The organism is Subsaxibacter sp. CAU 1640 (assembly GCF_023156585.1).
Classification (GTDB): Bacteria; Bacteroidota; Bacteroidia; order Flavobacteriales; family Flavobacteriaceae; genus JBPOFM01.
Window position 1 is genome coordinate 57,672 of the sequence record NZ_JALNMI010000005.1, and the last position, 113,592, is coordinate 171,263.

At 37.8% G+C, this 113,592-nt stretch carries 127 protein-coding genes and 1 other RNA gene (2 of these 128 running past the window's edge); 52 read left to right on the forward strand and 76 right to left on the reverse strand.

The window, feature by feature from the left end; translation table 11 throughout:
* On the forward strand, window positions 1–1,138 hold the end of the coding sequence (locus M0G43_RS12545; RefSeq protein ID WP_248026925.1) for a hypothetical protein. The gene continues 2,636 nt to the left of window position 1, outside the view; 1,138 of the gene's 3,774 nt are visible here — the last part of the coding sequence; its start codon lies off the left edge, out of view; the stop codon is at window positions 1,136–1,138.
* Between the two features lie 115 nt (window positions 1,139–1,253).
* On the opposite strand, the gene M0G43_RS12550 is transcribed toward M0G43_RS12545, so the two are convergent.
* The 4 genes from M0G43_RS12550 to M0G43_RS12565 form a co-directional block, all read right to left on the reverse strand.
* Window positions 1,254–1,979: a hypothetical protein gene (locus M0G43_RS12550; protein WP_248026926.1), complete on the reverse strand. Its 726-nt coding sequence runs from the start codon at window positions 1,977–1,979 to the stop codon at window positions 1,254–1,256.
* 774 nt (window positions 1,980–2,753) lie between these two features.
* A complete protein-coding gene (locus M0G43_RS12555; RefSeq protein ID WP_248026927.1) occupies window positions 2,754–4,172 on the reverse strand; it encodes a serine hydrolase domain-containing protein in 1,419 nt (472 codons plus the stop codon).
* A gap of 162 nt (window positions 4,173–4,334) precedes the next feature.
* On the reverse strand, window positions 4,335–5,621 hold the full coding sequence (locus M0G43_RS12560) for a TolB family protein (protein ID WP_248026928.1): 1,287 nt from the start codon (window positions 5,619–5,621) through the stop codon (window positions 4,335–4,337).
* 124 nt (window positions 5,622–5,745) lie between these two features.
* Entirely contained in the window at window positions 5,746–7,071 is a 1,326-nt protein-coding gene (locus M0G43_RS12565) for a choice-of-anchor L domain-containing protein (protein ID WP_248026929.1), read from the reverse strand.
* A 363-nt stretch (window positions 7,072–7,434) separates the two neighbouring features.
* On the opposite strand from M0G43_RS12565, the gene M0G43_RS12570 reads away from it, so the two are divergent.
* Window positions 7,435–7,833: a VOC family protein gene (locus M0G43_RS12570; RefSeq protein WP_248026931.1), complete on the forward strand. Its 399-nt coding sequence runs from the start codon at window positions 7,435–7,437 to the stop codon at window positions 7,831–7,833.
* Between the two features lie 3 nt (window positions 7,834–7,836).
* Entirely contained in the window at window positions 7,837–7,995 is a 159-nt protein-coding gene (locus M0G43_RS12575; protein WP_248026933.1) for a hypothetical protein, read from the forward strand.
* 63 nt (window positions 7,996–8,058) lie between these two features.
* On the opposite strand, the gene M0G43_RS12580 is transcribed toward M0G43_RS12575, so the two are convergent.
* Together M0G43_RS12580 and M0G43_RS12585 are read right to left on the reverse strand one after the other, a co-directional pair.
* Window positions 8,059–8,304: a hypothetical protein gene (locus M0G43_RS12580; RefSeq protein ID WP_248026934.1), complete on the reverse strand. Its 246-nt coding sequence runs from the start codon at window positions 8,302–8,304 to the stop codon at window positions 8,059–8,061.
* A gap of 2 nt (window positions 8,305–8,306) precedes the next feature.
* Entirely contained in the window at window positions 8,307–8,444 is a 138-nt protein-coding gene (locus M0G43_RS12585; RefSeq protein ID WP_248026935.1) for a hypothetical protein, read from the reverse strand.
* A gap of 358 nt (window positions 8,445–8,802) precedes the next feature.
* Between M0G43_RS12585 and M0G43_RS15795 the strand changes: the two genes are divergently transcribed.
* Window positions 8,803–8,934: a hypothetical protein gene (locus M0G43_RS15795; protein WP_262917179.1), complete on the forward strand. Its 132-nt coding sequence runs from the start codon at window positions 8,803–8,805 to the stop codon at window positions 8,932–8,934.
* A gap of 28 nt (window positions 8,935–8,962) precedes the next feature.
* Here M0G43_RS15795 and M0G43_RS12590 read toward each other — a convergent pair whose 3' ends face one another.
* Window positions 8,963–9,355, reverse strand: a complete 393-nt coding sequence (locus M0G43_RS12590; protein WP_248027695.1) for a hypothetical protein — start codon at window positions 9,353–9,355, stop codon at window positions 8,963–8,965.
* A 124-nt stretch (window positions 9,356–9,479) separates the two neighbouring features.
* On the opposite strand from M0G43_RS12590, the gene M0G43_RS12595 reads away from it, so the two are divergent.
* The gene (locus M0G43_RS12595) at window positions 9,480–9,917 is read left to right on the forward strand and encodes an Lrp/AsnC family transcriptional regulator (RefSeq protein ID WP_248026936.1); all 438 of its coding nucleotides are present in this window, start codon (window positions 9,480–9,482) and stop codon (window positions 9,915–9,917) included.
* Window positions 9,918–9,959: 42 nt separating this feature from the next.
* Here M0G43_RS12595 and M0G43_RS12600 read toward each other — a convergent pair whose 3' ends face one another.
* Genes M0G43_RS12600 through M0G43_RS12610 form a run of 3 tightly spaced genes read right to left on the reverse strand, consistent with a single transcriptional unit; the run spans window position 9,960 to window position 12,751 of the window.
* Window positions 9,960–10,529 carry a hypothetical protein gene (locus tag M0G43_RS12600; protein WP_248026937.1) on the reverse strand — a complete coding sequence of 190 codons (570 nt, stop codon included), beginning with the start codon at window positions 10,527–10,529 and terminating at the stop codon, window positions 9,960–9,962.
* A gap of 10 nt (window positions 10,530–10,539) precedes the next feature.
* Complete coding sequence (locus M0G43_RS12605; protein ID WP_248026938.1) at window positions 10,540–11,517, reverse strand: YpdA family putative bacillithiol disulfide reductase; 978 nt, start codon at window positions 11,515–11,517, stop codon at window positions 10,540–10,542.
* Between the two features lies 1 nt (window position 11,518).
* Window positions 11,519–12,751, reverse strand: a complete 1,233-nt coding sequence (locus tag M0G43_RS12610) for an MDR family MFS transporter (RefSeq protein ID WP_248026939.1) — start codon at window positions 12,749–12,751, stop codon at window positions 11,519–11,521.
* 232 nt (window positions 12,752–12,983) lie between these two features.
* Between M0G43_RS12610 and M0G43_RS12615 the strand changes: the two genes are divergently transcribed.
* Window positions 12,984–13,589 (forward strand): DUF1684 domain-containing protein, encoded by a 606-nt coding sequence (locus tag M0G43_RS12615; protein WP_248026941.1) that lies wholly within the window; start codon window positions 12,984–12,986, stop codon window positions 13,587–13,589.
* Here the strand turns inward: M0G43_RS12615 and M0G43_RS12620 are convergent.
* The 4 genes from M0G43_RS12620 to M0G43_RS12635 all read right to left on the reverse strand — a co-directional run bounded on the left by M0G43_RS12620 (window position 13,586) and on the right by M0G43_RS12635 (window position 16,705).
* Window positions 13,586–14,818 carry an ammonium transporter gene (locus M0G43_RS12620; RefSeq protein WP_248026943.1) on the reverse strand — a complete coding sequence of 411 codons (1,233 nt, stop codon included), beginning with the start codon at window positions 14,816–14,818 and terminating at the stop codon, window positions 13,586–13,588. The two genes, M0G43_RS12615 and M0G43_RS12620, sit on opposite strands and share 4 nt — an antisense overlap.
* Before the next feature lie 9 nt (window positions 14,819–14,827).
* Window positions 14,828–15,166 carry a P-II family nitrogen regulator gene (locus M0G43_RS12625; RefSeq protein ID WP_248026944.1) on the reverse strand — a complete coding sequence of 113 codons (339 nt, stop codon included), beginning with the start codon at window positions 15,164–15,166 and terminating at the stop codon, window positions 14,828–14,830.
* Between the two features lie 133 nt (window positions 15,167–15,299).
* Window positions 15,300–15,665: a fluoride efflux transporter CrcB gene (gene crcB, locus M0G43_RS12630; RefSeq protein WP_248026945.1), complete on the reverse strand. Its 366-nt coding sequence runs from the start codon at window positions 15,663–15,665 to the stop codon at window positions 15,300–15,302.
* Window positions 15,662–16,705, reverse strand: coding sequence for an SRPBCC family protein (locus tag M0G43_RS12635; protein WP_248026946.1), 1,044 nt, complete (start codon window positions 16,703–16,705; stop codon window positions 15,662–15,664). Before M0G43_RS12635 ends, crcB begins: the two co-directional genes overlap by 4 nt.
* A 606-nt stretch (window positions 16,706–17,311) precedes the next feature.
* On the opposite strand from M0G43_RS12635, the gene M0G43_RS12645 reads away from it, so the two are divergent.
* Window positions 17,312–17,698 carry a nucleoside triphosphate pyrophosphohydrolase family protein gene (locus M0G43_RS12645; protein WP_248026948.1) on the forward strand — a complete coding sequence of 129 codons (387 nt, stop codon included), beginning with the start codon at window positions 17,312–17,314 and terminating at the stop codon, window positions 17,696–17,698.
* An 84-nt stretch (window positions 17,699–17,782) separates the two neighbouring features.
* Here M0G43_RS12645 and M0G43_RS12650 read toward each other — a convergent pair whose 3' ends face one another.
* Window positions 17,783–18,850: a branched-chain amino acid aminotransferase gene (locus tag M0G43_RS12650; protein WP_248026949.1), complete on the reverse strand. Its 1,068-nt coding sequence runs from the start codon at window positions 18,848–18,850 to the stop codon at window positions 17,783–17,785.
* A 115-nt stretch (window positions 18,851–18,965) separates the two neighbouring features.
* On the opposite strand from M0G43_RS12650, the gene M0G43_RS12655 reads away from it, so the two are divergent.
* The 5 genes from M0G43_RS12655 (at window position 18,966) to M0G43_RS12675 (ending at window position 22,576) form a co-directional block, all read left to right on the forward strand.
* Complete coding sequence (locus M0G43_RS12655) at window positions 18,966–19,472, forward strand: DUF4920 domain-containing protein (protein ID WP_248026950.1); 507 nt, start codon at window positions 18,966–18,968, stop codon at window positions 19,470–19,472.
* 12 nt (window positions 19,473–19,484) lie between these two features.
* Window positions 19,485–19,925 carry a hypothetical protein gene (locus M0G43_RS12660; RefSeq protein ID WP_248026951.1) on the forward strand — a complete coding sequence of 147 codons (441 nt, stop codon included), beginning with the start codon at window positions 19,485–19,487 and terminating at the stop codon, window positions 19,923–19,925.
* Window position 19,926: 1 nt separating this feature from the next.
* On the forward strand, window positions 19,927–20,634 hold the full coding sequence (gene mnmD / locus M0G43_RS12665; protein ID WP_248026952.1) for a tRNA (5-methylaminomethyl-2-thiouridine)(34)-methyltransferase MnmD: 708 nt from the start codon (window positions 19,927–19,929) through the stop codon (window positions 20,632–20,634).
* 104 nt (window positions 20,635–20,738) lie between these two features.
* Complete coding sequence (locus tag M0G43_RS12670; protein WP_248026953.1) at window positions 20,739–21,644, forward strand: TIGR01777 family oxidoreductase; 906 nt, start codon at window positions 20,739–20,741, stop codon at window positions 21,642–21,644.
* Window positions 21,645–21,775: 131 nt separating this feature from the next.
* The gene (locus tag M0G43_RS12675) at window positions 21,776–22,576 is read left to right on the forward strand and encodes a tryptophan-rich sensory protein (protein WP_248026954.1); all 801 of its coding nucleotides are present in this window, start codon (window positions 21,776–21,778) and stop codon (window positions 22,574–22,576) included.
* 33 nt (window positions 22,577–22,609) lie between these two features.
* Here M0G43_RS12675 and M0G43_RS12680 read toward each other — a convergent pair whose 3' ends face one another.
* The gene (locus tag M0G43_RS12680) at window positions 22,610–23,062 is read right to left on the reverse strand and encodes an SRPBCC family protein (RefSeq protein WP_248026955.1); all 453 of its coding nucleotides are present in this window, start codon (window positions 23,060–23,062) and stop codon (window positions 22,610–22,612) included.
* A 183-nt stretch (window positions 23,063–23,245) separates the two neighbouring features.
* On the opposite strand from M0G43_RS12680, the gene M0G43_RS12685 reads away from it, so the two are divergent.
* From M0G43_RS12685 to M0G43_RS12695, 3 genes are all read left to right on the forward strand, one after another.
* Entirely contained in the window at window positions 23,246–23,491 is a 246-nt protein-coding gene (locus M0G43_RS12685; protein ID WP_248026957.1) for a hypothetical protein, read from the forward strand.
* 69 nt (window positions 23,492–23,560) lie between these two features.
* The gene (locus tag M0G43_RS12690) at window positions 23,561–23,803 is read left to right on the forward strand and encodes a hypothetical protein (RefSeq protein WP_248026958.1); all 243 of its coding nucleotides are present in this window, start codon (window positions 23,561–23,563) and stop codon (window positions 23,801–23,803) included.
* Window positions 23,804–23,908: 105 nt separating this feature from the next.
* Window positions 23,909–24,739, forward strand: a complete 831-nt coding sequence (locus M0G43_RS12695) for an alpha/beta fold hydrolase (RefSeq protein WP_248026959.1) — start codon at window positions 23,909–23,911, stop codon at window positions 24,737–24,739.
* Window positions 24,740–24,946: 207 nt separating this feature from the next.
* On the opposite strand, the gene M0G43_RS15855 is transcribed toward M0G43_RS12695, so the two are convergent.
* From M0G43_RS15855 to M0G43_RS12730, 7 genes are all read right to left on the reverse strand, one after another.
* The gene (locus M0G43_RS15855; RefSeq protein ID WP_411039891.1) at window positions 24,947–25,468 is read right to left on the reverse strand and encodes a hypothetical protein; all 522 of its coding nucleotides are present in this window, start codon (window positions 25,466–25,468) and stop codon (window positions 24,947–24,949) included.
* A gap of 80 nt (window positions 25,469–25,548) precedes the next feature.
* On the reverse strand, window positions 25,549–26,274 hold the full coding sequence (locus M0G43_RS12705; RefSeq protein ID WP_248026961.1) for a hypothetical protein: 726 nt from the start codon (window positions 26,272–26,274) through the stop codon (window positions 25,549–25,551).
* 90 nt (window positions 26,275–26,364) lie between these two features.
* Window positions 26,365–27,009: a hypothetical protein gene (locus M0G43_RS12710; protein WP_248026962.1), complete on the reverse strand. Its 645-nt coding sequence runs from the start codon at window positions 27,007–27,009 to the stop codon at window positions 26,365–26,367.
* Window positions 27,010–27,014: 5 nt separating this feature from the next.
* Window positions 27,015–27,632, reverse strand: coding sequence for a hypothetical protein (locus M0G43_RS12715; protein ID WP_248026963.1), 618 nt, complete (start codon window positions 27,630–27,632; stop codon window positions 27,015–27,017).
* Entirely contained in the window at window positions 27,629–28,273 is a 645-nt protein-coding gene (locus M0G43_RS12720; protein WP_248026964.1) for a hypothetical protein, read from the reverse strand. Before M0G43_RS12720 ends, M0G43_RS12715 begins: the two co-directional genes overlap by 4 nt.
* Before the next feature lie 59 nt (window positions 28,274–28,332).
* Complete coding sequence (locus M0G43_RS15860; protein ID WP_411039872.1) at window positions 28,333–28,704, reverse strand: 4-fold beta flower protein; 372 nt, start codon at window positions 28,702–28,704, stop codon at window positions 28,333–28,335.
* 242 nt (window positions 28,705–28,946) lie between these two features.
* Window positions 28,947–29,594, reverse strand: a complete 648-nt coding sequence (locus M0G43_RS12730; protein ID WP_248026966.1) for a porin family protein — start codon at window positions 29,592–29,594, stop codon at window positions 28,947–28,949.
* A gap of 403 nt (window positions 29,595–29,997) precedes the next feature.
* On the opposite strand from M0G43_RS12730, the gene M0G43_RS12735 reads away from it, so the two are divergent.
* Window positions 29,998–30,780, forward strand: coding sequence for a hypothetical protein (locus tag M0G43_RS12735; RefSeq protein WP_248026967.1), 783 nt, complete (start codon window positions 29,998–30,000; stop codon window positions 30,778–30,780).
* Between the two features lie 2 nt (window positions 30,781–30,782).
* Here M0G43_RS12735 and M0G43_RS12740 read toward each other — a convergent pair whose 3' ends face one another.
* Window positions 30,783–31,100, reverse strand: a complete 318-nt coding sequence (locus tag M0G43_RS12740) for a hypothetical protein (RefSeq protein ID WP_248026968.1) — start codon at window positions 31,098–31,100, stop codon at window positions 30,783–30,785.
* A 12-nt stretch (window positions 31,101–31,112) separates the two neighbouring features.
* Entirely contained in the window at window positions 31,113–31,799 is a 687-nt protein-coding gene (locus M0G43_RS12745) for a hypothetical protein (RefSeq protein ID WP_248026969.1), read from the reverse strand.
* Window positions 31,800–32,023: 224 nt separating this feature from the next.
* Here M0G43_RS12745 and M0G43_RS12750 point away from each other — a divergent pair, with 224 nt between their 5' ends.
* The gene (locus M0G43_RS12750) at window positions 32,024–32,785 is read left to right on the forward strand and encodes an NYN domain-containing protein (RefSeq protein ID WP_248026971.1); all 762 of its coding nucleotides are present in this window, start codon (window positions 32,024–32,026) and stop codon (window positions 32,783–32,785) included.
* Window positions 32,786–32,912: 127 nt separating this feature from the next.
* On the opposite strand, the gene M0G43_RS12755 is transcribed toward M0G43_RS12750, so the two are convergent.
* The 4 genes from M0G43_RS12755 to M0G43_RS12770 all read right to left on the reverse strand — a co-directional run bounded on the left by M0G43_RS12755 (window position 32,913) and on the right by M0G43_RS12770 (window position 37,086).
* Window positions 32,913–33,611 (reverse strand): nuclease-related domain-containing protein, encoded by a 699-nt coding sequence (locus M0G43_RS12755; protein ID WP_248026972.1) that lies wholly within the window; start codon window positions 33,609–33,611, stop codon window positions 32,913–32,915.
* Window positions 33,612–33,671: 60 nt separating this feature from the next.
* Window positions 33,672–34,472 (reverse strand): FRG domain-containing protein, encoded by an 801-nt coding sequence (locus M0G43_RS12760; RefSeq protein ID WP_248026973.1) that lies wholly within the window; start codon window positions 34,470–34,472, stop codon window positions 33,672–33,674.
* Between the two features lie 65 nt (window positions 34,473–34,537).
* Entirely contained in the window at window positions 34,538–35,245 is a 708-nt protein-coding gene (locus M0G43_RS12765) for a hypothetical protein (protein WP_248026974.1), read from the reverse strand.
* Window positions 35,242–37,086 (reverse strand): hypothetical protein, encoded by a 1,845-nt coding sequence (locus tag M0G43_RS12770; RefSeq protein ID WP_248026975.1) that lies wholly within the window; start codon window positions 37,084–37,086, stop codon window positions 35,242–35,244. The genes M0G43_RS12765 and M0G43_RS12770 overlap by 4 nt, the downstream gene beginning before the upstream one ends.
* Before the next feature lie 299 nt (window positions 37,087–37,385).
* On the opposite strand from M0G43_RS12770, the gene M0G43_RS12775 reads away from it, so the two are divergent.
* The gene (locus M0G43_RS12775) at window positions 37,386–37,955 is read left to right on the forward strand and encodes a hypothetical protein (RefSeq protein ID WP_248026976.1); all 570 of its coding nucleotides are present in this window, start codon (window positions 37,386–37,388) and stop codon (window positions 37,953–37,955) included.
* 83 nt (window positions 37,956–38,038) lie between these two features.
* On the opposite strand, the gene M0G43_RS12780 is transcribed toward M0G43_RS12775, so the two are convergent.
* Entirely contained in the window at window positions 38,039–38,989 is a 951-nt protein-coding gene (locus M0G43_RS12780; protein ID WP_248026977.1) for a hypothetical protein, read from the reverse strand.
* A 1,120-nt stretch (window positions 38,990–40,109) separates the two neighbouring features.
* Here M0G43_RS12780 and M0G43_RS12785 point away from each other — a divergent pair.
* Window positions 40,110–40,493 carry a hypothetical protein gene (locus M0G43_RS12785; RefSeq protein WP_248026978.1) on the forward strand — a complete coding sequence of 128 codons (384 nt, stop codon included), beginning with the start codon at window positions 40,110–40,112 and terminating at the stop codon, window positions 40,491–40,493.
* Window positions 40,494–40,579: 86 nt separating this feature from the next.
* Here M0G43_RS12785 and M0G43_RS12790 read toward each other — a convergent pair whose 3' ends face one another.
* The 17 genes from M0G43_RS12790 to M0G43_RS12870 form a co-directional block, all read right to left on the reverse strand.
* The gene (locus M0G43_RS12790; RefSeq protein ID WP_248026979.1) at window positions 40,580–41,272 is read right to left on the reverse strand and encodes an META domain-containing protein; all 693 of its coding nucleotides are present in this window, start codon (window positions 41,270–41,272) and stop codon (window positions 40,580–40,582) included.
* Between the two features lie 119 nt (window positions 41,273–41,391).
* The gene (locus M0G43_RS12795; protein ID WP_248026980.1) at window positions 41,392–41,817 is read right to left on the reverse strand and encodes an META domain-containing protein; all 426 of its coding nucleotides are present in this window, start codon (window positions 41,815–41,817) and stop codon (window positions 41,392–41,394) included.
* A gap of 341 nt (window positions 41,818–42,158) precedes the next feature.
* The gene (locus M0G43_RS12800) at window positions 42,159–42,992 is read right to left on the reverse strand and encodes an alpha/beta hydrolase (RefSeq protein WP_248026981.1); all 834 of its coding nucleotides are present in this window, start codon (window positions 42,990–42,992) and stop codon (window positions 42,159–42,161) included.
* A gap of 216 nt (window positions 42,993–43,208) precedes the next feature.
* Entirely contained in the window at window positions 43,209–44,729 is a 1,521-nt protein-coding gene (locus M0G43_RS12805; protein ID WP_248026982.1) for a carbon-nitrogen hydrolase family protein, read from the reverse strand.
* Between the two features lie 85 nt (window positions 44,730–44,814).
* On the reverse strand, window positions 44,815–45,300 hold the full coding sequence (locus tag M0G43_RS12810) for a hypothetical protein (protein WP_248026984.1): 486 nt from the start codon (window positions 45,298–45,300) through the stop codon (window positions 44,815–44,817).
* A 63-nt stretch (window positions 45,301–45,363) separates the two neighbouring features.
* A complete protein-coding gene (locus M0G43_RS12815; RefSeq protein ID WP_248026985.1) occupies window positions 45,364–45,510 on the reverse strand; it encodes a hypothetical protein in 147 nt (48 codons plus the stop codon).
* A 170-nt stretch (window positions 45,511–45,680) separates the two neighbouring features.
* Window positions 45,681–46,067 (reverse strand): DUF805 domain-containing protein, encoded by a 387-nt coding sequence (locus tag M0G43_RS12820; protein WP_248026986.1) that lies wholly within the window; start codon window positions 46,065–46,067, stop codon window positions 45,681–45,683.
* 48 nt (window positions 46,068–46,115) lie between these two features.
* A complete protein-coding gene (gene trpA, locus M0G43_RS12825; protein WP_248026987.1) occupies window positions 46,116–46,880 on the reverse strand; it encodes a tryptophan synthase subunit alpha in 765 nt (254 codons plus the stop codon).
* 51 nt (window positions 46,881–46,931) lie between these two features.
* Window positions 46,932–48,113 (reverse strand): tryptophan synthase subunit beta, encoded by a 1,182-nt coding sequence (trpB, locus tag M0G43_RS12830; RefSeq protein ID WP_248026988.1) that lies wholly within the window; start codon window positions 48,111–48,113, stop codon window positions 46,932–46,934.
* A gap of 34 nt (window positions 48,114–48,147) precedes the next feature.
* Window positions 48,148–48,837 (reverse strand): phosphoribosylanthranilate isomerase, encoded by a 690-nt coding sequence (locus tag M0G43_RS12835; protein ID WP_248026989.1) that lies wholly within the window; start codon window positions 48,835–48,837, stop codon window positions 48,148–48,150.
* Entirely contained in the window at window positions 48,834–49,619 is a 786-nt protein-coding gene (gene trpC / locus M0G43_RS12840; RefSeq protein WP_248026990.1) for an indole-3-glycerol phosphate synthase TrpC, read from the reverse strand. Before trpC ends, M0G43_RS12835 begins: the two co-directional genes overlap by 4 nt.
* A complete protein-coding gene (gene trpD / locus M0G43_RS12845) occupies window positions 49,616–50,614 on the reverse strand; it encodes an anthranilate phosphoribosyltransferase (RefSeq protein WP_248026991.1) in 999 nt (332 codons plus the stop codon). The genes trpC and trpD overlap by 4 nt, the downstream gene beginning before the upstream one ends.
* A 53-nt stretch (window positions 50,615–50,667) precedes the next feature.
* Window positions 50,668–51,024, reverse strand: coding sequence for a four helix bundle protein (locus tag M0G43_RS12850; RefSeq protein WP_248026992.1), 357 nt, complete (start codon window positions 51,022–51,024; stop codon window positions 50,668–50,670).
* A gap of 36 nt (window positions 51,025–51,060) precedes the next feature.
* Window positions 51,061–51,639: an anthranilate synthase component II gene (locus tag M0G43_RS12855; RefSeq protein WP_248026993.1), complete on the reverse strand. Its 579-nt coding sequence runs from the start codon at window positions 51,637–51,639 to the stop codon at window positions 51,061–51,063.
* A gap of 78 nt (window positions 51,640–51,717) precedes the next feature.
* On the reverse strand, window positions 51,718–53,121 hold the full coding sequence (locus M0G43_RS12860) for an anthranilate synthase component I family protein (RefSeq protein ID WP_248026994.1): 1,404 nt from the start codon (window positions 53,119–53,121) through the stop codon (window positions 51,718–51,720).
* 330 nt (window positions 53,122–53,451) lie between these two features.
* On the reverse strand, window positions 53,452–54,003 hold the full coding sequence (locus M0G43_RS12865) for a YceI family protein (protein WP_248026995.1): 552 nt from the start codon (window positions 54,001–54,003) through the stop codon (window positions 53,452–53,454).
* A gap of 12 nt (window positions 54,004–54,015) precedes the next feature.
* Entirely contained in the window at window positions 54,016–54,477 is a 462-nt protein-coding gene (locus M0G43_RS12870) for a MarR family winged helix-turn-helix transcriptional regulator (RefSeq protein ID WP_248026996.1), read from the reverse strand.
* A gap of 113 nt (window positions 54,478–54,590) precedes the next feature.
* Here M0G43_RS12870 and M0G43_RS12875 point away from each other — a divergent pair, with 113 nt between their 5' ends.
* From M0G43_RS12875 to M0G43_RS12890, 4 genes are all read left to right on the forward strand, one after another.
* Window positions 54,591–55,136, forward strand: coding sequence for a TlpA family protein disulfide reductase (locus M0G43_RS12875; RefSeq protein ID WP_248026997.1), 546 nt, complete (start codon window positions 54,591–54,593; stop codon window positions 55,134–55,136).
* 7 nt (window positions 55,137–55,143) lie between these two features.
* Complete coding sequence (locus M0G43_RS12880) at window positions 55,144–55,746, forward strand: thioredoxin family protein (protein WP_248026998.1); 603 nt, start codon at window positions 55,144–55,146, stop codon at window positions 55,744–55,746.
* Window positions 55,747–55,922: 176 nt separating this feature from the next.
* Window positions 55,923–56,231, forward strand: coding sequence for a rhodanese-like domain-containing protein (locus M0G43_RS12885; RefSeq protein ID WP_248026999.1), 309 nt, complete (start codon window positions 55,923–55,925; stop codon window positions 56,229–56,231).
* Window positions 56,232–56,249: 18 nt separating this feature from the next.
* On the forward strand, window positions 56,250–56,648 hold the full coding sequence (locus M0G43_RS12890) for a rhodanese-like domain-containing protein (protein ID WP_248027000.1): 399 nt from the start codon (window positions 56,250–56,252) through the stop codon (window positions 56,646–56,648).
* Window positions 56,649–56,703: 55 nt separating this feature from the next.
* On the opposite strand, the gene M0G43_RS12895 is transcribed toward M0G43_RS12890, so the two are convergent.
* The gene (locus M0G43_RS12895; protein WP_248027001.1) at window positions 56,704–57,240 is read right to left on the reverse strand and encodes a YSC84-related protein; all 537 of its coding nucleotides are present in this window, start codon (window positions 57,238–57,240) and stop codon (window positions 56,704–56,706) included.
* A gap of 229 nt (window positions 57,241–57,469) precedes the next feature.
* Here M0G43_RS12895 and M0G43_RS12900 point away from each other — a divergent pair, with 229 nt between their 5' ends.
* The 4 genes from M0G43_RS12900 (at window position 57,470) to M0G43_RS12915 (ending at window position 61,254) form a co-directional block, all read left to right on the forward strand.
* Complete coding sequence (locus tag M0G43_RS12900) at window positions 57,470–57,922, forward strand: pyridoxamine 5'-phosphate oxidase family protein (protein WP_248027002.1); 453 nt, start codon at window positions 57,470–57,472, stop codon at window positions 57,920–57,922.
* A 498-nt stretch (window positions 57,923–58,420) separates the two neighbouring features.
* Window positions 58,421–59,320 (forward strand): hypothetical protein, encoded by a 900-nt coding sequence (locus tag M0G43_RS12905; RefSeq protein WP_248027003.1) that lies wholly within the window; start codon window positions 58,421–58,423, stop codon window positions 59,318–59,320.
* 344 nt (window positions 59,321–59,664) lie between these two features.
* Window positions 59,665–60,459 (forward strand): hypothetical protein, encoded by a 795-nt coding sequence (locus M0G43_RS12910; RefSeq protein WP_248027004.1) that lies wholly within the window; start codon window positions 59,665–59,667, stop codon window positions 60,457–60,459.
* Window positions 60,460–60,600: 141 nt separating this feature from the next.
* Complete coding sequence (locus tag M0G43_RS12915; RefSeq protein WP_248027005.1) at window positions 60,601–61,254, forward strand: hypothetical protein; 654 nt, start codon at window positions 60,601–60,603, stop codon at window positions 61,252–61,254.
* Window positions 61,255–61,879: 625 nt separating this feature from the next.
* Here the strand turns inward: M0G43_RS12915 and ssrA are convergent.
* Window positions 61,880–62,276: a transfer-messenger RNA gene (gene ssrA / locus M0G43_RS12920) on the reverse strand.
* A gap of 296 nt (window positions 62,277–62,572) precedes the next feature.
* Here ssrA and M0G43_RS12925 point away from each other — a divergent pair.
* Together M0G43_RS12925 and M0G43_RS12930 are read left to right on the forward strand one after the other, a co-directional pair.
* Window positions 62,573–63,775, forward strand: a complete 1,203-nt coding sequence (locus tag M0G43_RS12925) for an NAD(P)-dependent oxidoreductase (RefSeq protein WP_248027006.1) — start codon at window positions 62,573–62,575, stop codon at window positions 63,773–63,775.
* Between the two features lie 137 nt (window positions 63,776–63,912).
* On the forward strand, window positions 63,913–64,467 hold the full coding sequence (locus tag M0G43_RS12930; RefSeq protein WP_248027007.1) for a hypothetical protein: 555 nt from the start codon (window positions 63,913–63,915) through the stop codon (window positions 64,465–64,467).
* A gap of 66 nt (window positions 64,468–64,533) precedes the next feature.
* Here M0G43_RS12930 and M0G43_RS12935 read toward each other — a convergent pair whose 3' ends face one another.
* From M0G43_RS12935 to M0G43_RS12980, 10 genes are all read right to left on the reverse strand, one after another.
* Window positions 64,534–65,265 carry a hypothetical protein gene (locus tag M0G43_RS12935; protein WP_248027008.1) on the reverse strand — a complete coding sequence of 244 codons (732 nt, stop codon included), beginning with the start codon at window positions 65,263–65,265 and terminating at the stop codon, window positions 64,534–64,536.
* A 10-nt stretch (window positions 65,266–65,275) separates the two neighbouring features.
* On the reverse strand, window positions 65,276–65,935 hold the full coding sequence (locus M0G43_RS12940; protein ID WP_248027009.1) for a DUF1361 domain-containing protein: 660 nt from the start codon (window positions 65,933–65,935) through the stop codon (window positions 65,276–65,278).
* Window positions 65,922–66,299: a DUF2809 domain-containing protein gene (locus M0G43_RS12945; protein ID WP_248027010.1), complete on the reverse strand. Its 378-nt coding sequence runs from the start codon at window positions 66,297–66,299 to the stop codon at window positions 65,922–65,924. Before M0G43_RS12945 ends, M0G43_RS12940 begins: the two co-directional genes overlap by 14 nt.
* A complete protein-coding gene (locus M0G43_RS12950; protein WP_248027011.1) occupies window positions 66,299–66,928 on the reverse strand; it encodes a vancomycin high temperature exclusion protein in 630 nt (209 codons plus the stop codon). Before M0G43_RS12950 ends, M0G43_RS12945 begins: the two co-directional genes overlap by 1 nt.
* An 82-nt stretch (window positions 66,929–67,010) precedes the next feature.
* A complete protein-coding gene (locus tag M0G43_RS12955; protein WP_248027012.1) occupies window positions 67,011–67,508 on the reverse strand; it encodes a ubiquinone biosynthesis protein COQ4 in 498 nt (165 codons plus the stop codon).
* Entirely contained in the window at window positions 67,495–67,878 is a 384-nt protein-coding gene (locus M0G43_RS12960; RefSeq protein ID WP_248027013.1) for a hypothetical protein, read from the reverse strand. The genes M0G43_RS12955 and M0G43_RS12960 overlap by 14 nt, the downstream gene beginning before the upstream one ends.
* A complete protein-coding gene (locus M0G43_RS12965; RefSeq protein WP_248027014.1) occupies window positions 67,862–69,268 on the reverse strand; it encodes a DUF4173 domain-containing protein in 1,407 nt (468 codons plus the stop codon). Before M0G43_RS12965 ends, M0G43_RS12960 begins: the two co-directional genes overlap by 17 nt.
* Window positions 69,269–69,342: 74 nt before the next feature.
* Window positions 69,343–70,101 (reverse strand): oxygenase MpaB family protein, encoded by a 759-nt coding sequence (locus tag M0G43_RS12970; RefSeq protein ID WP_248027015.1) that lies wholly within the window; start codon window positions 70,099–70,101, stop codon window positions 69,343–69,345.
* Window positions 70,102–70,104: 3 nt separating this feature from the next.
* Window positions 70,105–70,401 carry a winged helix-turn-helix domain-containing protein gene (locus M0G43_RS12975; protein ID WP_248027017.1) on the reverse strand — a complete coding sequence of 99 codons (297 nt, stop codon included), beginning with the start codon at window positions 70,399–70,401 and terminating at the stop codon, window positions 70,105–70,107.
* An 88-nt stretch (window positions 70,402–70,489) separates the two neighbouring features.
* On the reverse strand, window positions 70,490–71,104 hold the full coding sequence (locus M0G43_RS12980) for a hypothetical protein (RefSeq protein ID WP_248027019.1): 615 nt from the start codon (window positions 71,102–71,104) through the stop codon (window positions 70,490–70,492).
* Window positions 71,105–71,304: 200 nt separating this feature from the next.
* Between M0G43_RS12980 and M0G43_RS12985 the strand changes: the two genes are divergently transcribed.
* Window positions 71,305–71,664 carry a DUF1801 domain-containing protein gene (locus M0G43_RS12985; RefSeq protein WP_248027021.1) on the forward strand — a complete coding sequence of 120 codons (360 nt, stop codon included), beginning with the start codon at window positions 71,305–71,307 and terminating at the stop codon, window positions 71,662–71,664.
* Here M0G43_RS12985 and M0G43_RS12990 read toward each other — a convergent pair whose 3' ends face one another.
* From M0G43_RS12990 to M0G43_RS13000, 3 genes are read right to left on the reverse strand one after another with little or no spacing between them, the layout of a single operon-like run.
* Window positions 71,665–72,132, reverse strand: a complete 468-nt coding sequence (locus M0G43_RS12990) for a GNAT family N-acetyltransferase (RefSeq protein ID WP_248027023.1) — start codon at window positions 72,130–72,132, stop codon at window positions 71,665–71,667.
* Window positions 72,133–72,184: 52 nt separating this feature from the next.
* Window positions 72,185–73,006: a 3-deoxy-8-phosphooctulonate synthase gene (gene kdsA / locus M0G43_RS12995; protein WP_248027025.1), complete on the reverse strand. Its 822-nt coding sequence runs from the start codon at window positions 73,004–73,006 to the stop codon at window positions 72,185–72,187.
* Window positions 73,007–73,038: 32 nt separating this feature from the next.
* Window positions 73,039–73,398 (reverse strand): hypothetical protein, encoded by a 360-nt coding sequence (locus M0G43_RS13000; protein ID WP_248027027.1) that lies wholly within the window; start codon window positions 73,396–73,398, stop codon window positions 73,039–73,041.
* 301 nt (window positions 73,399–73,699) lie between these two features.
* Here M0G43_RS13000 and typA point away from each other — a divergent pair, with 301 nt between their 5' ends.
* Together typA and M0G43_RS13010 are read left to right on the forward strand one after the other, a co-directional pair.
* Window positions 73,700–75,499, forward strand: a complete 1,800-nt coding sequence (gene typA / locus M0G43_RS13005) for a translational GTPase TypA (protein WP_248027029.1) — start codon at window positions 73,700–73,702, stop codon at window positions 75,497–75,499.
* A gap of 115 nt (window positions 75,500–75,614) precedes the next feature.
* Complete coding sequence (locus tag M0G43_RS13010) at window positions 75,615–76,541, forward strand: hypothetical protein (protein ID WP_248027032.1); 927 nt, start codon at window positions 75,615–75,617, stop codon at window positions 76,539–76,541.
* Between the two features lie 17 nt (window positions 76,542–76,558).
* Here M0G43_RS13010 and M0G43_RS13015 read toward each other — a convergent pair whose 3' ends face one another.
* Both M0G43_RS13015 and M0G43_RS13020 read right to left on the reverse strand, forming a co-directional pair.
* Window positions 76,559–77,713, reverse strand: coding sequence for a glycosyltransferase family 2 protein (locus M0G43_RS13015; protein WP_248027034.1), 1,155 nt, complete (start codon window positions 77,711–77,713; stop codon window positions 76,559–76,561).
* The gene (locus tag M0G43_RS13020) at window positions 77,697–79,004 is read right to left on the reverse strand and encodes a hypothetical protein (protein ID WP_248027035.1); all 1,308 of its coding nucleotides are present in this window, start codon (window positions 79,002–79,004) and stop codon (window positions 77,697–77,699) included. Before M0G43_RS13020 ends, M0G43_RS13015 begins: the two co-directional genes overlap by 17 nt.
* Window positions 79,005–79,123: 119 nt before the next feature.
* Here M0G43_RS13020 and M0G43_RS13025 point away from each other — a divergent pair, with 119 nt between their 5' ends.
* Genes M0G43_RS13025 through M0G43_RS13040 form a run of 4 tightly spaced genes read left to right on the forward strand, consistent with a single transcriptional unit; the run spans window position 79,124 to window position 83,843 of the window.
* Window positions 79,124–80,104 carry a GNAT family N-acetyltransferase gene (locus M0G43_RS13025; RefSeq protein WP_248027037.1) on the forward strand — a complete coding sequence of 327 codons (981 nt, stop codon included), beginning with the start codon at window positions 79,124–79,126 and terminating at the stop codon, window positions 80,102–80,104.
* The gene (locus tag M0G43_RS13030; protein ID WP_248027038.1) at window positions 80,101–81,201 is read left to right on the forward strand and encodes a DegT/DnrJ/EryC1/StrS family aminotransferase; all 1,101 of its coding nucleotides are present in this window, start codon (window positions 80,101–80,103) and stop codon (window positions 81,199–81,201) included. The genes M0G43_RS13025 and M0G43_RS13030 overlap by 4 nt, the downstream gene beginning before the upstream one ends.
* A complete protein-coding gene (locus tag M0G43_RS13035; RefSeq protein WP_248027040.1) occupies window positions 81,202–82,509 on the forward strand; it encodes an O-antigen translocase in 1,308 nt (435 codons plus the stop codon).
* 38 nt (window positions 82,510–82,547) lie between these two features.
* On the forward strand, window positions 82,548–83,843 hold the full coding sequence (locus tag M0G43_RS13040) for an O-antigen translocase (protein WP_248027043.1): 1,296 nt from the start codon (window positions 82,548–82,550) through the stop codon (window positions 83,841–83,843).
* Window positions 83,844–83,845: 2 nt separating this feature from the next.
* Here M0G43_RS13040 and M0G43_RS13045 read toward each other — a convergent pair whose 3' ends face one another.
* The gene (locus M0G43_RS13045) at window positions 83,846–84,991 is read right to left on the reverse strand and encodes a glycosyltransferase (protein WP_248027044.1); all 1,146 of its coding nucleotides are present in this window, start codon (window positions 84,989–84,991) and stop codon (window positions 83,846–83,848) included.
* A 50-nt stretch (window positions 84,992–85,041) separates the two neighbouring features.
* On the opposite strand from M0G43_RS13045, the gene M0G43_RS13050 reads away from it, so the two are divergent.
* On the forward strand, window positions 85,042–85,860 hold the full coding sequence (locus tag M0G43_RS13050) for a glycosyltransferase family A protein (RefSeq protein ID WP_248027046.1): 819 nt from the start codon (window positions 85,042–85,044) through the stop codon (window positions 85,858–85,860).
* Between the two features lie 4 nt (window positions 85,861–85,864).
* A complete protein-coding gene (locus M0G43_RS13055; protein WP_248027048.1) occupies window positions 85,865–86,275 on the forward strand; it encodes a sugar 3,4-ketoisomerase in 411 nt (136 codons plus the stop codon).
* Here M0G43_RS13055 and M0G43_RS13060 read toward each other — a convergent pair.
* On the reverse strand, window positions 86,258–87,196 hold the full coding sequence (locus tag M0G43_RS13060; RefSeq protein ID WP_248027051.1) for a glycosyltransferase family 2 protein: 939 nt from the start codon (window positions 87,194–87,196) through the stop codon (window positions 86,258–86,260). The two genes, M0G43_RS13055 and M0G43_RS13060, sit on opposite strands and share 18 nt — an antisense overlap.
* A gap of 54 nt (window positions 87,197–87,250) precedes the next feature.
* Between M0G43_RS13060 and M0G43_RS13065 the strand changes: the two genes are divergently transcribed.
* Window positions 87,251–88,375, forward strand: coding sequence for a hypothetical protein (locus M0G43_RS13065; protein WP_248027053.1), 1,125 nt, complete (start codon window positions 87,251–87,253; stop codon window positions 88,373–88,375).
* Between the two features lie 4 nt (window positions 88,376–88,379).
* A complete protein-coding gene (locus tag M0G43_RS13070) occupies window positions 88,380–89,207 on the forward strand; it encodes a 2OG-Fe(II) oxygenase (protein ID WP_248027055.1) in 828 nt (275 codons plus the stop codon).
* Here M0G43_RS13070 and M0G43_RS13075 read toward each other — a convergent pair.
* On the reverse strand, window positions 89,204–90,097 hold the full coding sequence (locus M0G43_RS13075; RefSeq protein WP_248027057.1) for a hypothetical protein: 894 nt from the start codon (window positions 90,095–90,097) through the stop codon (window positions 89,204–89,206). The two genes, M0G43_RS13070 and M0G43_RS13075, sit on opposite strands and share 4 nt — an antisense overlap.
* Before the next feature lie 104 nt (window positions 90,098–90,201).
* On the opposite strand from M0G43_RS13075, the gene M0G43_RS13080 reads away from it, so the two are divergent.
* Entirely contained in the window at window positions 90,202–91,800 is a 1,599-nt protein-coding gene (locus M0G43_RS13080) for a right-handed parallel beta-helix repeat-containing protein (protein ID WP_248027058.1), read from the forward strand.
* Window positions 91,801–91,809: 9 nt separating this feature from the next.
* Here the strand turns inward: M0G43_RS13080 and M0G43_RS13085 are convergent, their stop codons facing one another.
* Together M0G43_RS13085 and M0G43_RS13090 are read right to left on the reverse strand one after the other, a co-directional pair.
* Entirely contained in the window at window positions 91,810–92,505 is a 696-nt protein-coding gene (locus M0G43_RS13085; protein ID WP_248027060.1) for a cell division ATP-binding protein FtsE, read from the reverse strand.
* Window positions 92,506–92,641: 136 nt separating this feature from the next.
* Window positions 92,642–93,244, reverse strand: coding sequence for a TetR/AcrR family transcriptional regulator (locus tag M0G43_RS13090; protein WP_248027062.1), 603 nt, complete (start codon window positions 93,242–93,244; stop codon window positions 92,642–92,644).
* A gap of 71 nt (window positions 93,245–93,315) precedes the next feature.
* Between M0G43_RS13090 and M0G43_RS13095 the strand changes: the two genes are divergently transcribed.
* The 4 genes from M0G43_RS13095 to M0G43_RS13110 all read left to right on the forward strand — a co-directional run bounded on the left by M0G43_RS13095 (window position 93,316) and on the right by M0G43_RS13110 (window position 96,434).
* Complete coding sequence (locus M0G43_RS13095; RefSeq protein WP_248027064.1) at window positions 93,316–93,750, forward strand: cupin domain-containing protein; 435 nt, start codon at window positions 93,316–93,318, stop codon at window positions 93,748–93,750.
* Window positions 93,751–94,230: 480 nt separating this feature from the next.
* On the forward strand, window positions 94,231–94,995 hold the full coding sequence (locus tag M0G43_RS13100) for a T9SS type A sorting domain-containing protein (protein WP_248027066.1): 765 nt from the start codon (window positions 94,231–94,233) through the stop codon (window positions 94,993–94,995).
* A 394-nt stretch (window positions 94,996–95,389) separates the two neighbouring features.
* Window positions 95,390–95,791, forward strand: coding sequence for a hypothetical protein (locus tag M0G43_RS13105; RefSeq protein WP_248027068.1), 402 nt, complete (start codon window positions 95,390–95,392; stop codon window positions 95,789–95,791).
* A 55-nt stretch (window positions 95,792–95,846) separates the two neighbouring features.
* Window positions 95,847–96,434, forward strand: coding sequence for a hypothetical protein (locus M0G43_RS13110; protein WP_248027070.1), 588 nt, complete (start codon window positions 95,847–95,849; stop codon window positions 96,432–96,434).
* Between the two features lie 467 nt (window positions 96,435–96,901).
* On the opposite strand, the gene M0G43_RS13115 is transcribed toward M0G43_RS13110, so the two are convergent.
* Window positions 96,902–97,222, reverse strand: a complete 321-nt coding sequence (locus M0G43_RS13115; protein ID WP_248027072.1) for a hypothetical protein — start codon at window positions 97,220–97,222, stop codon at window positions 96,902–96,904.
* An 805-nt stretch (window positions 97,223–98,027) separates the two neighbouring features.
* On the opposite strand from M0G43_RS13115, the gene M0G43_RS13120 reads away from it, so the two are divergent.
* Entirely contained in the window at window positions 98,028–99,980 is a 1,953-nt protein-coding gene (locus tag M0G43_RS13120; RefSeq protein WP_248027074.1) for a heavy metal translocating P-type ATPase, read from the forward strand.
* Here M0G43_RS13120 and M0G43_RS13125 read toward each other — a convergent pair.
* The 6 genes from M0G43_RS13125 to M0G43_RS13150 all read right to left on the reverse strand — a co-directional run bounded on the left by M0G43_RS13125 (window position 99,942) and on the right by M0G43_RS13150 (window position 104,123).
* A complete protein-coding gene (locus M0G43_RS13125; RefSeq protein ID WP_248027076.1) occupies window positions 99,942–100,775 on the reverse strand; it encodes a hypothetical protein in 834 nt (277 codons plus the stop codon). The genes M0G43_RS13120 and M0G43_RS13125 overlap by 39 nt on opposite strands.
* A gap of 36 nt (window positions 100,776–100,811) precedes the next feature.
* Window positions 100,812–101,609, reverse strand: coding sequence for a TPM domain-containing protein (locus M0G43_RS13130; RefSeq protein WP_248027697.1), 798 nt, complete (start codon window positions 101,607–101,609; stop codon window positions 100,812–100,814).
* An 84-nt stretch (window positions 101,610–101,693) separates the two neighbouring features.
* Window positions 101,694–102,131, reverse strand: a complete 438-nt coding sequence (locus M0G43_RS13135; protein ID WP_248027079.1) for a TPM domain-containing protein — start codon at window positions 102,129–102,131, stop codon at window positions 101,694–101,696.
* Between the two features lie 6 nt (window positions 102,132–102,137).
* Window positions 102,138–102,737, reverse strand: coding sequence for a LemA family protein (locus M0G43_RS13140; protein ID WP_248027081.1), 600 nt, complete (start codon window positions 102,735–102,737; stop codon window positions 102,138–102,140).
* A gap of 81 nt (window positions 102,738–102,818) precedes the next feature.
* Window positions 102,819–103,148: a MerR family transcriptional regulator gene (locus tag M0G43_RS13145; RefSeq protein ID WP_248027082.1), complete on the reverse strand. Its 330-nt coding sequence runs from the start codon at window positions 103,146–103,148 to the stop codon at window positions 102,819–102,821.
* Between the two features lie 3 nt (window positions 103,149–103,151).
* Window positions 103,152–104,123, reverse strand: coding sequence for a M23 family metallopeptidase (locus tag M0G43_RS13150; RefSeq protein WP_248027084.1), 972 nt, complete (start codon window positions 104,121–104,123; stop codon window positions 103,152–103,154).
* Window positions 104,124–104,351: 228 nt separating this feature from the next.
* On the opposite strand from M0G43_RS13150, the gene alaS reads away from it, so the two are divergent.
* The 6 genes from alaS to M0G43_RS13180 form a co-directional block, all read left to right on the forward strand.
* Window positions 104,352–106,967 (forward strand): alanine--tRNA ligase, encoded by a 2,616-nt coding sequence (alaS, locus tag M0G43_RS13155; RefSeq protein WP_248027087.1) that lies wholly within the window; start codon window positions 104,352–104,354, stop codon window positions 106,965–106,967.
* Between the two features lie 30 nt (window positions 106,968–106,997).
* Window positions 106,998–107,963: a GSCFA domain-containing protein gene (locus tag M0G43_RS13160; RefSeq protein WP_248027089.1), complete on the forward strand. Its 966-nt coding sequence runs from the start codon at window positions 106,998–107,000 to the stop codon at window positions 107,961–107,963.
* Between the two features lie 139 nt (window positions 107,964–108,102).
* Window positions 108,103–108,633 (forward strand): DUF6252 family protein, encoded by a 531-nt coding sequence (locus M0G43_RS13165; protein ID WP_248027091.1) that lies wholly within the window; start codon window positions 108,103–108,105, stop codon window positions 108,631–108,633.
* The gene (locus tag M0G43_RS13170) at window positions 108,633–110,549 is read left to right on the forward strand and encodes a PQQ-binding-like beta-propeller repeat protein (RefSeq protein WP_248027094.1); all 1,917 of its coding nucleotides are present in this window, start codon (window positions 108,633–108,635) and stop codon (window positions 110,547–110,549) included. Before M0G43_RS13165 ends, M0G43_RS13170 begins: the two co-directional genes overlap by 1 nt.
* 206 nt (window positions 110,550–110,755) lie before the next feature.
* On the forward strand, window positions 110,756–112,696 hold the full coding sequence (locus M0G43_RS13175) for a tetratricopeptide repeat protein (protein ID WP_248027096.1): 1,941 nt from the start codon (window positions 110,756–110,758) through the stop codon (window positions 112,694–112,696).
* Window positions 112,697–112,753: 57 nt separating this feature from the next.
* On the forward strand, window positions 112,754–113,592 hold the start of the coding sequence (locus M0G43_RS13180) for a tetratricopeptide repeat protein (protein WP_248027098.1). The gene runs 1,039 nt beyond the window's last position; only the first 839 of its 1,878 coding nucleotides appear in the window; its start codon is at window positions 112,754–112,756; the stop codon falls past the right edge of the window.

The window sequence follows — 113,592 nt, forward strand, 5'->3', positions numbered from 1 at the left end:
ATCATATATATATAACACTGGATTGAACGACTTAATCTTATATATAGAAGAGGATAGTTATAATACATACATTTTAAACATATATTCAAAATTGACGAACATTCAATATGAAGATGAAAATCGAATTCTAGATGTTTTGAATAAAGATGGTTTGCTGGAAAGTAACGCATTACTTTTTTTAGAAAAACAAGGGAGCAAGATAAAGGATTTATATAAGTTAAATGATGAACGTTATGATATCGCATTTGAGAAAAATGTGATGGAATCGAACTGGTATAATGTCTTTTGGTACTTTAGAGAAAGAGATAATTCATTCAATGAAATTTTGAATCAATTTCTTAATACAGAAGATAATTATTTATCATTGGAGATGGATAAAAAGTATGATTTCATAATTAAAAGTGAAGAAAAAAATAAATTCATATTTAATTTGATATCTAATAATAGCCTTAAATTAGAAGTATACGAAGAACTGATTAAAGTTTTTAAATCTGCTTACAAAATACCAGAAAAATTTGATTTTAAATCGCTTGACGATGATAAGGTAAAAACACTTATAGATTTAAACTATGTTGAGGTAAGCAAGACTAATTTTGATTCTATCAAGGAATCTTACTCTCCACTAAACGTGGACTTGTTGATAAAAAACGTGGACAGTTATACAGACTTTATTGAAGAATATGGTTTAGACTTGGAGGATACAATTTATATCCTACAACATCAAGATTTGTCCGATAAACAAAAAATAAAACTTTTGAATTTAATTACGGTTGAAGAAATAAATGACAGCCTTGAATTGGCGGAAGAAATGTGTCAATTGATGATCAGAACACAAAATAGTTCGCTTGTAAAAGAGAAGTTGGAAATATTATTAAAACAAGATTTGGAAATTGAACAAAAAGCTAACCTTATTTTATTGTATGAAGAAAAATTGGAAAAATTAAAAATTGTAGAGATTTTCAAACAAAGTTTTCCTAAATCATATCGAATTGCTCCTCATTCTCAAATTTCACTCATTGATAATGAATACAATATGAAATTAGTAGAATTATTGCAACGAAAACGTATAGCTGGCAAGTATGACAAAAGTAGGAGAAGTAAAATTAAAAAAATAAGGGTTTATACTTTAAAATTTTAATACTTAATTTTCCTTTTTAATAAAAAACCACAACTCTATTTTCAAAAGTTGTGGTTCTTCAATTTAAACTATTTCTAACGGTGTGTTGCAACACCTGTTTAGAACACGGGGGTGATTAGCGTTCTTTGATGCGGTGGAACTCTAGGCTACTGATCATGTAATACTGCGGGCTGGTGCCACCGAAAGTTGCTTTGACCTCGTTTTTGGCGAGGAAGCAGGTGTCTACCAAACCAGTAGTTTTAGTGTTAAACAGTGCATTTCGTTCTAACCTTGCCATCTTTGCAGCTGCGTCTGACTTGTTGAATGCCGAATTTGTGGCAACCATAGAATCTAAACGTATACGCATACCGGCAGTTTTCAAATCATCTGAAGAAGGATTGTACAATGGTTCATTTTCTCCAATAATGACGAGGATTTGGTAATGCTCGATCAGTTTTGGGTAGGAACGCTGGCTATCGCTGACAAACTTGTTATCAGCACCTTTGTTCTCATTGTCTCTTTCCTTCTTTTTCTTCCCTTTGCTAGCCTTGCCTTGTATCTTGTTTACAAAAGTACGAGCATGGTTGACCGTATCTTCGGAAGCTCCGCAAGCTTCAAGCGCATTGATAAAACGCGTCGCAAACACAGGGAGGTCATCGAAAGCGAGGTGTCGATTATAAATATCTATACTGTTTTCGTTTTCTTTTTCCTCCACATTGGTGTTGGCTGCAACGGCTTGTGCATGAAGCGCTTCAATGGCTTCAGGCGTTAAGCGAGCGTTGGACGGCGCATAGGTAGGCACAAAGAGTGCTAGCCTTTCTCCAAGAACCTGAACATTATTTGTGGTATTAGCAATGCTCACCTCTGATGTGCTCCTTGTTACAGGGGCAGGAGGAGGGTCTTGGGTTTGCGACGTTTCCGTGGCAGGGTTAGACGAATCAGTGAATTGTTGTGTCTCGGCAGACGATTCTAGCGCGACACCGTTTAATAAAGGTTTGTCCATTTCTTGCATAAGCAGGTTTTTTAGTTCAGACAAATGTATCTGTGGGGCTACGAATGGCACTGTACAGATACGTCAAACAGTAGGGCCATAAGGTTCAGCGCACAAAAGAGATGCACATCTGAACGGTATTTCAGTAATCAGGGGTAATACGGTACTAAAATAAAAATTCTTCGAAGAGAATTATGAGGCGCTATACTTCTTAAGATTAGCTGGTTAGAGCATCATAATTTGAAGCAATATTAGATGAAAGAAAATTAATCTCCAAATTTATTTTCAGATGAATGGTAAAAAAACCCGATAAAGTGTCAATTTTTGAAAGAGAAAAAGAAGCGCAACACCGCGCTGTTGTTCAGGAATTTAAGGAAAACACTTACCTAAAAAAATTTTGAAATATTTTTTCAAAATGGGTAATATATGACGAGATATGGTTCAATATTAACATAAAAAGTGGGTGTATTTTTGGTTTGTTAAGACTTTAGGTGATAGATTTTAGATGTTCGACGTTAGAGGTTAGATTTTAGACGGTAGAGGGTAGAGGGTAGAGGGTAGTCGGAAGACGGAAGACTTTAGCCTTTGGCTTTTAGCATTTTCTAAAGTGTCTAATGATTTGAAAGTCTATTGGGTCTAAAAAAGCTATTTCCTCATCCTCACCATCCCAAACATTCCATCATAATATTCTGAACAGGCCACCACACTGTCATTGACAAAATGAAATCGATAGCTATCGTAAGGGAAGGGCTTCCAGTTGAAAATACTGTCATTCTTTTGATACAAGCGTGCACCAGGCGTCTCGGTCTTTGGGTTGTCCCAAAAGAGTTGACCATCTGACGTAGTGACAATCCTGACAGACCCTTCACCGGCACCCCATCTATTGATGTCGCTATAAGTACCTACATATCGATTGGCATTTGCTACTTGGTTGGTTTCGTTAAAATCTGGAGGTTCGATACCCAAAACAATTGGCATGATGTAATGACGTAGCAGCCAGACTTCATCAGGTGAATAATTGGTGTTCATGGCGGCGGCAAAGGTGTAGCCAGAATCAGGATAGTGTGCTACAATAGCCCAACCAATTCCTTTATAACCACCTGAATGTCCATAAGTCCGTTCATCTTGGTACATCCCGAACTTCACACCCAGTCCATAATCAATGGAGGTCTTTCCAATAGGCGTAGGCGACAGCATTTGATCTAAAGAAGCTTTACTGATGATGTCACCGGCACTCAATTGGTCCATAAGTTTCAATAAATCGGTGATGGTGCTGGAGAGTCCTCCATCACCTTTCATACCCTCTGTCATCATATGAAAACTGGTATCAATATTCTTTTCCACCACTTCATAACTCATCGACGCATTGTCTCGATGCCAATTGTTTGGCCACATCGCAATAGAGTGAAGTTGATGAGGGTTACTGATATTGGTTTTAATCAGGGCATCAAACGATTGCTGTTCGATGTTTTCAAGAATGGAAGAGAGCAAGGCATAACCAGAATTGGAATAGGAGTAATGGGTGCCAGGCGTAAAGAACAATGGCTGATCAATAAAATTGAGAAATTCTTTTTGTGTGGGAATTCGCTTTTCATTGATGTAGATGCTATCCATATAATCTTCATGGTCCACCAATCCCGATTGATGCCGAAGCAAATGCTCAATGGTAATATCTTCCATATGGTCTTGTTTCGGCAGGGGTACGTACTTCGAGACTTTGTCGGATAAGTTGAGTTTGCCCGCTTCGGCAAGCTTTAAAGTGGTGATGGCGGTGATGAATTTTGAAATGGAGGCGATGGCATAAATGGTACTATCGGTAGCAGGTGTTTTTGAGGCAATGTTCGCGAGACCAAAACCTTTTGAATAAATAATGTTACCATTGTGAGATAGACCAAGGGAGAGGCCAACCGTATGTCCACGTTTGATAAACGCATCACAAACCGAATCAATTTTCTTTAGTTGTAAATCAGATAATGGCTGTTGCAGTTCAGGATAATTAGTTTCAGCTTGTTTACACGAATAAAGAAAGGCAAGCCCGCAGACAAACAGAATTAGTATTCTCATTGCGTTGGTGTTAAGTTATTAATCTGTTTTTGTGGGGATTACTCTTCTAATGTAATGAAAATTAATCATTTAAAAAAATCTAAAGCAACCCCACAACCTTATGGACTAAAGTTGTGGGTGAATATTTGCATAATGCACTTTGAATAATATCAATAGGATATATCATTCCAGTACATCCATCATAGAGTCATTGCCAGTAGTATCAGTAATTTGTTGCAAATCATTGCCATTGGCATCAATACTCCATATGTTGACGTTGCCTTGGCCATTTTCCTGGCCGCTCCATGCTATGCGCGACCCATTGGCATAATAATGTGGCTGTAATGGTGGTAGCGATTGTGGCGAAATATCAAGGAATAACAGTAACGGTTGAGAACCATCGGTCAAGTTGATACGGTAAATGCCACGTTCTTCTTCGCTCGAAGCTGAAAAAATAATATCTTCTCCGTCTGGAGACCAATCTAAACCTTCATTGTAACTTGCAATTGGTAGCGTTGTAAAATCTGAAATAAATCCATTTGCAGGGTTAAGAATGGAAAGTTTGGTGGTTACAGTATAAGAACCGCCAGGTAAGTATTCGTAATGCTGCCTAAAGAATGCAATGTCGCCTGTAACGGGCGAAACGGTAAAATCTCTAACCGTATCTTCGAGTTGATAGAGATTTGTTAAAAAATTGAATTCGCCAGTTTCAAGGTTATAGGCTCCTATATCTTTGCGCAAACTGCCATTTGGGTTTTCAGGTTGTATGGGATTGGCACGTTGTAGATAAAGCGTCTGACTATCTGTTGAAAATCGAGGCAGGAAATCGCCATCGGCATCACTTTGAACCACAGTAGTTTCACCCGTCTCACATCGTTTAACATACATAGTATAACCGCTTCCACTAATTAGTTTGTTATAGGCTATCCACTGTCCGTTAGGTGATATCGCTACACTCAAACCGTCTGCGTCTAAAGATTGGGGGGAAGAGCCGTCAAAATTGCAAACATAAAATGATGAACCGTATTTATAGACTAATTTTGGTTGGTCAAAGCAACCCAAATCATCACCTGGGTCAACAAAACCCACAACGGTAAAACTCATGGACTTGGTAGCAATAATATTGTTGTCAACATCAAGAACCTGTACGGTTATTTGTTCATCACCGGCGGTACGTCCATAGCAGCGTATGGTGGTATCGGCCACAGTAGGGCTGGGTAATAGGTTTGTGCCATCAGAAAGTTCACCTCGTTCTGTGTTCAAAAGCCACACATAAGAGAGGTTTGCCATATCACCTTCATAACCCTCAACGGTTGCAGTAAAGGTGGCATAATTATTAATGGCGAGGTTATCATCGCTTAAGCCATTGGCTTCAAGGGTTACGGAAACCTGACTGTCGCTGCTGTCTTCATTTGAACAAGAAACACTGATGAGAAGTGTAAATACGAGAAGTAATCTAAATAATTTCATGGATATATAATTTGATTTATACATCCATCGATGATGTAGGAAAATGTCATCAAAAAATTCAAAAAAAAATCTACAACCTCCTAGTTAAAGCTGTAGATTTTTTTTATGTGGGTTTGTAGAACTCTTACTTCACAACCCTTCTAAAGGTGCTACCATTATCGGTCACCACATTTACAAGATACAATCCCGAACCATGGTTCGAAAAATCAACAGTAGTGCTCATAGAATTTTGAACGTTTTGAGAGCTCAACAACTGACCGTTCATAGCATAGATATTCACTTTTTGAATGTTGGACAATCCATCAATATGAAGCACATCAGTCACAGGATTAGGATATAGTTTGGCAATGCCATTATCAACTTCCTCAACACCTAATAGATCACTATCAATTGTAATCATGAATTCTGTAGTGATACTGTGGCCCGTGTAAGGATTGCGCATACTTACATAAATGCTTTCTAGATCGGTTGTGTTTTGATACGCCTGCGGATTGGCAATCGGGTTTACTTGCGCTTCAGCATCAGCTTGGGTAAGATAATAGTTAAAATCAAATGTGTACACCGCTGTATTGATAGCACCAAGCATCAACGCTTCATTGACGGTCAAATCAAAGATTTCATAACCGTTCATATCAGTATCTTCAATGACTAAATCCATTGGTTCTTGGTCCACAACAGGATAAGCACCAAAAGAACTATTGCGTACAAAAAGGGCGCTGTCCCACACCGCATCGTTCTGATCTGCCACTACAATTTTTACTGTATAACTATCACCAATGGTCAAATTCCCTGTCAACTCAAACACCACTGTTTGACCACCAAAACCGACACTGTTATAACCAGCAAAATAGGCAGTGTTGGCAGGGCAGTTGGTGTTATCGTTCACACTTGTAACCGAAATAGGAGTGGTAGTACCTGGCACCATGGCAAGGTTTTTAGAAACGCCTGTAGTGTTATTGCGTATGATGAATGCAAAGGTATCAGACCATTGACATTCACTGTTGCCGTCATATTCTTCAGATGCCATCATAAAGTCAAAACTAATGGCAGGAACTTCTGCCACAAAGTCAAATTGCAAAGAAGAGGCGTTGAATAAATTAGTCAAACCGGTTAAGTTGCTCAATTCCGTATCTCCAGGCCAACTCTGTCCACCCGTACTGATTAGGGTGGTTGGTAAACCTACAATACCGTTTGCTGCGCCATTAGATAAGATAACACCATCGGTGAATGGAACGATGTTCGCATCAGTACAATTAAAGGTCGAAATACTATTGGGACCCGAAAACTGATTGCCATTCATCATACCAAAATTGGTGGCAGGGAAGTTAGGGTTTCCAATAAGATTATTTTGAATCAACACTTGAGCTGGAATCGGACCTTCAACCGTGATTTGCGCAAAAGAGGTATAGAATCCAAAAGAAAATATAAATAGGAGTAGAGATCTTTTCATAGAATTATTTGCTTAAATTAATGTGGTTAAATTAAGCATTTTAAAATAATTAATAAAAGTTATATGTAAATAATGATTTGTAAAAGAAGAACTTATATAATGATGACAATTAGCATTTGTTCCGATTAATATACAATAGCATTTAAAAGTGACCAATAATGGTCATGCAATGGCTGCAGCACAAAATTCACACGTCTATAAGTGCTGCAGCTTTTTTTAATTACTTCTAAAATATCTAATGGTCTAAAGTGTCTAACAAGTCTAACCATCTGACAAGTCTAAATACAAAAGCATCAATATTTAAAGTAAACGCGTCAACAGAAAAAGTAAGTGTATTGTATCTTGTATCAAAACATTATAATTATGGAAGTACAAGCATATTTAGCCTTTAGAGGCAACTGTCAAGAAGCATTGAACTATTACGGCGAACTCTTCAACGCCGAAGTGAGAAACAAACAGACGTATGAAGGTAAAAACATCGATGTGCCTGAAAACTATCGCAATAAATTACAGCACGCCGAACTACGTGGAAAAGGCGTGAGTTTTATGGCTTACGATGCAGCACCAGATACACCGCTCAACAATGGCAATCAAATACATATGAGTATTGATGTCAAAGAAAAAAATGAGGCGGAAAATCTGTTTAACAAATTATCAAATGGCGGACAAGTTCAGCAAAAATTTGCCGAGCAAGAATGGGGTCATTTTGGAAGATGTTCAGATAAGTTTGGCATCAACTGGATGGTGAACTGTAATTCATAAAAGATGTTACCAAACCTTATTTTTGGTGTTACAAAAACACTCGTGACAAATAGAAAATTACAATTGGCACTCATTGGTTTGCAATTTGGGTATGTCACCTATAAAATGATTGAAGAAAAACGCGCAAAGTCTAAAAAAGACAAGCAGCAATCAGTTTCATAAAAAAAGCCACATTATTTAATATTAATAATGTGGCTTTTTTCTTTTAAAGAGTTTTTCGATTTTTTAAGACGTCCAACTCTTAATGTCATCTTTAACATCCTGATGGCTACGGTCGGTACGTCGTGCAATACGATTGACCATCGCATCAAAATCGTTGTTGACAAGGTTTACATCGTCATCCTCTAGTTCAGGATATTTTTTACGGTAGTCTGCTTGTATGTTACTCCATCGTCCTTCTAGGCTGTCGTCGGTTGGGTTTAACTTACTGTCTTCAGTATAACCTCTGTGTTTTTTGCTGTCTTCACTCATCATTATTGTTTTTTGGTTTTGTTTGGCTTATAGCCGTCTTTTGTTGAATTGTCTTTTTCACTATGTACCTGCTTGCTGCCTCTAGCATGTTTGGTGCTGGATTCTTTGCGGTCTGTGGCTTTTGTGTTATCAGTTGTCATAATATCTTATTTCTATGAATTGTAAGATAGGGCTTATATCAGAGGGATATTTGCTTATATGATTTGAATTGTGACACTATAACAAAATAGATGTACTATGATGACAAATTATTGAATGCCCCGATGTATGTTTTTAACCTAGTTAAAGGGTAGAATTGTTGTTAGTTAGTAGAAAGGAGGGGTTCACCAGTGAATTCCTCTTTTTTTATGGTCACTTTGGTCGGTATTTTTTGTTTTGAGATGTTGTTTATAGTTGATTATGCGCTTCTTATCTAAAAATTAGACACGGTAACATCACTTGGTGCTAATTTTGGAGTCCCTCATTTACTAAATAATGTTTAACCTAATATCTATGATTATGGAAACTACATTACCTTACCGTTTTGAGAGACGTTCAGATAACTTCTTTGATTGGATGCTAAATCATGTCAAATCTGAAAAGTACCACGAAGCTGAAAGCATCATTGTTCCTTATAAAAAAGCGAGTTAAAATAGATTTCGAGTACTGACTAAAGAGATTACAATGTCAGGGTCCAGGTGTGTTGCAGCTTCTTGAATTTAAGCAATTCACTGCGAAGCATTGGCAAGTAGTCTTTTCCATTACTATTGCAACGTTCCAAACGTTTGCAGCTATGGTATAATCTATTGGTCAAGCGCTCCAAAGATGCAATATGTTTGTGCTTTTTATCTGAATAGCGCTCCAATTCGGCATTTACAATTTCTGGCGCCAAAGAAGAAGATTGTTGTACAATGTCTCCCGAAAAATAGATATCAGTGTCCTCGGTCCCGTCAGGTCTCAAATAAGACAAATCTTGATTGAGGTAGGTAGAAATACTCCTCGATAGAATAATGATTTCGATAGCCTTTTTATAAATAGGCAATTCTGATAGGTGAGATGGGATGTGATACATGTTCTTTAATAGCAAATGAACTCAAAATTAGTGAGTAGTATCGACATAATACTTTCGATTTTAAAGTTAATCATTATATTTGTTTTAATATTTAAGTTTTAAAGGCTTTAAATTTTAAAGAGTTATGGATAATCTTAATTGGAAGATTTTGAAGTGTTTACAAGAAAATGCCAGATATTCAAATGCCGAGATTGGTAGACGAGTGGGCATCACGTCTCCAGCGGTATCAGAACGCATCAAGAAGATGGAAGATGCAGGCATCATAAGGGGGTATCATGCACACATAGCGCCTATCGAAGTGGGTTATCAATTGAAGGCGATTATTACTTTGAGAGCTTTTATGGGCATGCTGAAACCATTCCTTGAAAAGGTAAAAAATTATGATGAGGTACTGAATTGTTATCGCATCACAGGTAATGAAAACATTGTGATGGAAGTGGTACTAAAGAATCAAAAGCATCTGGAGTCATTTATTGACCAACTCATTATTTATGGCGAAACTAAAACACAGATTGTTTTGTCCCACGTAGTGAGTTTTAATGATCTAAAACCGCTTCGATAGTGTTCAGTGAGCAGTGTTCAGTGGAAAATTTGACAATAGTATTTAGAAATCATCGTCGTCGTCGTCGTCGTCATCGTCGTCATCCTCATCCTCTTCATAGTATTCGTCATCTTCGTCATCTTCGTCATCATCATCATCATCATCATCATCATCCGAAAATTCAGAGCCTCTCAACTCAATACCTTCTGGGCTGAAAAGTCCCCAATCATCTTCTTTGTATTTCCAAAGATCAAAGGTTTTAAGCCAATCTTTGAACAACAGTCGCAGCTCTTCAATCTCTTCGTGTAGGATGTCAAGATAGTCAATGTCCTTTAATCCCATATCTTCCATATTATAGGCATAATCACGGAGGTCTCTGGCCGCTCTCCAAACACTCACTGCAGCTTCCATGCGTAAATCATAAGGAAATGCTGAAGTACTTCCATTCTGAACTCCAGCCAAAATGGTCGCGGTACATGCTTTCATGTTGAACAAGTCATCTTCCAATAACTCAAGTTCAATTTCTCTGGCTTGAGGCAAATCGGATTCTTTTATCAACTCAACAAGACTAAAAACAATCTGCTGAATTTCTTGTGCTTTATGATAAATGGGTGTTTGCTCTTCGGGACGCATAAAATCTATTTTACGCAGTGAAATTAACGCTTTCCAAATGATTTGCAATCAATTTTGCATGGATGCGCGAATTTTCAATAAACCATTTATGGGTTTCCATACCGCCACAAATCACGCCAGCGAGATAAAGTCCGTCGACGTTGGTTTCCATCGTTTCTGGGTTGTAAGTTGGCAAGCTCAACCCATCATTAGAAAGTTGTATACCTGCTTTGTCAAGAAATTCAAAATTGGGTTGATAGCCTGTCAATGCCACTACAAAATCATTAGGCACGATTATTTGTCCTTCGGGTGTTTGAATGGTGACATCTTCGGGTTTGATATCTACAATATTCGAATTAAAATAAGCATTGATGCTGCCTTCCTCAATCCGATTCAAAATATCAGGGCGTACCCAGTATTTAACTCGTTCACCTATTTGTTCGCCTCTCACCACCATCGTGACATTACCTCCCTTACGCCAAATTTCCAAAGCAGCATCTACGGAAGAATTACTGGCACCTACCACAAGAACGTTTTGCATTGCATAGCCGTGTGCTTCTTTATAATAATGCACCACTTTTGGAAGCTCTTCTCCAGGAACATTGAGCAAATTAGGAATGTCATAAAATCCAGATGCAATGATAATCTTATTGGCTGTATATTGTTGTTTATTAGTTTTGACAGTAAATAGATCATCTTGTTTCTTAATATTCAACACTTCCTCATACAGATGGATGTTCAATTGGTTGGAAGTGGCAACACGTCTATAATATTCCAAAGCTTCATCTCTATTGGGTTTTGGATTGTTGCTAATAAAAGGGATATTATCAATTTCCAAACGTTCAGATGTTGAGAAAAAGGTCATATTCTTCGGATAATTATAAAGCGAATTGGTCAAAGGACCTTTTTCAATAATAAGATAGTCCCAATGTCTTTTTTTGCATTCCAAGGCGCAGGCAATCCCGATGGGTCCTGCGCCTATAATGATAATTTGTTTTTTCTCGGTCATATTAAACTAACTCTTCTGGTCTATTTGTCATTTTCTTTAGACGAATTAATAACCCAACTCCTACAGCACCTAAAATAGCCATAATAATCCAAGTGGTATCAAATCCGAGGGAATGAATCATATGGAATCCCATGTTATGGGAAAATACATGTGAAATTGAAAATGCGATGCTGTACAATGCCATGTATTCTCCCTTCAAACCTCTTTTGGCTCTATCCAATGAGAACGAGTTCGAAAATGGAAATACAATCATTTCGCCAAAAGTCAGAGCAATCAAACTGATAATTATCAATCCAACCCAAGGATTAATGACCATAAGAACAAAGCCTAAACAGACGAGTATCAGGCCGAAAATCATCAGGCCAATTTTAGTATACTTTGTAGTTTCAAGCCATTTGATGAGAGGCATTTCAAATATAAAAATCAAAATACCATTGAGGGCCATCAATAATCCAATTTCAAACTCGCTCAACCCAACACCTTCTTTATAGAAGTAGGGTATGGTAGATAGAAACTGTAAAAATACCGCACCAAAAATAACCATCGCTATTAAAAAGATGATGTAAGCTCTGTCTGAATAAGCTGATTTTGGATTTTCTGCCACTTCTTCATCAAGAGTCTTTGATTTCTTCGGATGCAATACGTTCAGTAAAACAAAGCTGGCAATGATGCAAGTAATGCCGTCTATCCAGAACAGTCCACCGTAACTCAATGTGGTGATGATCAATCCTCCTATGGCAGGACCAACTGAAAAACCAAGATTAATTGCCAAACGTATCAACGTTACGCTTCTAGTTTTGTTTTCCGGTTTGCTGTAGGCATTCAGTGCTACAAACATGGCAGGACGGAACATATCAGCAACTGTCATCAGCAAGAAAATCCCAATACTGATGCCCCAAAAAGTATCTAAAAGTTGCATACCAACAAACATAAATCCGCTCACCAGTAAACTGATGACCATGACCTTATAAAATCCTATTTGATCCGTTAACTTTCCGCCAAGCCACGAACCAGCAACACTGCCCAATCCAAACGCACTCATGATCCAGCCTACATCTGCTTCAGAAAAGTTAAGGCTGCTCGTAAGGTAGAGCGACAAAAATGGAATAACCATTGTTCCGGCTCGATTGATAAGAGTGATCAGTGCTAGCCACCAAACTTCCTTTGACAGCCCTCGGAATGTATTCACGTATCCGTGTCCGATATTGTAGAATAAAAAGTTGAAAAGTTTCATTTTGATTGATTGGTATAAAATTAAAAAGTCCGATGTTACCATCGGACTTTTATATATTGATTAAACGTATTTTCATATCATCATAACATATAACAAGTCCGACTTCTTCTGCCAGAAGTGGTTCTCTTTTGAGTATATGTGACGATGCAATTACGCATGGTTTGTTTTTTATTGTTCCTCAAAGCTATGGAAAAATATTGAAAGTTGTATTTTTGAGTTCTAATTTTTTGATATGAAGACTGTTTTATCTTTTGTTTTTAGTTTGATTTTTTTATTTAGCTGCGCCCAAAAAAAGCAAAAACCGATGGGTGAAACGGAGTTTCAACGCGAAATTAATGCGGAGTATAAAGATGCTTCCAAGTCGCCTTTAAAGGAAAAAGATTTGAAGAATTTCAAAGGTTTGGAATTTTTCAAGTTTGACTCGGCTTATGTTGTTGCTGCAAAATTCACAAGGACATTAGACGAACAGCCCTTTAAAATGAAAACAACTACTGACAGGCTTCCTGAATACGTGAAGTACGGAGAATTGTCTTTTGAATTAAAAGGAAAAGTTTACAAGCTGAATGTATATCAAAATCAAGATTTAATTAAGAAAGAAGGGTATGAAGATTATCTGTTCTTGCCTTTTTTGGACGATACCAATGGCGATGAAAGCTATGGTGGCGGACGCTATATTGATATGAGAATTCCAGATGGAGACAGTGTCACCATCGATTTCAATTCGGCTTATAACCCGTACTGCGCTTATAATGAAAAATACTCCTGCCCAATTGTGCCAAGGGAAAATTATCTACAAACAGAGGTAAGGGCAGGAGTCAAAAACTATAGAAAACATTAGTGTTCATTCATCCTAAAATCAGGATAGGCATTCATACCGTGTTCGTGAATGTCCAATCCTTCCACTTCTTCTTGGGCTGATACTCTCAAGCCAACGAGTTTTTTCAATGCAAACAGGATGATAAACGATGTAAGGCAACAAAAAGCACCTATGGCCATAATGCCGATCAATTGATTGGTGAGCTGTGACCAACTGGCAAGATTGCCAAAAATTCCAACGGCGAGAGTTCCCCAGATACCGCACACTAAATGCACCGAAACGGCCCCTACAGGGTCATCAAGTCTTAATCTGTCAATAATTGCTACTGCAAACACGATAATGACACCCGAAACAAGACCGATTAAAATAGCATCAACCACACCCATTTGATCAGCTCCTGCGGTGATGCCTACAAGTCCTCCCAAGATACCGTTCAATACCATCGAGAGATCATTTTCTTTATATCTTAAAAAGGAGGTCAATGCTGCGCTGAATCCACCAGCAGCTGCCGCAAGGCAAGTTGTTACCAAAACCAAAGAGGTTGCTCCTGGATCGGCAGATAAGACGGATCCTCCGTTGAAACCAAACCATCCAAACCATAACAGAAATACACCAGCAGTTGCTAGAGGAATATTGTGTCCTGGGATAATACTTATTTTACCTTCCTTGAATTTCCCGATACGAGAACCTAATAGCCAAATGGCAATTAAGGCCCCCCAACCACCTACAGAGTGTACCAAGGTAGAACCAGCAAAATCATAAAAGCCTAAAGTGTTCAAAAAGCCGCCTCCCCATTTCCACATACCAACGATGGGATACACAAGTCCAACATAAATGGTTGAAAATATAAGAAAGGTTGATAGTTTAATACGTTCTGCAACTGCTCCAGAAACTATGGTGGCTGCAGTAGCGGCAAACATGGCTTGGAACAAAAATTCTGTCCAGTAAGTGTATTGCCCATTATAATAGTCGGCTGTCAGTCCATTAGCGGGTAGATTCAAACCAAAAGAGTTGAACCCAATAACGCCACCTGCAAAATCTTCACCTGGATACATTAAACTAAAACCGATAAGTGTATATGTGAGTAGTCCGATAATTACTACCATGACATTTTTAAATAAGATGTTGATGGTGTTTTTGGCACGTGTCAAGCCAATTTCAAGAAGTGAAAACCCAAGATGCATGATGAATACCAAGGCAATACAAATCATCATCCATAAGTTATTGGTCGTAAATAGTGCGTTCTCCATAGTCCTTGATTATTGAAGGGAGTCAAATCCCTTTTCGCGCGTTCTGATACGGTAGGACTCTTCTACTGGTGAAACAATAATTTTTCCGTCTCCTACTTGTCCTGTATAAGCTGAATCTAAAATTGCTTCTACAGTTCTGTCTAAAAACTCATCAGATACGACAATGGAAAGGTATCGTCTTTGTATATCAGATGTACTAAAAGGAACACCTCTATACACATGTCCTGTCTTTTCATTACCAATTCCGGTAACATCCCAATAGCTAAAAAAATTTACTTCGATTGCATGGAGTGCCTTTCTAACATCGTCAAATTTTGACTTTCGAATAATAGCCTCTATTTTTTTCATTGAAAAAAGAATTAGTATCGCTAAAATATAAAAATAGAAGTATAGGCCCGTATAAAATTGGGGGTAAATTTTGAAAATTATATTTTTATCAATTATAGCCCCTTATTTTTGACGGGTATGTATTAAATAAAAACTATTTCACTAAAAAAATACCGGCAAATACAGCAAGAAAGCCTACAATAAAGCTTGCAACCGTATAGATAGCAAAGCTGGTAAAGTCACCAGCCTTTAAAAAGACATGATTTTCATAAGCAAAGGTGGAGAATGTGGTAAAGCCACCACAAAAGCCAGTTGCCAAAAAGAGAATTTGATTTTGGGATAAGGTATTTTGTTTGACTGCCAAACCTAAAATGATACCGATCAATAAACTTCCGATGATATTTGCGGCAAAAGTGCCATAAGGAATTCCTGTTTCAGCATTGTTGAGATATTTGCCAACCAAGAAGCGCAAAACACTCCCGATGCCACCACCAACAAAAACTAAAAGAAGTTGTTTCACAATTGTTCAGTTTCGATGGTATTCTCTTTAATGGGAATGTATATTTCTGTCAAATAATTCGCAGGATTCGGAACACTTCCAGGATCGTTGACGTAGATTTCAAACGGATGTTGTTCAGATTGTTCAAGGTTATTAGCCTTTAAATAGGCCATCGCTTCTTTCCAAGCGGCACCAAGGTTTGAATAATCACCTTTCAAAGTTGCTTTCACCGCTCTCGTTTTTTCAATATAACCGCACAAAATGTTGCTATCATCTGCAACAATTACTTTGTCCCTCACAGGAATGGCATTACTCATAATGACACTGCCATTATCATTCATTTCATTGTAAATTGTGAAAGGCATACCAGTCATAGGAATTTCGTTGGCCTGCATAAAATTCATAATCTCGGCATATTGTCTTGCCATAGTATTGCTTATGTTGGCAGCGGAAGACGACGTGGTTTTATACATATAAAAGCCACCACCATATTCTGTTAAGCCATTGACGTCTACTTTAAATTGTTTCATGCTACTGACAACAATGCTGTCTATCTTCTCAAAGTCACGTTCAAAATGAGGCGCGATCTGTTTTTCCATTCCGCCAGTAAAAGCGGCATATGCCTTAAAGAAAAATGGAAGGTTGTCGCCAGCAATGGTTCTGGTAACATCAGTAGTACCATCGCCATTAGGTTTGAAGGTCCAAATAACATCCGATGGTGGATAGTCACCTATCTGCATTTTTTGTTCGATACGTGTTGGTTCATTGACATTCACAATTTTCATGGTCCCAATTTCTCCATCATCATTCCAGGAATAAGAGCCACCCACACCTTTTGTTTGCTCCGAATAAGTCAAGGTTATTTCAGGATTTTCTTCTAACCAAGAATTCCAAGCTTCCCAATTTTTAAAGTCTACAATATTGTCATAGATCACTGCTGAAGGCGCCTTGATGGTCTTGCTTCGTGTAACTTCAAATGAATTTGGTTGAACAGCAATGTAAATTGAAAGCCCTATAATGGCAATCAATAGTAAGAAAAGGATATATTTTAAAGATTTCATGAATGTCGGGAGTTGTTGATTTTTGTGCCGAAGTATCGGTTGAATCAAAGATACTCAATTTTATGTGATATAGAAACATAAAGCCGACAGTTGAAATAAAATTACTTCAACTATGTTTTAAGAAACAATTGAAATGGTTAAATAAATCAATGTTTATTGATGCTATACTTTAAGAGAAGAAAATTAATAACTAATAAGCCTATAACCAATAACACGATGTCCATCTTTTGAAGGTTTTTAAATACAACTCCAAAAGAAAAAAATGTCATCACATAAAAGCAAACTTTATGACAGCAATAAACAATATGAACGAGATAAAGGCAATAAGCACCCAGACACTGCCTTTGTAATATTTTTTGTGCAATTTTAAATCTTTACGGTAAGTATAGGCCAATGCACTTGCGAAAGCAATTACAAATAAAATCGCAAAAATCAATTGACCGTTTGTAAACATAGTTTATTTTTATGCAAAAATAAGCAATCATAGGTTAAAATAGAGCACAAATGAGTCAATATAGAACTCATTCGCTCTAACCATATGAGTATCTACGTGTAAACGATTACTCACGGTTTCCTAAATTTATAATAATCCTGAAAAATGTAATAATGAAAGACAAAATTGACGCTGTAAAGGCATTTCACACAGCATTTAAAATAGGCCATCGAGAAACGCCTAAAGCCAATTTGGGCATGGAAAAAAATATGCTGCGTTATAAGTTAATGCGTGAAGAAAATGAAGAATACCTGGAAGCAGCCAATAATGATGATTTGGTGGAAGTGGCAGATGCCTTGGGAGATTTGCTGTATATTCTGTGTGGCACTATCATTGAACATGGCTTGCAACACAAAATAGAAGAGGTATTCAATGAGATTCAACGAAGCAATATGAGCAAATTGGGCGAGGATGGTGAGCCTATCTATCGAGAGGATGGGAAAGTGCTTAAAGGTCCCAACTATTTTAAACCGGACATTATCAAAATCCTGAATTCATAAAACAAAAATTCCAACTTGCTACAAGTTGGAATTTTATTAATTATAGCTAATGTTGACTGTTCACTGCCAACTGTAGACTGAACACTATATCTTATATCTCCAGCCATGAGGATCTTCGGCAAGATTATGCTGAATGTTTAGCATTTTTTCTTTGAAGAACGCTGCATAAGAATCCGATTTCAATTCTAATTCAAATATGTCACCTCCGTGTTCAAAGGCCGAGATTGGACTGATGACTGCGGCAGTTCCAGCACCAAAAATTTCTTTCAACGAATCATTTCTAGCAGCTTCTTTGATCTCTTTCACGCTCACTGGTCGCACTTCCACTTTCACATCGCTATCTTTCGCCAATTGAATCACACTTTTCCTAGTGACACCATCTAAGATTCTGTCACTTGTAGGTGCAGTAATTAAAGTGTCATTCACTCTAAAGAAAATATTCATTGTTCCAGCTTCCTCCAAGTTTTCATGAGTGTTGGCATCGGTCCAGATAATTTGCTGAAAGCCTTTTGCTTGTGCCAGTGAAGTTGGGTAAAACTGGGCTGCATAGTTCCCAGCTGCTTTCGCAAATCCCACACCACCATTGGCAGAGCGACTGTATTTTTCAGCGAATAACACTCTCACACCACCTGTGTAATAAGCCTTGGCAGGTGAGCAGATAATCATAAATCGATAGGTAAGTGCTGGTGAAGCCGATATAGCTGGCTCTGTAGCTATCACAAATGGTCTTATGTATAACGAGTTTCCTTTCCCGCTTTTAATCCAGTCTTTGTCCATGTTCAATATGGTGGTCAATCCTTCAAAGAAATACTCTTTTGGAAATTCAGGAATAGCCAATCTGGCAGCAGATTTATTAATACGTTCGTAGTTTTCTTCCGGTCTGAATAAAAAGGCATTACCGTCTTCATCTTTATATGCCTTCATTCCTTCAAACACTGCTTGTCCATAATGGAAGACACGTGCAGAAGGCTCAAAAGTCATAGGTCCATAAGGCACAATCTTTGGTTGTTGCCATTGGCCATCTTTATAATCACAATAAAACATGTGGTCTGTGAAAGTTCTACCGAATACTAGGTTTTCAAAATCAACCGTTTCCAACTTTGATGTATTGGATTTTACGATATCGATTTCGTAAGTTGCAAGTTTTGTCATTTCATTTTTGTTTCTGCTGCAAAAGTACTCAAATAAACCAGTTAAAAAAACCCAAATGCATTTTTAAAAAAATGGTATCTTTGTGGCTTATAAATTTTTAAAATTCGAACCTATTATGAAATATATAGTATCCATTTTAGCCCTTGCCATCATGGTGGTTTCTTGTAAAGACAAAGAGCAAAAAGTTGAAGAACAAGAAGTTGTTAAAGAAGAAATCGCATACGCTTCTTTTGGCGATAAGATTGATGATTCTAATGTGTTGAGCACAAAAGAAATGACAGAGAAATTCAACAGTATGAAAGTTGGCGATACGGTGAATACCAAAATGGCTGCTACGGTTAATGAAGTGTGCCAAATGAAAGGTTGCTGGATGACACTGGAGCTTGAAAATGGTGAAGAAGCGATGGTTAAATTCAAAGACTATGCCTTCTTTATGCCAAAAAATATTTCAGGAAAAGAAGTGATTGTGAACGGTAAGGCATATGTGAATGAAGTACCGGTAGAAGAGCAACGTCACTACGCTGAAGATGCAGGAAAATCTGCCGAAGAAGTAGCTGCCATTACTGAAGCAAAAAAGACCTTCTCTTTTGAGGCAGATGGTGTTCTAATCCGAGAGAACTAACATAATCTCTTGATGAAACATAGCCTTTGGTTGATGGTTTTTACCTTGATGTTGCTCTCTTGCAAAGAATCAACATCCGAGGAAGCGGTTGCCCAAAACGAACCTTTTGAATATGATATGTACGTGCCTTCAGAGATGGCAAATCTAATGAATGATATGTACGACCATAATCTTCAAATCAAACAGGATATTCTTGATGGTAAACAACCTAAAGAGTTTCCAGAAGAGTTTCTAAAAATTCATTCTGCGGAATTTACCAAAGGAAAAGGTCGTAACGAAACCTTCGACAACTTTTCAAAGCTCTATATTTCTACTCAAAAGGAAATTTACAACCCAGATTCTGAAGTGGATTTAAAATCGCGTTTCAACAGCTCCATCAATCTGTGCATTTCTTGTCACCAAACTGAATGTACAGGGCCCATTTCAAGAATCAAAAAACTAATCATCCAATAGTTTGGAACGTCGCATCGTCATTACGGCCGATGGTTCAAAGACCATTCACTTGGTCGATTTGAATGAACATTACCACTCCATTCACGGTGCCATACAGGAAGCAAAACATGTATTTATCAAGCATGGTTTACTTTTTTTTAAGGATACTTTTGTCACTTCGAGCGCAGTCGAGAAGTTTTCACATTACATTCATATTCTAGAAATCGGTTTGGGCACAGGGTTAAATGCCTATTTGACATTTTTGGAATCTGAAAAGCTGAATGTGTCCATCGATTATACAGGTGTGGAAGCATACCCAATTACTTCGGAAGAACTTCAGGCGCTTAATTATTCGGAAGCTTTGAATATGGATAGTGATAAGGTGTTTCAGCAAATTCATCAAGTAACTTGCGAAGAGAAACATACTTTAGTGCCTCAATTTTCTTTGACAAAACAAACCAAGTTCTTCTCGGACATCAATGACCAAGAACTGTATGATATTATTTACTTTGATGCCTTTGGTGCGAGGGTACAACCAGAACTATGGACGGAAGATATCTTCCAAAAGATGTACAACGCACTAAAACCAAACGGCATCCTGGTCACCTATTCCGCAAAAGGCAGCGTGCGACGCGCGATGCTGGCCGTAGGCTTCCAAGTTGAAAAACTCCCTGGCCCTCCAGGTAAGAGAGAAATGCTTCGTGCCAGAAAAGGCTCATCAAATCTGTAGACTATATAAATCTCCTATTTCCAAAATTTAGTTAATTCTGTTAAAGCTACATTAAAGTCAATCTAATTGGTGATACGAATGATTAACTTTATAAAAAAAGCACGATGACGATATTAATTACAGGGGCAACAGGTTTGGTAGGAAGTGAGATTGTGAGGCAATGCCACCAGCAGAACATCGTGGTGCATTATCTGACGACTTCCAAAGACAAAATCTCCACAAAATCCAACTACAAAGGCTTTTTTTGGAATCCGAAGGAAACTGTGATAGACCATAAATGCTTTGAAGGCGTCGATGCCATCATCAATTTAGCTGGTGCGCCCATTTCCAAACGCTGGACGGACTCTTACAAAAAGACCATCTTAAACAGTCGCTTGGAATCACTCGACTTATTAAAAACATCGCTCGCTTCCATCGAGCATCAAGTGAAACACGTAGTATCGGCAAGTGCCATCGGTATTTATCCCGATTCCTTAACCAACTATTATGATGAAGATTTCCCCGAGCATTCCACAACCTTTTTAGGTGAAGTGGCACAGCGTTGGGAACGCAAGGCAGACGAACTGAATTCGCCCGAAGTGATGGTGTCAAAAGTGCGTATTGGTTTAGTGATGGATGACAAAGAAGGGGCGCTCCCTCAAATGGTAAGACCGATTGAATATGGTATGGGTACAGCTTTCGGCAAGGGCACACAATGGCAGTCTTGGGTACACATCTCCGACTTGGCTGGCATCTTTCTATATGTTGTGCAACAGAAAATTGAGGGCGTATTCAATAGTGTGGCGCCAAATCCTGTAACGAATAACGATTTAACCAAGGCCATCGCAAAAACTCTCAACAAACCCCTCATTCTTCCCAACATCCCCAAGTTCTTGATGAAGCTGGTACTGGGCGAAATGCACATACTTCTTTTCGAAAGTCAGCGGGTCAGTTCAAACAAGATTGAGAACTACGGTTACCACTTCAAGTTTTCAAACGTGGTGCCTGCGCTCGAAGATCTATTCAAATAAATTTTCCTTTAGAACATTCAAATCGCTGGGTCTTAAGAGGCGGAAGGCTAGTTTTTGTATTTCATTGAATCATCAGCGTTCTTCAAAAATTAATTTGTACCTTAATAGTTGCTAACACTGGCACAATTCCTATGAAGAAAACACTACAAATAGCCAACGGCATTGCCCTGGTTTCCACTATCATCATCAACTATTTGTCAAACACAGGTGCCATCAACAATACCACTATAGGTGAGGTGTCAAACAATATCGATTCACGGTTTACGCCTGCTGGTTATGCCTTTTCCATTTGGGGAATCATTTATTTGCTGCTGTTAGGCTTCATCATCTATCAAGGGCGAAGTTTATTTGTAAGAGTACGCAACGATGATTTTGTGCTTAAAACCGGTTGGTGGTTCGTCATTTCATGTATGGCCAACAGTGCCTGGGTCTTGGTATGGCTGTGCGGCTATATAGGTCTGTCGTGCGTGTTTATCTTCTTATTGCTATTTGCCCTGCTGCGCATTGTGGTCAATAATGATATGGAATTGTATGATGAACCCATTTCTGTGATTTCCTTTGTGTGGTGGCCCTTTGTTATCTACAGTGGATGGGTCACTGTGGCGAGCATCACTAACGTTGCAGCCTATCTGAAGTCTGAAGGGTGGGATGGTTTTGGAGTATCACAAGTGAGTTGGACCATTATCATGATCATCATTGCCACTGTGATCAATTTAATGGTAATTTGGAAACGCAACATGCGCGAATTCGCTCTAGTAGGCGCTTGGGCACTTGTCGCCATAGCTATTGCCAATAACGATACGCAGCCCGTCATTATGTATGTGGCGGTGGCCGCTGCGGTGATATTGGTGATCAGCAGTGCTGTTCACGGGTATAAAAACCGTGCTACAAATCCCATCGAGAAATGCAGGCAATACCTCCGTAAGTCCTAGAGTATTTATTTTGAGAATTGTACGTTTTCTTCCTTAAGATTTCAAAACAATATTGATTAACTCTCTTTCCAAACGATCAAAGTTCTCTTCGTTCTTCGGCAAGACAAATTTCTTAAGCTTCTCACATTCTTTTTCAGTGGCAAAAGTCATTCGGAAGGAAATGCGTGTACGCTCCTCACTGATGCTTTCAAAACACACTTCCATATCAAATAAGGGTTGCGAGAGACGTTTCCACGCCACACGCTTCTGCGGTTCGATGGATTGGAATACGGAATCATTCTCATAGTGTCCCACTTCAGGGCCATGCATCGTCAGTTTCCAATGGCCGCCAGGCTTTAAATCGAATGTATGGAAGGTATTGGTAAATCCTTCAGGGCCCCACCATTGCTGCAAATGCACCGGATTGGCAAAGGCTTCGTAGACTTTTGCAACAGGAGCTTCAATGATACGGCTGCTATAGATTTCGGTGGGTGAGGTTGGCGTCATAAGAATATTGGATGAATGCTTATAAATATAGTAAATATTCCCATTGCTACAGATGCTTTTGAATTTTAGAAAAACTCCCACGATTTTAACATATGGTTAATGCGTCAACAACTAAACTGTTTGCATCAACATAAGACTGAATTGTGATGTAATTTTAATGATAATCCTATAAATATTAATAATATGTCTGATAATAAGAAGCAAACTTCATACAATCCTAAAATCACCAAAGAAGATAAAGAACTCCTTGGCGATAAACGTGGTAATGTAGAAACCGATGATGGTGACGACCAGCAATTGAGAAACCGAACCAAAAAGGTGGACTTTGAGGGCAAGGACCTTGATGTTCCCGGCCGAACCCTGCCAGAAGACGGCAATAAGAAGCAACTAAAGGACGAGGAAAACCAGCTCTACAGTGAAAACGATTAACACATCGTTCTGAAAGACTGCGATGCGTATGAGGCAAACATAAATATATAACCTTTAAAAATTAAGAAGATGTCTAGTAAAGAGAAGAGCAATATTGTCAATCCATATATCAAAAGAGAAGATAAAACGCCGACAGACAGAAAGTTGAGCGATAGCCCTAAAGATGCCGGGAAGAACAAAACAATGCAACAATTCGATAAAAAGAAAGATGCAAAAGACGATGAGAAGGACGGCACAGGTAGAACCCTGCCCGAAGAACCCGGCTTCACGCAGTTGAAGAACGAGAAGAAAGAGCGTAAGAACGGTAAGTAGTATTCAGTTGTCAGTGGTCATTAAGCAGTTTGCAGTCTCTGGTCATCGCTCATCGGTCACCCGTCATTATTCATCATTAATTAGTAATTATTTATACAACATACAATGCCATTTATTACAAACAACACCGCAAAACAACCCGTAGATATTTTTTACCAAGATTATGGGTCGGGGCAACCCGTCATTCTCATCCATGGTTGGCCGTTGAGCCATCAGGCTTGGGAAGGGCAGGTGAGTGCACTCGTTGAGGCGGGCTACCGCGTCATTGCCTATGACCGTCGAGGTTTTGGCAAATCGTCTGCGCCTTGGGAGGCCTATGATTACTCTGCCTTGGCGTCCGATCTAAACGAACTCATTACCCAATTGAGCCTTAATGATGCCGTTATTGTCGGTTTCTCGATGGGTGGCGGTGAGGTGGTGCGCTACTTTACCGATTATAAGGGTGCCAATGTCAAAAAGGCGGCACTCATCAGTTCGATCATTCCATTGGTGAAACAAAAGGACGACAACCCAAACGGCGTGCCAGAAAAGGATTTGAAAGGGATCATGGAGGCTTTGCAAACGGATCGTGTAGGCTTTTTAAAGGATTTCCATAAGAATTTTTACAACTATGACGACAATAAAGACACGGTAAGCGAGGCCCAATTGCATTACGACTGGACCATCGCCTCCCACGCATCGCCACGTGCCACCTTGCAAGCTGCAAAAGCATGGGCTGATACCGATTTTAGACCCGAATTGATGACTGTCAATGTGCCCACACTGATTGTACATGGCGATGCCGATAACATTGTGCCCATCAAAACCTCTGGTGAGCAGGCGGCAAAGGGCATTGCGAACAACACTTATAAAGTCATCAAAAACGGACCTCATGGTCTGAACCTCACTCACCGCGAGGAGCTAAACAACATACTGCTTGAGTTTCTAAAAGCGTAAGATCTTTTAGAGGCTGATGTTATTTGGTTTTCAGCCTTTAATTGTTAGGTGAATGGAACCCTTCCTTTTGGAAGGGTTTTTTTGTTGGTAGGAATTATTTAGAATTTTTCTGTTGATTATTAACTTTTTTGCTCGCCCAAAAAAGTTACAAAAAAGGCGTTCCCTGTCGAGAGGTATTTTTGCTTACGCAAAACCAGAAAGACAGAGCTAAATTTTCTCCAAGGCTTCAAAAATTTTTAACGCTCTGTCTTTCCTATACTGCCGACAGGGGATGCCGCTGAAGGCGGCAATTGATTTTTTGACTTCGGGGTGGGGAGTTATGACTTCGGGGTAACGAATTATGACTTCGGGGTGAGGAATTTTGACTCCGGGGTGGGGAGATATGACTTCGGGGTGAGCAGTTCTGACTTCGGGGTAGGGAGTTCTGACTTCGGGGCGGGGAGTTCTGACTCCGGGGTGAGGAATTTTGACTCCGGGGTGGGGAGATATGACTTCGGGGTGAGGAGATATGACTTCGGGGTGAGGAGATATGACTTCGGGGTGAGGAGATATGACTTCGGGGTGGGGAGATATGACTTCGGGGTGAGGAGATATGACTTCGGGGTGAGGAGATATGACTTCGGGGTGAGGAGATATGACTTCGGGGTGGGGAGTTATGACTTCGGGGTGGGGAATTATGACTTCGGGGTTGGCAAAAAGAAGTAGGCAGTTTGCAGTGGCAGTTTGCAGATGTTTTGGGTTGTTATCCTACATCGTATTATGTCAGTGAAAAAAACTAACAATGGCGACTTGCATACTTAACACCTCTTTCAGATTTTTCCAGTGAGTTTAAAGTACATATTTCCAATGACTGCAAATAAAATGAGGATGATCCACCACATGCCATTTTTGGTTTTTTTGTCGATATTCTTGCTTCTACAAACCTCGTAAAAGGAATACCCAAGAATTAAAATCAATAGTGTGCCGGTTACGCCTACCACTAATTTGTGTGTTGAGATATAGACTGTAGCAAAAAGACCCATGACCAAAAGACTTAATAACCAAATGTACTTTTCAATCAAAGGTTTCTTGTGAACAGTTGTTATTGGTATGATTTGAGAGAGCAATTGTTGAAGTTTTTCTCGATGGTCTATTTGACAAGGAATTCCAATAATTTCTGCGGTTGAATTGCCAAGTATAGTTATTGTGCCATTCGGGTTTCTGATTATGGATTTTATTTGATCTTTTGGGATTACAATCGTTTGCGTATTTAATTGTTCTCTGATTATTTCTTTGTCATTAATGGTAAGCAGATAACTTTCAAACAAGCTTTTTTGTCTATTGATACCTTTATATAATCCTAGAGCCACGGCGCCAATAATGACAGGGATGGCGAACGGAAGCGCACTTATACTATTTGTTTGCCCATTTATTGAGAAATAACTGATTGCAAATCCAGCTCCTACTGCTATCATTACAAGTGGAATGATTTTGATAAGTGCCGCTTTTTTTATGTCATCAAAGCCATTTTCTCTGATTTGAAAGGTCTCTTTCATGTTCTTTTTGCGATTGGTAATTTCAGGGTTTTAAGGTAGGGATTTTCTGTTTAGTGCTGGAACTGCAATCATACTTAACAGGTATTGGCATTAATTTTTTAATTCAGTTACCGTTTTTATGTTTTCTTCAGACATTGTGTGGGTGCCTCCAGGCTTCTCATACATTTGATGTTCTCCATTTTTTATATTTCCTAACTTTATGAATTTTGTGACCAAGCCTTTATCTGTAACTCTGACATAGGAACAACTATCAAGCCATCTAATCCGATTGAGTTGGTCGTCATATCCAATAGTTTTAATAAGTTCATAATCCACCTTATTTTCCGAATACCTAATAATAGTGTCAATTCCATAGAGGAATTTTCCATATTTTATTTTGTTGCAATCTATTGGATTAGAAACTAACTCCATATTGTTCTTTTGTAACAATGATTTAGGTGCGTTTTTAGTACGGTCAGTAAAAAGTACTTGATTGATGATCAAGAATATTGGCATTCCAATACTAAATAGAATATGTGCAATATAAAATCCGAGTGCGCCAATCTCAAAGCTCTCTTTTCTATGAATTACGGCATACACAATCAAATAGATGAATAAAGTCCCTGCTATTATGGCGGTCCAAGTGCGGATTGAGTCTTTAGAGATAAAGTGGGCATTATAACCCAAAAGGATGAAGAGGTAAAAAAGAAACCCAAAGAACATAGGGCGAATTATTGATTTAAGGACATCTTTCATCCTATTTAAATTCTATTATCATCGGTGTTTAGTGTCGCTACCAGTTTATTAATTCTTGGTTGTAATATCCAGATGCCGACAAAATAAAACCAGAGCATGAAAAATTCGGGTGCAAAATCTGCAAATTTAACGGGTCTCTGCAATTCTGCCGTTTTTAGCGTCTTTGCCGCAAAATACATAGAATAAACAATTCCAAACATTGATGCCAAATGCAGGGGTAGAATAATTGCCGTACTCATCGCCACCATTGCGCCATTGGGTTCCGTAGCGTTTTGCATAGCTGTACTAAACATTCCGCCCACGAAAATGGATATACCAACTATGTAAATGAATGGGATCAATAACCATATTTTAAAGTTTCTGGTTTTCATTGTTAGGTGGTCTGGTAATTTTTTTTGCAATCCTAGGGCGATTGACCAAAACCAACCAAATAAAAGACTAGCATACAGTATCATGAAAACAGGAAAGAACGTGAACATATTAAGCATTTGAACTTCAGGATTTGCTTCGGTATGGATAGCCGAAATTATGGTGATCATCACGACTATTTGGAATACCACCGGAATGCCGACCATAAGGGTGAAAAGTTGCCAATGTTTGGCTTTTAAAAATCTATCTATCATTTTACTTTTTTAATAATTCCGTAATAGATTTTATCTTCAAAATCAGCTGATGACCTGTAAACATAACGTCCATCGTCAAAAACGTCAATGATCTGTACGTCTATTTCTTTTCCGATCAAGTGTTGTAAGCGAGGCTCACTCATTTTTTTATAGATCAAGACATACTGACAATTTGAGAGCCATTTTATTTCATAAATCTGTCTTTCATCTCGGAACAGTTCTTTTTGAATTTTTCTTGTACGTTTGATTTGACCTTCTTGGTAACGCACGTGTTCATAGCTGTAGGTGCCTGTTTTGAATGTTTCACAGGCATTACATTCGGTTTGATTGAGATTTTTGGTTTTGTATTTCAAGTTTATAAACTCAAAGGTGAAATCGTAACAGTTGTTTTTAAGTTGGCTATCTGGAGCATACTGTAGGTTTAAAAGGTACTCGCGCAGCTGCTCAATAAAATGGGTATTTTCATAAGTGGTTTTTTCTTTGATGATAGTCACCTCACTGATGTTGGCATCGTTATCAACGCAATAATTGACTGTCGCATATTTGATATCATCCACATCTTCCACAAAGAACTGCCTTTGTATTTGTGCGACTAGCGACGATGTAGTGATTAGGAATAAAAGGGCTAGGATTGTTTTCAATTTATAGGTTCTGTTCAGCTTTTGGTATAAGTGCTAAATATACTGATATCTCTGATATATCAGTATTTAAAAAACTTCTGCCACGAACGTTTTGCCCATATTAGTTCTGGCTTGTGGTGGCATATGGGTTTTGTGCGTCGCATGGGTTGCAACGGTGGTTCGGGTCTGGTGTGCTGCAAGGGCATGGTTGGGATGGGTGGCTTGGGACGGTTTTCTATGGGTGTCTCTGGGTTGTAAAAGATGATGTGTCCGCTGGTGTCGTGGATGTTTGTTCCGTTAAGATTGCCTATCCAGTCTTTGGTATGAACGCTCCAGATGCTTTGGTCTGCTGCGACAAGGCCTACCCAGTCGAGATTGCTGTCGAAGATGTTCAGTTTGTCGTCTGACAGCCAGCCTACGAGCTTTGTTTGCTTGTTATAGAGGGGTTTCATGGGATAGTATGTTTTAATTAATTTGTGTTCTAAAGATAAGAGTTTTTGATAATGATTTTTATGTGGGTAAGATAACAGCCAAAAGATAATTTCCCTATTTTAGAACTCAAATGGACGTAGATCAAATTATACTTATTTTAGGTCGTGTCGCCCTTGTGCTTGAAGCAAGGGTGGGGAAGTATGAATATATTCTATATAAAAAAAGGGATCCTCTCGAGAGAATCCCTTTGCAAGGCATTTGTTTAGAATCTGTAGCCTATAGATACTTGAAAGCTTCTGTTTTTAACGCTTCCCCTGTCTACATCATCCTCTTCCAGGTTAGAGTCGGTATCGTCAAGGTCCGATAGGCCCAAGTGATAACGTCCTTGGATGAACATGTTGTTGGTAAATTGGTAGCCCAGACCAAAGTTCACACCAAAGGCAATCGACTTCACTTGGTCTTTTATTTTTTCAGAACCAGAATCTGAAAAAGTGTCGCCTCCCACACGCAAAGTGCTGTCATACTCACTTTTGGCATTCAGTAAATAGCCTACTTGTGGGCCTGCTTCAAAACTGAACTTATCTGTCATGCGGTATTTAAACATCACAGGAAGTTGCAGGTAGGACAGTTTCACTTCTTCCTTGAAATCCAGCCCGTAGGTGATGCCTTCATCTTCAAAGCTAAACTCGTCTTCCAGTTTGGCGCCTTCCAACGAATACAATAATTCTGGTTGAATGGAAAATTTCGCCCCCAATGGTATTTCCGCAAGGCCACCCACATGGAATCCCAGCAGGTATTTCTCACTATCCAAATCGGTGTTTAAATTAGACAAGTTGGCACCCGCCTTTACACCCCATGTCACGTTTTGGGCCGAACCCAATTGACTGGCCATCACTGTGACGGCCGTCACTACTAAAATTTTAAAATTCATACTGTTTGTTTTTTGATTAATGATGATTTTACCATTCCTACATAGGAATGTTTATTTCAGCTATAGACGACAGGTATTTGAAAATGTTTCAGTAGTTTGAAAAAAAATTTTCAGCCCTTTAAAATGAAGATATTTAAGGGTATTTAACCTGTTAGGATGCACTACCAGTTACTTATCGCGTTGCGGCTTTCACGCCTCGCTTTTGGGTTTTGACTGACGAATTCATTGTCTACTATTATGGATACTCGTTGCAGACGAGGGTTAATTGGGGTAGCACGCAAAGATGTCACCCAAGGTTGAAAGCTGAATTGAGCGACGTTAAATCCGCACCATCAGGATTTAAAAATGTTTCAAAAGTATTTTTCCCTATTTTAGAACTCAAATGGATGTAGATCAAATTATACTTATATTATGTTGCGTGGCCCTTGTGCTGGTTCTGTATTTGGTTTTGACCTATAAGTCAAAGGCCGATATGGAGTATGAGCAAAAACTAAAGGAAAGCCTAGCCGATGAATTTATCATAGACCCTGACACTGGTGCCAAGATTACGCTGGAGCAAGCTGAATCTGGACATTGGGTGGCACATGATAATGAATTTCGCGGTATGCCCGAGGCAGATATCGACAAGCTTTATACAGAGGAGGAACGAGAGGCGCACCGCGCTATCAATTACCTCAAGGAATCGCGCGAGTATCTCAAATATGAAGTGACAGACGATGATATTTCATTGTTGGACAGTACGAATTTGCTGTCGCAGTACGATGATTGGGGCTATACCTGCCCATATCGATTGCAATTTTGTGATGGGGTAATGTTATTGCCAACGGTAGAGAAGGAGCAACTTGGCTATAGAGAGTCTCAAATACTATTTTGGGTACGTTGGCAGCATGCTGCTGGCCATTATTATTTTAGGGAAAAATCGTCTGTAGAAACGTTTTTTGACCGCATCCGCAACGACGATGATATTAAACTTACCCATCACGAATGTTTTTCAATTGAAAAGACGGTCAATAAACTGCCATTGATACAGCTGATGAAACGACTCGACACCCAAAAGGGTCTGGAATTTGAGTTTAAGGATGGTTATGTCTTTATCAAAAGCACACGTTTAGTGAACCGTAAAGATTTGATGCAGATAGAAGGGATTGTTAGGCAGCATTTTTAAATCTATTCCAGATTTGATACCAATTGGTAGCCTTGTATATAGGTGTAGACTGTCATGGCGAGAATGTAAAGCCAAGGTAAGGCGCTCAATAGTACCCATAGCATTTTTTTTGCGGGCGGTGCCTTATATTTTGTGCTTATGATAAATGTATTGATAAAGGATAGCAACACTCCAAAATAAAACAGAATGGCCATTGCAATGGCAATGTAATTCGACAATGGGGTTGGGTACAGGCTATTTAAATAACCAGCAACGTTAGCTGCAACTGTAACAGCAAGGATGATGATGGTCGCTTTTTTATATGGGTTGAGTTTTGGCACGCGCCGTGTATTTTAGTCTGACTCCATTTTAACGAACTCAAACTTGTATTCGTTGCCTCCCACTTTGGTGACGATGATGAACGAATTGGGTGTGCTTCGTCTCACTTCATAAGTGTAGATCTCTCCAGGCTCACTCAAGTTCTTTTTGAAGGGGTCGTTGCTATGTTTAAAGATGAGGTCAAAGTTGCAGTTGTCTTTCCACTCGACGTCTAGCATGGAATAGGTTTTTCCGCTGTTCATACGCTCTAGGTACATTTTGTCTTTGATAGTGACATATGTAGTATCGATCTTTGCGGTATTGGGATTTGTTTGCATATAATAGAAATCACCATTTTTAAGTTCGCTACAGTCAAGGTTGGGGTCTTGTACCTTGTCCTCCTCTTCCATTTCACTCAAAGGGTCGGCAAGGTATAGCAGCGCCTTTTGGCAATTATTGGCCAATTCCTTACTGATGTCTACACCTATTTCATCAAAGGGTAGGTCTGTAAAGGACTCCACGTTATACTGCTTCATTAAATCCTCTGCATTTAAGATGAGTGCTTTTTCAAAACAGGGCTCTGCATCATCGATGTTGGGAAAGTTGTCTTTTTCTAGACATTTACAGATTTGTTTTGAAACTTTTTTTATCAACTTGTCTTGAGCAGATGCCATCAAAGGCATCACAAGGATAAGGACTAGGGTTAGGGTTTTTTTGGTCATAGGGTAAAGATAATTTTTTTGATGGATTATTGTGTGAAGTGATTTGAAATAACGTGTTTAAGTTGTGAGAGGGTTGAGTCGGAAGCCAATTTTCACTAGCGCAAGCCGCCGAATGACCGTCCTTCTGCCTAAACAGTGTCGCAACACCGCTGCTTCGCTTAAAATCACTACCTTTAACAACATAACCTCACGGTCTTCACCGTTGTAAAAATCAAGAACATCAAATGACTCAAAATATCAATCTGGCCGTTTTAATAGATGGCGATAATATCCCCTCTGCCAATGTTAAGGAAATGATGGAAGAAATTGCCAAATACGGCAACCCCACCATCAAGCGTATCTATGGCGATTGGACCAGGCCCGGACTCTCCAAATGGAAAAATCTGTTGCTCGAAAACGCCATTACACCCGTTCAGCAATACGGCTACACCACAGGCAAAAACGCCACCGACTCCGCCATGATCATCGATGCCATGGACATTCTCTACAGCGGAAAGGTCGAAGGCTTTTGTCTCGTATCCAGTGATAGCGACTTTACACGGCTCGCCACCAGATTAAGGGAAGCAGGCAAGACCGTTATCGGTATTGGGGAAAAAAAGACCCCAAACCCCTTCATCGTCGCCTGCGATAAATTCATTTACATCGAAATTTTAAAGAAACAATCGGTAGAAAAAGTTGAAACCACCGAAACCCAAGAGCCAGTGTTGGATAAAATCACCAAAAGGGACATCAACCTGATTTCCTCGACCATCAGGGATTTGTCAGATGAAGATGGTTGGGCATTCCTGGGCGATGTGGGCGGTTTGATCCAAAAGAAGCAACCTAATTTTGATTCCAGAAATTACGGTTTTGAAAAGCTCACGCCCCTTATCAAGTCCATTGACCAGTTTGAGATCGAACAGCGCGAAAATCATAAGAGCAGGCATAAATTGATATACGTTAGGATCAAGGAAAAGCACAGCCCAAAGCACAAACATCAAAAGTAGACTTCTTAATGCGGAACTCTGCTTAACCGCCTAACTAAAAAAGGATCGTCATTGCAAGGACGAAGGACGAAGCAATCTTTTTATTAAACCATCAACCAAACACCAAACACCAAACACCAAAGAAACCTCAATCAAAAACCCGATCCCTTCCCAGCGCATCACGCACATTCTGCACATGCAGCGCCCTGATGTCAGGGTTTTGCCCATTCGCCACAGCCTCATTAAGTACCCTCATAATATGATGCTTATCACTATAAACAGCTGGTGGATGCTCATTTAGGATTCGCTCAAAAGCCATATAAGCCGTATGCGGTTTTGCCAAATACACATCCTTGGGGATATGGGTTACCTCGCGCAACTCACAGTCACCATAAAACACAATCACCGAAAAATAAGGCATATCCTCTTGCGGTAGTTTCCGCTTCAGCATATCAATATGCGTTTTGTTTTGAAGGATAGGATTATAAAACCGATACTTTTGCTGCCCATAGTTCAGCACCTGCGTCCAGTTGCGCTGATACCCTCTGCCAAAAAGCCAACCACTATAATCCTTCACCTCAAACACCACAATCCCCACCTTCGTAGGCACCACCACATCTATCTGCGAATACTTATCTCGATAGGTGTTGAGGTACAAATCGTGGAAAATAGTTTCTTGTGGTACATTACGGTTTTGAAGAAGATGTACCAGATTCAATTCTGCCCGTGTACCACTTTTGGAAGGTTTGGTATTGTAACGTCTAGTAGAAGTGCTGTTCTCAAAGAATTCACAATAAACGTAAATACAACCGCCTACAACCAATGCTGTAATAATCCAAAATCCCATAGCTTTGATGTTTTGAAGTGGTTAGGTTGTTGGTGGATCAGGGTTTGTATAGATTAAAATTTATAAATTATTTTGAGTATACTTGAAATTTACTTCTCTAGCTAGACCCTCTAAATCGGGAAATATAGTAGACTCACTAATCCCTGTTGTTAATAGTTCCCTCGTTAAACGTTTGCGTGATTTGGAATCTATATTAATTGATAAAATCTCATTGCATTTGTTTTTTCTATATACGGAAAGTATGTCATTTTGAGAATTACCATGTAAAGTAAAACATCCTTTCTGCCTAATGATTCGCTCATTAGTATAAGAGGATGAAATTGCAATTGGTCCAAAAGATTTTTTATCAAAATCAAAAGTTAAGTATTGTTGAGATAAATTATAATTTAAATTTTGATTGGAATTCTCTGTTCTTATTAATTCAAATTTATTAATTGATAATTCATTTAACTTAAGAGGATTTATCATCCAAATTGAAGGATTTTTGTTGGCATTATCGAGAGGGTTTAATCTTAAAGCAAAAAATAAAGCAATTAAAAACCCTTCTGTCCAGTCTAATAATCTGGTTTTTATGCCAAAATGCTGCATTAGAAAATACCAATCATAATCACTTAAATCTCTCCAATTAATAAATCCTTTAGCCTTATCTGTAAAAGCATTTTTTAATTTATTTTCTAAATCGATTGAATGTTTTAATCTGTAAATATTGGGAACTAATTTATAATCATAGTTAGGATGACCTCGATACCATATGTCATCAGTATTTAAAATAGTTTTGGCTTCTTCAACCAAATCAAAAAATTGATTTAAAGAAGTAACATCTTTAGACTTTTGATAAATTTTCCCTGTAAATCCCAACATTAGTATTGCATTATCAATTAACTATTAAAATTTCTTTTTAATTTTTGTAAATCATATTTTTCGATTTAATTTGATGGCGATATGACCTTAAATTTTCTTTTATAGAATATAACTTTACGCTCTCCAAATCGACCTCGTCCATATCCAGTAATCATTGCGCATGTGAAATATAATACTGATAGGCTACTTAACCACACCTGAATGTTAACATTTCTCCAACCAGTATAATTAAATGTTAGATGCTCAAGAAAGTATTTTATAGCCAACAAAATCCAAATTGTTGAAATGAACCTACTGACAATTTCGTTAATTTTTGATACCGAGAATGATTTAGGTGAGGTTACGGACTTATATAGTGGCCCTGAAATCATATCTTCAAGCATATCAACATGTATTTCCCAGTGCCTTTGCCAGGTTTTACTTCCTTTATTTGTAAACACCCATGCTATACTTGTTATAAATCCTATACACACTACAAAATATAAAACTTCGGGATTAGTAGTATATGCATTAGATCCAATAATAGAAAAATACCCTGCGAAAGACGCTATCTGAAATGCCCAAAAATAATTCGCTCTTTTCCAATACAATTCTATCTCAAAATTTTTTGCTGCCCAAGACTTATTATAAGTTTCTTTTATTTGTTCAATCGTTCTATCTTTTATAAACACTGCTTTATATTCATCTTCGGACATTTGATGCATTTCTTCAGTATCCTTTGTGAAGGCAAATTCCCAGAACATCTTTATATATTTTATAACTTTTTTCTTCATTTCATCAACGCCTTAATAATCCGTTCCTCATTAATCAAAATATCCCTAAATAAGACGTGCGGAAATTCTTGATACTTTGAGGTTTTAAATGCCTCATAAATTCTAGAGAGGGTGGTGGCTGTAATTAGCGAGAGGTTCATCTCTACATCCATCTCGCAGTCGGTCACAAAATCATCGCTAAACTCTGGTGCCACCAATAAGATTTTGACTATCCGAAGATTATTCTTCAATGCAAGATTTTGATAAGCCTTAAGTTGACGCGATACAGTGCTAAACTTATTATAACCTTTTTCCTTGACGGTCTTGCACTCCACAATGATGATTTCGTCATTGCCAAGGTTAATTAGGATATCCATAATATCCTTATTGGTGTTCAGTTGGTTTTTAAACTTGTCGTCAATATTGAAACCTAATGATTTAAAGATGATTTTAGTCAACTCTTCAAACTTTAAACCAAGTTCGCTTTCTTTTACTGTGATGCCATTTTCCTTTAAAAGATTCAAGTTTCGGAAACCGACGTTCTCATAATTTTCGAGGTAAAGGTTCTCAACATCTTTATAATGCTCTAGGATATTTAGAATGTCATCACCACGCTGTTTGATACCATTATCTTTGATGAATTTTGATAGGTCTGGTTTGGCAATCAAATCCAAAATATCTCTTGGTTTAATGTTATAATCCAAGAGGTAATCGGCTTTCATCACATACTCGTCCTGTAACTCAAATTGCTCTTTCAGTTCTTTGTTGAGTTTTGGTAAGGACTGGTTGAGTTCCGTGAGCATCTTATCAAAACCATCTATGGAGATACCTACTTTTTCATCTTTCTCAACACTTTCAAAGTGCAGGATAAGGCTATTGATTTTATCTTCTAATGTGCTACCTTTAAGGTTGGGAATATTCAAACCTTTTTCACAAAGTTCATTAAGCGTTTTCTTTCGTTCCGTTAGGTTGGTGTCAGGTTTATGAATTTCGTGTGCAAGCAAGTCTGGAAACGAAATGCCTTCTTTGATAATTAGTTCTATCTTTTGATTATAAGTTAACTTTCTATCAATATTGTGCTCTTTAGCAATCTGGTTAATGACAGGCTCTCGTAGCAGTTTTAAGGTTCTACGATAGAATTTCTCCGCTACATCTTTTTTTCTAATTTTACGTAGGAGTCGCACCATTTCATCCGCCACATAAATGGTGTTTTCTTTTTTCGAAAAGAAAATGACACCCAGATTTTTAAGGTTATTAATCACATCCAGTATTTCCATTTTCTTAATGGGAAGTATGGAATAATTAATGAGCTTGACATCTTCTTGCGAAAGACCCAACTGACTAGAAAGTGTCAAGATGATATCTTGTTCGTCCGAGGTTATTTTGGCATCCCGATTATTCGCAATATCATTATGGTAGGCAGTGTTTAAGCACGCTTTGTAGATTCTAAAGTCTCTTTTTCGAGCATCACTTATTTGCGATTTATCGCTTTCCAATTCTGCATTAAGGCTTTTAATCTTGGCTTTTAGATTCTTGATTTCGTTTTCATAAAGTCTGGAAAACCAATCTTGCTTCATAATGCAATTCCCATCACGAATGATAATATCAATAAGGATATCCAATTGTGAGGTGGTTTCTTGAAATTCACAACTGATATATTCGCTAAATTCATCATAAGTTAAATTGAAAATGTTTGCAACATTCATATTGTCAACCGACTTTAAGCCTTTATCAGAAGAACTTAAAATCTTTTCAATTTGCTTGGCATTTTTAGGGTTTTGCGAAATAATGTAATCAATAATTTTAATAAAAGAGTTTTTTTCGAGAGAACCGAGTCTATCAAGAATGCTTTCGAGTTTCATATTGGTTGTTTAGTTGGGATGACAATTTAATTTTAATAACACTACAAGGCATGCGGAAAACCGCACAAGCTGTAAGCTAGTGCTTTAATTGCTAGGGAGAGTACCTTAAACATACCCAAAATTTCCTGACAAAGCCTACCGCCCAAACATAAAAACGACAAAAAGCAACTTTCAACGTTCAAACGTATAAGCCATATTTGTTCATTTGTCATCCCAAATTTTAACTCAATGGCGCACTTAAAAATTATAAATCGCTATATTTATGATATTTACGTACTAACCACAACCAAAATAATCCAATGAAAACAAAATTATCGCAAGAAGAAAAGGAATTTTTGATGATAGAATTTCAAGAAATTTCCAATAACATGAGAGCTTTCTGGAAAGTCCGATTGACCATTATCGGTTTTGTAGTGTCACTGATTGGAGTGCTGTTGGCACAGCTCAAATCCACAGAATCATTTAAAATGCTCATTCTTGAAGCAAGTTTGGTTTTGATAATCACAGGTACTACCACCATTATAATATCTATCACAAAACATATTGTGGTATATGCCATACGATTAAGGGAAATAGAATCCTCATTTATAAAAAATGGCTTCTGGAAAAAATGGAAAAAATACGTTGATCAAAATCCCACATATACAAACACTTACTCTATTGCAGTTGCCATGCACTTATTGAACTTAGTGATAATGATATACATCGTTTGGAATAATTTTCATTTCTTCAAACAACTCAATTATACAGAAATTTTGTTCACTTCAATTTTTATTGTGGGCAGTCTTGTGAATCTATGGTACATCAAGAATTTTTTAAGGCCAAAAAGAGGATGGGCCAAGCTGAAGAAAGAATGGGATGATTACTAATTAGGACTTTATTTCACATCTAAACAAAAAACCACAATCCCTTAAAAAGGAATTGTGGTTTTTGAATTAAAGAGGGGTGGGGATTAGAGGTTTTGCCAACCTTTCATCTTACGGAACTCGATGCCTTTGACCATGGCGAACTGCGGGCTGTTGAAGCCGAAGATACCAAGAATGGTCTTTTTGACACCTTGACCCACATCTACCAAGCCTGTGACGGGCTTCTGGATGATGAGGTTACGGTTAATCCTTTCCAACTTCAGCGCGGTACTTGCGACATAGCCTGCCTGATTGGTATCATACATGGCGGTGCGCTTGACCTTCCAACCTGCGGCGCTGATTGAGGCGGGCGGGTTGTACTGTGGATAGGCGGTGAAAAGTTCGATTAATCCATCTACATGTTGAATCATCTGCACGCGTGACTGATGGCTAGCACTGATGTGATCGTCTGTCGCATCTTTAGGCAGTGCCTCTACACGTGAGCCTTGTACTAAATGGTTCAACAAAATGCATCTCTTGATGGCTGTTTCTGGTACGCCACTGACAATAAAGATATTCTTTGATTGTGTGGAAAGCTTTTTAACATCCTCAAAAGCAATGTTCATCTGGGCAATGGCATTGTTATCGTCCTGCTTTTTAGTTTGGACAGAAAGCAGGGATTCTGATGCCGCTTGATAGATGGTTTCCATACTCTCTACAGTGAACAGGGGATTGCCTTGCACGTAGGTGTCGCCCAAACCGATGACGATCTGTCTCAATCGGGCAAAGTTTTCTACGTTGATAGGGAAGCCTGTCTCGTGATAGCGAGCTGGGGATTTCTTCTCTTTAGTGGTTTCTGCTACCGGATTTTCCTTCTTTGCAGCTTCTACTGTAGCGCTTTCGCTCTCTTTGGCAGTAGGATTAGAGTCAGCTTTGGGAAGAAGATTCTTCCAAGGAAGCTTGGCGTTCACAGGGTCTATAGCGACCTTGCTACCGTTTTTGGCTTTCCTCTGACTCTTGACAAAGGCCTTGTGGCCGTTTTTGCGATATGTACTCATAGGCAAAAAGATTTGGAGCCATCATTGATAGTTTCCAAGTGTAGCGCTCAACAATGGCTTGGCGACGCTACACAGGTGTATGGTGTGCGAGGGGTCATGTAAATGGTATGACATCTCGAGGGTAATCGATAAAATGTTATAAATAAAAAAGCGCTCTTGGAGTCTTTCGGCTTTTAGTGGCTACTTCTAGAATTCGCAGCTATCGGTCAATTGACTTTCAACCAAATATATAATTAAGTAAAGATAACGTGCAAATATTTTCGATGAAATGCATGAGGTGCGTGAGTGTATTTCATCGGGAAATTTTCTTACAAGCCACGCCGCTGCTAATAAATTTAAAAATGTTAAATTTTTATTTAAATAGTATTAAAAGATATAATATGATACTATTATAGTTATAAAAAAGAGGATATTACAAGTAATAGGTGTTATAATAAAGAATATGGTAATCATTATTTGCTAGTTATATCAGTAATTCCTACAAAGTGAAATCTTGAAATGTTAAAATTTAAAATTTTCAGGAAGGGATTTGTGCTTAAAATGGGGAAATTTGAAAATATTTTTGTAGGAATCAACGATTTTATTTGCATTTAATCGAATAAATATGTATTTTAGCGGTGTTGTTGTTCATTTACATAGCATGTTTACGAAAGCCGTGGTGTAGGAAAACCACGGTTTTTGAACGTGCAAACGGAAAGAAAGATCTAACAAACCCATACAAGGGTTTGTTGAAGATATAATCGTGAGGATTTGTTTTTTCATTTTTAGTTTTTATTAGCCCCAAACCGCAGCTTTCGGGTTGCGGTTTTTAAAAAAGAAAAAAACGACATTGAATCACGGTCACAATTTATCTTATGATACTAGTTGCCCCTAGCTCTGTTTTTATTTTTTTAAGGAGGAAACCGCAACTTTAAAGGTTGCGGTTTCTTTTAAAAATAAAAGGGACCGGGTCATCAAGTAAAGAAAGTAACAAATTGAATAGGATTTTACATAGTTAAATTCTAATTTAATTGATTAGTTGGTGGTAAAAGCCGCAACTTTCGGGTTGCGGTTTTTTAAAAACATCGCTAAAAGAAAAGATTGCCCCAAAACTGAACCTGAACTTAACCTACTTAATATTATGGCAAAATCTGCTGAAACACTTGCCAAGTACCTTGACGACGACCACGACAAGGACTATTTACAGAATTCATTATTGCATGCCAAAGCGCATTATGGATGCGGCGAGAGAAAAGATTTCCTTAAAAGTTTGAAGAAAGGAGAGGAGGCTTACTGTAGAGTTTTACGAGTTTATGGTAAAAAAAGGTATGAGGCTGTTCGACCATTTCTTCCAGAAGAGCTGTTTGTTTTCGAGAATCAACCAATTGAGTCAACAATTATTATCGGGGCAAAACCTGTAACAGAACCAAAGAACATACAAGGCTTTTGGCAACAAATGATGAACCGATTTATTTTAAAACAACATACAAGTGTAACTGATCTATCTGTTCACTTTCAACATTGAATTTTTTTGTTTTCTTTATAGTGTGATTTGAGTTAGTCAGAAAACCGCAGTATCATAAGCACTGCGGTTTTTTATTTGTAAAAACTTTAATCTACTTTTTTGAATACCAACGACTGATTGTTGGGGTTAGTGAGCAAAAGTCGATTGTTTTCTACAGTGTAAGATGTCATGGCTCTTAAGGTAGACAAGAACTCATTTTCCTTATTAGGAGATTGGCAAAGCATTTTGGTAGTGGCGATATTGGTAAAACGCAACAACCCCTTTTCAAAAAACAAGCTACCACTCATACGGTTGCACCCTGCGTTTCCCATGAATGTATTTTCCGCCGCCTTTATTTCCATAGAAGGCACCTCTTTACCAAAATCTTCACGACCCACATCGATGCCATTCATGGATTCGAGTACCCAAATATCATGCAAGCGGTAGTCTGTAACATATGCGCCACAGCCTTTATAAGAGCTATATTCGCTGGCCGATCCTTTTTTTAGTTCGAGCTCTACTGTATATGGCGACACCTCGCCCGACATGGCGTTGGTACACTCCATTTGCCTGATTTGAATGGTCATGCTGGCCGATTCTGTTTGTACAGTATAGCGTTTGACATTGCTATCTTGTGCCCGCGCTGGCGTGGTGTGAGGTGTCATAACCGAGTCTTCAGGTGTTTTGAATTTAATCATCTCTTCAGAGATGGTGACACTCCAAAATGGTTCGGTACCAGTTGCTTTGAAATAGACATCGGTAGGTTGTGATTTTTCTGCAGCTACTTTGGCGTTTGCCATGCTCTCTTCGCTGGTTGTATCGGTAAGCACCTCTGTTGTGCCGACTTTTGACTTCTTATCCATGCAGGAGAAGACAGCCAAGCTGATGCCCAGTAAAAAAATAGATATTTTTTTCATGATCAATTGGTTTTATGAAAGCGCATCATTGCCACATCATCCATCATTAGGACGAGTTTGCCATCGGCATCGATGTTATATTTATTGATTTTCTTCATGGTGTTGACAAACACCTGTTCGCCTTCGCCACAGTACATCATGGTGGTTGGGCCAGGCTCACCAAGGGTAAGGGTGTTACCAGTTACCGTAAAAGGTGCCGAATAGCCGTTACAACTGTTATTGCCTTGTACCATTTGACTGCTTTTGTCAAAAGTGAGGTATGGTTTTTTGTTTGGGAACAATCCGTCAAAGGCGATACGTGGTCCCGTGATGTATTCCAGTTCCCATTTGGTATCATATAGCGCATCGTTAGATGTGTTTTTTGTGGACGAGCAAGCGGTGAGGACCAAAGTCAACACCACAACGAGTAGCATTTTTGTTGTCTTCATAGTGTGATGGTTTTATTTGTTACTAATTTACCGATTATTATCATCAGTTTTGTTATAACAAGGTTAAAACAAGAAGTGTGCCGTGATGGTGAAATGGAGTATAGAGTATTAAGTACAAAAAATAAAGATGAAATTAGGAAGGGTGACCAATAACCGATGTACAATTAATAATTAATAATTAATAATTAATAATTAATAATGAATAATGAATAAATGAATAATGAATAATGAATAATTTTGCTAACAGCTAACAGCTAACAGCTAACAGCTAACAGCTAACAGCTAACAGCTAACAGCTAACAGCTAACAGCTAACAGCTAACAGCTAACAGCTAACGGCTACTAATCATAGCTTTTCAACGGCCACAACAGTTTAAAACCTTCCGTCAGACTTTGGTGAAGTATAGAGGCGTGGTTTTCGTCTTTTAAGAATTTAAAATCTGTTTTGAGTTTCTTTTTGCCAGAGCGTTTGAGCATTTCAGAGAGCTTGGTGGCTTCACTTTCCATCACTTCACCTTCTGTGCCTACTGATACATACACATAAAGTGGGATGTCTTTTTGAGCTGAAAAATAAGCTTTCGCATCTTTGAGCATACTTTCATTGTCCCACCACAGGCTTGGACTCACGATAAAGTAATGCGTAAACAATTCAGTTCTTTTTAAAAGAACTTCCGTAGCCAAGAGTCCGCCCAGTGATTGCCCAATCAGCATTTTGGTGTCGTTCACTTGATAATTCTTTTGAATATAAGGTTGCACTTCGCTTTCCAAAAACATAATGAACTTTGTCGAAGCACCGGTGGTTGGGTATTTGGCCTTCAATTCCTTGTCTGTCGTTTGAAAAGTGAAATCACGCTTGCGGTCAACGTTGGCAATGCCCACTACAATGGTTTCAGGCATCGTATATTGAAGATTAAAAAACTGCGTTAAGCCTACAATGTGCAGGAAATCTTCATTCATAGTACCGTCCAAGACATACAGCACAGGGTATTTTAGAGTGTCTTGCGCTTTGTAACCTTGTGGCAAGTAAATATTCAGTACACGCTCTTCAGATAATATCTTGGACTTAAGCGTCACCACCTCGCCGATGTTCAAAGGCGTTTTGGACACCTCCGTAGTTTGGGCACTTACGGAAATTGATAGAAAACAAATGGTAATAAAGAGAAGCTTTTTAAGCATAATGCAATTCGTTTGAAAAACACAAAAATAACCATTAGAAGTTAGATTTTAGATATGAGATGTGAGATTATAATTGGAACAAAGAATCAAGAATCAAGAATCAAGACTGATGACCGATGCACAATTAATAATGAATAATGAATAGTTTTGCTAAAGGCTAAAGGCTAAAGGCTAAAGGCTAAAGGCTAAAGGCTAACTGCTACTGAACACTGATCACTATTTCTTCTTCAACTCAAACAAATCCTTACGACGATCCTTAAGATTTCGGACACTTCCAAACTGATTTAATTCACGAAGCAAATCAATGTCCACATCAGCAATCAGAATCATTTCGGTGTTTTGAGTGGCTTCAGCTTTGACACCATCACTTGGAAATGCAAAATCGCACGGCGTAAAAACCATCGACTGTGCAAACTGAATGTCCATATTATGAACCTTTGGTAGGTTGCCCACGCTACCTGCAATGGCAACATAACATTCATTTTCAATCGCTCTTGCCTGTGCGCAATGACGTACGCGTGAGAAGCCGTTTTGGGTATCCGTCAAGAATGGCACGAACAGGATGTCCATACCTTCATCGGCTAAAATTCGGCTCAGTTCTGGAAATTCCGAATCGTAACAAATGAGAATGCCAATCTTACCACAATCAGTATCAAATGCCTTCAACTGTGTGCCACCGACCATACCCCAAACCTTGGCTTCGTCTGGCGTGACGTGCAATTTTTCATAACGTTCGGTGCTACCATCACGACGACATAAATAACCAACGTTATACAAATGTTCGCCCACCACTTCTGGCATACTGCCTGTGATGATGTTGATGTTATAGGAGATGGCCAACTTTGAAAAACGCTGCACCATTTCCTTGGTATGTTTTGCCAAATTTCGGATGGCTTCTGGTGTTGACAGATGGTTGTGTTCTGCCATCAAAGGCGCATTGAAAAACTCTGGAAACAGTGCAAAATCACTGCGATAACCAGAAACAGAATCGATGAAAAACTCTGCTTGTTCCATAACTTCATCCAAATCTTTATAGGGTCGCATTTGCCATTGCACCAAACCAAGACGCACCACTTTCTTGACCGTGGCTGCTTTTTTTGCTGGCTTTTCATAATACACGTTGTCCCATTCTAACAGCACTGCATATTCTTTGGATGCTTTGTCACCTTCCAGATAACCTTTTAAAATACGTGTCGGATGAAAATCATTGGAGATTTGAAAATTCAAAACAGGATCGTGAATCTCTTTGCGGCGAACTTTATCAATATATTGCGTAGGAGTCAATTCATCGGCGTACTTACCGTAATTTGGGATGCGTCCGCCGAATGCGACACCACGTAGATTCAAGCGTTCACATAGCTCCTTGCGATAATCGTATAAACGTCTTCCCAAACGCAAGCCACGGAATTCCGGTTTGATAAACACATCAATTCCATAAAGTACATCGCCATTATTGCTATGTGTACTAAATGTATAATTTCCTGTAATATCTCTGTAGGAATGGTTTTCGTCAAAATCATCATAATCTACAATGATAGACAAAGCACAACCTGCAATTTGTCCATTGATTTTAATCACCACTTGACCTTCCTGAAACTTTTTGATAAGAGCTTCAATTTGATGCTCACCCCAAATAGCATCTGGCATCGTAACATAGGCCGAGCGCATAGCTTCTTGGAGTTCTTGATAATCTTCGAGGTTGAGGTATTTTAATTCAATATTTTCGATAGTATCCATACAGGAAGTGATATAACAGTTTGTTATGCGAATTTAAAATATAAATGTCGTATTGAGTAATTTAAGGAAAGGAAATAATAAGGTATTATAATACGGTAGGTTTACACGTAACTCTCTCGAGTGTTTGGCTCTTTTCAAAGGTAAATAGAGGGTTGTTTGTGAATTTTTCAGTGTTGCCCAATAATTCTGTTTTGCCACTACCTTGAATCAATTGATTCCCATCGATTAGAAAAATCAATTCTCGTTTTGATTTGGTGCCCTCTGCTTCAAAATCGTAAATACCACGTAAGGTATCACCAATCATAGTGCCGGAAAAGGTTCCCCAACTGCCATCAATCTGATAAAATTTATAACGCATTGTACCATTCACTTGTTGATTTTCCTTTGTAAGATTTAAGGAAATTGTGTCCTTGTCTTTTGCGTACAAATAGCAAAATTCATTAGTGGTATCCGGTACTTCCTCGAGGACCGAATCGTTGATACGTGGTGCGGTGCTCGCATCCGTTTGTTTGTCTTTGCAGGAACAAAACGTGACCATGATCAAAGTGCCAATGATTGAAAGATATTTCATAAGAGTTGATTTAAAAAAATTAGGCTCAAACTTTTAAAGTTTAAGCCTAATCCTTGACAAAAATTAGGATTTGGACTTTTGTCCTTTGATCGTCTTTTTGTCAATATCAAATTTATTTGTTGTGGTTTTAGAAGGACTTCCTTTAGGATTTAAAGGATTGTTCTCTTCTTTTGTTCGTTTAAATTTCTTTTTATCTTCAATAATTCCCATAATTCTTTCTTTTTTTGATTCATATTAAAGATAAGAAATAGCTGCTGGAATAGTATTAAATCTATCTTAAAATCAGGACGTTTAAGAGAGATTTAGCATTCCTTGCCAACGATTGTTAAAGATAAAAAAGCCCATTCTTTTAGACCGGGCTCTTTTAATTTATAAAGATATTAGTTCGTTTGAATCTTTCCTATCTCGTTGATGTCTTCTCCAGGAGATTTTGGGTCTGGCCCATATTGATTAGCTCTGCGTTCACCTTCGGTCACTGCTAGGATAAAGCTGTAGATAGGAATCAATAGATACCATCCGCTTTTGCCCACATCGTGCATTCTTCTGACACCAACTGCTAAAGAAGGAATCATTACTCCAAACATATAGATATAAGCAAGAAATAAAATGAATGGACTCTCGATGGCAACAGCGACCATTCCTAAAAGGAAAATTCCAGCATAAATAAAAATCGTATTGAAAAGAAAAAACATCCAATACTCTTGGCGTCTTGCACGTCCAGAAAAGTTTGCGTAGTTGTCTCTAACTACTTTTAAGTACCATTTCATAATTAAAATTTAATTGGTTAGTGATTTATATAATTCCAAATATAAATTTTAATTTAAAATAGCATCTACAAATTGTGATATTTCGTCATCAGTTTTCGATGAAAGGAATTTTATAAACGCACTGCCAATGATCGCACCGCTGGAAAACTCAGTTGCCTGACGGAAAGTTTCTTGGTTTGAAATGCCAAAACCGACAATCGTCGGATTCTTAAGATTCATCTCTGAAATCCGTTTGAAATAGTCCGTTTGTTCCCTGCCAAAACCCGATGAAGCACCTGTGACACTCGCACTACTGACCATATATATAAAACCATTGGATACCGAATCGATATAACGAATGCGCTCATCAGACGTTTGAGGCGTTATCAAAAACACATTGATAAGTCCGTTAGCCTCAAAAATAGATTGATACTCTTCTCGGTACACATCTATGGGCAAGTCGGGAATAATGAGTCCGTCAATACCGATGGCTGCACACTGTTTGCAAAAAGCCTCAACACCATATTGTAATATTGGGTTAAAATAGCCCATAATAATCAACGGAATGCTGACCGATTGACGAATGTCTTTCAATTGATTGAACAACACGTTCGTGGTCATTCCATTCTTCAAAGCCTGCGTTGAACTCGCTTGAATGGTTGGTCCGTCTGCCAAAGGGTCACTGAACGGCAAGCCAATTTCTATGATATCCACGCCACTTTTTTCCAATTGTTGGATGATGGAAACAGTATCCTCCAGCTTGGGATATCCAGCCGTAAAATAGATGGAGAGGAGTTTTTTGTTTTCTTTGAGTTTCGTTTGTATGCGATTCATTTTTACTTAAATTTTACTGAACACTGAACACTGAACACTGAACAATTCTATTTACAATCCAAAATGCTTAATATAAGTATCCAAATCCTTATCACCACGTCCTGACAAACTCACCACAACGATGTCATTCGGTTTAAACTCTTTTTGCTCAAAAATTGCCAAAGCGTGCGCACTTTCAATGGCAGGAATAATACCTTCAAGTTTGCAAAGCTCTAGCCCAGCTGTCATTGCTTGGTCGTCAGTGATGGCAATGAATTCGGCGCGTCCAGTTTTATACAAATGTGCGTGCATAGGGCCAACACCAGGATAGTCCAAGCCAGCGGAAATAGAGTATGGCTCGGTAATTTGCCCATCTTTGGTTTGCATCAATAAGGTTTTACTCCCGTGAATGATACCTTCCTTGCCCAAAACGGAAGTCGCTGCACTCTCACCAGAGTCCACGCCGTGTCCAGCCGCTTCGACGGCAATCAGTTTCACTTCTGTATCATCCAAAAAATGATAATAAGCACCAGCAGCGTTACTGCCTCCACCCACGCAAGCCACGATGTAATCTGGTTTTGCAATGCCTTCCCGCGCTTGCAATTGTTCTTGAATTTCCTTTGAAACCACCGATTGAAATCGTGCCACCATATCAGGATACGGATGCGGACCGACCACGCTACCGATGATGTAATGCGTATCCACGGGATTGTTAATCCAATCGCGAATGGCTTCGTTAGTGGCGTCTTTCAAGGTTTTGCTTCCAGAAGTTGCAGGTACAACCGTGGCGCCAAGCATTTTCATACGTGCCACATTGGGTGCTTGTCGTGCGATGTCGATTTCGCCCATATACACAATACATTCCAATCCGATCAAGGCGCAAACCGTCGCCGTCGCCACGCCGTGCTGACCAGCACCAGTTTCGGCAATGATACGCGTTTTGCCCAGACGCTTTGCCATCAGTATTTGTCCGATAGTATTATTGATTTTGTGCGCTCCTGTATGGTTGAGGTCCTCGCGCTTCAAGTAGATTTTTGTGTTGTACTTTTCGGACAATCGCTTCGCAAAATAGAGTGGAGAAGGGCGTCCAACGTAATCTTTCAGCAATTGATTGAACTCTTTTTCAAAAGAAGGCTCTGACATAACATTCAGATACTTTTGTCGCAGTTCTTCCACATTAGGATAGAGCATTTCAGGTATGAAAGCCCCACCGAAGTCTCCATAATACCCTTTGTTGTTGATGTTGTATGTCATAATCTTTTTCCCGCGAAAGCGGGAATCTTTTTTATTATAAACTTTTTATTTTCTCTTTAAATAATTCCAATTTCTGAACATCCTTCAATCCTGGTTCTATCTCAAATTTACTGTTGACGTCAATGGCGTTGCAAAATTGAGATTCTTTGGTTTGTAAGAATGACTTCAAATCATCCAGTTGTTCCAATCCGATGCCACCACTCAAAAAAAATGGTTTTGAGGAGGGATAGTTTTTTAAAACCGTCCAGTCAAACGTGAAACCGTTGCCACCGGGCAGTTTTCCTTTAGTGTCAAATAGATAATAATCGCACACAGATTCATAAGGTTGTAAGGTCTCAGAATCAAACTGGTTGTCTACTGAAAAGACTTTGATGATTATAACGTCATTGCGAGCGTAGCGCGGCAATCTTTTGATTTCACTAGTGTTATTATCGTCAATTTGTTCCTCGAAATGACGCTTTAAATCTTTACAAAATTCAGCAGATTCTGAACCGTGCAATTGAATCACATTCAAACCATATGCTGTGATTTTTTCCAGAATGAATTCAATAGGAGCATTCACAAACACACCTACTTTTTTTATCTCTTTTGGCAGATTTGGAATGTCTCTATTAAAATATCGAGCGGACTTTTCATAGAAAATAAATCCCAAATACTCTGGTTGAAGTTGGGCAACTTCAAGAATGTTCTTTTCTGATGTCATTCCGCAGACTTTAAGTTTCATCGTGACAGCTCTTTTATAAATTCGCTCGCACTATTGCCAGGATGATTAGTTTTCATAAAGTTTTCTCCAATCAAAAAACCTTTATAATCATACGCCTTCAAATCTTTAATGGCTTCTATCGAACTAATGCCACTTTCGGAGACTTTGATAAATTCATTTGGTATCAAACTTGAAAGATTTTTACTCGTGTCCAAACTCACCTCAAAGGTGTTAAGGTTTCGATTGTTGACACCTATCATATCAAGGCTCGGCATAATGGATTTGTGCAGTTCTTCTTCATTATGCACTTCCAAAAGCACCTCCAGACCAACTGATTGTGCCAATTCCGAAAACCTCTTAATGTCAGCTTTCGAAAGAATCGCTGCAATCAGCAAAATGACATCCGCTCCAAAGGCTTTTGCTTCCAGAATTTGGTATTCATCAATTAAAAATTCTTTCCGAAGTAATGGCAAATCACAACTACTTCGTGCAACAATCAAATCGTCCAGTGAACCTCCAAAATATTTTCCATCGGTCAATACAGACATTCCACAAACGCCAGCATTTTCATATCCTTTTGCAACTTCAAAAACGTTCAAATCTTGATTGATAACAGCTTTTGAAGGGGAACGTCGTTTATGCTCGGCGATGATGCCAGAATTGCTTTGATGCAAATTGCTAACCAAGGAATTCGTATTCTTCTGAAATAAAACAGATTGTTCCAATTGCGAGAAGGGAATAACAGATTTCTTAAAACCTACTTCCTTCCTTTTGTCCACTACTATCTTGTCTAAAATTGTCATTGGTTTTTACTCAAGGTTACAAGGGTTTCAAATCGCTTTTTTGCTTCGCCATTCAACAACGATTCTTTTGCCATTTCAAAAGCATTTTGAAGTCCAGTTTGTTTCACTGTGTCGATAGCGAGTGCAGCATTGGCACAAACAACATTGTTCTGCGCTTCGGTGCCGTGTCCGTCCAAAATATGCTTGAAAATCGTGGCAGCACTCTCAATCGTGTTGCCTCCATAAATGGCTTCTTGCGATAGGGTTTCTATATCGAAATAACTCGGGTCAAGCATAAATTCAGAATGATTTTTGACCACTTTCGAAGTACCAGTCAATGAGATTTCATCGTAGCCATCAAGTGCGTGTACGATGGTGTAATTTTTATAAGTATTTTGATATAGATAACCATACAAGCGCAACAATTCCAAACTAAAAACACCCACCATTTGATGTGGCGGAAAGGATGGATTCACCATTGGGCCAAGCATATTGAAAAATGTTTTCACGCCCAATTCTTTGCGAATGGGTGCCACATTTTTCATTGCTGGATGAAACAAAGGCGCGTGCAAAATGCAAATACTTGCTTTATTCAAACATTCTTTTAGAAAGTCAACGTCTCTAGTGAATTTCACGCCTAAATGCTCCAACACGTTTGAAGACCCACTAACAGACGACACGCCATAATTACCGTGTTTAGTAACATTCACTCCAGCGCCAGCAGTTACAAAAGAGGCAAGTGTGGAAATATTGAAAGTGTTTTTCCCATCACCACCTGTACCGCACAAATCGATGCCATTATACCCTTTCAAATCGACTGGAATACACATTTCCAAAAGTGCATCGCGAAATCCTTTCAGCTCTTCAATGGTAATGCTTCGCATCATATACACCGTCAGAAACGATGCAATCTGACTTTGGTTGTAATCTCCTTTTGAGATGTTCACCAACACCTGTTTTGCTTCCTCACTTGAGATGCTTTCGTGGTTGATGAGTCTGTTTAATATTTGCTTCATTTATTAGATTTAAGATTTAAGATTTAAGATTTGAGACGTGAGATTTGAGACTTTTACTCAATAGAAAATTTTTTAATTAAAGTGAAGTTCATCTTCTGGATTTCGACAATCGTATCAAACACTTCTTTAACCTGATGTTCTTCCAAATAGCCAATTCTCTTTGCCAACTCCAATTGTGTAGAGAGTTCGTTGAGTGAGCCATTGGCAATTCCAAGAAAGTTTCTAAACTCTTTGTTGGAATTTCTTCCGGCTCCTTCTGAAATGTTGGAGGGAACCGAAATGGCACTGCGCTGTACTTGACTTATCAATCCGTATTTTTCGTCCCTTGGAAATAATAGTGTTAACGCATAGGTTTTTTCAACCAACTCCATAGACTTTTGCCAAATCTTTAATTCTCTGTAATTATTCATATTGTCTTCTATTATCTAAAATCTAATGTCTAAAGTCTAACATCTAACGTCTAAATTAATCCAGTTCGACAACATCCGTTTCCCATCAGGTGTCAACACCGATTCTGGATGGTACTGCACACCTTTGACATCAAACTCTTTATGACGCAAGGACATCACCTGACCTTGTTCGTCAAAAGAGGTAGCTTCCAACACATCTGGTAAATCAGTGGCCACAACCCACGAATGATAACGCCCTACTTCAATGGTCTTGTCCAGCCCATCAAATAAAGGCTCATCCTCCACAGCGATGGTCACTTTTGTTGCTACACCGTGAAAAACAGTGTCGAGATTAACAAGTTTGCCGCCAAACACTTCGCCAATGGCTTGCTGACCAAGACATACACCAAGGATGCTTTTGGTAGCTGCGTATCGCTTTATTATAGGTTTTAGCAAACCGGCTTCATCAGGAATACCTGGCCCTGGTGAGAGCAAAATTTTATCAAAGGCTTCCACCTCGTCAAGGTCTAATTGGTCGTTACGTCGAACGGTCACCTCGCAACCCAAATCTTCCAAATAATGCACAAGGTTGTACGTAAAACTGTCGTAATTATCGATGACTAATACTTTTTTCATATCCATTTCCCGCGTACGCGGGAATCTATTTTGTTGTTATTTATTTACTTACTGCCTACTGCTACTGAACACTGAAAACTAAATCTCCTTCGCCAATTCAATCGCTTTGGTCAGTGCACCAAGCTTGTTATACACTTCCTGCAATTCATCTTCAGGGTTGGATTTCGAAACCAATCCCGCGCCAGCTTGCCAATGCAACTGATGATTTTTGCTCAAAAACGTCCGAATCATAATTGCGTGATTAAAGTTACCTTCAAAATCCATAAAGCCAATGGCACCACCATAAAATTCTCGACTTGTTTTCTCATACTTCTCAATCAGTTGCATCGCTTTATGCTTCGGAGCACCACTCAACGTACCAGCCGGAAACGTGTCCGCAACCATTTGCATCGTGGTAGTGTTCGCATGCTTTTCTCCCGTGACTTTACTCACCAAATGAATCACGTGCGAAAAAAACTGCACCTCACGATAGGTTTCGACCGTCACATTACTGCCGTGTCGGCTTAAATCATTTCTGGCTAAATCCACCAACATCACGTGTTCAGCATTTTCCTTGTCGTCCGCTGCCAAGGCTTTTGCCAATTCGGCATCTTTTTCGTCATTTCCTGTTCGTTTGAAAGTACCTGCAATGGGATGAATTTCTGCAAGATTGTTTTTGACCACCAATTGCGCCTCTGGCGAACTCCCGAAAATCTTGAAATCGCCATAATCAAAATAGAATAGGTAAGGCGAGGGGTTGATGCTTCGCAAGGCACGATACACGTTGAAATCATCACCTTTGAATTGTTGCGAGAATTTTTTTGACAAGACCAATTGAAATACATCACCACGCGCGCAATGTTTTTTTGCCAAAGCGACTTGGTCTTTATAATCATCGTCGGTAAGGTTGGAAACTGTTTCGCCAACAGTCGAAAAATTAAAAGCTGCAAAGTTTTTCGATTGAATGAGTTGCAGGATGCTGTCGATATTGTTTTCAGTATCGAAACAATGCGCAAACACATAGGCCTCATTTTTGAAATGATTAATGGCGATGATGTTTTGATACACCGCATAGTAAACATCCGGAAGGTTGTGATGGCCATCTTTCTTCGAAATCTCAACATCTTCAAAATAACGGACCGCATCATAAGCCATATATCCAAATATCCCATTGTTGATGAACTTAAACTGCTTGTCCGATTGCAACTTGAAGCGTTTAGTAAAGCGATGGATGTGATGCGCAATGTCGGTATCAGGGTGAATGTTATGCTTCAAATCACTACCATCAGGAAAGGTTTCAATGATTTTTTCATTCTGAATTTTGATGGACGCAATCGGGTTGCAACAGATGTATGAAAAACTGTTGTCATTAGCGTGATAGTCGCTACTTTCAAGCAGGATACTGTTCGGAAATCGATCTCGAATTTTAAGATAGATACTCACAGGTGTCAAAGTATCTGCAATGATTTTTTTGTAATGAGTGTAAAGGCTGAATGTTTTCATCTATTTATCAGTGTCATTTCCGTAATGGCAGAAATGACATTTAATTATATAAAAAAAGCCTGTCGTGAATGACAGGCCTTTTCGATATTGTTGATTAAAATATACTATAGGTTTAGTTCACGAAGTTTGCGTTTCGAGAATTCCACCACCAAGTATGATTTAAAATTGTGTTCATATTATTTCCCGTGCAAAAGGGAATCTTTAATTATTTGGTTCAAATATAAAAATGAAAACCTTGCTTTTCAAATTATTTAGGATAAAATTAAAAAAAGATTCCCGCCGAAGCAGGAATCTCCACTAAATGTTGCTATTAATCCAGATCTAAAGGGATTAGAACTTTAAATTGACATTTAGATCAAATTCATCATAAATGGCAGCATCTTTTAATCCGTCAAAGAAACTTGCTGACTTGTATTTTATATCAAATTTGGTTCTGTCTACTTTTAAATTAGCAGTAGCAGTGTTGTCTTTCACATTCATATTAAAAGTGATAGGATTTGTGATTCCTTTGATGGTCAAATCTCCAGTCACTTTGTAGTTGCCAGCTTTTCCATCTACTTTAGTAATCACTAAAGTTGAAGTTTTATGGCTTGCTGTGCTAAAGAAGTCATCAGACTTTAAGTGACCTTCTAATTTTCCTTTTGAATCACCTTCCAAGTCGGTAACACTCAAGGTTGACATATCAACTGTGAAAGATCCACCAGTCAAATTGTTTTTATCGTCAAACTGAAGTGTACCGTCTTGCAATTTAAGAGTTCCGTCGTGTTTTCCTGTTACTTTGTGTCCTACCCAGGTAACTTTACTTTCAGATACGTTCACTTTCTTTTCAGTTGCTACAGTAGAGGCTGCAAATGCCAATGCTAAAATTATTGTACTTTTCATAATTGTGTGTTTTTAGGTTTGTGTTCTTAATTTATTTAATAATTGATTTAAATGTTCTAATTCAGATGCTGATAGATTATTGGTCAATTCAACCTCGCTGTTATCTATCAATTTGTCCAACTCCTGTAATTGTTCCAAGCCCTTTTCGGTGATGAAAATTTCGACTTTCCGTCTGTTTTTTTCACAAGTGAAACGTTCCACAAGTTCTTTCAAAATAAGTTTGTCCACCAGTCTGGTCGTGTTGCTCATTTTGTTCACCATACGTTCTTGGATGTCTTGAAGATTGATAGGCTTTCCTTTTTGGCCTCTCAAAATTCTCAACACATTGAATTGCTCCATCGACAAATCAAAAGGCTTCAACACAGATTGTAACTCATCCTTAAATTGACTTTGAACAAAAAAAATGTTCAATATGGTCTTCTTTGAAAGAGGCAATGCTTTGTTCGTTTTTAAAATGTCGTTCAATTCTTTCATATACAACAATTGTATATACAAATGTAATACTATTTGCGAACTCTCAAACTAAATTTGCTTTAAATTTTTGTTAAAATTGAAATCTACATCATAGAGTTGCTTAAATTTATAGGATGAGATACTACATACTTATAGGTATATTGATGTTTGCATCTTGTAAGGATGTACCACAAACTACCGAAGTGGCCACCAATAAAGTAGAGTCCGTATCTAATGATGCTCAAGTAGATATTGCAGATATAGATTTGGAGATTTATGACTTTAATGGTTTAAAATCGATGCTGTCTACTACTTCAGAAAAAACTTATGTCGTCAACTTTTGGGCTACTTGGTGCGCACCTTGTGTCAAAGAACTTCCGTATTTTGAAAAATTGAACGCCAACTATGCCAATAAAGATGTTGAGGTGATTCTAGTAAGTTTGGATTTTCCAAATAAATACGATTCGAATCTAAAACCCTTCATCATTAAAAATGAACTGAAATCAAAAGTAGTGGCGTTGAATGATACTAACTCAAATACATGGATTCCTGCCATTAGCGAAGATTGGTCTGGCGCGATTCCTGCTACCTTAATATATAATAAGGACAAAAGACAATTTTACGAACAGTCATTCACGTATGACGAATTAGAAACAGAAGTCAAACAATTTATTAAATAAAAGAACTATGTACAAAATCAAAACTTTCGTTGCTGTTTTTGCCTTTATGGTAGCTTCAGCATTTACAACGTCTCCAGGTTATAAAGTAGGAGATGTTGCAACCGATTTTAACCTGAAAAACATCGACGGTAAAATGGTCTCTTTATCAAATTATAAAGATGCCAAAGGGTTTATCGTTATTTTTACTTGCAATACCTGCCCTTATGCTGTGGCATATGAAGACAGAATCGAAGCCTTAAACAAAAAATATGCATCAAAAGGGTACCCAGTCATTGCCATTATGCCGAACAATACAGACGTAAAACCAGGTGATAATATGGAAGCCATGCAAGCAAGAGCGAAAGCTAAAGGCTTTACATTTCCGTATTTGATGGATGAAGGTCAAAAAATCTATCCTCAATATGGCGCAACTAAAACACCACACGTGTATTTGCTGCAAAAATCATCTAAAGGAAATGTGGTAAAATATATTGGTGCCATTGATGACAATTATCAAGACGCTGCTGCCGTTAAAACCAAATATGTTGAAAATGCAGTAGATGCCTTATTGGCAGGAAAGGAAATAAAAGAGACTGAAACAAGAGCAATTGGCTGCTCTATTAAGGTATAATATATAATTAGAGCGTTGAGATTCTAGAGGACAACTAAATCTGTTGTCTTAAGTCTTTCTGCGAAGCGATCTAACATCTAAAAATAAAAATTAACAATCCGAAGCGTAACACTTCGGATTTTTTTTCGTCTTTATCATAAGGAAATGTTAATTTTGCATGATTATTGATACTAGTTATGTCAGATTTAACACAACACCAATGGCTTGAACAATTGACCAACGACAGCAATGCCGTCATTCTCGATGTTCGAACCCAAGCGGAAGTGAACGAAGGGAAAATCCCCAATGCACTTCACATAGACATTTATAAAGGTCAAGGATTTATTGAGGAAGTAGATGCTTTAGATAAATCCAAAAACTATTATGTGTATTGTAAAGCTGGTGCAAGAAGTGCCCAAGCCTGTGCGGTGATGAATCAGTTAGGTTTTAAAAATGCCTATAATTTAATTGGAGGCTTCAGTCAGTGGACGGGAGCTGTTGAGTAACATTAAAAACCAATCACAATGAAACAATTAGTAACGATGTTCAGTTTAGCTTTGGTTCTGTTGGTATCAGGATGCAAAGAAGACACAGACCAAGGAGAAATCAAATTGGTAACACCGGAAGAAATGAAAACACTTGTCGATCAAAAGGATGTGCAAGTGGTAGATGTACGTACGCCAGAGGAATACAGCGAAGGCTTTATAGCACACTCTCAAAATATCGACTTCAATTCGCCTACTTTTGAGGAAGATATTCTAAAACTGGATAAAACCAAGCCAGTATTACTTTACTGCAAGTCGGGTGGAAGAAGTGCCAAATGCGCTGAAAAACTTCAAGAGGCAGGCTTCGTTAAAATCTTTGATCTAGAAGGCGGCATCACCAAATGGAAGTTTAAAGGTTTTGAAGTAGAAACCAACTAAAAAGAAAAAGGCTAGCAATCAGCTAACCTTTTCAAACTATCTTCTTTACAGATGGTTATTGAGCAAACGGCTTATAACCAAATTTCTGTCCGCCTACGGAGGCATCAGCCATCAATCCAGCTTTTGGCATCGCATACACCATCACGCCATCATTATAATTGGCATTTTTAGACGCGCCTTCTTCTGCAATTACGGCAGAAGCTTCTGCTGAAAATTCAAATTTTCCATCTTTAAAACGTTGCAAAGCTGCATCTGTTTCAAAAAAGATCACTTCAATAACGGCTTGTCCACCAGCTTGCAGTCCGACGTTTAATTTTTTCAAATTGGCCATGCCTACGGCAGCACCATTATCATAAACAATACCATTACCACTGGCACCACCTATGATCAAGCCACCTTTACCTACATTCGGAAAAATAACATAACCAGAGGCATTGTCAAAATAAGTTTTAAGTCCAGCATCTTTGGCGAGCAATGTCGCCTTTGCCTTGTCAGCATCAGCCATTAACTCTTTGTGTTTGTCGTTTTGTGCTACGGCACCTACTGTCATAAATAGGATGGCAACAGCTATCATTGTTTTTAAAGTTTTCATAGATCTGTGTTTTAATTATTATACTCAAATATATTCCAAATATCCACGCATCAATGACTCAAACCCCTATTATTTTAGCGCTAAACCTATTCCTTAACACACTTTAACTCTATGTACTCTAGTCCTTAACACTCCCTTAATAATTTATTCAACCTGATAAATATCATGGTTTTTCATCGCTCGAAATCGTAAATTAGACAACGATTTAAATCCATAAAACCGCACATCCATGATAAAAAGTCTAGAACAAATAGAAATTGACTACATTTTAGAAAACAACTACATCGGTCATTTGGGCTATATGCACCAAAACCGGCCTTACGTGGTGCCCATCACCTATTTTTATGACAAGGCATCAAAACTCATTATCTGCTATTCGGGCGAAGGTCATAAAATTGCCTCCATGCGAAAAAACAATTTGGTATCGCTCCAAGTAGCCGATATTTTATCGGTCAATCAATGGAAATCTGTCCTTGTCCACGGCACTTTTGAACTCCATTATGGCAGTGATGCCAAAGCATATCTGCACCAATTCTCATTGGGCATCAAGGATATCATCACTGAAAAAGAGCATAAAAAACCCGATTTCATCAGCGAGTTCTCCAGCAAAATCTATAAAGACGAAGTACCATTTGTGTTCACCATCAATATTGATGAAATGACAGGGAAGAAGCGCATGTAATTTGATGGTTTTTATGAAAGTATTTTGTCCAATAACCACGAAATGCCACCCAAAATACCTCACCAAAACCACGCCTATATTAGCCTAAAATGTTAAATTTTCACTTATTATTAAAAATATTTTCATAATTTTTTCATGATACCTCAACACGTCAAGTTATCAGTCTTTTCAAGCGTTTTAACGATATTTTAATACTTTTAAACGATATATTTTACACTTAATCGATAAAAAAAGTTATACGTCGATATTGTACATGTCAAAATAATTTCTACATTTGTCTCGTAGTCAACTGACTAATAGCTGCTAATCTCGAGTAGCTGTCTAAAGGCCCGAAGACTCCAAAAAGGACCCTTTTTATTTTTTTAAATTTTACCGTTTACCGCTTTGGCAGCAACGAAAGATTGCCTCCCCAAGCAAAACAAAATACCGCTTACAGTAGTTCATAGCCATAAGCAAGCTAGGCTGTACGCAGTATCCAAATCTAAAATTTACCTTATTATGAAAAAAGTTATTAAATCTTCGAAAGTATCAGATACGTTAAACGACCTTGCAAAAGGTTTTGAGTCCAACAATCAAGCGGCAGAGCAAGCCGTTGAGTCGTCTACCACTGCCGCAGAGTCTCCACAAGAGGCACAGGCAGAACCCCAAGAAGAACCTCAACCAAAGGCAAAGAAAAGAGCCGCACACATCAATGAACAAGGCAATTCTAATAATGTGTTTAATTTCGATTTACTCATCGCATTCGTCATCGGTTTCGGCACCAGGTATCTTCCTAGTAACTCTCTTTTATTGCTCACCCACTTGCAGTCAGTCTATGCTCTGGCAGTACAGTGCATGGCAGATGTCAATAGTGCCTTCAACGAATTTAAGCAGGTATTGGATATTCGCTATAACCTATATGTCAAGATGCCATTTTTGGCAACACGCATGATGGGAGAGTTGCGTTCATGCGGTGCCAGTAAAGAAACCATCAGCAAGGCGCAGTCTTATAATAATAAGATTCAAGGTAGACGTGTGGCAAAAATCGACCCTAACTCATCAGATAAGGTCATCAGTGCCAGCCAAAAATCCTTTGCACAGCGTCTCAATAATTTTGACGGTATGGTAGGCGTATGCGCTATTGAAGGATTGTATGCACCTGCAGAAATGACACTAAAAATAAATGCTCTCAAAGCTTTTATAGAAGAAATTCAAGTAGCCAATACCGCTGTGGCGATGGCAAATGCCAAGTTAGCAAATGCACGTACAGAGCGAAACAATGTCTTGTATCATCCTACCACAGGTTTGGTGGCCATTGCACTGCAAGTCAAACAATATGTTCAGGCAGTGTATGGCTTCAAAAGTCCAGAGTTCAAACAGGTCCATCGTCTTAAGTTCAAAACCAACGTAAAACTATAGACCCTTTACAAAAAAAAGAGTCCTTCAAATCCCCGTCCACGCGGGGATTTTTTACATCCCCACGAAAGTGGGGACCTCATTTTCATCCCGACCATATGTCACCATCTTGTCCATTCGAGTGATTTTGTCATAAAAACATGACATTATAATCTTTTGCTATTCATATATTCACTTTGATAACTCATAAAAAAAAGGTATTATTGATAGAGCGCAATTACTCTTAATAAAAGTGAAATGGCTATGGCACAAACTCGCTATAAAAAAGTGATAAAAGTAGCGCATAGCCAGCCAATTTAAGTGGATAAGAGAAACAAAATAGCGCATATAAACAAGTTAGGCAAAATATGAAATCAGCATTTCTTCTAATATTTTCGATATGCAATGTGATATTATCATTTGCCCAAAATGAGGATTGGGAATCAAAAGATGAAATTCTAATTGGAAGTGTAGTTCAATCATTAAATAGCCCAAATAATCTTTTTGAGCTATTTGAGAAACATGAGCAATTAAAATCGCCAATAAGTTTAGGTTTTGGTTATGTCAATAAAAATTATGTTATATATGGAGGCTATATCTCTATCTGGTGTGATTTTATTTTTTATAAAGACTCTTTAGTCAGTTTTATCCTCAAACCCCAACTTCCATATAATCCAACAAATAAGCAATTAAACAAATATTTAAATTGGTATAACAATGAATTCCAAATTACCAAAGACACACTTATAAGACCAAAATACTATAATTATGATACATTTAAAGAGCCATTAAAATACTATAAAGGTAGTTTAAGTGAAGACGATGAAATTCAGTTTTACATGTCAACTGAATCTGGACTGATTTATGGGGAGCAAGATGAAAAAAGTCATTGTGCACTTGAAAATTGGGTGTATTACCAAAAAATAGAACATAAAATCAATAAAGAAATTGCTATTCTACTTATGTACAGTAAAAATCCGATATCCAGATTAAGAGCGGTTGAATACTACTACAATCACCGCGAGAAATTCATCAAGGAAAAAGATGAATTGGAAAAATGGATATTTTTTCTAACGGTAAACCCAGCCATAATCTGGGATATAGTCGGCTGTATTATGGATTATCAATTATCTGAAACGATTATCAAAAGATTATCGGAATAAGAATAAATACTTTGCCTAACACCATATATAAGCTATGGCTTGGTCAGTCCTCATTTGGATACAAGCATGAAGTGCGAACTGGCGAAGCAAAGTCCTCGCTGATTTTTATAACAAGCCGCGCATAAAGCCATTACCTTCACTATGAAAAAACACATTAATTCTTATTTATTTCTCTGGATAGCCCTGCTATTGATGTGTTTAAGTTGCTCCAAGTCAAAAACACCTGATTATGCATCAGAGATGAAAAGTTGTCTTAATGATACTGATAGAAAGCTTATTAATGACGCCGTTCAATTATTTGAAAAAAAATTAGCCCATAAATATCAAAGGCAATCCATTGGCAAAGCATACATATCTTACATAAAAGAGTTACATACTCAAGAAGTCGAACCTGATTTTATTTTGTCAGCAGAAACCAAAACCATAATAGACAGTCTAAAAAATGGTGGCACTTATGACAAGATTTGGAAAAAATTAGAAACTATTTTAAAGGAAAATAATCGATATAAAGATGGAGTAAAAACCATAGACATTTACACCCTCGATCCAAATGGAATTTATCTCAATTGTTTGATAGAAACGAGTAAGAATAAAATTATCAAAAAGCATCTAATGCGGAAGAGAGAAACTCCAGAATTTAGTTATGCATTTGCCGTAGAAGACTTCTCTTCAAATTTTACCGAAAAGGATTTTGATGATAATTTGAATAGAATGATTATAGCCATCAATTATTATTATGAGTTATATTCTCTGTTTGAGTATCTCAAAATAATTAAAGAAGTTAAGGCCCAATAGCCCAAATTCACAATCCGCGCGCTCCAAACCCCTAACTTCAATCTCCCAATAAAAACCCTATGTCGCCACAGGCGACAACCCGAAGATTCGGCGTAGCCAAACCCCAATCAGTATTGTTAGAATTTCAAAGAGTTCTTTTTGTTTCGCTTTTCGCATCGTAACGGGTGAACAAAAAACCGCAGGCTAGACTTTTTTTGTTACTTTTTTGGGGCGATGCCAAAAAAGTAAGTAAGATTAGCTTTGAACGAGTGGTTTTACTCGAAGAGTAAAAATACCTCTCGATTGGCAAAGTCTTTTTTGGGAAGCCTGCCCGTGCTTGACACGGGGTCTAGGACCAGCAAAAAACGAACATAAGGTAAAGCATCCTTAAATACCTTCAAGCCATCCCTCGCAGTCCCCGAGCAATCCCTCGCAGTCCTCGAGCAATCACTCGTAGTCCTCAAGCATTCCCTCGGTGTCCTCAAGCCATCCCTCGGTATCCTCAAGCCATCCCTCGCAGTCCTCAAGCCATCCCTCGCAGTCCTCAAGCAATCCCTCGCAGTTCTCGAGCAATCACTCGGTATCCTCGAGCAATCACTCGCATCCATAAAAAAGCCCTCTGTCACAAAAAAGCAACAGAGGGCATCAGTGGAGCCGGAGAGAATCGAACTCTCGTCCAAACAAGTCATCAAAGGGCTTTCTACACGTTTATTCTTTTCTTGTTTTTTCGAGTGCAAGCTGGTTAAAGACAACCCACTTACACCTTATCTTCTTTAGTTTCAAGAGCAAGTCAAAGCGCCTCACTCCCTATGTCAACTTTTACGATGCCCCTATGCTGACCGCCGCTGACCAGGGCTTTCAAGGGACATTTAGCCTCTCTACCTTGTAGAGATAAGCGCAATCTTACTATGATTCAGATTAAGCAGCTAAAGCGTAGTTATTCTCGCCGTTTAAAAGGTTGATATCGTCTTTTACGTGTTTCAATATCATGACACGACGTGCTTACCATTCAATAAATCTCGCTGTCAAAACCAGTCGACCCCATAAATTCCCTGCCAAAGCAGAGATTTCTATATCAAAAAGTAATTCTTCTTTTTTATGGCGTTACCCTTTTCCGCAAAAGCTCCAAAGGGTCAGGTTTTCCGCTATATCTTTTGCCGAAAAGGCAAAAGGATGCCGCTTCAACCCTTAACGCGGACGCAAAGTTACCAAAAAGTTTGCTTTACCCTGCAAATCCTCTTATTTTCGTGCAAATATTATTCCACATTTCTAAATGTCATAAAAAAACATTTGTGAATTCGTGGCAAGTTTTTTCAATAACTCATTATCTTATTAATAAATGAAATTCGCCATCATCAAAGAACGCAAAACCCCGCCCGACCGTCGCGTGGTCTTCTCACCAGAAAAATTGGCAGAAGCCAGAAAGCAGTTTCCACAGGCAGAGTTTGTTGTCGAAAGTAGCGACATACGTGTGTTCCCAGATGAAACCTACCGTAAATTAGGTTTTACCGTCACTGATGATGTGTCAGATGCAGATGTGATGCTCGGTGTTAAAGAGGTGCCTATCGATGCCTTGATTCCGAACAAGAAGTATTTCTTCTTCTCACATACCATCAAAAAACAACCATATAACCGCAAACTCCTTCAAGCCATTCTCGAAAAGAATATAGAGTTGTTAGACCACGAAACCATTGTCAAAAAAAGTGGCGCACGTCTCATAGGTTTTGGGCGATACGCAGGTTTGGTTGGTGCTTATAATGGTTTTAGAGCGTTAGGATTAAGAGATGGACTCTTCAACCTTCCGAAAGTAGAAACACTTAAGGATCTAAACGAAGTCAAGGCCGAACTCGATAAAATAACGCTTCCCAACATCAAAATCCTATTGTCAGGAACAGGAAAAGTGGCTTATGGCGCAAAGGAAATCCTCGATCATCTAAAAATCAAGGAGGTCAGTGATGCCCTGTACCTCACCAGCAAGTTCACAGAGCCTGTGTATTGTATGGTAGACGTGATGGAATACAACAAGCGCAAAGACGGCAAAGTAGGAGAGAAGTATGCTTTTTACAAAGACCCATCAGGCTACGAAAGCAATTTTATGCCCTACGCCAAACAGACCGATATGTTCATTGCAGGACATTTTTACGGCAACAATGCGCCTTATTTGTTCACTAGAAAAGACGCCAAGTCAAAAGGTTTCAACATCAATCTCGTGGCAGACATTTCCTGCGACGTCGATGGGCCAGTGGCTTCGACCTTGCGCGCTTCCACAATCGCCGATCCTTTTTATGGCTATGACCCAAAAACGGAAAAGGAAGTCGCTTTTGACGCACCCAATGCTATTACGGTTATGGCAGTCGACAATCTTCCTTGCGAATTGCCAAAAGACGCCAGTGAAGGTTTTGGCGAAATGTTTTTGGAAAATGTCATTCCTGCCTTCTTCAATAATGATGAACGCGGTATCCTCAAACGTGCAAAGATCACTGAAAACGGCAAACTCACAGAACGTTTTAAGTATTTACAGAATTACGTCGACGGTAAATAGGAAACTATTCTATGCATTAATTGCAACAGTTTATATTGGTTTATAGTTGGGCCACAATAGTTTATGCCCATACAACATAAAAATCTCACTAAAATAAGTTACCTTTAGGGGGTATAACCAATTAACAATCAATAATTATGAGATTAAATTATGTATTATTTTTGATTGCCCTAATCTTTATGAGTTGTAACGATAACAAAAAAATGGAATCCGATGAAGCCAAAGAAATGGCAAGGGTAGACTCAATTTTTAAAAAGAATTCCGAGACGGTTATGAAAGACATCCGTAACTGGGAAAGCGAAAAACCTGATTACTCCATTTACGCTGACAATTTTGTAGGCCTAGAAACAATGTATGGCGCCGAGAAAGATTCCTTCAATTTGGAGGATATGAAAGAAGGCGACAAGCGCATCCTTGCAGTGTGGGATTTCGAGTTACTTGAAGACCCAGTAATGCTTCCAGGTGTTAATTCAGAGACTATAAAACCGGATGGCTCCGTGAGATACTATGGAACTTGGAGAATCACACGTCCTGCCACAGATTCGACATCAAAACGTACTGCAGATGTAAAAACCTACGCATCTCATGATTTTGATGAAAACGGTAAAATCATATATTCACAAATGTATGCCGATTTTGGTGGCATTTGGAATCATTTGATGGTCGCAAAAGACTCAATGAAAACAAAATGAAATGATGATAACCCATTAAAAAAGCCGAGCATTTGCTTGGCTTTTTTTTTAAAGTTGACTCAACAACTAAATTTTATTTTTCGGAAGTGGAAAATATTCAGTAGGCTTAAAGTCAGATACGTTTAAATCCAAAGTATAATAATGCATGTTGTCTTTCTTGTCAAACTCACAATTTTTATTGGTGTCTTCCACGCTGTTAAAATAAAGTCGGTTGTTGGCGAGTATCGTTTTCCACTCTCTCAAATCTTCAAAATCCGGAAGTAATTTGGTGAAATTAGAACCGTCAATATTGCTGATGTATAAGGTTCTAACGTCACCATAATCCAGTTTTTGGTCATTGTTGGTGTCAAAGTCGCGCACTTCATAAATGATAACAGTCTTGCCAGAATTCTTATAGACATCCTTTAAAAAACTCATTTCGGTAATTCGGATGATTTTGTTTGTAAGTGGCATCAATTCAGTCGAATCGATATGCTGAAACGATACATTTGTCAGATTGTTCACGGAAAACACATCACCACCTCTAGAGACTGATATGCCAAAGCCATCATCATAATCAGAAGAAGAGGATGAATAAGAACCAAGCTTATATCTGTTTTCTGTTTTATAAAACCCAATGGGATGTATAAGATAATTGGTGCTATCCAATAGTATTGGCAAATCTGCAATCTCAATGGTAGAGGTGTCTTTTTTTAATTCCGGGAGCGCTTTCGGGTCTTGTACAATTTTTCGGTTGTCGTTGTCATCGCAGCTCATCAATGATGCTAGGCTGATGCATAAAATGAATAGTTTTTTCATTATGAAAGATTTAAAAATTGGTTTTTAACGATTTTATCATCCCAAACCCAACGTACAAAAATGCACCAAAGGTCAGGGTAAATACCCAAGCTTGCATATGCTGTGTTGGGTGAATGGCAATGTCTATGATATCAGTAAATAATTGTGATGGATGCTGAATGATTTCCCACGAATTGTAGCGAAGAAATCTGCCTAAATACATTCCAAAGCCTGTCAAAAAGATGACAAAGCACATCAATATAAACAGCCATCTTTTGGAAACATAATTTTTCAAAATCTCCTCCATATCCATCAACGATTGAAAGAATACTATCAATCCGTTGAAAGCGAATGAGGTCACAACCAAAACATCCAGCCACATCAAATAATGCTCACTGGAACGCAAATGCAAAAGGTCGGTCACGATATATGGTGCATTCGGTAGAAACAACAACCAAATTCCAAACCACGCCATCAAAACAAATTTGTTGAGATGTTCTTTCTCTCTTAAATAGGTGGTGATAACGAATGGAATGACTGCCAAAAACAGATTCCACACCAGAAACAGAAAGAAGAACGATTGGTTCAGTTTCATTCTGATTGCGAGTAATACAAGGCTCAAGGTCATCGACAGCATCAGCATCGACAGGAGTTTGTAGCGTGTAAGGATGATATTTTTAACGTGTTCCATAGTTTTTAAAGATAAATTCAACAAGTAATACAAAAAGGATTCCCAAGGTATAGGCTACCAAATCCGAGATATGAAAAGTACTTCCAAAGATGATTTTGGCAATGTGATTGTTCTCAAGATTGAAATACTTCAGGAAGTTGGTAAGCTGCAAAAATTCAATAGCGAATGAAAAAATTAAAACTCCAATGGCAACCACCATCGGCTTCAAATCAAAAAAGCTTTTGACAAAACAATACATCAAAATAACTACCAAAAAGTCGCCAAACGTATGTCTGATAAAACCACCTTTTAGGTAAATGGCAATGAGTGCTTCGGTTATGAGAAGCAGCACAAAAAGAATAAAATAGGTCTTATTGAACTTCATTAGTCGATGATTATTTTTTCGCCCAAAAACTTTGGTTTGGTGTTGATAACGACGTCTATGGAAGCATTGGCACGCGCCAAATATTCCCTCAATTGGGTTTTAAGTCCATAAGCGCCTGGCACGTCCTTGGCATTAAAGGCCACAGCGTCGATGCCATAGTGCTCTGCCAGGTAAATGGCACGTTCGTTATGGAACTTTTGCGAGATAATGGTAATGGAATTCTGCCCAAAAATCTCCTTGGCTCGAATGACGGAATCCAAGGTCCTGAATCCGGCGTAATCAAGAAAAATTTTCTCTTCGGGAATGCCTCTTTCGATGAGGTCATTCTTAAAATCGGAAGGTTCATCATAACTTTTGGAACCATTGTCACCACTGATGAGCACAAAATCAATCTTACCTGCTTCGTACAGGGCCACAGCAGCATTGATACGATACGTGTAGTATAGATTGGTCTGTCCGTTGCTCAACGATTTGATGGTTCCCAACACCAAGCCAACCTTGTTTTTAGGAATCTGTTCGATAGTATCAAAGGTTTTCCCGTTTGCCTTGTGTGCAATCCATTTACTGGTAATGACGGTGGAGATGGTCAAAAACACCAAGATGAGCGTTATTATTTTTATATATTTCATTTGATAATATTTATTTTTTTTGGACAAATGCAATTCGCCAATTAATCTGTTTTAGGACTTGAAGAATTTGAGATGGCTCATTTCATATAAATTTTATATCTAAAACACGCTTTTGTGCTGATGAAAATATAGCACTTCTAAAGTCGTGTATATTCACATTTAACAATTTTTTGTAATCAAAATGATGAAATGGATGGGCATTCTTCCCAATGTGATACGAGCGATAATAATAACGCCAATAGTCAGGCAAAATAAATATGCCCAAAATCATCGCGCCATAGAGATACAGACTGCGTTTACCATTGCCAAAACAAAGGCATTGCAGCGCAATTTCGTCTTCCACATTCGTTCCGTAGCCCGTTAAAGTATGATAGGCATCGTGTCGCTCTACCTTCGGAATGAGTTCAAAACCATTCTTATGTAAAAATTCACCCAAGTGCCGTCCCAAAGTGTCGGTTGGGTAGGTGAGGAGTTCATTGGTGGTAACACCCCAAGCCTCGTGATTCTTGAACATATTGGTGTACACTTTTTGAGATTTGTCAAAAAGCCATTCGATGAGTTGTTTTCTATACTGTTTCATCGGCAGATTCTTTGGCAAACCAAATCCAGGATTGCATCGTGGTGAAAAAAGCGGCTACAAAAAATCCTATCAAAAAGGTTTCATTAGTATTCTCATAAATGCCATAGGCGCAAAGAGCAAAACAGACAATACTGTAGTACGGATAAAAGCGCTGAAAGACCTGTCTTTTGCTGAAATGTTTAGTTTCTCCAAAAAAGTAAAAGGGACAAATGGTCAATAGGATTGTGCCGGTGCAACACACAAAAACAGGAATGTATGAGATGAACATAAACGCCATCATATTGATATGAAATCCATCGGTCATACCAATCACCCAAAAGATGCCAGTTGCCAATAAAGATGATTTTGCTAAATTACTTGGTATCTTCATAGCTCTTGATGTCTGTTTTTAGTTTGAAATTGTCATAGCTCAATTCTTGCCAATTGCTTTGTTCCAAGACAGATACATAGTTGCTGTATTTAAGGTCAATCCGCGCACCTTGATTGGATTTCAAAACCATTCGGTCTTTTTTCTGATGAAGAATAAAGGCATTGTTGTTTGATAATTCAATCAAATAGTTCACATCAAGCGAATCGGCATTTTTGATGTTGTAATTGGTGATGAACGCATCCCAATCCACCACACTACAAAGCACTAATAGCATAAATGCAACACTCACATTTTTACGGAACAAAAACCAGAGATTTTTGATTTGATAAACCTTCAGGAAGGTTGTTGTCAACCCGATAAAGGTCATAAAGAGATAGACATACACACCAATGCGTTTGTAGGTGAGTCCAAAAGCATCAATGTACTGCGCGTTTTTGACAATGATGAGCAGCACCAAAAAGGCATTAAGGAAAATCCATAGATAGGAAAGGTTTTTAAGGGTTTTGTTCTCATCAAAGAAATTGAGATTTCCCCTGAAAAAATACAGAATGATGATGATGGCAAAAATGATGGAAGCAATCAGCGCATTGATGCCATTGTGTACCTGATTGGACAATACGGAAGCAGCAAAATTGGTATTGGAAAGCAAAAAAGCAATGTCTGAAATAATGTAAAGCACAATGAGTGTATTCAACAACGCCAACACAACAGTGCCCAATTGTTTTTCCTTTTTAAGATTGTCTTCATTCAGTGGCTCAAGCGGTTTCAATTGATTTTCAGTAGCCAAATCAGAATCTGTAGCAGGTTGTACCTTCACAGGAACAATGATATTGCTGAACAAATAGTAACCTAGCAAACAGAACAAAATCCATTGAAAATTGATAAAATCAAAATTGATGGCAGCAACTTTCTCTTCAAAAAATGGATTGCCATCTTTGTACAACAACACAAACAGAATGACCACAACCAATGGAATCACAATGATTTTTATCAAATGCAAGACATCAACATCTTCGTTCCAAGGCTTTTTGTTTTCCGATTTATCTTCAAAATTTCTATGGAAAGTGCCAGCAATACTGGAGTAAATGCCATTCAACCATTTCACATAAACAGAAGATGTGGCTTCGGAAAATGAGCCCACAAGCGTGAAAAACACAGCGCAATTGGCAATAATAGAAAGCAATGAATGATTGAAAAAGACCAAAATGGCTGTTAATAGATATAGTCCCATAACAATAAGCGTTTCTTTCATCCGTAATTTTGATGGGTTTGAGATGCCTAGAGCCACAAGGGTAACCAGACTGAAAACAGTCAGGTTTAGCCCAATATGTTGGTCATAAAACAATGTGCTGAATAGCATAGAAGCGATGATGGTGATGATAATCTTCATAATAAATGATTTAAAGTACTTTGTATTTCAAAGTTGATTGATAAAAAAATATGTGGTTCAAATTGTTGCACTAGTTATGTCTGATTTAAAGCGTGGATATCCTTTTTATATGCTGATGGCAGGAGCAAGGCTTTCACCACAGTATCGATATGGACGAGTCTGCTCAATTTGTATCCAAAAACCAAGGGTTTCAACAATGAGAATTTTCTAAAATTCATCAATTGGTTGACGGTTTTCGGTACAATAAGAATCTGCGATTCAATCAATAATTTGTATCTAACAAATCCCAAATGCTTTCTATACTGTTTGTACAAATCTTTGGTAAAGTCGCCGTTATAGAGGTTGTGTTGAAGATGCGTTTGTCTTGTCTCTTCAAATTCTTCGTAGGTTTTCGGTAAGTCTTTGATGTGCATTCTAGAACCTACTTCATTAAAAACATTCAAAACTTCCTGTTTTTCGTAAGGCTTTAATGGTCGCTCCAAAATCTCATAGGACCTAATCGAGTAATCAATCAGCATAAACAGCACATCTTTGTAAGCCCAATCTGGTATCGATTGACCACGCTTTTTCTCCACACCAGAATGAATGGAATTAATCATCTCGATGGCTTGAAACGCCTCTTGCTTTTCTGCAAATACAATCCTTCTAGCATAAGTAACCGTTGAGAACAATCGTCCCAATGGGTCGTTCGGTAGTTTGTTGGTAAAATACAACCAATCCACTGCCTTGTTAAGTGCAAATTCGGAAGATGCACCAGCAAATACCAAAAGGATGGTGTCGCTATTGCCCCAAATTTCTCTCACAATTGAGTTTTTATCTACAAAGTAATCCATAGTTTATTGGTCTCTATTAATCAATTTTTCAAGTGCATCAATGTGCTTTTTAAATTCAGTTTCACCCAGTTTTGTCGTGCTGTACCGTGTGTTTGGTTTCCGTCCGATGAATTGTTTTTCAACATTGATATATTCAGCTTGTTCCAAAGCTTTGGTATGGCTTGCCAAGTTGCCATCGGTCACATCCAAAAGCTCCTTGAGCGTATTAAAATCAGCATATTCGTTCACCATCAGCACAGACATAATGCCCAATCGAATTCGGTGGTCAAATACTTTATTTATATTATTGATGATACTCACTTCTTTGCTTTAAAGTTTGTGTGGTTTCAGTGTTTTAAAATGTTCATATACAAATAAAAAATAGCTGCTGACTGCCACTGGACACTGCTCACTGTTTTTTAACATCATATTTAAAATGCATCCAAGTGCCATAAATAATATGCATAATTCCAAAACCTACCACCCAGAACCAAAACCCAAGTCCCGGTAACAAAGCGGCTCCTAAACCTAAAGCAATTTCAACAAACCCAAGATATTGAATGTCGCCAATACTATATTTGGACGCATTGATGAGCGCCAATCCATAAAAAATCAGCATCAGAGCAGCGGTTTGGCCATATTTATATTGATTAAGTATAATCAAGATATAAATACCACCAGCAACCAAGGGAATCAAGAAATTAATGACTAAACGCCGTGAGGTGGCATCCCAAATTTTGGCGCCGTGTTTTTTTGCCTTTTGAGTGGTCATTATGATGCCTGTGACGGCACTCAAAAAAGCAATCAAGAACAAATCAAGAAGAATCAAATTAAAGACCGTTCCGTCCAAAATAAGATAATCCCTTCCTGAATTGGACACCAGCCAATAGGCATAAGTTGCACCTATTAAAGCATAAATTCCTGCCAGAACACCAGACAATCCGCTCAATGAAATAAATCGGGAAGATTTATTCATCATATTTTTGATTTCGCTGATGTCTTTCAAATAGTCTTTAGATTCCATATTAAAGTACTTTGAAATACAAAGTAAAGTTATTTTGTTGATGTAAGCAAGATAAAAGTTTGTTAAATTTGTGATGCTAGATGATGGATGACGGATGACGGATGACGGATGACTGAAGACTGAAGACAGCGACTGCGACTGTCAACTGAAGGCTACGAAATTTAAACTCTGAATATTGAATCCTAAACTTTGAACTCATTGTGAATCCCGCAGAAGAATATATTTTCAATCAACCAGAACCCTATAAATCGATAATGCTTAATTTACAGCTATTGATTGAGCACACCTTTCCGAAGATGGTGATGAAATATAAATGGAGAATACCTTGTTTTTATCTGGATAATCGGCCAATCTGCTTTCTCAATCAAAGTAAAGACTATGTGGACGTGGCGTTTTGGCACGCTTCACACGTGGTCAAGCACGCAGGGCAATTGGTTTCTGAAAATAGGAAGAAAATAAAATCCTTGAGATATAGAAGTGTAGAGGACATTGATGATGCCGTTTTCATCAATGTTTTAAGAGAGGTTGAATATATCAAAAACACTTCTTTTTTAAAGTGATTACAGCTGCTTCGACACCAAATAATTCTCGAAGTTTATACCTTTTATATTTTTGATTTGCTTCTTTTCAACATCATAATATTGATTTTCAAAAAAGGGAAGCGCAGTGATACTCACATCAGATTTGATGACTTCATAACCATTATCAATGACCTGTGATTCGATGATGCGCATCAAATGGGTAGCGATGCCACGTCGTTGAAAATCCTTATGTATAAACAATCCGTCGAAATAATATCCTTTGGTGAGATATGCAAAACCCACAATGTCGTCCTTATGTTCCGCGACAATGAAATAAGCATTTTTAATTCTTTCTGTCCATTTTTCAACATCATTCGCTCCAGTAGCCCAAACATTCACTTGTTTGTCGGAGTAATCTCGCGAATTGATATGAATGATGGTATCCCTAAAAATGGAGGTGATATATGGAATATCTTCTAAAGTAGCCTGTCGAATATTTAAATCCATTGAAATTGAAATCGAAATTAAACTTGAAACTGAAAACTGCGACTATAACTGTTTAATGTAAGCCGTTGATGGTTCTACGTATCGCAACCAAATTGGTCATTAATTTTTCCAAATAGTCCAGATGAAGCATATTGGCACCATCACTTTTGGCATTTGCTGGGTCAAAATGCGTTTCGATAAACAAGCCGTCTACATTGTTGACCACACCAGCTCGTGCGATAGTTTCAATCATATCTGGTCGTCCGCCTGTTACGCCAGAACTTTGATTGGGTTGCTGAAGCGAATGTGTGACGTCCAAGACGGTCGGAGCATATTGACGCATTGTTGGAATGCCTCTAAAATCCACAATCATATCCTGATAGCCAAACATTGTGCCTCTATCCGTAATCCAAGCTTTTTGATTGCCTGTATCCTTCACTTTTTGCACAGCGTGTTTCATTGCTTCCGGACTCATAAATTGTCCTTTCTTCAAATTGACCACTTTACCGGTTTCGGCAGCTGCCACTACCAAATCCGTCTGACGTACCAAAAACGCAGGTATCTGCAATACATCTACATATTCCGCAGCCATTGTGGCATCAGAAATTTCGTGAATATCGGTAACAGTTGGAATGTCAAAAGTTTGCGATACTTTCTGAAGAATTTTTAAAGCTTTTTCATCACCAATGCCTGTAAAGCTATCTATCCGACTTCTGTTTGCCTTTTTGAAACTTCCTTTAAAAACATAAGGAATTTCCAGTTTGTCAGTGATGTTGACCACTTTTTCTGCAATTCGAAGCGCCATTTCTTCTCCTTCAATAGCGCAAGGTCCTGCAAGTAGAAAGAAATTATTAGAATTTTTATGCTTGATTTTTGGAACGTCGTTCAATCTCATTGGCTTTAATTTAGGCCACAAAGATAATCAATTTAGAAGACCTTTTTGATACTGTTGCGTATCATCCATAAAGCCATCACAAAGTTTCCAATGACAAAAAATCCACCTAAAATCAAGAAACGTTTTGTCTCATAAGACAGACTAACAATATTCAACACATCAGATAAATATGCCAAAATCATATAGGATGAAAGACATACGAATATGATTCCTAATGAGAAGTTCAATTTTTCGTTGGGCCTTATCAATTGCCATAAAAATGGAATTCCGAACAATAAAATCGGATAGGCTGTGATTCCATTACTTCTATTGACATCTGTGAACCAATAAATGATCACTGCCAAAAAATAAAGGTATGGAATGAATTTAGAGTATCTGCTTATCGTTTGCATCTGTAAAAATTAAAAGTTACAAATGTAAAATCGCCAATAAAAGCGGTTGGTGTGGGTAATTATGGCTATTTACTATTAATCAATTTAAAAACGAAAGTTACTCACATAAATTGCTAAATCAAATGAATATAACAGAACATTAACTAAATGTGTCAGCTTTTACTGATTGTTAAATTTAATTTTAGTATATTGATTATCAGTAATTTAAATATAAATTTTATTCAAAGAATAAATCTACGTTAAGTTGCTTATTTACAAGCTAATTTAACGTACCTTTGCACGCTTAAAATAAGGCATCATTATGGCTAATATCAAAAACATCGCAATCATTGCCCACGTTGACCACGGTAAAACTACTTTGGTTGACAAAATTATGTACCATTGTCAACTGTTTCGCGACAATGAAAACACAGGTGATTTAATTCTTGACAATAACGATTTGGAACGTGAAAGAGGTATCACCATTACTTCTAAAAACGTTTCAGTTGTTTACAAAGACACAAAAATCAACATCATTGATACGCCTGGTCACGCGGATTTTGGAGGTGAGGTAGAGCGTGTTCTGAATATGGCAGATGGTGTGTTGCTATTGGTGGATGCTTTTGAAGGACCAATGCCACAAACCCGTTTTGTACTTGGTAAAGCCATCGATTTAGGTTTGAAACCTTGTGTGGTCATCAATAAAGTCGATAAAGAAAACTGTACACCGGAAGAAGTGCACGAGGCCGTTTTTGACCTGATGTTTGAATTGGGTGCTGAAGAGTGGCAGTTGGATTTTCCAACCGTGTATGGCTCTGCCAAACAGAACTGGATGAGTGACGATTGGAAACAGAAAACCGAAAATATCGAACCATTGCTTGATATGGTTGTGGAGCATATTCCGTCGCCAAAAATTGAGGAAGGAACAACTCAAATGTTGATTACATCTTTGGACTTCTCCTCATTTACAGGTCGAATTGCCATTGGTCGTTTGCAAAGAGGTGTCCTAAAATCAGGTATGAACATTTCGCTTGTAAAACGCGATGGACGAATCGTAAAATCAAAAATCAAGGAGTTGTACGTATTTGAAGGTCTCGGACGTAAAAAAGTAGATGAGGTGCAAGCTGGAGATATTTGTGCTTTGGTAGGTCTGGAAGGTTTTGATATTGGAGATACTATTGCCGATTACGAAAATCCTGAAGGTTTGAAAACTATTGCCATTGATGAGCCGACAATGAGTATGTTGTTCACTATCAATGATTCGCCATTCTTCGGAAAAGATGGAAAATTTGTGACCTCTAGACATATCAAAGAGCGTTTAACGAAAGAACTTGAGAAAAACTTGGCTCTTCGTATGCAGGAAACGGACAGTGCTGATAAGTTTATGGTCTTTGGTCGTGGTGTATTGCATTTGTCAGTTTTGATTGAAACAATGCGTCGTGAAGGTTACGAACTTCAAATAGGTCAGCCACAAGTGATCATTAAGGAAATTGATGGTGTCAAATGTGAGCCTGTTGAAGAAATGACCATTGATTTGCCAGAGGATGTATCAGGAAAAGCGATTGAAATGGTTTCTGTTCGCAAAGGTGAAATGGTAAGTATGGAGGCCAAGGGAGATAGAATGGTGTGTAAATTCATCATTCCTTCAAGAGGTATCATCGGTTTAAGAAACAATTTGTTGACTGCAACTGCTGGTGAAGCCATTATGACACACCGTTTCAAAGAATATCAACCTATGAAAGGCGGAATTCCTGAAAGACAAAATGGTTCTTTGGTATCTATGGAAAAAGGTCAAGCCATTCCATATTCCATTGATAAATTACAAGAAAGAGGAAAATTCTTTATCGACCCAGGAGAAGACATTTATGAAGGTCAGGTGATTGGAGAAAACTCTAGAGGAGACGATATGGTAGTGAACGTTACGAAGACCAAAAAATTGAGTAACGTACGTTCCTCTGGAGCTGACGATAAGGCAAGAATTGTACCTGCTATCAAATTTTCTCTAGAAGAAGCATTGGAGTACATCCAAAAAGATGAATATGTTGAGGTGACTCCAAACCATTTGCGTTTGCGTAAAATTCTCTTAACGGAAGTTGAGCGTAAGAGAGGAAAAGCGATTTAACTTATTTTAGAAAGTCAAAAAAACAAAGCTCCTTATTATTTGGGAGCTTTGTTTTTTATATAAATTTTTCAAAAAGTAAAAGCTTCAATAGTATATTTGTCTACAAATCTTGTAGATGAGAAAATTTTGTAAAGTTTTATTTCTTTTCGTATTGCCGATTTTTATAATTGGCATCGTTTTAGAAATTTCTTTGCGGAACATTCCCAATTGTTATTCAAAAAAGTCAGTGTATCTCGAGAAGAACTCGAATTCTATTGAAACATTGATTTTAGGAAATTCGCACTCGTATTATGGCTTAAACCCTCAATATATTGATGGTAAAACATATAATGCTGCTTTTGTTTCACAAACATTGGACATAGATTATCAATTTTTAAAACATTATGAGAATAGTTTAGATAGTCTTGAATTTGTCATCTTAAGACTATCTTATTTTTCTTTGTTTGAGCAGTTGGGAAAAACAGACGAAGATTGGCGGATTTCTTATTACAATATCTTTACAGAGATAAATTTAGATAACACCTTAAAGCATCAACTGCATATGATGAGTGTCAAACTAAAAACCAATTTGTCGCTGGTTTCTGATTTCTATCTAAAGGATATTGATAAGGTTTATTGTGATAACCTAGGTTTTGGGAATATCTCGTCATTTATGGGAAATATGACCATGACGTTAGATGAAGCTGGTCTAGCTGCCGCAAAAAAGCATACGATTGATGATCATTCCCTAATGGATGAGAATGTGAGTACTCTTGAAAGAATAATTGAATTTTGTCAAAAAAAAGATATTAAAGTGATTTTGTTTACTCCACCAGCTTATAAAGGTTATTATCAAAATTTGGAAGAAAAACAGCTTGCCCTTACAATTAAAACGGGACAACGTATGCAGCAAATCTATTCAAATGTGAAATATTTCAATCTCTTAAAAAGTGATGAATTTGCGACTGCAGATTTTTTTGATGGTGATCATCTAAATGAACAAGGTGCTAAAAAATTATCTCTTTTAATGGACTCAATTCTAAAATCAAATGGGAATAATTGAGTGTTTTTAAATTCTGATTAGCTTCTTTTAAGCCCAAGAATACTGAAGAAAAAACTGAATAATATAATTTGGATTCCAATGAGGATTGTGAATACAGATGGAATAATTACTCTGAACACTTCTGTGGGTTGAAGATTACCAAATTCAGATTCCTTCCATATATTCAGGCTGTAAAAACTCAATATCAGCCCTAAAATCAGGATTATTCCGCCTACAATCAAACCTTTTTCTAAATTGATTAAACGGAATAGCCTTGAATATCTGTCACTCATTGGCAATAAGTCATTTTCAACGGCATATATTTTAGTCAAACCATAAAACACAATAAATTGAAATCCAATAAAGAATAGGCTTGAAGAATAGAGCAACGTATGAATGTCAAAAATAAGTCCGTTAATATGAATTGGCTGCATAATTAAAACACCAGAAATTGATAATCCAAACAGCATCATTACAATTGCTGGATAGAGAAATAACCAATTGGGAGCATAAAGCAATAAAAAACGTAAATGCCTCCAGCCATCACTCCAGGTTTTTAGATGTGGTTTTCTGCTTCTGCCATCTGGTGAAAGTGTTGTTGGTACTTCGGTGATTTTTAGGTTCTTTAATTTTGATTTTACGATCATTTCTGAAGCAAATTCCATTCCGGTAGTCTTGAGATTCATTTGTTGATAGGCTTCTTTGGAAAAACCTCTTAAACCACAATGGAAATCTCCAATATCTATTCTAAAAAAAAGTCGTCCTAAAAACGAAAGGACAGGGTTGCCAAGATATTTGTGCAAAAACGGCATTGCACCTGCTTTGATTCCACCTTTAAACCGGTTGCCCATTACCAAATCATTACCTTCTCTCAATCTATCGAGAAAAGGTTTTAAAGCCGTAAAATCGTAACTATCATCCGCATCAGCCATGATGATGTAGCGTCCATTTGCTGCTTCAATACCTCCTTTTAAAGCGCTTCCATAACCCTTTTCAAAAACCTTTATCAACTTTGCGCCATTGGCTTCTGCAATGAGTTGTGAACCATCTATACTGCCATTGTCAGCAATTATGATTTCACCTTCAACATTATGGTTTGTTAAAAACTTTTGAGCCTTTTGAATGCAAATTTCCAATGTCTCTGCTTCATTGAGACAAGGCATTACAATGGATAATTCAATTTGTTTTTCCATATCTGAAGGCATTAATGATTAGAATTCCTATCAAAACCATTGAAATATAATTATAAAAAAGATATCTCATGATAGAATGGCACGCCAGGCTCACGATTAGGGCATTTGATATAGTTAAAGCTGAAAGTAAGAATAATAAGCTGTTTTGCTTTGAATAGTTAACAATAGTTTTATATCCACTGAAAAAAAGTATGACAATCAATACTATCAAAACTACAACTGATTTGAATCCATGTATCAGGTTTTCATAATATAGAAGAGCAAATTCCTTACAACGTTGTTTCAATATCGTTTTAAATACAGTTTTGCAAAAAAGCTCTGACTGCCATAAACCATAAACAGAAGCTGCTTTTATATCATTCCCAGAGGATATCGATTTTTCTGAATAGTATTCAACACTGGTGTCATGTACCGTTTGGTTACAAATTTTCGCAAAGTTGTCATGAAAGAAATTGTAATATTCTTCAAAAGAGCCTTGTGGTCGATTTGACATGAGTAATCCTTTTTCACTCAATTGATTGTGGCATATTTCAAAGACTTGTTGATGCTCTTCATCATTTATTAAATTGGCATCACTCTTATAAGATATATAGAAAGTCGCTGCCGAGACATTTACGTAAGTGAAAGGTGTAGAGATAAAGAGCCCATCTTTGATTTTATGATAAGTTCTATCGGTTACATTTAAAATGAATGGAAACGCACATACGAAAACAAACTTTAGCAAATGCTGCTTTTTCAGGAAGTGTTTGCGATGCTTAAAAAAATACAGAAACCCGATTATAATAGGTGTAGGCATAAATTGACCTCTGGTGAGATTTAATGCCATATAAATCACAAATAACAGAATCAAAGAATATTTCTTTTCAGTATAAAGAAAATCAAAAGTGAATGTCAGAAACAATAAATAAAGTGGATAACTCAATCCTTCTGAACAAATGTTATTTGCTACCAATAATGGAGGGAAAAATGGAAAGAGTAATAATGCCAACACTGCCAATTTAATTAATAAATGTAGAGAAATAACCTTGGACAAACCTCTCATAAAAAAATGAACAGCATACAAACCAAAAATCAGTTGTGCACCAACTATTAAAGTTGCAAAATAATTAGGAGAAAGAAACTCAAAAACCTTAACGAAAATAACATAACCAGGAGTTCTTTGAGGCATGGCATTCAAATAGCTGTAGGTGTCGGGAGAGAATATGGGTTCTTGCAATATGAAAAACACAAACACTAAAGCATAGCAAATGTATTCTATGGTTTTTTCAATATTGATTTTGGAGAGATTCAATAGCTTTTGTTATACTGGTTAAATATAGAATATTAGACGCAAATCACCCTTGAAACACAAAAATATTGTATTTTGGACGTCAGATAACCAAACCTTTTGTACTAAACCTTCAGCTGCCTTTGGATACTTTTTCAATTGAAAAATATCAACCAAAACATAAACTCTTGTGGGATAGATTTATAGCTACTTCCAAAAATGCCACATTTCTGTTCAACAGAGATTTTATGGAATATCATCAAGATCGTTTTGAAGATTTTTCTTTATTGGTTTTCAAGGGTGAAAAATTAATGGCTGTTTTGCCTGCCAATCTGGTAGGAAATGAAGTGCACTCTCATCAAGGCTTGAGTTATGGAGGTTTGGCACTTAATGAAGAAACGAGATTACAAGATGTTTCCGAGGGTTTTAAGCAATTATTAAAATTTCTGAATGATTCTGAAATAAAATCATTGCATTTAAAGCTGTTACCAAAGTTTTACAATTCTTATCCGTCTGATGAGATGGATTATTTACTTTTTATCTTAAATGCCAATAATTCTCGAAGAGATATTACTCAAGTAATTGATTTTAGTAAAAGGAGAAAGGTAAGTTCTTCTAACAGGAAAAGAGGTTTACAACGCGCCCTTAAAAATGGATTGACAGTAAAAGAATCGTTTAGCTTTGATGATTTTTGGGATGAGGTGCTGGCTCCAAATTTGCAATCGTCATTTGGTGTCGAGCCTGTTCATAGTTTAGAGGAAATCAATCTACTTCAATCTAAATTCACAAAAAACATCAAGCAGTACAACGTTTATGAAGAATCTTCAATAGTGGCAGGTGTCACCATTTTTGAAACGGAATTTGTTGCTCATGCTCAATATATTTCTGCCAATAAGAAAGGTCAAAAGATAGGAGCTTTGGATTTATTGTTTCATGAGTTGATTGAAAATATTTATAAGGAAAAGCATTTTTTTGATTTTGGAATTTCAAATGAAAACAAGGGCAAAAACATCAACTCTGGACTTCTCTCTTGGAAAGAATCCTTTGGAACCTCACCAATTGTTCATGATTTTTATATTATAGAAACCAAAAATTCTCATTTATTAAATGATGTGTTCAAATGATAAAGTTCCTCGACCTACATAAAGTCAATGTGCGTTTTGAAGCGGAATTTCAAGAAGCCTTCAAGAGGTTTCTGGATTCTGGACATTACATTTTGGGAAATGAACTGACAACTTTTGAAACGAATTTTGCTAATTATTGCGGAACCAATTTTTGCGTTGGAACTGCTAATGGATTGGATGCCCTGGTGTTGATTTTTAAAGCGTATATGGAATTGGGCAAATTACAGCCCAATGATGAGGTGCTTGTACCAGCCAATACTTACATTGCGAGTATTTTATCGATTATTCAAGCAGGACTAAAACCTGTACTGGTAGAGCCAAGCAAGGATACCTTCAATATCAATCCGACGGAAATTAAAAAGCACATAAATCCACAAACCAAAGCGGTTTTGGTTGTTCATCTTTATGGACAGTTGGCAGATATGGACGTTATTAATAAATTGGCCGTCGAACATGATTTGTTGATTATTGAGGATGCCGCTCAAGCGCATGGAGCAGTAGCTTTAAACGGAAAAAAAGCTGGAAATTTAGGTCATGCTGCCGCATTTAGTTTTTATCCTAGCAAGAATTTAGGTTGTCTCGGAGATGGAGGTGCCGCCACTACCAATGATAAATCTTTAGCTGATATCATAAAATCATTGCGAAACTATGGCAGTTCTACAAAATATGTAAATGATAGAATTGGTATCAATAGTCGTTTGGACGAATTGCAAGCTGCATTTTTGAATATCAAATTGAATTCATTGGATGATGATAACGAAAAGCGTCAAGAAAATGCAAAACGATATAGTTCAGAAGTAGATAATGAAAAAATTCGATTGCCGTATTATAAGGGCTCTAAAAATCATGTGTTTCACGCGTTTGTCGTGAGGGTGGAAGATAGAAATGCATTTATCACTTATTTGGATACCAACGGCATTGGATGGTTGATTCATTATCCAATACCTCCTCATCACCAAAAAGCGTTGCCCATGTTCAACGACTTATCTTTTCAAATCACAGAAGAGATTCATCAAACAGTAGTCAGTATTCCAATGAGCCCAGTTATGACAGATGATGAAGTCACTACTGTGATAAACGTTTTAAACAGATACTAATTGGGGAAATTTCAGAAATATATAAACACCAATGTGTTGTTTAATGTGGCGCACTTGAACAAGGCCACTGTTTTGACACGTATAGTTGCTGGAATTCTGACATCTAAAGCCATAGCAATATTCATAGGTGTGGAAGGGATGGCTTTGATAGGAAATCTAAGAAACTTTTTAAGCGCAGTTCAGGCTTCGGCCATTTTGGGGTTTTATAATGGATTGGTCAAGTACATTGCCGAGTTTAAGGAGAACGTTTTGGAATTGAGCAAAACCATTTCCACGGCATTTTATCTTGGGTATGTTTCTACCGTTTTGGTGGCTTTTGTGAGTTATTATAATTCAGATTTCATCAATGATTTTCTCTTTTCTGATAATTACAGTTATGCTTATGTCATTAGAGTAATGGCCGTCGCTTTGCCTTTTTACTCGCTCAACATGTTCTGTTTTGCCATTATGAATGGCTTTTCTAAATACAAAATGCTATTGGTCATCAATATCATTGGTCAACTACTTGGTTTGGGTATAACTCTAGTATTGATTTATCAAAGTAACATCGATGGTGCTTTGGTGGCGGCAGTCCTCACACCATCTTTATTAGTCTTGATGACATTGGTTGCGATTATGAACCAAAGAAGTTTAGTATCTTCGATACAGATTTCCAACGTCAATTTGGAAATACTTAAAAAGTTCGGACCCTTTGCTATAATGGCATTGGTTTCAGCAATAGCAGTGCCTTTGGCGTCTATTGTCATAAGAAACCATATTATAGAAGTTGTTGGCATTAAAGAAGCTGGTTATTGGGAAGCAATGAATCGAATTTCTGACTATTATTTGATGTTTATCATGTCCACAATGACCTTATATTTCTTACCACGTTTTAGTGAACTTGAAAGAAAGTCAGAGTTCAGGAAAGAAATTTTTAATTTCTATAAAACCGTTGTTCCTTATTTTGCTGCTGGTCTCGTGATAATTTATTTTTTACGTTCGTTCATTGTTCCGATTATTTTTTCTGATGAATTTCAGCCTACGGAAAACCTGTTTTTTTGGCAGCTTCTAGGAGATTTTGTCAAAGTTATTTCTGTGGTGATTGCGTATCAATTTATTGCAAAGAGAATGTTTTGGCATTTCATTATTATTGAAATCTTTTTGGTCTGTATGATGTATTTGGCAAGTGTATATCTTATTGATGTTTATGGTGTAAAAGGTGCTGTAATGGGTCATTTTGTAAGCTATCTGTTGTTTTATGGTGTCGTTCTTTTGCTGTTTGGCAGTTCTTTATTTGGAGTTATACAAGAGGAAGAACCGCAAGAGTAAAAATGATATCTTTAGACTTGCAATAACTAAAAACGTCTTTGAAAAGTTTCATTAATCATATCAAATCCAATATCCTTATAAAGATTGCTTCGTTAAATTCAGTTGCAATCGTCATCAGAATCGTCGCTGGTTTTTTGACGTCAAAAGCTATTGCTATTTTTATCGGAACAGAAGGAATGGCGCTCATTGGAAACTTTCGAGATTTTTTGAGTTCTGCACAATCGTTTTCAACTCTAGGGTTTTCCAACGGTATTGTAAAATACGTTTCGGAATTTAAAAACAAAACCGTCGAACTTTCTAAAACTATTTCCACCGTTTTTTACGTTGGCTTGCTGGCAACAATTATCGTGTCTTTCTATTGTTATTTGGACGCCGAGCGTCTGAATCGCTTATTATTTCCATCAGGTAATTATTCGTACGCTATCAAAATACTAGCTGCAGCGCTTCCTTTTTACGCTCTGAATATTTTTCTCATGGCAGTTATCAATGGTTTGTCGCAATTCAAAAAGTTATTGTATATCAATATTATTGCGCAAGTCACGGTAATGATTATTACGCTCTTTTTCATTTGGCAATATCAATTGAAAGGTGCTTTAATAGCAGTTGCCACCGCTGAATCGCTCATTTTTTTCGTGACGCTTTTTGCAGTTTATAATCAAAAACAACTACTTCAATTCATCCGATGGAAATTCGTGAATATTGGTACGCTTAAAAAGCTAGGTTCTTATTCTGTCATGGCGTTATTTACAGCTTTACTACTTCCATTAGTAACTGTGGCTATTAGAAATTACATTATCGACAGTAATACAGTGCATGAGGCAGGACTTTGGGAAGCAATGCGTCGTATTTCTGGTTATTACATGATGTTCATCAGTACTTTGCTTACACTGTATTTACTACCAAGATTTTCTGAAATTAATAGTAAGTCTGAATTCAGGAAGGAAGTATTTGGCTTCTACAAAACTGTCATGCCCATTTTTGGTTTAGGTTTGATTGCAATTTACTTTTTGAGAACGTTTATCATTCGTTTGGTGCTGACAGAAGAATTTGCGGCAACCGAAAGCTTGTTTTTCTGGCAATTGTTGGGTGATTTTATCAAGGTGTTTTCCATTGTCATTGCCTATCAGTTTTTAGCCAAGAACATGTTTTGGTATTATATTTTGTCTGAAGCAGCATCAATTGCTGTGTTATATTTTGCGAGTATCTACTTTATAAATTTATATGGTGTTGAAGGCGCTACCATCGCACATTTTGTAGATTATGTGTTCTATCTGATATTGATGCTCTTAATTTTTAGAAAATCTTTATTCGGAAAATTGGGAAGCAACACATAAGTTTAGCGGTTTTCAGTCCAAGTGTCGATATATCTTTCAGCAATCCTCACATAATGATGCTCCTGTTCAATAAAAGCTCTAGCGTTTTTTGAAATTTCTGTGATTTTTTCAGGATTGAGAATCAGCCATTCCAATTTGTCAGCAATTTTTTTAGCATTAGGCAAAGCATTGATGGCAACCGTGTCTTCTTTCAAGCCATAATAGTCCAACCATTCTTTTTCGGCACCTGTAAATACCACCTTGCCCTTGGCCATGGCTTCAAGTGCGTTATAGCCTTGATCGTAAGCGTACACCTGATCCAATAATATATGGCAAGAATCATAAATCTTTATGTAATCATCATAAGGTAAACTTTCAGTTTTGATGATGTCAACTTTGTCATCAAATTTTTGCTTGATGATTTCCAAAGCTTCGTCAAAAATATCATTCCCTTTTTTGTAATAGTTATGTTTGTTGACACCATGGAAGATGATAATTTTATCTCCAAGCATAATTTCAGAGTACTTTAATGCATCCACATTCACAGGATTGGGAATCAGTCCAAGGTAATTATCTTTCCCAAGCATAGGAAGGTGATAATCCATGTCTGTCGCAATAGCGCCCTTAATGTGTTTCTTTAGAAAGTTATGAAGCTGTACATATGGTTTTGTGAGATATTTTAATGAATAATTGAATGTCTTTTTAGATACCTTTCCTTCAAAGTATGGCGTGAGATAGGAATACCTATATTTTTTCTCGTTTGCGTATGAAACTGTTGTATAATCATCACCACAACACAGTAAAAACATGCTCTTGTTTTGGTTTTTAAGTTGTTGAAGTAGTTCTATTTGCTTTTTAGGATGAATTGTCAAAGCATCCTCATTAATCAATTGCACCACATCATAATCCTTCAATTTGTGTAAGATTTTTTTGAAACGATGAGCAATTTCAAAATGGGCAATATCTTTTTTTGTGAATCTGAAAATAACTTTTCTGATAAGAAATGGAAGTCCTTTATTTAAAACAATACTATCTATATTGGCATCAACAGGAAAGTTTTTGAATTGGTCGCCAGAACCTACCAAAAAAACATCATGTCCCAAAGCGATTAAACCTTCTTTTAAAGAATTGTGAAGTCTACTAAACTCGCCAACCAAAAGTATTTTCATGCGTAATTTTATACATTTGTTCTTCAAATATAATTGTTTGGTCTCACATTATGACAAAACCAGAACCTAGGTTAGAAATCCTTATTGCAACGCTCAACAGAAGCTCTTTGGATTTTCTTGATGTCATGTTCCAAAATAATGATCTCTCCAAGCATTCCATTCTAATTGTCAATCAGACCACTGATGACTGCATTTTAAAATCTGACCAGTCTCATATTCGAGTGATAAATTCGTTTGAAAGGGGTTTGAGCAAGAGTCGAAATTTGGCTATTGATAATGCCATTGGAGATATTTGTTTATTGGCAGATGATGATGCTATTTATTTGAAGGATTTTGAAAAAATCATTTTGGAAAGTTATGATAATCAACCACAAGCTGATGTCATTACTTTTAAAACTCTAACCACAGAGAACAAACCATTTTATAAGTATCCGAAGAAATCTAAAAGTTTAGGGGCTTTCAGTGAGTATGTGCTTTCTATTGAAATCTCCTTCAAGAAAGATGCCATCAAGAACAGCAAAATTCGGTATGACGAACAATTCGGGCTTGGTGCTATGTTTCAAGATAGTGAGAACTATATCTTTTTAAAACAATTGCAGGACCATACAGACCTCAATCTATATTTCGTATCAGAATTTATAGTGATTCACAAACCATTTACATCAAGTGATGAAATAAATTCTGATCGATTTGTATTTGCCAGGAGTGCATTAAATTATAAATTTTACAAGCAAATAGCCTATTTTTGGTTAGTTAAATATTTGCTTTTTCTTTTAAGAAACAAGTATATCGGGTTTTCAGAAATTAGCACCAAATGGAAAGTAGGACTCAACGGAATTAAAACTTATAAAAAACTAAAGGCAAATTAGATTTATGCAAACAACGCTTCAAGACATAAAATTGGTTGACATTCCCAAAATCGAAGACCGTCGTGGCAATCTATCTGTCATTGAAAAGGATTGTGTGCCTTTTGATGTAAAGCGTGTATACTATTTGTACGATGTGCCAAGTGGTGCTTATCGAGGTGGCCATTCACATAAAAAGTTGGTGCAGTTTTTAATTGCATTGAGTGGTAGTTTTGAGGTAGTTTTGAAAGATGGAAAACATGTAGAAAGAGTTATGTTGAACAGACCTGACCAAGGTTTGTTGATTCCCACAGGAATTTGGAGAGAGCTTGAGAATTTTTCTTCAGGTGCTGTCTGCTTAGTATTGGCCTCGGAAGTATATGACGAAGAAGATTACATCCGCAACTTCAGGACGTTTAAGTCAACGAAACGAACTTAATTCAAATCCTTTTGATCGAAGAGTCTTTTTCAATTTTAGCAAACGGTTTAAAATTAATGGCGACATCTTTAATAACAACTGTTGCTTAACATTTAGATTCTGCTTATCGATACTGTCTCTTAAATCTCGAAATTGTTTCCTGTTTCCTTCAAGGCGATGCTGAATTGCCATGGCAAACCGATTCAAATCAAGATACTTTTTTAAGCTTCTATTGTTGATCTCTTCATTTTTAAACTTATCAAAATTCAAATGATTTCTCTCGTTTACACTAGATTTTGAAACCTGATTGTCAGCATCCATTTCGATGATTACACTTACTTCACTATTGAAAGAAACATCATAATTTAGCGCAATACGAATCCATAAGTCGATATCCTCACCTGAATTGTATAGTGTGTCAAATCCTTTCATACGATCAAAAATGTCCTTCGGAATCATTGCTGAAGAAGCAGATGCAATACAATTAATGGTACTTGATTCAAAAAAATCATCCACTTTACCTAACCAACCTTTTGTAGTAGGAATTTTATTGAATATGGATGGAATAATGTAACCTTTTGATCTGTGCTCATAAGCTGCTGCATATAAACCGCAATCAGGATATTGATCATAAATATTCTTTAAATTTTCAAGATGATTTGGTTTCCATTCATCATCTGCATCTAGGAATGCAATGAACCTTCCTTTAGCTAGTGCAGTTCCAAAATTTCTTGCATTTGACACGCCTTTGTTCTGAATGTCAACTATTTTAATTCTGTTATCCAATACCTGTCTAGCTTTGGTTCCGCTTTCATCAGTAGAGCCATCATTAATTACAATAACCTCATAATCATGAAATGTTTGATTCAATACACTTTCAAGTGTATTTTTGATATGTTTTTCTTTGTTATAAAGTGGTATGACTACAGAAAAAAATGTCATTCTTAATTTGCTATTAGATGTTCATTTATTCTTAATTGTGCTAACTTTGTTTTGATGAAGCTACAAAAGTTGCAAATTGTTTCTTTCGAGAACCCATATCCTCCAAATTACGGTGGAATTATAGATGTTTATTACAAAATAAAATATCTCTCTAAATTAAATATAGAAATTTATCTACATATATATACTCACGATCGCTTTGATATCTCAAAGCTTCAAACCTACTGTAAAAAGGTTTACACATACAAAAGGAATAAATCGATCATTAACTTTCTGTCTAAAAAACCTTATAGAGTAACTTCTCGCGTGTCCGACCAAATTTATAACAATTTACGACAAGTAGATGCGCCAATCATTTTTGAAGGTTTGCAGAGCACGGAAGTACTATTAAGTAATAAACCTCTGAACAAATTGATTGTGAGGGCTCATAATATCGAACATCTTTATTATTATGGCTTATCACAAAGCGCAAGTAATATATTCAAGAAATGGTTATATAAAGTTGAAGGATATAAATTCAAACATTATGAGAAATTGTTGCATTCTGTAAATGCGATTCTAGCGCTGTCAAAGAAGGAATACAACTATTTTTCAAATTATTATGATACTGATACGTATTATCTGCCTGTTTTTCATGGTAACCAAGAGATTTTGAGACTTGAAGGAAAAGGAGACTATGCATTATACCATGGTGACCTGACTACCGAAGATAATATTTCGTCCGCTAAAACTTTGATTTCGGTTTTTGCCAATCTACCTTATAAGTTTGTAATAGCAAGCTCTCAATTGCCAAGCGTATTACAGAAGGTAATTCAAAATCATAAAAATATAAGTTTTGAAGAGCTTGGGAACAATGAAGAAGATTTACTCAATTTAATAAGTAATGCTCATGTTAATGTATTATATTCTAATCAACCAACTGGCACTAAATTGAAGGTTTTCTATGCATTATATAACGGAAGATTTTGCGTCATAAATGACAATATAGTTGATGATGATGCCATACGGGCTCTGTGTGAAATTGCAAATACACAAGAAGAATTAGCACATAAAATTCATCAAGCTTTTGGTCAGGACTTCAACTACAGCCAAGAGAGAGATAAGGTTTTAAAAGAGTATTTGCCTTTAAATCAAGCAGAAAAACTTGTAAATATTCTCAACGAAATTATAAATAAATAATAGCATGGAGAACTTGACCACAAAAATGATTGCCCAGTATATTTATGATTCTATTTTGTTGAAGACAGAGGAATTAAGGAAAACATATAAGAAATCTGAACCCCAAATAGGCTATTTATACATTGACAACTTGCTTCCCGAAGATCTAGCATTAAAATGCCATGAAGTATTTCCTTCTCAATCAAAGATGAGGTGTCTTAAAAGTCTTCGTGAGTATAAATACGTTTCTGCACAAATGGATTCGCACGACCCTCTTTTGGAACAAGTTATTTATGCATTTCAAGATGAGAGGATTGTTAAGTTAATTGGGTCTATTTGTGGCATAGATAAGCTTTATGCAGATAAATCTTTATATGCTGGTGGCTTGTCATTAATGGCAAAGAATAATTTTTTACATCCACATTTAGACAATTCTCATGATGCAGAGAGGGAGAGGTGGCGTGTTTTAAACCTTTTATATTATGTCACTCCAGATTGGGAGAATAGTAATGGTGGTCATTTAGAATTATGGCCTAACGGTCCGAAAACGGAACCACTAGTTATCGAGAGTAAATTTAATCGTTTAGTTATAATGGCAACTCACGATAGGTCATGGCACTCAGTTAATGAAGTGAAAATAGATAGGAGCAGATGCTGTATTTCAAATTATTATTTTAGTGACGAGCCTTTAAAAAATACAGATCGTTTTCATGTTACTAAATTTAGAGGTAGGCCTGAAGATACTCTAACCAATATTATTCTGGATATCGATGCAAGCTTTCGCATGTTCGTGAGAAGGATTTTTAAAAAAGGAATTCGAAAAAACCCTCATATATACAAGAAGAAGGATTAATCGAACTGCTTTTTGTTGCCTTCAAAATCCAAATACGGATTGTCTAACACATATGCTTTTCTGTCACGAATTGTTTCAAATCGATGAGGATGGTCTAAAACATGAAGATAATATAATTGCTTAATCCAATGGGCATTTTTAAACAATCGTTCATTGATAAAGAATGTATGGTGACTTAATTCTCGATATTTCATCTCATTATTAAACTCATCAATAGCGAGTAATTCCCCACACTTCTTATTGTGATGAGGCATAAAAATGTCATCAAAATACACATATGTCAAAGGCAAGAAGTTTTTAGCATTCGTTTTAAAAAGATCTAAAACTTGAGTTGTTGAACTATAGTAATCGACATCTATTGATACAAAACCTATGGGAGCCTGCTCATTTAAGCTTTCTATAAATTTAGGAAGGCTGGTATCAATAGTTCCGAATATCAGCTTGGCTTTACCTTCGATACTACGCTTTAGTAATTCTTTGTTCATCGGGAAATCCCCAACATTATAGTATTCTGGGTGATCTCTATAGTCCACCGGCTCCGGCATACCTTCACCAGTATCAAAACCATAAATGTCAATCTCAACTCCAGTGGCTTTGGTTACTTTATTGGCAATTTCAATCATGTTCATCAGACCTGCCCCATTGGCGACACCAAACTCTAGGATGGAAACTCGGCTAAACCCTTGTTCTTTAGCACGATCTGCCGCAGATAATATCGCAAAGGCTTGTTGTGGCCGCAACACTAGGTCATAGTCAACTTTTTTTCGAAAAGATCCAAAAAGAAATACGAAAAATGAAATAACATTAAGATGTATTGGTTCAGAAAAACGTTCTCTGTATAACTTGCGCCATATTCTTCCCTCTGATAACCTTTTCAGTAAATAAGCCATTAATTATATTAAATTTATCCAAATCTAATTAATAATTTAGATTTTGAAGATATAACATATTCGCAAATCATCCATCATGGCACATTAATTGAATAGTCTCTAAAATGAAACAACATTTACTTCATATTTTCTTTGGACTCTTGAGCGTTTGGTCGTTTGCACAAAACGAATTTCATGTCACTACAAATGGAAAACCCTCAGGTAATGGAACGCTTCAAAATCCATGGGACTTACAAACAGCATTAAGCCAAAAACCGGAGGTCATCAATGGAGATGATACCATTTGGCTTCATGGAGGTATCTATAACGGACGATTTTTAAGCACCATCAAAAGCACTAAGGAAGGAAAATTTATAACAGTGGCACCTTACCAGCAACAAAAGGTTACGCTTAATGGAAATGCAGAGTCCACAAATCCTGCTGTACTGAACGTAAGAGGTGGTCAAGTCATTTTTCGGGATTTTGAAATCACATGGTTGGGCTCGTTTTCCAGAGATGAAAAGGATATAAACTTCAAGGTGGGTGGAGGTATCAATCATACTTCGGGAGAAGATTGTAGATTTTATAATCTTGTCATCCATAACAATCCTGGTCTTGGTATTGGTTCTTGGAAGCAAACTGGCGGCACTATTATAGAGAATTGCTTTATTTATCACAACGGTTATGTTGCTAAAGATGGAAAGGGCAGAGGAGAAGGAATGTACGTGCAAAATGCAAGTGATAAAACCAGAATTATTAGAAACAATATCATTTTCGGTAATTATTACAAGGCCGTAGAAGTATGGTCGGCTGGACGAAATGCAACTTTTGATTTCGTAAAAAATATCATCCTTCAAGATAATATCATTTTTAACAGCGGCTTGCCTACAGGAAATTATTATGATAATATCATTATAGCTACTGATGATAGAAATGGAACGAACAGGGCTAAAAACATTCAAGTCTTAAACAATGTATTGTACCATAATACAGATTATTTGGCCAATCAGGTAAATGGGGATGGACCTTCATTAACACTAGGTTATGTGGATAATTCGCCAGTGGAAGATATTATGGTTAAAGACAATTTCATTTTAGGGCGCAATAATGCCCTGCGATTATTGCATGTCAATTCAATGACCTTTACGGGAAACAAAATCTATGGTGGTTATGTGTTTCTAAATGCCAATGAAATGCAATACACCAAAAATTGGAAGATGGACAATAACCATTATTACTCAAAAAAAGCAACGCCGTTTAGAGTTAATAATGACAAAAATTACAAACTTCAAGATTGGAATAAGACCTTTGATCTTGATAATAAAAGCAAATGGAATAAACACAGTGAGTTTGATCTACAACCTGTGTTAATTCTCAAAGAACGCTCACAGCAACCTAATAGTTTTAACCTTGCGCTTTTTGATAAAGAAGGAAAAGAGGTGATGGTTGATTTCAGCAAGTATCATATTTTAAAAGGCAGCTCGTATCGTATTTATGATGTAGAAAATAGAACAGAAGTGCTCGCTTCTGGCGTTTTGGGAGAGGATAAAAAAATCAAGGTAGCTATGGATAATGTAAAGTTCGTTAAACCTTTGCATAACGACAAAGCAGAAAAAACCCTTTCCAATTTTGGTGCATACATTATTGAATTTGAAACCAACAGTACAAGTTCAGTTGTAGAGTTAAGCGCTTTTGAGAGATTTCTAAAATGGCTTGGTTTTTAGAGGAAATTTTTAGTTTTGAGCCGATGCTTTCCGCTGCACCACCTCAAAAACTTTGTTTTCATCACACTTCAATGTTTTGCTGGGATAGCGAAGTAACAATGCATAATCATGAGTAGCCATTAGAATGGTATTGCCATTTTTGTTGATTTCCTGCAACACTTCCATCACTTCAATACTTGTTTGAGGGTCTAGATTTCCCGTAGGCTCATCGGCGAGAATCAATTCTGGATCATTCAGCAAGGCTCTGGCTATGGCAATACGTTGCTGTTCTCCACCCGAAAGTTCATGCGGAAATTTAAAACCTTTGGTCTTCATTGCAACCTTATCTAGCACTTTCTCAATGCGCTCCTGTATCTTGTTTTTGTCGCTCCAGCCAGTGGCTTTCAATACAAACTCAAGGTTGCTGTTGACGGTTCTGTCCGGTAGCAATTTAAAATCCTGAAATACAATTCCCAACTTTCGTCTTAAAAATGGAATGTCTTTTTCCTTTAGTGTACGTAAATCAAAATCTACGATATGACCTTCACCTTCGGTAAGTTCGAGATCGCCATAAAGCGTTTTCATAAAACTACTTTTTCCGCTTCCGGTTTTACCAATAAGATAGACAAAATCACCCTTTTTCATTTCAAAGTTGACATCGCTCAACACCATGCTATCGCCTTGAAAAATGGAGACATTTTTTAATTCTAAAACCGTATCAGACATTCTATGAGAATTATTATAATTGAGAACGTAAATGTATTGCTTTATCTATCAAAAATCAAATTTGAATCTCTCAATAACTAACTTGCTAAAAATAGTCGATTTTCTCTGCAATAGAATTATTTAAAATCCTGTCGGTTTACTTTCTATAACTATCTTCAAAAGTCAAACCTTTAAGTATAAGCTGCATACCCCATTTTAAAAGCGCTTGAGATTGCTCATTGTCTAATCCACAGACATCTTTGGTAACTATGATGGGTTCAATGCCCATAAGTACCGTCAATAAATTTTGTAGTTTCTTCTGTTCTTTTTTGGGTAGGAGGGTATTGGTTAAAACCATTTGCAGCGTTTTATTACGTCTTGCGCCTCTTTTGCCTTGCTGATTCCCAGAAGATAAAGTGGTACTCAAATAGTGTCTAAAGGCATTTTCATAATCAAGGGCAAGCCTATTGTAATAGTGCTGAACACCCATAAGTTGATCCTCTAGATCAAAATGATTGAATTCTTCATATATAGATTCTGGACTTCTAGTCTTAATGTTCAACCCGGCTTCTGCAATCAACGTCTCAACGTTGGAATAATAGCGATATACAGTGGCTCTAGACATACCAGACTTTGTAGCAACATCTTCAAGTGTAAATTTGTCACCTTGGTTAATTAAGTCTTGTGCAGCTATCAAAATACTTTCCCTTGTTTCTATCTTTTGTTTGGTTCTCCCTTTTCGTAGATATTCATTTTTCATAAGACAAATATCTTATAAAATTTGTAATTCTCAAAAAATCATGATACTTTTATGAGATAAAAATCTTATAAATGAAAACAACTACAACCAAATGGGTACTCGGACATAAAGTGACTCCCTTTGACACCACAGGAGATTATGATTTAATGATGGCGGAAACTCCACCCAATGTTCCAGGCCCACCGCCTCATTTGCATCACTCCTACAAAGAGGTGTTTTTGATCGTTGAAGGCGAGATGGAATTTATGGTAAATGGCGAAACTAAAATCTATAAAGCTGGAGAATCGGTTGAGGTATTGCCAAATACACTTCATACCTTTTCAAACATTTCCAACCAGCCTTGCAAATGGGTGAACATTCATAGCCCAAAGGGTTTTAGAGATTTTTTTGAGACCACTGGTATTCCTGTAGATGAATCTGATGCCCAGCAAAGATCAGTAGCGCCCGAGATGATACAAAAGGTGATTCAAACGGCTGCAAATTATGATATGCACATTAAAATTTAAAATAAGAAGGAAGCCATTCTTTGGATGATACTTCACCTTAAAATACTGATAGATGCATCTTCATTCACTCTATGAAAGTAAATCATTTTTAGTTTTACTACTGCTGTAGGGCTGTTTGTTTTAAAAATGGAAATGATTAACAGGTCAATGAATTTTTTCCAGATTCAATAATTGCACCTGTAGACTTTCAAAAATCTTCAAATTTCAGTTTACAATCGAGCACTCATTTTCTACAGATTTTACAATTAGTTTCAAAAACGATGGATGACTAATCCTTCAATGACACATTCATAATTTTTCCCTGCCGGAACTATCATAATATTGATTTTTGGTATGCATTAATTCAAATTATGTAATTTTTCATTTGCAACTACCCGTCGTATAAAATAACACTTGCAAGAATCAGGCAAATAATCTACATTAGATTTGTGTAAACCACTACATGCCAGTATTTTATTAACCCAATTAAACGATTTTTGTATGAAAGTAAAACTACTCTTTTTAGTCTTTTTAACAGTAACTATTGGTTATTCTCAAGAATTACTGATTGTAGATCTGTCGACCCAAAACCGGGTAACGGTTACGGCCACAACTGGCACAGCCGCTGCGTCAGCCGCGGGTAATGATACTACAGGTTTTTATTTAGAGAACTTTTTTGCCAATGCCGGTACACAAACCTTGGCAGAAGTGCTTGTATCTGGTAACCTCACTACTGCAAGTACCTCTTCAGATAATTCTCCAGACCTCTATCGTGGTGGCACTGGCGGCACTGACCCAGGGCTAAACATTTGGAGCTATACCAATGATGCCACCTCGCCATTCACAGCAGGGCAATTGGCATTTACCGGACAGGGCACATGGACACTTTCTGCTGCGGAGTATACGGCATTTTTGACTGCTCCAGCAAGTGGCAATATTTATTTCCCGGCAGATACCGTAGATGACCTCGCTACTGCCACCCTTATCGGTACCTATAGTGTTGCCTTCCCGTTAAGCATTGAAGAGTCAGCATTGGGAGCTTTCAGTTACCACCCCAATCCTGTAAGAGATGTTTTGAATATCAATTCGCAGAAAATGATTGCGCAAGTAGATATCTATAACATACTTGGTCAGAACTTAACTGTGCAACCAGTCAATGCACTCAATGCCGCTTTAGATACTGCCTATCTTGCTTCTGGTACCTATGTGTTTAGAGCGCATTTTCAAGATGGCACTAGCACCACCATGCAAATTGCCAAACGTTAACAGTACAACATTTGAGTGGATTTCAAATGAAGTATTAAAAACTAAAAGAGATAACTCTCTGATGACAATCCCCACTTTTGTGGGGATTTTTTACATCCCCACAAAAGTGGGGATTTCTTTGTCACCCTGACGCAAGAAAGGGTCACATAACAGTGAGCACGAAGAATCGATCATCATGTGATGTCTCCTAACGTCGACATGACAAATCAAACCCCAAAAACTCTCCTCCTAACAAGGAGGAGTGTCTTCTGTTTCAGCAAAGAAACAGAAGATGAGGCGGTTTCTTCAACATCAACCATACAAATAATCCCATCAATAAATTAAATCACTACATTAGCAATCACGTGTCTGTTTGTATAAATCTCAAATTGAATTAATTAAAAACATACTAAAAATGAAAAAGCTACTCTTAATCCCTGTCCTTTTCTTAAGCTTTATAATGGTATCTTGTTCTTCAGATGACGATTCTGGAGGTAACAGCAATTCCACTGTAAAATTTGAAGCCATTGTTTCACAGAACAGAGATTCACAGATTGTCACCCTTATAGATTCTTCATCCGATACTGCGACAAACCCTACATTTCCATTTACAAAAGTGTATTCAGATGTTTCCATCACTTCAGGAAAAACACTGCAAATAAACTTTCTCGATATGACCAACGTACCTGTCGGTGCTACTTTTTCTTATACAGTCCAACTGAAAATAACCATAGGAAATAATGAGGTCAAATCTCAAACATTTAATGTCAACGAAACAACCACCGCACCTATTTCAATCAATTATGTCGTGCCTTAAGGCATAGTTCATTTTCATTAAACAAATGCGCTGTCAGTAATTAAAAACCAAATACATGAACTTTTTCAAAAAACTATTTTCAGGAAAAAAAGAAGAGCCTCAAAAGGCGAATGATAACCATGATAGAACGTCCTTTGATGGCATAGCTACAATAGAGTATTTCAATAAACGCTATAAAGAAGAGAAAATAGACAGTGATATGTTAGATGGTGCATTGAAAATGATTGAAAGCTATTTCATTGACAATAAAATTACAAGAAAAGTAAAAGAGCCCATCAATCACCCAATAAATCTAGACCAAACAGTAGACGACGGTTTTGGTTTCTCTCTATACTGTAAAGCGTTTAACCTTGAAGATACTCACGCCTTGATGTTCCTTGCATTGAGCTTTAATGATTTTATGATCAAAAATTACGGGTTCAAACTATATAATGATTCTGAACCAGAATTTCCCTTAAGAACAATGACATTAAAATATGACAATGAAGGCGCAAAATTATCCTTATACCCCATTGAATATGCTTCCAAAGTATTAGCTTATGAGTCAAGCTTTGAAGAGTTGCACAAACGTGTTGCAAGTGTCCTAAAAAGTATGCCCACAGCCCATCAGGTTATCAATAAATTAAAAGGCGAACAAGAGTAAAGTACGATGTAGTTCAATTACTTATGTAATTTTTCACTATTACTTACCCTGCTATCACTCGTTTGAAACGAGGGCCTAAACTGCTTGTATTAATCCCCCCGCTAGCGCGCGATTGCATCGCGTGTCCACACAGCCACATCTGATAGCGCCTATTTATAACCAGATAGCGTAGATGTGCAATACCCCGCTCTGGGAAGTCTCCCGACTTCGCAATATCAATTTAAGATTCACAACTCTTCCCTAAAATCCTCACTCTTCAATATCTATCGGCTTCGAAGCAACACCAACGTTTTGCACAATTATGAATAGAGAAAAACTTTTAGATAACTTTCCATTCGAAAAACACGCAAAGAGCGTGATAAAAAGATGGAACAAAAGTCTGAAATATGTCTATTTCAAAAGAGCTTAGGGTGGCCACGCAAACGCCGGAGACGAATTTGGAATTTGGAATTTGTGATTTATGAGTTTTACTTTAAAATTAGAAAAATAACAACTACTGATAATACAATTGAAAACGCCCCCATGCAAATACCCGCAAGCGCCATCCGATAATTGCTTTCCGCTTTTTGGATGAGTGAAATATTCTGTTGCGCCATTTGCTGGATAAGTTCAGCTTGCTTCAATTCGTTCTTTTCAAGAACTTCTATCCGTCTCAATAAACTTGCAGGATCAAGGCTGGGATCTATTTCGGTTTTTTCCTTCTGTTTTTTGTTTGAGGAAAGTATACGTCCTGCCGTTTCGGCCAAAGAAATTGCGTGCGGTATCAACTGTGCCCAAGGTATTGCCATTTTTATAATTTTAAGTAATAATGAGTCGTCCTAGAATAGGTTGACAGTTTTTCATTATGTACAAAATTAGGTGTTTTATAATTAAGGCTCAAATGTGGTCTTTTGTTGTTATACGTTCTTATCGACCCCGATATCGCGGATATGCAATCCGTGACCAACTTTATCATAATCCCGCACCACACATCTAGCCGCAAGCTTTCAAATAATTTTGTAACAAACCCCCAATCCCCACGTCCAATAGATATAAGCAAAACACAACAACAATGCGCAATACCCTAAAAACCCTAAAGCAAAAATTCAGACGCTTCTATCAATGCGAGGTAAAAACCTTCAATAAAATTCTCGGCATAAAATAGCAAAACAACGTACGTCAAACCTCATGCCGCCAAAGGCGGCAAAGTCCAATCGGCAGTATAAGAAGTTCAAAGCGTTAAAAATCTTTGAAGCCTTGGAGAAGATTTAGCTTTGAACTTCTGGTTTTACTCGAAGAGTAAAAATACCTCTCGATTGGAAAGGTCTTTTTTGGTTCGTTTTTTGGACCAGCAAAAAATGAACGTAAAGAGTTGTTTCGTTTTTTGCATCAAGAACTGCACAGCACATCATAAGCTTCACTAACAAAATAAAATAGGCGAATAAAAAAGTTTAATATCAACAAGGGCACCTCCATCAGCACCCAAAATATTCACATAATCGGCATCAAAACCATTTACCAACAAAGTTGGCATTACAGTCAAAAAATACCCGAGTTAAGGCAATGTGATTCTTTTTCTATAACTTTCTTGCATACTAGCACCTCAACAGTAGCATGAAAAAAAAGAAACTCCCACTCAAAGACTTAAAACCCAACGACCATTCAGGGCACAGCCATGACGATGGGCACGATCATGGGGGCTCACCATCTAGTTTCAAGACCTACATCCCTGCCATGATCAGCTTTGTGATGCTGCTATTGGGCATTGCCTTTGATACCATGGAGCTGTCGTTTTTTAAAGATCCGGTTAGGCTCATTTGGTACAGCATTGCCTATCTGCCCGTGGGGTTTCCGGTGCTTAAGGAAGGTTGGGAAAGCATCACCAAAGGCGATGTGTTTACGGAGTTCTTTTTGATGTCCATCGCTACCATGGGTGCTTTTGCCATTGGCGAATATCCAGAAGGGGTGGCAGTGATGCTGTTTTATGCGGTGGGCGAACTCTTTCAAAATGCAGCGGTCAATAAAGCCAAAGGCAACATCAAAGCCTTATTGGATGTAAGGCCCAAAGAAGCCAATGTGCTCCGCGATGGCGACTATCAGAGTGTAAGCCCAGAAACGGTGAAGATAGGAGAGACCATCCAAATACGCGTTGGTGAAAAAATTCCCTTGGATGGCACCTTGCTTTCGGAAAAAGCCTCTTTGAATACGGCAGCGCTTACAGGAGAGAGCAAACCCGACACCGTGAGCAAGGATGCCAAAGTCTATGCTGGAAGTATCAATTTGGACAGTGTCATTGAGGTGAAGGTCACCAACGAATTTGAAGACAGTTCCATTGCCAGGATATTGCATTTGGTACAGAATGCCACTGCCCGCAAATCAAAAACCGAACTGTTCATCAGAAAGTTTGCAAGGATTTACACGCCTATTGTGGTCTTTCTTGCCATTGGCGTCATGTTGCTGCCGTATCTGTTTGTAGACAACTACGTGTTTAGAGACTGGTTGTACCGCGCCTTGATTTTCTTGGTGATTTCGTGTCCCTGTGCGCTGGTCATTTCGATTCCACTTGGTTATTTTGGTGGACTTGGAGCTGCTTCAAAACATGGCATTCTCTTTAAGGGGGCCTCTTTTCTCGATGCCATCACGAAAGTGAATACCTTGGTGATGGACAAAACCGGAACGGTCACCAAAGGGGTGTTCAAGATAAAGAACATCAAGACTTTCGATTGGGATGAACAAAACTTTATGGCCTATCTCATGGCTATGGAAGAGCAATCTACACATCCCATTGCCAAGGCAATCATGCAGTATCAGACCGAGACAAGTACGATAAAAGCAACCGATGTTTCGGAAGTGGCGGGCAAAGGTTTGAAGGGCGTCGTTAATGGTAAAACTGTGCTGGTGGGTAACAAAGCATTGATGACATCGAATGGCATTGAGGTTCCTACAGAAACCGATACCATTGTAGAATCTATAGTGATGGTCGCCATTGACCAGAAGTTTGCAGGCTATGTGGTGATTGCTGATGAATTGAAGGAAGATGCCAAGCACACCATAGCGAGTTTACATAAGGTGGGAATCAAACGTGTGATGATGCTTTCGGGCGATAAAGACTCCATTACGCAGCAGGTCGCCAAAGATTTAAAGATCGAAACAGCAAAGGGAGGTCTCTTGCCAGAAGATAAATTGAAAGAAGTTGAAGCTCTAAAGAAAAACCCAGAACATAAGATTGCCTTTATTGGTGATGGTATCAATGATGCGCCTGTATTGGCAGCCAGTCATGTAGGAATTGCCATGGGTGGATTGGGTAGTGATGTCGCCATAGAAACAGCAGATGTCATCATACAAACGGACCAACCTTCAAAAGTTGTGAAGGCCATCCACATAGGGCGTTCCACCAGAAGCATTGTATGGCAAAACATCATTCTAGCGTTTGGGGTGAAAGTGATTGTGCTGATTCTTGGCGCCGGAGGACTTGCCACAATGTGGGAAGCCGTGTTTGCCGATGTGGGCGTCGCCTTTCTTGCCATTTTAAATGCCATCCGACTTCAAAAAATGACATGGGATTAATAATGTTCTAAAGAATGAGGAGTCAGAATTGGTAACTGCGGAGTCAGAATAGCTAAGTGCGGAGTTAAAAAAGTCAACTGCGGAGTTAGAATTAGTAAGTGCGGAGTCAGAATTAGTAAGTGCGGAGTTAGAAAAGTTAACTGCGGAGTCAGAATAGTCAACTGCGGAGTCAGAAAAGTCAAGTGCGGAGTCGGAATTGGTAACTGCGGAGTCAGAATTAGTAAGTGCGGAGTCAGAATTGGTAAGTGCGGAGTTAGAAAAGTCAACTGCGGAGTTAAAAAAGTCAAGTGCGGAGTTAGAAAAGTGAAGTGCGGAGTTAAAAAAGTCAACTGCGGAGTCAGAAATGTCAACTGCGGAGTCGGAATTGGTAAGTGCGGAGTTAAAAAAGCCAAGTGCGAAGTCAGAAAAGTGAAGTGCGGAGTTAAAAAAGTCAAGTGCGGAGTTAAAAAAGTCAACTGCGGAGTCAGAAAAGTCAAGTGCGGAGTTAAAAAAGTCAAGTGCGGAGTTAAAAAAGTCAACTGCGGAGTCAGAATTAGCAACTGCGGAGTCAGAATACGCAAGTGCGGAGTTAGAATTAGTAAGTGCGGAGTCAGAATTAGCAAGTGCGGAGTCAAAAAAGTCAAGTGCGGAGTCAGAAAAGTGAACTGCGGAATCAGAATTAGCAAGTGCAGAGTCGGAATAGCTAAGTGCGTAGTTAAAAAAGTAAAGTGCGGAGTCAGAATAGCCTTCCGCAATTACCAAATTCAAAACAAAATACAATAACAACCCAAAACCACTGCCAACTGCCACTGCCAACTGCTCACTTTTTCACCACCCGACGGTCCAGTAAAACTACCACCCCCCAGAAGCGCCGCCGCCACCAAAGCCACCGCCGCCAAAACCACCTCCGAAGCCGCCGCCACCGCCAAAGCCGCCACCAGAGCTGCCTCCAAAGCCGCCCGAGCTGCCACCAAAACCGCCACGGCCCAGGTTGCTCAAGATAATGGCATCCAAAACACTCATACCACCACCAGAGCCACGACCACCATTGCGGCCACCGCCTTTGCTGCCTTTCGAAATGGCAATAACGATAAAGATAAAAATGATAAAGAGTAAGAACACAAGCCCAATAGGGATACCAGCAGGCATATCGTTTTGGCGAGTGCCTTGATATTCGCCCATCATCACCTCAAAGATGGCATCAGCCCCACGGTTGAGTCCGCCATAATAGTCGTTTTGCTTAAAGTAGGGGATGATGTCGCGCTCAATGATGCGTTTGCTCATCGCATCGGTCAGCAAATGTTCGGTACCATAACCCGTATTGATGGCAATGCGTCGGTCATCGCGCGCCAAAAGAATCAAGATACCATTGTCCTTATCAGCTTGCCCGATGCCCCATTTTTCGCCCCACTGTGCACCAAGGTAATTGATGTTTTCACCTTGAGTAGAGCCAATGATGGCAATCACGATTTGCGTAGAGGTGGTATCAGAATACTTAATCAGCTTTTGCTCCAGCGTATTTTTTTCGGTGTCAGACAGCAAATGGTAATAGTCATACACACTCGTTTGATCTGATGTCTTGCTGGGCTTCTCCGGGATCTTAAACTGCGAAAACCCAAGCTGTACGCAGCCCACCAGCAGCACTGCCATAAAAAGAAAGCGTTGAAAAACGCCTCTTTTTACTAGTTCTTTACTGTTACTGCCTACTGAATACTGAATACTGTTCACTGGTTGTTATCCTTTAGAAATATCGTCTGGTAGTTCGTTTTTATCGCCAGCATCCCACGGAAAATAGGTTTCCAACTCTTTGCCAGCCTTCAAGATACCATCAACAAGACCTTGTTTAAAATGCCCACGTTTAAAGTGCCCTTGCATAATGTTTTTGGTGCTTTCCCAAAAATCATCGTCCACCACATTGTTGATGCCTTCATCGCCAAAAATCACAAAGTTGCGGTCTTCCACTGCCACATAAATGAGCACACCGTTTTGTTGTTTGGTGTTATCCATTTTCAGCATATGAAACACTTCAAGAGCGCGCTCATACACATCAATGTTCGATGTTTTTTCGATATGAACACGTATCTCGCCCGAGGTGTTTTTTTCCGCAGTGCGAATGGCGGCAATAATCTGCTGCTCTTCGTCAGCGGTTAAAAAGTCTTCTATCTTGGACATTTCGTTTTACTTGAATTCGAAATCAACGTCTGGAGCATTTTCACTTCCTGGATCTGCTTTGTAGTAACTCATCGGGTCAAAGTTGAACAATCCTGCCAATAATGTATTAGGAAAGGTTTTGATATGCTTGTTGTATGGCTCCACCTTTTCGTTAAAACGGTCTCTGGCCACGTTGATACGGTTCTCTGTGCCTTCTAATTGCGACTGTAGCTCCAAAAAGTTCTGGTTGGCTTTAATATCCGGATAGCGTTCTACCGATACCAAGAGTTTATTTAAAGCACCTGTTAAGCCTGTTTGCGCTGCTTGGAACTGTGCCATATTTTCTTCGGTCAAGTTGCTGGCATCAATGTTTGTAGAAGTAGCTTTGGCTCTCGCCTCAATCACTTCTCTTAAGGTAGTACGTTCAAAGTCGGCAGCACCTTGTACGGTTTTGACCAAGTTGCCGATGAGGTCGTTACGACGTTGATAACTGCTCTCTACATTGCCCCATTCTTTGGTGGCACTTTCTTTAAGTTCTACCGCAGTGTTGTTGAATCCTTTACCCCAAGAGTATAACCCAATGGCGATAACGGCAAGGATGATGACAGGAATTAACCATTTTTTCATAATAGATGAGTTTTGTGTGTTAGTGTTAGTGTTAGTGTTAGTGTTTGATTACGTTTATTAGTTGACAGACTTGTAAAAATGTTACAACTGTTCCTTAATTTTCAAAAGCTGTGCTTTGATGTCCTCTAATTTACTGATAATTTCAAAAGTATCAAGAGATTGCTGCTTTTCTTCCTTCAGATGGGTTTTAGCTCCTTCCAAAGTAAAGCCACGCTCTTTTACCAAATGATAAATAAACTTGAGGTTAGTGATATCTTCTGGAGTGAATTTGCGATTGCCTTTGGCGTTCTTTTTGGGCTTTAGTACATCAAATTCCTTTTCCCAAAAACGAATCAGCGAGGTATTCACGTTGAATGCCTTGGCGACTTCACCAATACCATAATAACGTTTCTCCGGAAGATCTATATGCATATACTAGTCTAATGATTGGTTTTCAAGTGATGCACGCTCCAGCAATCTTCCATATTCTTCTGCAGATAGGTTACCGTAATAGAAGTTGATAGGGTTGATGCGCTCATCATCCTTGAAGATTTCATAATGAAGATGAGGCGCTTCCGATCGTCCTGTACTGCCCACAAATCCTATAAGGTCACCACGTTTTACTTTCTGATTGACGCGAACATTATACTTATATAAGTGTGCATAAAGCGACACGTAGCCATAACCGTGGTCAATACGAATATGATTTCCATAACCAGTGGCCGTATTATCTGCTCTGGTCACCACACCATCACCAGAGGCATAAATAGGAGTGCCACGAGGTGCAGTAAAATCCATACCGAAATGAAACTTTCTGACTTTCGTGAACGGATCGGTTCGATATCCAAAACCAGATGCCATACGAGTCATATCTTCATTGTTCACAGGTTGAATGGCAGGAATGCTTGCCAAGAATTTTTCTTTGTTTTCGGCCAAGACCGCAATTTCGTCAAGTGAACGCGATTGCACTACAATCTGCTTCATCAAGACGTCCATACGTTTATTGGTTTCAATAATCAGTTTTGAATTGTCAAAACCTTCCAAATCCTTATAACGATTGATACCACCAAAACCAGCCTTGCGTTGTTCTTCAGGAATAGGGTTGGCCTCAAAATATAATCTATAAATAGCGTTATCGCGCTCTTCCACATTGGCAAGTACTTGTTGTGCCTGGTCCATTTTTTTGTTGAGAAGCTGGTATTGCAATTCCATATGTTGCAACTCTCTTGCCAAGGCACGCTCACGAGGCGATTCTACATAACGACTGGCAATGAATACAAACAAAAATCCAAAAAGAGCAGCAGCAAGTAAAAATGTAAAGACATATTTTAAGGTTCTACCTTTTTTACGCTCAATTTTTCTATAGGAAAGCGATTCAGAATCGTAATAATATTTTACCTTACTCATTAGTTAATTTATACTATTTTTGCACCTTACAGTGATATTTTGGGTTATAAACCGTAAAGCAAACGTAGCAACCTTAAAATTATTTTAACCGTAAATTTAATAAAACTTAACGACAATTGTTAAAAGTAATATTAAAAGGGTAAAATTAGAAATTGTTTTGTGTTCTGCCTTTGAGGCTCTACTTTTTTAACAGCAATTTATCACACTAAAGACCAGGTATTACATTTTATGAAGTCACAAGACATACGCGCTAAATTTTTAAGTTTTTTTGAACAGAAACAACACAGCATTGTTCCTTCTGCACCTATGGTATTGAAGGACGACCCAACCTTGATGTTTGTCAACTCTGGTATGGCGCCATTCAAGGAATATTTTCTGGGGAATGCCAAACCAAAACACAATCGTATTGCCGATACGCAGAAATGTCTACGTGTTTCTGGTAAGCACAATGACCTTGAAGAAGTGGGTTACGATACCTATCATCATACCTTGTTTGAGATGTTGGGCAACTGGAGTTTTGGCGATTACTTTAAGAAGGAAGCTATTGCTTGGGCTTGGGAGTTGTTGACAGAGGTGTATGGTATCGATAAGAATATCCTATATGTCACCGTGTTTGAAGGTAGCGATGATGACAATTTACCAATGGATCAAGAGGCTTATGATATTTGGAAAAACTACATATCTGAAGACCGCATCTTGATGGGTAATAAAAAAGATAACTTTTGGGAGATGGGCGACCAAGGACCTTGTGGACCTTGCAGTGAAATCCACGTCGATATTCGTTCGGCGGAAGAGAAGGCAAAAGTAGATGGGAAATCGTTGGTCAATGCAGACCATCCGCAAGTGGTGGAGATTTGGAATTTGGTCTTTATGCAATACAATCGCAAGGCTAATGGTTCTTTGGAAACCTTGCCTGCAAAGCATATCGATACAGGGATGGGCTTTGAGCGTTTGTGTATGGTGCTTCAAGGTGTGCAATCCAATTATGATACAGATGTTTTTACACCCATCATCAGAGAAATTGAAACCATTGCTGATAAAGAATACGGAATCGACGAAAAGGTAGACGTTGCCATTCGTGTCATTTCAGACCACGTTAGGGCTGTGGCATTCTCTATTGCTGATGGTCAATTGCCGAGCAATACAGGAGCAGGTTACGTTATTAGACGAATATTGCGTCGTGCCATTCGTTACGGTTTCACGTTTTTAGACCAGAAGGAACCTTTTATTTATCGATTGGTTGATGTGCTGGGTAAAAAGATGGGCGAAGCCTTCCCAGAATTGAAGGCTCAAAAGCAGTTGATTGAAAACGTCATAAAAGAAGAGGAACAATCGTTTTTAAGAACCTTGGACCAAGGTTTGGTTTTGTTGAATCGCATTGTTGAAGAGTCAACATCTGAAACCATTTCTGGAGGAAAGGCATTTGAATTGTATGATACCTATGGTTTCCCGATAGATTTGACAGCTTTGATTCTTCGCGAAAAAGGTTTGTCTCTTGACGAAGCAGGTTTTCACGCTGAAATGAAAAAGCAGAAAGACCGTTCGCGTGCTGCGAGCGAAATGTCTACAGATGATTGGACCATTTTATCTGACGATGCCGTTGAGGAGTTTGTTGGCTACGACACACTTGAAGCCAATGTTAAATTGACACGATACCGTAAAGTTGTTTCCAAAAAAGATGGTGAGATGTATCAGTTGGTGTTGAATTTGACACCATTCTATCCCGAAGGAGGAGGTCAAGTGGGCGACAAAGGTTATCTAGAAGATTCCCACGGAGATGTGGTTTACATTTTGGATACCAAAAAAGAAAACAACGTCATCATTCATTTTGCAAAGAATTTACCAAAACATATCAATGAAACATTCAAAGCTGTTGTAGATGCCAGGCAACGTTATAGAACCGAATGTAACCATACCGCAACACATTTGTTGCACCAGGCTTTGCGCGAAGTTTTAGGCACACACGTTGAGCAAAAAGGTAGTGCAGTACACTCCAAATATTTGCGTTTTGACTTTTCGCACTTTTCGAAATTGACGGTTGAAGAATTGAGTGACGTTGAAAACTTTGTCAATGCTCGTATTGAAGGTAAATTGCCTTTACAGGAAAAACGAAATATCCCAATGCAGCAAGCCCTTGATGAAGGTGCTATGGCATTGTTTGGAGAAAAGTATGGCGATACTGTTAGAGCCATCCGTTTTGGGAAATCCATAGAATTGTGTGGAGGAACCCACGTCAAAAACACTGGCGACATTTGGCATTTCAAGATTGTGTCAGAAGGTGCTGTGGCAGCAGGCATTCGCCGTATTGAAGCCATTACCAATGATGCCGTAAAGGATTTCTATCACGAAAACAATAGCGCTTATTTTGAAATGAAAGATTTGCTCAACAATGCCAAAGAACCTGTAAAGGCCTTGCAAAGCTTACAAGCTGAAAATGCTGATTTGAAGAAGCAAATTGAAGTGCTTTTAAAAGATAAAGCCAAGAACATTAAAGGCGATTTAAAAAATGAATTGACAGATGTCAACGGTGTTCAGTTTCTTGCCAAGAAGTTAGATTTGGATGCTTCTGGTATCAAAGATCTATGTTTCGAACTTGGTCAGAATTCTGATAATCTGTTTTTATTATTTGGAGCAGAAAATGATGAAAAAGCATTGTTGACCTGCTACATCTCCAAGGAATTGGTCGAGAGTAAAGGTTTGAATGCTGGAACGATCGTTCGCGAACTTGGAAAACATATCCAAGGTGGTGGTGGAGGTCAACCATTTTTTGCGACTGCTGGTGGTAAAAATCCTGCTGGGATTGAGGATGCTTTGGTGGCGGCAAAGGATTATATAACTAAATAGATTAGATTACCACTTTCGTGGGAATTGATTATGAACTTCCAAACCCACATACCATTAGAAAAGCAGAATAGTAATCAGATAGATTACAATTCTAAACTGCTTTTGTTGGGTTCGTGTTTTGTGGAGAACATTGGTGAGAAGTTTTCGTACTTCAAATTTCAAAGCCTTCAAAATCCATTTGGAATATTGTTTCATCCGAAAGCTATTGAAACTCTAATTTCAAAAGCTATCACTGGTTATCAATATTCTGAAGCAGATATTTTTTATCATAATGAACAATGGCATTGTTACGATGCACATTCCAGATTGAGCAATACTTCAAAGGAAGCATTATTACTGAACCTTAATGATCAACTTGAGCAGATTTCAAACCGACTAACAGAAGCATCACATATTATTATAACCTTTGGGACGGCTTGGGTTTACAATCATTATAAAAGTAATTTGCCAGTCGCCAATTGCCACAAAGTTCCTCAAAAAGAGTTTATCAAGCAGTTGCTTTCAGCAGATGATATTATTATCTCCATAAATAAGATTGAAGAATTCATACGCCGAATAAATTCGAACACACAAATCATCTTTACAGTCTCACCAGTTAGACATATTAAGGATGGGTTTGTAGAAAACACGCAAAGTAAAGCACATTTGATTGTGGCTATTCATCAATTCTTAAATCATCAATCGTCAATTGCTGTTCAACAATCCTTCTATTTTCCTTCCTATGAAATAATGCTTGATGAACTTCGGGATTATCGGTTTTATGCCGAAGATATGCTGCATCCCAATTCATTGGCCATTCAATATATATGGGAAAAATTCAAATCTGTTTGGATAGATTCAGCAACTGATAAAGTTATGAGTCAAGTTGATGTCATTCAAAAGGGATTGCAGCATAAACCTTTCAATCCACATTCTGAAGCACATCAAAAATTTCTGAAAGATTTGGAATCAAAACAGCAACGTCTTCAGCAAGACTTTCCTTTTATGACATTCTAAAGAAGTCTAAAAGTTCATTTTTAGGCAATTTTTTATCTAATTACCAACATTTTATCAAAATATACGTAATTCGTCGTATTGTTTGACTTCGCTTTTTAGGACAACTTTGCTTCATTGTTAACCCTAAAAATATTTTACAATGAAAAATTTAAGAAAATTTATGCTGTTAGTTATGACAGTTGCTATGGTATCTGTCTCATCATGTTCAAAAGATGATGATGGAGGATCTGCTGGACCAGCAGCTCAAGGGACTATTGTTGCAAAAGTAAATGGAACTTCTGTTACAACCCTAGAAATGGTGACATTTGCCAACATTTCTAGTGGCACACTGACTATGCAAGGAAATACTGGAGGTACATCTAGTAAAGCTTTTGTCTTCACAATTATTGGTTATGATGGAGAGGGAACCTACGAATTGGGTGGTGGTCCAAACATCTTTAACACTGCTTCTTACCAAGAGACAGAGGTAGACTTGGCAAATCCTACTGCTCCTGAAATACAAATTTGGCAAGCACCATTTGATGATACTGTAGCAGGTGAAATCAATATTTCTGAAGAGACTGAAACACACGTCATTGGAACTTTTAGTTTCCAGGCAAAAGATGTCAATGGTGATCAGTCCATGAGAAATATTACTGAAGGATCTTTCAATATTGAAAAAATGCAGTAATGAAAACGCTATTAATTCAATTAAAAACAAAGTTGGTACTTGCACTGTTTATTAGTGCAAGTACAATTTTTGCCCAAAAGGCTGAACAGCCAGACGGTAATTACGATTTGGGAGCCAATATCAATGAGATGACATTGACAATAGGAGGGATTTTAGTTGTCGCTACCAATGATGGGCTCGTAGGTATTGACCCCAAGAAAAGTACGCCGATTTTTACATTCAATAACTTCGGAAAATTGAAACCGGAAGAAACAGATTTCATTCCAGGGACACCTTATATCGTAGTTTCTCAAGGTGCAGATTCAAAATTCGCTGGACTTGCCAAAACTAAAAGAGCAGTGATTGATTATGTACAAGGTAAAGTACTCTTCAATTCAGAAGATGATAATTGGAAACAAGTGTACACATGTAACGTAGTGCTTCCACAAAACAAAATAATCATCAGCGGACTTCAGAAAAGTGACCAAAAATTTGAAAGTCAAGTGCCTAAAATTGCAGTTTATGATATTGTGAGCGGCAAACAAGATTTTTCATTTTTCTTGGATAAGCCAGGAAGAGTGGGAATGGCCAAAGATTTCAGTGTTACAGGAACTCCTCTGTTGTTGAAAAACTCAATTTTGATTCCTACTGCTCAAGGCATTTTGTCCATGTCTCACACAGGTGAAGAACAATGGCAAACTAAAATCAAAGGCGTCAATTGGATGGTTGCAGACGAAACAGAAAAGGAAATCTACGCTTTTGAAGGTACATCCAATGGTGCCAATACCAGAATTCACAAAATTGGAAGCAATGGTGCTGAACTTTGGAAAGATGATCGAAAAGTAAAAGGAGTTGTATCTAATTTCGAAATTCTGCCGCAAGGTCTTGCGGTAGTAAGTAATAAGAGCGATGGTGGTAGCAATAGCGTTTTCGCTGCTAGTAATGAATCTGAAATTGCCTTTTTGAATGCTTCAAATGGTGAAGATCTTTGGGACAAAGCACCGAAGACGAAAGGCTACGTTCAGCATTTCTATGTGATGGATGATGGTATTTTATTTGGAATCTATGAAGGTGGTATCAATAAAATTTCTTTTGATGGCAAAACACTCTTTAAAAAACCATTGAAAACAGGTGAAAATATTATGGTCATGGCGCAATCACCACAAGGCTTGATTTATATCACCAGCGAAGATGCCAACATAGTTAATTTACAGACTGGCGAAGAGGTTTGGAATAAACCTCTAAAGTATAAGAGCGCAACTTCTGTTGCTTCTACTTTTGACAGTAAAAACAACCGTTATCTAATTGCTGCTGACGGAAAAATCATGGCTATTGATGCCAATAGTGGCGATGTCAGTGATTTGGCAAAATGTGATTTTGAAGAAAAAGAAGATCCAAATCATATGGAAATCAGAGATGGCGGAATCTTTTTGTCGTCTGATCAAAATATGAGTATTGTGAATTTTGATGGAAGCGAAAACTATCATGCTTATTATAAATCGCCTGGAAGAAGCACTTTTGGGAAAATTATGGGCGGTATCACAGCTGTTGCTTCTACAGCCATGGCTGTCAGCATGAGTGCCAGAGCTGGAGCCAATAGAACAGGTATGGGAAGTATGAATGATTTGAGCAACTATAATGACTATGGTAAAGAAGCCAAACGGGCGGCTGATATGTTTTCAGGAATTGCTGGTGCCTCTTTTGCTTATTTGGCAACCAGATTTAAGGCTACTGCTGCCACTGAAAATGCTCAATTTATCCTAACAAAGTTGGATGAAGGTGTTGGCTTGGTAAAAGTCAACAAGGATACTGGAGAAGTGGATAAAGAGATTGTCTTAAAGGACAAAAAGCCAGAATATGAAGTAGATGAATTCGGCGGTTATTTGTTTTATAAAGCTAATGACAAAACCATTTACGCATACAATCTAGCTAAATAAATCTTGTTGTTGAGATTGGGATTGGGCGCAATCCGATAACGATTGCGCTTAATCTTTTTTAATTGCACCTTGTCGAAAAAATCCCACCCTAACCTTAAAGAAGACTTATATTCGTAATGCTATTAATCAATTTTTTTAAAAAAGCGTCAGTTTTATCTGTAGTGCGTCTAATCGTTCCAGATCTGATGCTTTTTTTATGCTCAAAAATGAAAAGAATTACCTTCCTTTTAGCTTTACTTTTTTCACTTTCACCTTCCTTTTCTCAAAATTTAGATAGTCTTTTGACTGCTGCAAAACAGTCCAAAAATGACTCTATCATTATAAGGGCTTATAACCGTGTGGGTTCAGCTTATATCTTTCGAGATACCAAAAAAGCACTTCAGATAATTGATGAGGGTGAAAAGCTTGCCAAAGAGAAAAAATTTCATTTTGGATTGAATGAGCTTATCAATACGCGTGGCATTTATATGGATGTCATCGGGAAATCAGATTCCGCCAATTATTACTTCACTCAAGCCTTAAATATGAGTAGACGGCATAACTTCAAGAATATTGAAGTGATGTGTGTCAATAACTTGGGAATGTTCAACTGGAACCGCAGTCATTTTGATGAGGCATTGAAGTATTTTTTTGAAGCGCTTCGGATGAATGACAAAGATGGTACCGAAAGGCAAAGTGCTTCCTATCTAAATAATATTGGATTGATTTATCAAGAAATGAATTTATTCGAGAAAGCTTTAGAATACCATCAAAAGTCTTTGGCAATCCGAGAAAAATACAATCTCAAAGATGAGCAAGCCACTTCGCTAAATAACATTGGCATTGATTTGAAAAGTTTAGGAAAGATTGATGAAGCTATCGGTACATTTATTGAAGGAAGCAAAATCGCTATACAGACAGAAAATCTAGTAGAATATTACAGAATCTTGAACAACCTTGCTAATGCCTATCAAATGAAAGATGATGTCGATAAGGCCATTGAAACTTATTTGCAAGTATTGGACAAGCCAAATGATTATGAGGCAGATGAAAAAGCAAGTATTGATACATATGGAAATTTGGTGTTACTTTATAACAGTTTGAATGAACCTCAAAAGGCGCTTTTTTATGCAAACAAAGGATTTGAGTTGGTCAAAAAGTATCCTCATTCTGAAAATATTGCTGGAGAATTGTACCTAAATGCTGCCGAAAGCCAATATATGTTACGCAATTTCTCAAAAGCGAGGGAGTTGACCCAAAAGTTTATCACGATCAAAGATTCTGTATTTTCAGATAAGAATGCAAAGGCCGTTGCCGATTTAGAGATTAAATATGATACAGAAAAAAAGGAAAAACAAATTCTGATTCAACGTGCTGAATTGGCAGAAAAAAACCTCACAATCCAAGAAAAAAATCTTCAGGTGTTTGGGTTGCTGTCATTGGCAATTGTTTTGGGACTGATAGGATTTTTGTTCTATAACCAACAAAAACTGAAAAACAAACAACTCCACAAAGAAAATGAGCTAAAAGATGCATTGATACGCATTGAAACCCAAAACAAGCTTCAAGAACAACGTTTGCGCATCAGTCGTGATTTGCACGACAATATTGGTGCACAGCTTGCTTTCATCATTTCATCCATAGATAATTTGAAGTATGGTTTCAATATTCAGGATGAAAAACTCAATCAGAAGTTGAGCAATATCAGTGAATTCACGTCGTCGACTATTTATGAATTGAGAGATACTATTTGGGCGATGAACAAAAGCGAAATCACCTTTGAAGATTTACAAACCAGAATTTCGAACTACATCGATAAGGCACACGTGTTTGAAGACAAAATCAACTTTTCGTTCAATGTTGCTGAAGGTGTTGATTTGAACAGAAAGTTTTCATCGGTGGAAGGTATGAACATCCATCGCGTGATACAAGAAGCCATTCACAATAGTTTGAAACACGGAAATCCATCACAAATACGTGTAGATGTTTCGCAGAAACTGCGCAATCTTCAATTTGAAGTTTCAGATGATGGCAAAGGTTTTGATTTGGAAGCGATACAAAAGGGAAATGGATTAATTAATATGCAAAAGCGTATTCAAGAAATAGGAGGTGAGTTATCAATGCAGTCCGAAAGCCAAAAAGGTACGAAGGTGACCATTTTGCTTTAGTAAAACGTCACTATCAAAAAATATAGTACTTTAATGGTGCATTTTATCAAGACAACTATGACTCTTAAGCATCTCATTCTATTGATTGCTTTCATTTCTTTTGGCAACATATTTTCACAGATTTCCGTGGAAAAGCTTAATGATTCTGCAATGGGTTTATACAAGCAAAATCCAAAACAAGCTGTCTCAATCTTGCAAGGTGCACTCAAAAAAAGCGAGAACAATCCCAAAATTTATAATTACTCCAAGAATAATTTGGCAATTGTTTATCGCGATTTGGGCCAATTTGAAAAATCCAAAAGGCTGTCGGAAGAGTCTTTGTCCAATCCTTTGGATTCTTTAATGATGGCTTCTGCATATAATAATATTGGAGCTTGCAATAGAAGCCTCGGCAGTTATGAAGAGGCTCTTACAATGTATCTGAAAGCGCTTTCCATCTATGAAAAGAAAAATGCTTTGAAAGAAATGGCGACCGTAAACAATAATATAGGAATGGTTTACAGTTACCTTAATATTAACGATAAAGCCATTCAATATCATTTAAAAGCTATTGATATTTTTGAAAAGGAGTCCAACAAAAAGGGAATTTCTGAAGCTTATAATAACATTGCCATTATATATGCCAATGATGGCGATCTGGACAAGGCGCTCGATTACTTTAAATATTCTCTTTCTATTGAAGAAGAACTCCAGGACCAGAAAGGCATTGCCGAATCTTCGAATAATGTAGGTGCTGTTTATTACTATATGCAAAAAATTGATTCTGCGTTGGTATATTTCAAAAAATCGGCATCCATTGAAAAGTCAATTGGGAATCTTGCAGGTGTCAGCGCTAGTTATAATAACATTGCCCAAGTATTGATTGAAAATGAAAGAGTTGATGAGTCAAAACGTTT

Excerpts from the sequence above, each read along its gene's own strand:
- M0G43_RS12925 (WP_248027006.1), top strand. The coding sequence starts at position 62,573 with ATGAAATTCGCCATCATCAAAGAACGCAAAACCCCGCCCGACCGTCGC.
- M0G43_RS13075 (WP_248027057.1), bottom strand. The coding sequence starts at position 90,097 with ATGGCTTATTTACTGAAAAGGTTATCAGAGGGAAGAATATGGCGCAAG.
- M0G43_RS13000 (WP_248027027.1), bottom strand. The coding sequence starts at position 73,398 with ATGCAAACGATAAGCAGATACTCTAAATTCATTCCATACCTTTATTTT.
- M0G43_RS13130 (WP_248027697.1), bottom strand. The coding sequence starts at position 101,609 with ATGGCAGTGCTGCTGGTGGGCTGCGTACAGCTTGGGTTTTCGCAGTTT.
- M0G43_RS12670 (WP_248026953.1), top strand. The coding sequence starts at position 20,739 with ATGACGATATTAATTACAGGGGCAACAGGTTTGGTAGGAAGTGAGATT.
- alaS (WP_248027087.1), top strand. The coding sequence starts at position 104,352 with ATGAAGTCACAAGACATACGCGCTAAATTTTTAAGTTTTTTTGAACAG.
- M0G43_RS12885 (WP_248026999.1), top strand. The coding sequence starts at position 55,923 with ATGTCAGATTTAACACAACACCAATGGCTTGAACAATTGACCAACGAC.
- M0G43_RS12930 (WP_248027007.1), top strand. The coding sequence starts at position 63,913 with ATGAGATTAAATTATGTATTATTTTTGATTGCCCTAATCTTTATGAGT.
- M0G43_RS12675 (WP_248026954.1), top strand. The coding sequence starts at position 21,776 with ATGAAGAAAACACTACAAATAGCCAACGGCATTGCCCTGGTTTCCACT.
- trpA (WP_248026987.1), bottom strand. The coding sequence starts at position 46,880 with ATGAATCGCATACAAACGAAACTCAAAGAAAACAAAAAACTCCTCTCC.
- M0G43_RS13145 (WP_248027082.1), bottom strand. The coding sequence starts at position 103,148 with ATGCATATAGATCTTCCGGAGAAACGTTATTATGGTATTGGTGAAGTC.
- M0G43_RS13115 (WP_248027072.1), bottom strand. The coding sequence starts at position 97,222 with ATGGCAATACCTTGGGCACAGTTGATACCGCACGCAATTTCTTTGGCC.
- M0G43_RS12745 (WP_248026969.1), bottom strand. The coding sequence starts at position 31,799 with ATGACCAAAAAAACCCTAACCCTAGTCCTTATCCTTGTGATGCCTTTG.
- M0G43_RS12710 (WP_248026962.1), bottom strand. The coding sequence starts at position 27,009 with ATGAAAGATGTCCTTAAATCAATAATTCGCCCTATGTTCTTTGGGTTT.
- M0G43_RS13110 (WP_248027070.1), top strand. The coding sequence starts at position 95,847 with ATGAACTTTTTCAAAAAACTATTTTCAGGAAAAAAAGAAGAGCCTCAA.
- M0G43_RS12835 (WP_248026989.1), bottom strand. The coding sequence starts at position 48,837 with ATGAAACTTAAAGTCTGCGGAATGACATCAGAAAAGAACATTCTTGAA.
- M0G43_RS12785 (WP_248026978.1), top strand. The coding sequence starts at position 40,110 with ATGGCAAAATCTGCTGAAACACTTGCCAAGTACCTTGACGACGACCAC.
- M0G43_RS13015 (WP_248027034.1), bottom strand. The coding sequence starts at position 77,713 with ATGGAAAAACAAATTGAATTATCCATTGTAATGCCTTGTCTCAATGAA.
- M0G43_RS12945 (WP_248027010.1), bottom strand. The coding sequence starts at position 66,299 with ATGAAGTTCAATAAGACCTATTTTATTCTTTTTGTGCTGCTTCTCATA.
- M0G43_RS13120 (WP_248027074.1), top strand. The coding sequence starts at position 98,028 with ATGAAAAAAAAGAAACTCCCACTCAAAGACTTAAAACCCAACGACCAT.
- M0G43_RS12865 (WP_248026995.1), bottom strand. The coding sequence starts at position 54,003 with ATGAAAAGTACAATAATTTTAGCATTGGCATTTGCAGCCTCTACTGTA.
- M0G43_RS12820 (WP_248026986.1), bottom strand. The coding sequence starts at position 46,067 with ATGAAATGGTACTTAAAAGTAGTTAGAGACAACTACGCAAACTTTTCT.
- M0G43_RS12900 (WP_248027002.1), top strand. The coding sequence starts at position 57,470 with ATGATAAAAAGTCTAGAACAAATAGAAATTGACTACATTTTAGAAAAC.
- M0G43_RS12855 (WP_248026993.1), bottom strand. The coding sequence starts at position 51,639 with ATGAAAAAAGTATTAGTCATCGATAATTACGACAGTTTTACGTACAAC.
- M0G43_RS13170 (WP_248027094.1), top strand. The coding sequence starts at position 108,633 with ATGAAAACGCTATTAATTCAATTAAAAACAAAGTTGGTACTTGCACTG.
- M0G43_RS13105 (WP_248027068.1), top strand. The coding sequence starts at position 95,390 with ATGAAAAAGCTACTCTTAATCCCTGTCCTTTTCTTAAGCTTTATAATG.
- M0G43_RS13140 (WP_248027081.1), bottom strand. The coding sequence starts at position 102,737 with ATGAAAAAATGGTTAATTCCTGTCATCATCCTTGCCGTTATCGCCATT.
- M0G43_RS12705 (WP_248026961.1), bottom strand. The coding sequence starts at position 26,274 with ATGAAAGAGACCTTTCAAATCAGAGAAAATGGCTTTGATGACATAAAA.
- M0G43_RS12780 (WP_248026977.1), bottom strand. The coding sequence starts at position 38,989 with ATGAGTACATATCGCAAAAACGGCCACAAGGCCTTTGTCAAGAGTCAG.
- M0G43_RS13150 (WP_248027084.1), bottom strand. The coding sequence starts at position 104,123 with ATGAGTAAGGTAAAATATTATTACGATTCTGAATCGCTTTCCTATAGA.
- M0G43_RS12715 (WP_248026963.1), bottom strand. The coding sequence starts at position 27,632 with ATGATAGATAGATTTTTAAAAGCCAAACATTGGCAACTTTTCACCCTT.
- M0G43_RS13135 (WP_248027079.1), bottom strand. The coding sequence starts at position 102,131 with ATGTCCAAGATAGAAGACTTTTTAACCGCTGACGAAGAGCAGCAGATT.
- M0G43_RS13045 (WP_248027044.1), bottom strand. The coding sequence starts at position 84,991 with ATGAAAATACTTTTGGTTGGCGAGTTTAGTAGACTTCACAATTCTTTA.
- M0G43_RS12775 (WP_248026976.1), top strand. The coding sequence starts at position 37,386 with ATGAAAACAAAATTATCGCAAGAAGAAAAGGAATTTTTGATGATAGAA.
- M0G43_RS12880 (WP_248026998.1), top strand. The coding sequence starts at position 55,144 with ATGTACAAAATCAAAACTTTCGTTGCTGTTTTTGCCTTTATGGTAGCT.
- M0G43_RS12915 (WP_248027005.1), top strand. The coding sequence starts at position 60,601 with ATGAAAAAACACATTAATTCTTATTTATTTCTCTGGATAGCCCTGCTA.
- M0G43_RS12980 (WP_248027019.1), bottom strand. The coding sequence starts at position 71,104 with ATGGAATCTAAAGACTATTTGAAAGACATCAGCGAAATCAAAAATATG.
- M0G43_RS12650 (WP_248026949.1), bottom strand. The coding sequence starts at position 18,850 with ATGACAAAACTTGCAACTTACGAAATCGATATCGTAAAATCCAATACA.
- M0G43_RS12805 (WP_248026982.1), bottom strand. The coding sequence starts at position 44,729 with ATGGATACTATCGAAAATATTGAATTAAAATACCTCAACCTCGAAGAT.
- M0G43_RS12735 (WP_248026967.1), top strand. The coding sequence starts at position 29,998 with ATGGATGTAGATCAAATTATACTTATATTATGTTGCGTGGCCCTTGTG.
- M0G43_RS13090 (WP_248027062.1), bottom strand. The coding sequence starts at position 93,244 with ATGAAAAATGAATATCTACGAAAAGGGAGAACCAAACAAAAGATAGAA.
- M0G43_RS15795 (WP_262917179.1), top strand. The coding sequence starts at position 8,803 with ATGGAAACTACATTACCTTACCGTTTTGAGAGACGTTCAGATAACTTC.
- M0G43_RS12875 (WP_248026997.1), top strand. The coding sequence starts at position 54,591 with ATGAGATACTACATACTTATAGGTATATTGATGTTTGCATCTTGTAAG.
- M0G43_RS12600 (WP_248026937.1), bottom strand. The coding sequence starts at position 10,529 with ATGCGTCCCGAAGAGCAAACACCCATTTATCATAAAGCACAAGAAATT.
- M0G43_RS12870 (WP_248026996.1), bottom strand. The coding sequence starts at position 54,477 with ATGAAAGAATTGAACGACATTTTAAAAACGAACAAAGCATTGCCTCTT.
- M0G43_RS13065 (WP_248027053.1), top strand. The coding sequence starts at position 87,251 with ATGAAGCTACAAAAGTTGCAAATTGTTTCTTTCGAGAACCCATATCCT.
- M0G43_RS12960 (WP_248027013.1), bottom strand. The coding sequence starts at position 67,878 with ATGAAGATACCAAGTAATTTAGCAAAATCATCTTTATTGGCAACTGGC.
- M0G43_RS13060 (WP_248027051.1), bottom strand. The coding sequence starts at position 87,196 with ATGACATTTTTTTCTGTAGTCATACCACTTTATAACAAAGAAAAACAT.
- M0G43_RS13030 (WP_248027038.1), top strand. The coding sequence starts at position 80,101 with ATGATAAAGTTCCTCGACCTACATAAAGTCAATGTGCGTTTTGAAGCG.
- M0G43_RS13070 (WP_248027055.1), top strand. The coding sequence starts at position 88,380 with ATGGAGAACTTGACCACAAAAATGATTGCCCAGTATATTTATGATTCT.
- M0G43_RS12810 (WP_248026984.1), bottom strand. The coding sequence starts at position 45,300 with ATGAAATATCTTTCAATCATTGGCACTTTGATCATGGTCACGTTTTGT.
- M0G43_RS13055 (WP_248027048.1), top strand. The coding sequence starts at position 85,865 with ATGCAAACAACGCTTCAAGACATAAAATTGGTTGACATTCCCAAAATC.
- M0G43_RS12620 (WP_248026943.1), bottom strand. The coding sequence starts at position 14,818 with ATGGAGAACGCACTATTTACGACCAATAACTTATGGATGATGATTTGT.
- M0G43_RS12685 (WP_248026957.1), top strand. The coding sequence starts at position 23,246 with ATGTCTGATAATAAGAAGCAAACTTCATACAATCCTAAAATCACCAAA.
- typA (WP_248027029.1), top strand. The coding sequence starts at position 73,700 with ATGGCTAATATCAAAAACATCGCAATCATTGCCCACGTTGACCACGGT.
- M0G43_RS13050 (WP_248027046.1), top strand. The coding sequence starts at position 85,042 with ATGACAAAACCAGAACCTAGGTTAGAAATCCTTATTGCAACGCTCAAC.
- M0G43_RS12770 (WP_248026975.1), bottom strand. The coding sequence starts at position 37,086 with ATGAAACTCGAAAGCATTCTTGATAGACTCGGTTCTCTCGAAAAAAAC.
- M0G43_RS12680 (WP_248026955.1), bottom strand. The coding sequence starts at position 23,062 with ATGACGCCAACCTCACCCACCGAAATCTATAGCAGCCGTATCATTGAA.
- M0G43_RS13165 (WP_248027091.1), top strand. The coding sequence starts at position 108,103 with ATGAAAAATTTAAGAAAATTTATGCTGTTAGTTATGACAGTTGCTATG.
- M0G43_RS13085 (WP_248027060.1), bottom strand. The coding sequence starts at position 92,505 with ATGTCTGATACGGTTTTAGAATTAAAAAATGTCTCCATTTTTCAAGGC.
- M0G43_RS13080 (WP_248027058.1), top strand. The coding sequence starts at position 90,202 with ATGAAACAACATTTACTTCATATTTTCTTTGGACTCTTGAGCGTTTGG.
- M0G43_RS12760 (WP_248026973.1), bottom strand. The coding sequence starts at position 34,472 with ATGTTGGGATTTACAGGGAAAATTTATCAAAAGTCTAAAGATGTTACT.
- M0G43_RS12890 (WP_248027000.1), top strand. The coding sequence starts at position 56,250 with ATGAAACAATTAGTAACGATGTTCAGTTTAGCTTTGGTTCTGTTGGTA.
- kdsA (WP_248027025.1), bottom strand. The coding sequence starts at position 73,006 with ATGAGATTGAACGACGTTCCAAAAATCAAGCATAAAAATTCTAATAAT.
- M0G43_RS15860 (WP_411039872.1), bottom strand. The coding sequence starts at position 28,704 with ATGAAACCCCTCTATAACAAGCAAACAAAGCTCGTAGGCTGGCTGTCA.
- M0G43_RS12965 (WP_248027014.1), bottom strand. The coding sequence starts at position 69,268 with ATGAAGATTATCATCACCATCATCGCTTCTATGCTATTCAGCACATTG.
- M0G43_RS12850 (WP_248026992.1), bottom strand. The coding sequence starts at position 51,024 with ATGAATAATTACAGAGAATTAAAGATTTGGCAAAAGTCTATGGAGTTG.
- M0G43_RS12955 (WP_248027012.1), bottom strand. The coding sequence starts at position 67,508 with ATGAAACAGTATAGAAAACAACTCATCGAATGGCTTTTTGACAAATCT.
- M0G43_RS12610 (WP_248026939.1), bottom strand. The coding sequence starts at position 12,751 with ATGAAACTTTTCAACTTTTTATTCTACAATATCGGACACGGATACGTG.
- M0G43_RS13010 (WP_248027032.1), top strand. The coding sequence starts at position 75,615 with ATGAGAAAATTTTGTAAAGTTTTATTTCTTTTCGTATTGCCGATTTTT.
- M0G43_RS12755 (WP_248026972.1), bottom strand. The coding sequence starts at position 33,611 with ATGGGATTTTGGATTATTACAGCATTGGTTGTAGGCGGTTGTATTTAC.
- M0G43_RS12605 (WP_248026938.1), bottom strand. The coding sequence starts at position 11,517 with ATGACCGAGAAAAAACAAATTATCATTATAGGCGCAGGACCCATCGGG.
- M0G43_RS12970 (WP_248027015.1), bottom strand. The coding sequence starts at position 70,101 with ATGGATTACTTTGTAGATAAAAACTCAATTGTGAGAGAAATTTGGGGC.
- M0G43_RS12625 (WP_248026944.1), bottom strand. The coding sequence starts at position 15,166 with ATGAAAAAAATAGAGGCTATTATTCGAAAGTCAAAATTTGACGATGTT.
- M0G43_RS12565 (WP_248026929.1), bottom strand. The coding sequence starts at position 7,071 with ATGAAAAGATCTCTACTCCTATTTATATTTTCTTTTGGATTCTATACC.
- M0G43_RS12765 (WP_248026974.1), bottom strand. The coding sequence starts at position 35,245 with ATGAAGAAAAAAGTTATAAAATATATAAAGATGTTCTGGGAATTTGCC.
- M0G43_RS12615 (WP_248026941.1), top strand. The coding sequence starts at position 12,984 with ATGAAGACTGTTTTATCTTTTGTTTTTAGTTTGATTTTTTTATTTAGC.
- M0G43_RS12660 (WP_248026951.1), top strand. The coding sequence starts at position 19,485 with ATGAAACATAGCCTTTGGTTGATGGTTTTTACCTTGATGTTGCTCTCT.
- M0G43_RS12590 (WP_248027695.1), bottom strand. The coding sequence starts at position 9,355 with ATGTATCACATCCCATCTCACCTATCAGAATTGCCTATTTATAAAAAG.
- M0G43_RS12655 (WP_248026950.1), top strand. The coding sequence starts at position 18,966 with ATGAAATATATAGTATCCATTTTAGCCCTTGCCATCATGGTGGTTTCT.
- M0G43_RS12935 (WP_248027008.1), bottom strand. The coding sequence starts at position 65,265 with ATGAAAAAACTATTCATTTTATGCATCAGCCTAGCATCATTGATGAGC.
- M0G43_RS12635 (WP_248026946.1), bottom strand. The coding sequence starts at position 16,705 with ATGAAATCTTTAAAATATATCCTTTTCTTACTATTGATTGCCATTATA.
- M0G43_RS12560 (WP_248026928.1), bottom strand. The coding sequence starts at position 5,621 with ATGAAATTATTTAGATTACTTCTCGTATTTACACTTCTCATCAGTGTT.
- M0G43_RS12950 (WP_248027011.1), bottom strand. The coding sequence starts at position 66,928 with ATGAAATATATAAAAATAATAACGCTCATCTTGGTGTTTTTGACCATC.
- M0G43_RS12690 (WP_248026958.1), top strand. The coding sequence starts at position 23,561 with ATGTCTAGTAAAGAGAAGAGCAATATTGTCAATCCATATATCAAAAGA.
- M0G43_RS13100 (WP_248027066.1), top strand. The coding sequence starts at position 94,231 with ATGAAAGTAAAACTACTCTTTTTAGTCTTTTTAACAGTAACTATTGGT.
- M0G43_RS12795 (WP_248026980.1), bottom strand. The coding sequence starts at position 41,817 with ATGAAGACAACAAAAATGCTACTCGTTGTGGTGTTGACTTTGGTCCTC.
- M0G43_RS12815 (WP_248026985.1), bottom strand. The coding sequence starts at position 45,510 with ATGGGAATTATTGAAGATAAAAAGAAATTTAAACGAACAAAAGAAGAG.
- M0G43_RS12800 (WP_248026981.1), bottom strand. The coding sequence starts at position 42,992 with ATGCTTAAAAAGCTTCTCTTTATTACCATTTGTTTTCTATCAATTTCC.
- M0G43_RS13175 (WP_248027096.1), top strand. The coding sequence starts at position 110,756 with ATGAAAAGAATTACCTTCCTTTTAGCTTTACTTTTTTCACTTTCACCT.
- M0G43_RS13160 (WP_248027089.1), top strand. The coding sequence starts at position 106,998 with ATGAACTTCCAAACCCACATACCATTAGAAAAGCAGAATAGTAATCAG.
- trpB (WP_248026988.1), bottom strand. The coding sequence starts at position 48,113 with ATGACATACAACATCAACAACAAAGGGTATTATGGAGACTTCGGTGGG.
- trpD (WP_248026991.1), bottom strand. The coding sequence starts at position 50,614 with ATGAAGCAAATATTAAACAGACTCATCAACCACGAAAGCATCTCAAGT.
- M0G43_RS12580 (WP_248026934.1), bottom strand. The coding sequence starts at position 8,304 with ATGAGTGAAGACAGCAAAAAACACAGAGGTTATACTGAAGACAGTAAG.
- M0G43_RS12860 (WP_248026994.1), bottom strand. The coding sequence starts at position 53,121 with ATGAAAACATTCAGCCTTTACACTCATTACAAAAAAATCATTGCAGAT.
- M0G43_RS12940 (WP_248027009.1), bottom strand. The coding sequence starts at position 65,935 with ATGGAACACGTTAAAAATATCATCCTTACACGCTACAAACTCCTGTCG.
- M0G43_RS12585 (WP_248026935.1), bottom strand. The coding sequence starts at position 8,444 with ATGACAACTGATAACACAAAAGCCACAGACCGCAAAGAATCCAGCACC.
- M0G43_RS12575 (WP_248026933.1), top strand. The coding sequence starts at position 7,837 with ATGTTACCAAACCTTATTTTTGGTGTTACAAAAACACTCGTGACAAAT.
- M0G43_RS12695 (WP_248026959.1), top strand. The coding sequence starts at position 23,909 with ATGCCATTTATTACAAACAACACCGCAAAACAACCCGTAGATATTTTT.
- M0G43_RS12895 (WP_248027001.1), bottom strand. The coding sequence starts at position 57,240 with ATGAAAACTTTAAAAACAATGATAGCTGTTGCCATCCTATTTATGACA.
- trpC (WP_248026990.1), bottom strand. The coding sequence starts at position 49,619 with ATGACAATTTTAGACAAGATAGTAGTGGACAAAAGGAAGGAAGTAGGT.
- M0G43_RS12990 (WP_248027023.1), bottom strand. The coding sequence starts at position 72,132 with ATGGATTTAAATATTCGACAGGCTACTTTAGAAGATATTCCATATATC.
- M0G43_RS12555 (WP_248026927.1), bottom strand. The coding sequence starts at position 4,172 with ATGAGAATACTAATTCTGTTTGTCTGCGGGCTTGCCTTTCTTTATTCG.
- M0G43_RS12910 (WP_248027004.1), top strand. The coding sequence starts at position 59,665 with ATGAAATCAGCATTTCTTCTAATATTTTCGATATGCAATGTGATATTA.
- M0G43_RS12595 (WP_248026936.1), top strand. The coding sequence starts at position 9,480 with ATGGATAATCTTAATTGGAAGATTTTGAAGTGTTTACAAGAAAATGCC.
- M0G43_RS12905 (WP_248027003.1), top strand. The coding sequence starts at position 58,421 with ATGAAAAAAGTTATTAAATCTTCGAAAGTATCAGATACGTTAAACGAC.
- M0G43_RS12790 (WP_248026979.1), bottom strand. The coding sequence starts at position 41,272 with ATGGCAAACGCCAAAGTAGCTGCAGAAAAATCACAACCTACCGATGTC.
- M0G43_RS12750 (WP_248026971.1), top strand. The coding sequence starts at position 32,024 with ATGACTCAAAATATCAATCTGGCCGTTTTAATAGATGGCGATAATATC.
- M0G43_RS13095 (WP_248027064.1), top strand. The coding sequence starts at position 93,316 with ATGAAAACAACTACAACCAAATGGGTACTCGGACATAAAGTGACTCCC.
- M0G43_RS12570 (WP_248026931.1), top strand. The coding sequence starts at position 7,435 with ATGGAAGTACAAGCATATTTAGCCTTTAGAGGCAACTGTCAAGAAGCA.
- M0G43_RS12645 (WP_248026948.1), top strand. The coding sequence starts at position 17,312 with ATGAAAGACAAAATTGACGCTGTAAAGGCATTTCACACAGCATTTAAA.